This is a genomic window from Arthrobacter sp. C9C5 (genome assembly GCF_013359735.1).
Classification (GTDB): domain Bacteria; phylum Actinomycetota; class Actinomycetes; order Actinomycetales; family Micrococcaceae; genus Arthrobacter.
The window spans coordinates 1-112,936 of the sequence record NZ_JABFMX010000004.1; the positions used below are offsets into that span (position 1 = coordinate 1).

Sequence of the window (112,936 nt, forward strand, 5' to 3'; positions counted from 1 at the left end):
GCAAGCCCTTCAGCGGTGGTGGCGACCGTGATCGTAAGCCGTTTGGTGATCGTCCCTCGCGTGAGGGCGGGGAGCGTCGCAGCTTCGGTGGCGATCGTGACCGCAAGCCCTTCAGTGGCGGGGATAATCGCAAGCCTTTCGGCAACCGCGAGGACCGTCCCGCTCGCGGCTTTGACCGCGCCGAGTCCGGTCCTCGTCAGTTCGGCCGCGACCGCGCCGAGGACCGCCCCGTACGCGAGCCGAACGCCAGGGATCTGCGCAGCGCCAACCGCCCGGACCGCGAGCGTTCACCGCAGATCGACGAGGACGTCACCGGCAAGGAACTCGACCGGGCCACGCAGCACCAGATCAAGACCCTTGAAGACAACAGCGCCGAATGGGTGGCACGCCACCTCGTGATGGCCGGCCGCCTTCTTGATGACGAGCCGGAGCTCGCCTTCCAGCATGCCCTGGCGGCAAGCCGCCGCGGCGGCCGCCTCGCAGCGGTCCGCGAAGCCGTTGGCCTGACTGCGTACGCTGCAGGACACTACGGTGAGGCGCTGCGTGAATTCCGCACCTACCGCCGGATCAGCGGATCCAACATGCACCTGCCGGTGATGGCCGACTGCGAGCGTGGCCTCGGCCGCGCGGATCGTGCCCTGGACATGGCCCGCTCCGAAGAGGCCAAGGACCTCGACGCTCCGGGCAAGGTGGAACTGGCAATCGTCGCGGCCGGCGCCCGTACCGACCTCGGCCAGCTCGACGCCGCGGTTTCAGAGCTCGAAATCGCGCAATTGGACATCAACCGCGCCTTCTCCTACAGCCCGCGGCTCTTCCGCGCCTACGCCGACGCTTTGACCGCAGCTGGCCGCGAAGCCGAAGCCGGGAAGTGGCAGCGCCAGGCCGTTGTCGCCGAGAAGGCCCTAGGCATGGGCGTTGACGAGGAGCCGGACATCATCGACCTCGGTTGGGACGAGGAAGAGGAAGCCCGCGAGGAAGAGCAGCGCCGCCGGATCCTGCAGCAGCAGACCGAGCAGCAGGCCGCCGCTGCGTCCGGCGAGCCGGCACCCCGTGCCGCCGGCGCCGAAGCCGTAGCCGGCCTCCCGGAGACCGACACGCCGCAGTCCGCGGCTCACGATCTAGAAGCCGGCTCCGACGACGAAGAACCCGACTTCTTCGAATCCGACGACGCCGAATCCGACGAGGATTCCGTGGAATCCGACGAACTGGAATCCGACGAACTGGAAACAGGGCACGCCCACGCCGGGGAGTCCCACCACTCGGAACGCGCCGAGGACTAGTCAGCAATGGCCGAAGCTGAGCTGATTTCGCGGTTCGACGCGCTCCTCGCTGATCTGGACGGTGTCGTCTACGCGGGTCCGCACGCCATCCCCGGCGCCGTGGAGTCGCTCCGCCGGCTCGCCGGCATCGGCGTCGGCCTGGGCTACGTGACGAACAACGCCTCCCGTTCGCCCGCCGAGGTGGCGCAGCACCTGCGCGAACTCGGCGCCCCAGCGGAGGAGCAGCAGGTGGTGAGTTCGCCGCAGGCAGCCGGCGAACTGCTGGCCTCGCTGCTGCCTGCCGGCGCCCGCGTCCTGATCACCGGTGGCGACGCGCTGGCCCGCGAAATCGAACTCGCCGGGCTGGTGCCGGTCCGCAGTGAGGCCGAGGACCCCGTCGCCGTCGTGCAGGGCTTCCACCCGGACCTGGGCTGGAAGGACCTTGCGGAGGCTTCCTACGTCGTTGCGGCCGGCGCCCTGTGGGTGGCCACCAATACAGACATGTCCATTCCGCAGGCCCGCGGCATGGCGCCCGGCAACGGCACACTGGTTGCCGCCGTCGCCGCCGCCACCGGCCGGCAACCGCTCGTCGCGGGCAAGCCCGAGGCGCCGCTGTTCCACGCCGCCGCCAAGCGGCTGGCGGTCGACCGCCCGCTGGTGGTCGGAGACCGGCTGGACACCGACATCCTCGGCGGCAACAACGCCGGCTTCGCCACGGTGGCCGTGCTGACCGGCGTCGACACGAGGGAATCCATCCTCGCCGCGCGCACCATGGAACGCCCCACCTTCGTGATCAATGACCTCACCGACCTCTACCGCCCCTACCCGGCGGTGGAGCACGACGCCGAGGGACGCTACCGTTGCGGCGCGGCCTCGGCGCTCGTGCAGGGGAGCACGGTGCGCGTCAGCGGGGATCCCGCGGACCTCGACTCGTGGCGTGCAGCCTGTGCCGCCTGGTGGGCCGCGAACCCCGAAACTGCAACCGCCCTGGCGCCCGGCCTTGAGTGGCTGGATCACTAGACTGGAGAGCATGACCGAGCAGAGTTCTTCCACCGACGCCGATTCGGAGAGCGCTGACGCCCGGATCGACTGGCCGGCGCCATCCGCCGCCGCCGCCGACGATCCGGCCGTAGCTGCCTTGCTGGTGCGCCTGAACGCGCTGCCGGAACTGCCGGTCGCGGACCACGGTGAGGTCTACGCCGGCCTGCACGACGAGCTGGCGGCAGCCCTCAACGAGGACGTGTCCGGGCAGCGTGCGGAGGACTCCCCGCGATGACCAGGCTTGATCAGGCCCTCGTCGGCCGCGGGCTGGCGAGGTCCCGCACCCATGCCGCGCGCCTGATCGGCGAAGGCAAGGTCAGCTCGGGCGGCGAAGTCCTCGCCAAGGCCTCCCTGCAGGTCCAGGACGGCATGGTCCTTGAGGTCGCCGCCACCAGCGAGGACGACTACGTCAGCCGCGCGGCCCACAAACTGGCCGGCGCCCTGGACGCCTTCCCCGTCGTCGAGGTTTCCGGCAAGCGCTGCCTCGACGCCGGAGCCTCCACCGGCGGCTTCACTGAGGTGCTGCTCCGGCGCGGCGCCGCGCATGTCGTCGCCGTCGACGTCGGGCATGACCAGCTGGTACCGCAAATCCGCAACGACGCGCGGGTCTCGGTCCACGAAGGGCTGAACGTCCGCTACATGACGCCGGAAATGATCGGCGGCCCGGCGGCGCTGACGGTGGCGGACCTGTCTTTCATCTCGCTGACCCTCGTGGTGGCTCTCTTGGCGGCATGCACCGAGCCCGGCGGGGACCTGGTCCTGATGGTCAAGCCGCAGTTCGAGATCGGCAAGGACCGGCTGGGCCGCACCGGCGTGGTCACCTCCGAGCGGGAACGCCGCCTGGCCGTCGCCAAGGTGGCGTCGGCGGCGATGGACGCAGGCCTGGACCTGGCCGGCCTCGCGCAGAGTCCGCTGCCCGGCCAGGACGGAAACGTGGAGTACTTCCTGTGGATAAAACGCGGGATCCGGACAGACCTGCCTAAGATCGAGGAGCGGGACGCAGCCGTTGCTGCGTTACTCGGAACGATCTGGCCGCAGCCCTGAAAGCAAGCAGCACTAGAAGCACTAGAAGGCGGAACCCGATGAGCAGGCGTGTCCTCATCCTTGCCCACACCGGCCGCGAGGAATCCCTCAAGGCCGCCTGGGAAGCGTGCGCCCAGCTGCATGCCTCCGGCCTCGTCGCCGTGATGCAGAAATCCGAACTTGCGGACATGGTCAGGTTCTTCGGCCGCCTGGACCAGCCCGTCGAGGTCCTGCACGACCACGTCAAACTGCCCGACGTCGAACTCGTCATGGTGCTCGGTGGCGACGGCACGATCCTGCGCGCCGCGGAGCTGGTCCGCGAGGTGGACGTGCCGCTGCTCGGCGTCAACCTCGGCCACGTCGGCTTCCTCGCAGAGAGCGAGCGGGCAGACCTGGCCCAGACCGTGGAATGGATCGCCAGCCGCCAGTACACGGTGGAAGAGCGGATGACCATCGACGTGCAGGTGTGGGTCCGCGGGCAGAAGATCTGGCACACCTGGGCGCTGAACGAGGCGGCCATCGAAAAAGGCAACCGGGAACGGATGCTCGAGGTGGTCACCGAAGTCGACGAACGCCCGCTCACCTCCTTCGGCTGCGACGGCGTCGTCCTTGCCACCCCCACCGGATCAACCGCCTACGCCTTCTCCGCCGGCGGCCCCGTGGTGTGGCCGGAGGTCGAGGCGCTGCTGATCGTGCCGATCAGCGCCCACGCCCTCTTCGCCAAGCCGCTCGTGGTCTCGCCCAGGTCCCGGCTGGCCGTCGAAATCCTGAACCGCACCGACGCCCAGGGCGTGCTCTGGTGCGACGGCCGGCGCTCCGTGGACCTGCCACCCGGAGCCCGGGTGGAAGTGACCCGCTCGGCCACGCCGGTACGGCTGGCCCGCACCCACCAGACGCCGTTCTCCGGACGCCTGGTCCGCAAGTTCGAGCTCCCCATCCAGGGCTGGCGCGGTCCGGTGCCGCAAACCGACACCATCCTCACCGGGCCCGTGCCGGTGGTTCGCACCCCGCGGCCGAGCCGTGCGCTGCCCACGCCCCGTCATGCGGGCCCCGGCGCGGACCCGGAAGCACCAACTGATCCCTCGACTGCGAAGTGACCCATGCTTGAAGAACTGAGAATCCGCGACCTCGGCGTCATCACCGACGCGACGCTGCCGCTGGGCCCCGGCCTGAGCGTGGTGACCGGCGAGACCGGCGCCGGCAAGACGATGGTGGTCACCGCCGTCGGCCTTCTGCTCGGCGCAAGGTCCGACGCCGGCGCCGTCCGCAGCGGGGCGAAAAGCGCCTCCGCCGAAGCCGTGCTGAAGCTCGACGCCGGGCACGCTGCGATCAGCCGGGCGCGCGAAGCCGGAGCCGAGGTCGAGGAGTTCGACGGCGGCGCCGAGCTGCTGCTCGCCCGCAGCGTCGGTGCCGACGGGCGTAGCCGCGCCTACCTCGGCGGCCGCGCCGCGCCGGTCGGAGTCCTCGCCGAGATCGGCGGGACGCTGGTGGTGGTCCACGGCCAGTCGGACCAGATCAGGCTCAAGAGCCCGGTGGCGCAGCGCGAAGCCCTGGATAAGTTCGCGGGGGAGGGCCTGGCCGGTTCCCTGGCCGCCTACCAGGAGCTGCACGTCCACTGGAAGGCCAGCCAGGCCGAGCTGGACGAACTCCGCAGCGCCGCCCGCGAACGGCTGCGGGAGGCGGAATCCCTCGAGGCAGCCCTGGCCGAGATCGACGCCGTCGACCCGCAGCCCGGCGAGGACGAATCGCTGAAGGCGGAGGCCGTCAAGCTCGCCAATGTCGAAGAGCTCCGGATCGCCGCCAGTACCGCCCATCAGGCCCTCATCTCCGAGGACTTCGGCGAGGACGCCGATGCCACCACACTGGTGGACGCCGCAAAACGCACCCTGGAGCACGTCGCGGAACACGACGGTGAACTGGGCTCTGCCGCCGCCCGGCTGGCGGAGGTGGGCTTCCTGCTCAACGACATTGCCGGCGAGCTGGCCAGCTACCAGGCCTCCCTCGACACCGAAGGGCCGGAACGCCTGGCCGAGATCGAGGACCGGCGTGCCGCGCTGGCTAAGCTGGTGCGCAAGTACGCGCCCAGCATCGACGAGGTGTTGCTCTGGGCGGAGCAGGCCCGGGCCCGTTTCGGGGAGCTCCAGGACGACTCCACCAGGATTGAGGCTCTGGACGCCGAGGTCGCCCGCTCCGAGGCGGACCTCCGCAAACAGGCTGCGGCCATCAGCAAGACCCGGAAGAAGGCCGCCAAGGACCTCTCCGCACGGGTCAGCGCCGAGCTGACCGCGCTGGCCATGGCCGACGCCACCCTGGTCATCAATGTGGACCCCGGCGAGCAGCTGGGCCCGTTCGGCACCGACGAGATTTCCTTCCTGCTACAGCCCCACTCCGGCGCGCCGGCCCGGCCGCTGGGCAAGGGTGCGTCCGGCGGTGAGCTCTCCCGCGTGATGCTCGCCATCGAAGTGGTGCTGGCCGCCGTCGACCCGGTGCCGACGTTTGTCTTCGACGAGGTCGACGCCGGCGTAGGCGGACGAGCCGCCGTCGAGATCGGCCGCCGGCTGGCCATGCTCGCCCGGCATGTCCAGGTCCTCGTGGTCACCCACCTGCCGCAGGTGGCGGCCTTCGCCGACCAGCACATCCGGGTCACCAAGACCTCGGTGCGCGGGGCCGACGGCGCGACGGCGACCGGCTTCACCTCCAGCGACGTCCAGTTGCTGGACGAGGCGGAACGCGTCCGCGAACTGGCCCGCATGCTGGCCGGGCAGGAAGACTCGGAATCGGCCCGGGCGCACGCCCAGGAGCTGTTGGACGACGCCAAGCTCCTCCCGCAACAGGCGTGACGCGCGGGTCCCGGCGCGCCGGGACTGGGATGACCATCACAGCGGTGTTTTATCGACCCTGGGACGGCCGAATTGATGATAGGCTCAAATTCCGTGGTGCAGCGATCAAATTCCCGTGTAAATTCCCGGTTCCCGGGCTCGTCCAAGACGACCAAACACATCTTCGTAACCGGTGGTGTGGCGTCCTCGCTCGGTAAGGGGCTGACGGCTTCGAGCCTCGGTCACCTCCTGCGGGCACGCGGCCTGTCTGTAACAATGCAAAAGCTCGATCCCTATCTGAACGTGGATCCGGGCACGATGAATCCCTTCCAGCACGGCGAGGTCTTCGTGACCGACGACGGCGCCGAGACGGACCTTGACATCGGCCACTACGAGCGCTTCCTCGATGAAAACCTCGAGGGCTCGGCCAACGTCACGACCGGCCAGGTCTACTCCACGGTCATCGCCAAGGAGCGCCGCGGCGAGTACCTCGGCGACACCGTCCAGGTCATCCCGCACATCACCGATGAGATCAAGCGCCGCATGCGGCTCCCCGCCGAGGGCAAGAACGCCCCGGACGTCATCATCACCGAAATCGGCGGCACCGTCGGCGATATCGAATCCCAGCCGTTCCTCGAGTCCGCCCGCCAGGTCCGCCAGGACGTCGGCCGGAACAACGTGTTCTTCCTGCACGTCTCCCTCGTGCCCTACATCGGGCCCTCGCAGGAACTGAAGACCAAGCCGACGCAGCACTCCGTCGCCGCGCTGCGCTCCATCGGCATCCAGCCCGAGGCGATCGTGATCCGTTCGGACCGCGAAGTCCCGCAGGCCATGCGCGACAAGATCGGCCGCATGTGCGACGTCGACATTGACGCCGTGATCGGCTGCCCGGACGCGCCGAGCATCTACGACATCCCCAAGACGCTGCACTCCCAGGGCCTGGACTCCTACATCGTCCGCGCCCTGGACCTGCCGTTCAAGGACGTCGACTGGACCAGCTGGGACAAGCTCCTCGAGGCTGTCCACAACCCCAAGCACGAGGTGGAGATTGCCCTCGTCGGCAAGTACATCGACCTGCCGGACGCTTACCTGTCCGTGACCGAAGCGCTGCGTGCCGGCGGCTTCGCGAACGACACCAAGGTCAAGATCCGCTGGGTCCCCTCGGACGAATGCGAAACCCACGAGGGTGCCGTGAAGTCCCTGGCCGGGGTGGACGCGATCTGCGTTCCCGGCGGCTTCGGCATTCGCGGCCTCGAGGGCAAGCTCGGCGCCTTGAAGTACGCCCGCGAAAGCAAGCTCCCGGTCCTGGGCCTGTGCCTGGGCCTGCAGTGCATGGTGATCGAGTACGCCCGCAACGTGGTCGGCCTCGAGGGAGCGTCCTCTTCCGAGTTCGAGCCGGACTCCAAGTACCCGGTCATCGCCACGATGGAAGAGCAGCTCGACATCGTCGACGGCAAGGGCGACCTCGGCGGCACCATGCGCCTGGGCCTGTATGAGGCCAAGCTGGACGAGGGTTCGGTCATCGCCGAGACCTACGGCACCACCACGGTCAGCGAACGCCACCGGCACCGCTACGAGGTCAACAACAAGTACCGCGAGCAGATCGCCGCCCAGGGCCTCGTGTTCTCCGGAACCTCGCCGGACGGCAAGCTGGTGGAGTACGTCGAGCTTCCCCGTGAAGTCCACCCGTACTACGTGGCCACGCAGGCGCACCCGGAGCTGAGCTCACGGCCCACCCGCCCGCACCCGCTGTTCGCCGGACTGGTCAAGGCGGCCCTGGACCACCAGCACGGTGCGGGCCAGCCGGCCGCTGCCGCTGGCAAGGCTGCGGCCGCCAAGTCGACTCCGGCAGAGTCAAAGTAACTCCCAACTGAATCAAAGGACGGCGCGATGCCCGGTAAGCCTGAGACCCCCAATGCTGCACGGCAGGTTTCGGATGAGCCGAGCCCGCGCCGTCTTTTGTCTTCCGAGAAGGTCTATCAGGGCCGGATCTGGGACGTTGTCAGCGACAGTTTCCAGCTGAGCGACGACGGCGAGCCCCTGGTTCGGGATTACATCGACCACCCTGGTGCGGTGGCCGTGTTGCCGATGAACGACGCCGGCGAGATCCTGCTGATCAAGCAGTACCGGCACCCGGTGGGCATGGCCCTTTGGGAGATTCCCGCCGGGCTGCTCGACGTCGAGGGCGAGGACTTCGTCGCCGGGGCGGCCCGGGAGCTCGCCGAGGAGGCGGACCTGGTGGCTGGAACGTGGAACGTGCTGGCGGACTTCTTCAATTCGCCCGGATCCTCCAGCGAGGCCATCCGCATCTACCTAGCCCGGGACCTAAGCGACGTGCCCGGCCACGAGCTGCACGTCCGCACCGACGAGGAAGCGGAAATCGAGCTGCACTGGATCCCGCTCGACGCGGCCGTCTCGGCCGTGCTGGAGGGGCGCCTGCACAACCCCTCCGCCGTCGTCGGGATCCTTGCCGCCGCCGCGGCCCGGCCCGACGGGTTCCAGGGACTCCGCCCGGCCAACGCGCCGTGGCCGGCCCACCCCAGCCAGCGCTGATGACCGGACTGCTGGCGGCCGAACCTCCCGCCGTCGAACCTCCTGGCGAGGCCGCGCCCGCCGAAGCTCCTGCCGAGGCCGTGCCCGCCCGTCCGCTGACCGCCGTCGACCGGGCCATCACCGACTACCTGCAGCACATGGGGGTCGAGCGCGGTCTGGCCGCGAACACCCTTTCCGCTTACCGGCGCGACCTGGCGCGCTACGCCCGGCACCTCGCCCGGGCCGGCCGCCAGCGCCCGGAGGAGATCACCCGGCGCGACGTGACCGGCTTCGTGCAGGCGCTCTCCGACGGGTCCGACGGCGGCTCCGCCCTCGGGGTGCGCTCGGCCGCCCGCACGGTCGTGGCGGTTCGCGGGCTGCACAAGTTCTGGGCGCTGGAAGGCGTCACGCCCGCCGATCCGGCCAGTGATGTGCACCCGCCGATGCCCGGAAAACGGCTGCCCAAGGCCATCACGGTCGATGAGGTAACCCGCATCCTGGAAGCGGCCGGAACCGACACGGCAACCGGACTGCGCGACCGCGCCCTGCTCGAGTTCCTGTATTCCACTGGGGCGCGCATCAGCGAGGCCGTGGGACTCGATGTCGACGACATCTCGCTCCAGGGGGACGACGAGCCCGGCCCGGCGATTGTCCGGCTGTTCGGCAAGGGCTCCAAGGAACGCTTGGTGCCGCTGGGATCCTACGGAGCCCGCGCCCTGGACGCCTACCTGGTCCGCGGCCGGCCGTTGCTGGCCGCCAAGGGCAAAGGCACCCCGGCCCTCTTCTTGAACGCCCGGGGCGGCCGGATCAGCCGCCAAAGCGCCTGGACCATCCTCAAAGCCGCGGCCGAGAAGGCCAACATCACCAAGGACGTTTCGCCCCACACCCTGCGGCACTCCTTCGCCACGCACCTGCTTGAGGGCGGGGCGGATGTCCGCGTTGTGCAGGAACTGCTGGGCCACGCGTCCGTAACCACCACACAGGTCTACACCCTGGTCACCGCTGACACGCTGCGCGAGATCTACGCCGCCGCGCATCCGAGGGCGCTGGGCTGAAGCGGCCAGGCTGCCGGCGGTAACCGCTGATCGTCAGGATCCATCGCAACGCCATCAATAATTGTCAGTGCCCGCGCATAGGCTTTGGGTATGAAAAGCAGAGTGGCATTCAGCGGGGAGATCAGGGAGGCGGTGGCGGCCGTTGCCACGTCCGCTGCTGCGCTGGGTGCCCTTACCGCCACCGGTGGAGAGAGGCCTAATGGACCCGGCGCGTCGCTGCCGGGCGATTTGCTGCGGGATTCTGACCCGTTGCGTGATGTGGCGGATGCGTGCCTGGACGCCCTGTCCGAGGTGGCCCGGTTGGAGGCCCGGACCGCCGCACTGAAGGTCAGGCTCGCCGCGGAGTATGCGCTGGCGGCCAAGGCCTTGGCGCCGCCGGCGTCCCCGCAGGAAAGCACCGCCCAGGAGATGGCCTTGGTGGCCGAAGTTGCGTGCGTCCTGACGGTCAGTGAACGAGCCGCCGGTGCCCTCCTGTCCGAGAGCCAGCTACTGACGACGGCGCTCCCGCTGACCCTGGCGGCCCTACAGGCCGGGACGATCTCGTGGCAGCATGCCCGGATCATGGTCAACGAAACCGCGGGCCTGGATCCGGCCGGGGCGGCGGCGCTGGAGGCCCACTTCCTGGACCCGGACGGGCCTGATCCGGCCCGCGGGTGCCCGGCCGGAGAGCTCGTGCCGGGCCGGTTCCGGGCCAAGGCCCGTACCTGGCGCGAACGCCACCACCCGGCCAGCATCGAAACACGCCACACCCGAAGTGCCGCGGACCGGCGGGTGGAGTACTGTCCCGACCGGGACGGGATGGCCTGGCTCTCTGCCTACCTGCCCGCGGACACGGCCGTCGGGATCTGGGAACGGACCACCACTGCCGCCCGGGCCCGACAGGGCGCCGATGAGGCTCGGACCCTTTCCCAGCTCCGTGCGGACGTTGCCGCCACTTGGCTCCTCACCGGGGGAGCGGCCGACGGCGGAGCGGGCAGCGGTGGGGGCGAGGCTGTGGCCGGGGAGGTCCCGGCCCCGCGGGCACAGGTTCTGATCACTGTCCCGGTGATGGCCCTGTTGGGCACGTCCGAGGAACCGGCGACCCTGGACGGGCATGGTCCGATCCCGCCGTCCATGGCCCGACGCTTGATAGCGGACGGCGCCGACTCCTTCTACCGGGTCCTGACTGACCCGCGTGACGGCGCCCCGCTGGAGATCGGCCGGACCAGCTACCGCATCCCTAAGGCCATGCGTCAGTGGCTGCGGCTCCGCGACGGCAAGTGCCCGTTTCCCGGCTGCAACAACCAGTCCCTGGACAACGAGGCAGACCACCTCCTGGCCTGGGCAGACGGCGGCACCACCGGCATCACCAACCTCGGCCAACCGTGCCGCAAACACCATCGGCTCAAACACTGCACTGCCTGGCAGCCCACCGCAGCCAGCATGACCGGCCCACCCGGGTGGGTGTCACCGTCGGGCCGAAGTTACCCCAGCGAGCACCAGGACTGGGAACCACCCCACTGGCCGTCGTTCATCACGGAGACGGACTTCCAGTCCAACCAAGGATTGACCCCAGGTCCGGGACCAGAGAGCGCACCGGAGTCGCTTCCGGAGGAGGATCACGGACGACATCCCGACCTTGAACTGCCGAAGGACCCCCTGCCGAACTGGCATGCCTTCACGGTCTGGCCCGATTTCCCGGCCGCGGAAGCGACCGACCCGGACTGGTCGGCGGCGATGGAAACCACGCCGGTAGGGCGCCTCCTCCAACCGGCCTGAACGACTGCTGGCGAATAGCTGCTCCTAGGCAGTGGCCTATTGACCGCGGGTGACGGGTAGGAGACCGGACGCAGTGGTCCAGCTGAATGTCCCTCACCTCAGCATGCGTACGTCGACAATCTTTGGAGCACCGGGGCCCGTCTGCTCCGTACCGTCGAACTCGAAGCCGTTGCGGCGATAGAACGCCACCGCCCGAGGATTGTCCGCCTTCCGGTCCGAGGCTGGGACCAGCGAAGCCGAAGCCGATGATCTGTCCTTTGCTTTCCGCGATTCTGATAGTCCATTCCTCGCGGGGATTCCCGAGGATGTCGTTCCACATCTGGTGTCGGCTCCGGACGTGCTCGTCGGTGAAGAAATCCTCAGGAAGTATGCGTGAGTACGTCTCCCGCCACGTGGCCACGTGCAGTTCAGCGATCTCTGGTGCGTCGGGCAGGGCGGGCTCGCGCAAAGCGAAGGGCATCACGACATCTTGCCAGAATCTCCGCTCCTGAATGTTTTTAGTGGCCCGTGTAAGAAAAAACCCGTCACGGGACACTTAGTCTTCAGGAAGAAGTCATCCGATGTCCGGGGGAAGCACCATGTTGGCTGCCAAAGAGCAAGCGTTCATTGACCTGCACACTCAGCATTCAGTGCGGGTCTACCGCTACATTGCCTGCCGGATCAGTGACCGGCACCGGGCCGAGGAACTGGCTGCGGATGTCTTCAGGATTGCCTGGGAAAAACAGCTGCCGGAACCGCCCGGTATTGGCTGGCTGTTGGCGACCGCCCGGAACGTGATCGGCAACGAATACAAGGGCCGCCGTCGCCGCCAGGAACTGGTCGATCGGCTGGAAGATGAGGCCCGCAGCCAGGTTCCAGGGCCAGACACTGAACAACGCGCCGCCGTAGCGGAGGTTCTAGCGCGGCTGAGGGAGCGGGATCGCGAGGTCCTCATGCTCAGCTACTGGGACGAACTGACCACCGCTGAATTGTCCCAGGCGCTGGGATGTTCTCCGTCCGCCGCTGCAGTCCGACTGCACCGGGCACGCCGGGCCTTCGCGAAGGCCGCGCCGACCCATCTCATGACCGAACGGAAGGACTAGCCATGGACCGCATCGAACAGCTCATGAAGGACGCCAAGCCACGTGTCGGTGTACCGGGCGTGGCGCCGGGTAGCGATGCTGCCCGCTCTGTCGTCTTTTCTACCGATCCCAACATTGTCCAGCTGGCTGGGCGCACTCCGGCAGGGCGGACACCGGCACGACGCAAAACCGTCAGGGCCGCGGCGGCAACGGTGCTGGCCGCTGCGGCTGTCGTTGCCGCAGTGGTCATCGGCGGGAACCTGATGCCGCAATCGGCGCCCGGCCCTGCCCAGACCGGCGTCCCGACGGCGACCGCCTCCGCGAGCCCCTCACCGAGTCCCGCGAGCCCCTCACCGAGTTCGGCCACCCCGACCGCGCCCACGTCCACCGCCGCTCCCGCTCCAACGAATGCCTCAGCATTGAGCACCGGCGGCGTCGCGTGCACGCTGTCCAATATCGACCAGCAGCGCAATGACCAGACGCGTGCCATCAAGCCGATACCCGCCGCCGAGCAGGCTTATTACACAGTGCTGGGCTGTGCTGACGGTTGGCTCGCCTACTCCATTTCCGATGACGGCATCCGGGCGCTCCAGCTCGACGGCGGCAACGCGTGGTACAAGATTGCCAAGCTGCAAAACGGCCGTTTCCTCTGTGACGTCCGGCAGGAGTGGGCCTACGTCCTCAACTGGGAGTTCCAGGCGACGAACAATCAGGGACTCACTGCGCAGCAGGCCATGGACAAGGAATTCGCGGCCAAGGGAATTCCGGTCAAACTGCGGCCGAAGCTGGTAGGCGAGGGCCCGGCGGCCGGGTAGCTTCGGCGTCGGCGGCCATTAGGGTGGAATACATGAACCTCACACCAGTGACTCTCTGCTTCCTGCTCCGTGACACGGCGGTCGGCGCGGAGGTGCTGTTGGGCCTGAAAAGGACCGGGTTCGGCGTCGGCAAGATCGTCGGCGTCGGCGGCCACGTCGAACCGGGGGAGAGCGACGCCGAGGCCGTTGTCCGCGAGGTCTGGGAAGAGGTCGGCGTCGTGGTGCTCCAGGAGGACCTGGTCCACGCCGGCAACGTCGAGTTCATCTTTCCCGCCCGGCCGCAATGGAATATGGCCTGCCGGCTCTTCACCGCCCGGCGCTGGAACGGCGAACCCGCCGAAAGCCCGGAAATAACGCCCGAATGGTTCGGCGTCGGGGAGCTTCCGCTGCACCGCATGTGGCAGGACGCCGAGCACTGGCTTCCGCCCGCGCTGGCAGGCGAAACCATCGACGTCGTCGTGGTCCTCAACCAGGACAACGAAACGGTGGCGTCGATCCGCTACCCCTCCACTCAGAGGTCCACGCAGGGCTGAGCCGGGCGCCCGCGACGAATATTTCCGCGACTCGAAACCTCGATGCGGGGAATGCCGCGGCTTGGCCGGTAGCCTAGGCTTCGAACGTTGCGCAACGGCGATCCAGGCACTTCCTTCGCTAACCGGCAAGCGGCACACGGACCACATTGGGGGCAGGGCATGGACTCAAGCAAGCACGACCTTTCGGGCGGGGAGCCCTACGACGACGAACAGCCGGCCGGGACCGGTACGCGCCGACGCTGGCCGCTGGCGGCTGCCGTCGTTATCGTCGCCCTGGCGGCCGTCGCCGGGGGCGTCGCCGTCGCCGGCAATATGCGGCCCGCCGACCCGGCCCCCGCTGCGGCCTCGACGGCGGCAGTATCCACGCCGACCGAGTCCGCTACCGTCACGACGGCACCGTCGCCCACCGCCACGGCATCGGAATCCGCGACGCCGTCGGCGTCGGCAACATCCGCAACCTCCGCTCCGGCCACCCCCGCTCCTTCGCCGGGGGCCTGGCGGACCTTCACCAGCGCCGATGCCCGGGTCAGTTTCGACTACCCGGCCGCCTGGCGTGTTTCCCCTGCCACCGGGGCCTCCGATTCCGGCGGGGTCGATGTGGACGTCGCAAACGAGGCGGGCGTGGTTGTGGCGTCCCTGCACTTCGGACCGTCCGGCGGGATAGGCGGCGCATGCCAGGGCGCGGTTCCCTACACAGTGCTTGATTCGGTCGAAGTGAATCTCCCGTACCAGCCTTCGAAGGGCTCCGTCACGCCGAGGTTCGCCTTCCGTGCCCTCCAGGAAGCAGACCACGTCACCGCGTCTTACGGCCTGACCAGTACCCTGGCCGGCCAGGGCGGCACCACCTGCATGTTCTACAACGTGGTGAACGGTCCGGCCGATCCGCCGCTGTATTCCTTCGCCGACGCTTTCCAGGTCCGCGTGGGTGACACGGAGGACGACCCAATGCGCAAGGGAGCCAAGACGTTCCCCTCAATGGAGGCAGCCCGGGCCTACATGCAGACCCCCGAATACCTGAACGCGAAGCGGATGATTACTTCGCTGAAGATCAACGTGGGCTAGCCACTACGACGAGGCAACAAAAAGCGCGGGCCGTCCACCTCCAAGAGGTGGGCGGCCCGCGCTTTTTGCTGGCGGTCTACGGTACGTGTCGTTCCTCGACACCGTTGTATTCGCTCAGCGGGCGAATCAGCGAGTTCGAGTCCAACTGCTCCATGATGTGCGCGGTCCAGCCGGTAATCCGGCTGGCCACGAACAGGGGAGTGAAGGTGGGCGTGTCGAAACCCATCAGGTGGTACGTCGGTCCGGCCGGGTAGTCGAGGTTCGGCTTGATCGCCTTCGCCTCGTCCATCGCGGTCTCAAGTCCGTTGTAGAGACCCAGCAGCTCCGGACGGCCGTAGTGCGCGATCATCTTGTCCAGGGCCGCCTTCATGGTGGGCACCCGGGAATCGCCGTGCTTGTACACACGGTGGCCGAAGCCCATGACCTTCTTCTTGTGCGCCAGGGCATCTTCCATCCAGGCCTTCGCCCGGACCGCCGCCTCGTCGAGCGACTCCTCCTGCCGGATGCCGATCTCGTCGAAGGTGTGCATGACCGCCTCGTTCGCGCCGCCGTGCAGCGGCCCCTTAAGCGCCCCGATCGCGCCGGTCACGGCCGAGTGCAGGTCCGAGAGCGTCGAGGTGATCACCCGCGCCGTGAACGTCGAGGCGTTGAAGGAGTGCTCGGCGTACAGGATCATCGAGACGTTGAAGGCCTCCACGACTTCCTGCACCGGCTCCTCGCCGAAGGACATCCACAGGAAGTTGGCGGAATAGCCCAGGTCATCACGGGGCTCCACTGCCGCTTGTCCGTGCCGACGACGCTGGTCGTAGGCCACGACCGCCGGCATGGCGGCGAAGAGGTCCACGGCCTTGGCCATGTTGGCCTCGCGCGAGGAGTCCTCGGCGAGCGGGTGCCGGGCGCCCATCACCGAAGCCGCGGTGCGGCAAACGTCCATCGGGTGCGAGGTGAGCGGCAGTGCGTCGATGACCTGCTTGACCACCGGATCCAGCGCACGTCCCGCGCGTTCGCGTGCGGTGAACTCCGCCAGCTGCTCCGGCGTCGGCAGCTCGCCGTTCCACAGCAGATAGGCCACTTCCTCGAAACTGCACTTGGCGGCCAGCTCCTGGACGGGGTAGCCGCGGTAGAGCAGCGAATTGGTATCCGGGTTGACCTTGGACACCGCGGTGTAGTCCACCACGACGCCGGCAAGGCCCTTTTTGATCTCATTTTCAGCCATGCTGAAACTCCTTTGTTCCTAACGCCTGTTGACCGGCCGGGGCCGGCAGTCCGGTGGGGGTGTCAGATGCCGGGGATCTGGAAATTGAAGACCCCGGTGTCAAAGCGGTTGTACGCCTCGTAGTCGACGAGGTCGTAGAGACGCGCACGGGTCAGCATGCTCGAAACCTGTGCCTCCTGGGTGCCGTCGGATTTGATCGATTCCAGAGTACGCTCAGCAGCGCCCATGGCACTACGGAGCAGCGTCACCGGGTAGATGACCATGTTGACGCCGACGCCGGCCAGCTCGTCCACCGTGAACAGCGCGCTCTTGCCGAACTCGGTCATGTTGGCCAGAACCGGCACGTCGACGGCGTCGCGGATCGCCTGGAATTCGCTCAGGTCCTTCATGGCTTCCGGGAAGATCGCGTCAGCGCCGGCCTCCACCAGGGCCTTGGCCCGTTGCTGCGCCGCTTCGAGGCCGTCCGTGGCCCGGATGTCGGTCCGGGCCATGATCAGGAAGTTGGGATCCCGCCGGGCGTCGGCCGCGGCGCGGATCCGCTTGGTTGCGGTGTCGAGGTCCACAACGTTCTTGCCGTCGAGGTGGCCGCAGCGCTTCGGGTTGAACTGGTCCTCGATGTGGCAGCCGGCCAGGCCCGCGTTCTCGAGCTCCTGGATGGTGCGTGCCACGTTCATCGGCTCGCCGAAGCCGGTATCGGCGTCGACGATCGAGGGCAGGTCCGTCATCCGGGCTATCTGCCCGGCCCTGGTGGCCACCTCGGTGAGCGTGGTCAACCCGATGTCCGGCAGGCCGAGGTCATTGGCGAGGACGGCGCCGGAGATGTACACCCCGGCGAAACCCTTTTCCTCGATCAGCCGGGCCGAGAGCGGGTTGAACGCACCCGGGAACTGCTGGATGGTCCCGGAAGCAAGCAGCTCCCGGAACCGGATCCGCTTCTGCTCCGGCGTGGTCTTCGAATACAGCATTAGAAGAGTCCCTTCGGGGCGGCGGCCAGGTCGATCACGCCGTCGGCTGCCTTGATGTTGAGCTGGTCGAGCTCGCCGGCGGCGAGTTCGGGAAGCCGCGCGGCAGCGGCCAGGAAGCGCTCGATCTCGTCCTCGGCCACGAGGCCGGCGGCGAGGGTGCGGAACTTGTTGACGTACTGCTCGCGGGCGAACGGCCGGGCGCCCAGCGGGTGAGCGTCGGCGACGGCAATCTGGTCGGTGATGACGGTGCCGTCCTTGAGCGTGATCTCCACGGAACCGCCGAAGGCCTTCTCCGCGATGTCCAGGGAGTGGTAGCGGCGGGTCCATTCCGGATCCTCGACCGTGGTCACCTTGTGCCACAGCTCCACCGTGTCCGGGCGGCCTGCGCGCTCCGGGGCGTAGGAATCGACGTGGTGCCACGCCCCGTCCTGCAGGGCCACCGTGAAGATGTACGGGATGGAGTGGTCCAAGGTTTCCCGGCTTGCCGTGGGGCTGTACTTCTGCGGGTCGTTGGCGCCGGAACCGATCACGTAGTGCGTGTGGTGGCTGGTCTTGATCAGCACGGATTCGACGTTGGCGGGGTCGGTGACCTCGGGGTGTTCGCCGTGCAGCTTGCGGGCCAGGTCAATCCACGCCTGTGCCTGGTACTCGGCGGAATGTTCCTTGGTGTAGGTGTCCAGGATGGCGCGCTTGGCTTCGCCGTCCTCGGGCAGTGGCACCGTGTAGTTGGCGTCGGGGCCATCGAGCATCCAGGCGATGACGCCGTCTTCACCTTCGTAGATCGGCACCGGGGAGGTCTGGCCGCGCATGGCACGGTCGGCGGATTCAACAGCCATCTTGCCGGCGAAGGCGGGGGCGTGGGCCTTCCAGGTGGAGATCTCGCCCTTGCGGGACTGGCGGGTGGCGGTGGTGGTGTGCAGCGCTTGGCCGACGGACTGGAAGATGGTCTCGACGTCGAGGCCCAGCAGGGTGCCGATGCCGGCGGCGGCGGAGGGGCCCAGGTGCGCTACGTGGTCGATCTTGTGCTTGTGCAGGCAGATGGCCTTGACCAGGTTGACCTGGATTTCGTAGCCGGTGGCAATGCCGCGGATCAGGTCCTTGCCGCTGGAGCCCACGTGCTGGGCGACGGCGAGGATCGGCGGGATGTTGTCGCCCGGGTGGGAGTAGTCCGCGGCAAGGAAGGTGTCGTGATAGTCGAGTTCGCGGACGGCGACGCCGTTGGCCCAGGCCGCCCATTCCGGAGCCACGCGCTCCTCGATGCCGAACACCTTCGAGCCCTTGCCGCCGGTGCTGGGGCCGTGGGTGAGTGCCTGGGCGCGGGCGGCGACGATCGGGGCGCGGTTCAGGGAGGCGATGGCCACCGAAGCATTGTCGATGACGCGGTTGATCACCATGTCGGTGACCTCGTCGGAGACGGCGACGGGATCCGCGGCCACTTTGGCGATCTTGTAGGCGAGCTGTTCCTCGCGGGCCAGGTTTTCCTCGCTCTTGTAAACGCGGACGTGGTGTTCCTTAACCATGGTGCTCCTTCTAGTGAGGTACGTGGGTGGCTTTGACGTGGGAAAGGCTTCGGTGCAGATGCAGCGTGGTGGCGGCCTCCGCCAGCCGCGGGTTGCCGGCGGCGATCGCCTCGGCGATGGCGGCGTGCTCGGCAGCGGCGGCGGTGAGGCGCTCGGCGTCGTCGGCCGCGAGCCGGCGCACCCGGACCAGGTGAACGCGCAAGCTGCGCATGGCCTGGACCAGGTAGGAGTTGGAAATGGCGGCGTCGATGGCCGCATCGAGCCGCCCGACCAGGCTGTAGTAGTCGTGCCGTGCGGGGTCTGCGCCATTGATCATCTCCGGCGCTCGCAGGAGCTCACGCCGCAGTTGCTCGAATGTCGCGGCGTCGCCGCGCTCGGCGGCCAGCGCCGCGGCCTTGCCTTCGAGGGTTTCGCGCAGTTCGAAGAGTTCGTCGATGTCCTCGAGGGAGATGTCGGTGACGACGACGCCGCGGCCGCCCGCCGTCGTCGTCAGTCCCTCCGCGGTGAGCCGGCTGAGGGCCTCCCGCAGCGGGGTCCGCGAGATGCCGAGCCGCTCGGACTGCTCGACTTCGGCGAGGACTGTCCCCGGCAGGAGGCGCCACTCGATGATGTCGTCGCGCAGGGCCGCATAGGCCTTGTCGCTGGCGCGCATGGTGGTCTCCTTCCTCGGCTGACCCGACCAGTGTATACACACTCGGCAGAATAACCCACACTATTGGGCACTAGGAGGCAAAATAGACGGGATTCGAGTGTCCACTGTATACACAGCCCTTGTGGAAGGCCCTCTGCGGGGCTACCATGAGCTGCATCACAACGTCGTGGACGGGATTACTTCATGGTCACCAAGAGCTACCGGGACAGTTACCAGCGCAGCGTTGAGCAGCCGGAGGACTTCTGGCTTGAGGCCGCCGGGAAGATCGACTGGAGCACGCTGCCTGGCCGTGCCCTCGACTCCAGCCGCGCGCCGCTCTACAGCTGGTTTCCCGACGGCGTGCTGAACACCTGCTATAACGCCCTGGACCGCCACGTGGCGGAGGGCCGTGGCGGCCAGGACGCCCTGATCTACGACTCCGCCATGCTGGGCACGCAGCAGCGCTTCAGCTACGTCGAGCTCACCGACCTCGTCGCCCGCTTCGCGGGCGTGCTGCGCAGCCAGGGGGTCGGCAAAGGCGACCGCGTGGTGATCTACATGCCGATGATCCCGGAGGCCGCCATCGCCATGCTGGCCACCGCCCGGCTCGGCGCGATCCACTCGGTGGTCTTCGGCGGCTTCGCCCCCAAGGAACTCGCCGCCCGCATCCGGGACGCCGACCCCGCCGCCGTGGTCACCGCTTCCGGCGGGATCGAACCCTCCCGGCGGATCGAGTACCTCCCGGCCGTCGCCGAAGCGCTGGAACTGGCCAGCGCGCCGGACACCCCCGTGCTGGTCAAGGCACGGGAAGGCTTCACCGCCTCCGCCGCAGACCACACCGGCTGGCTGGACTGGGACACGGCCATGGCGTCCGCCGAGCCCGCCGCCCCGGTCGACGTCGCAGCCACGGACCCCCTCTACATTCTCTACACCTCGGGCACCACCGGGTCACCCAAGGGCGTGGTGCGGGACAACGGGGGCCACGCCGTCGCCCTGAGCTGGACGCTGGAGAATATCTACGACGTCGGCCCCGGCGACGTCATGTGGACTGCCTCCGACGTCGGCTGGGTGGTGGGGCACTCGTACATCGTCTACGGGCCGCTGCTGGCCGGCGCCACGACCGTGATCTATGAAGGCAAGCCGGTGGGCACCCCGGACGCGGGCGCGTTCTGGCGCGTCATCCAGGACCACAAGGTCAACGTGCTGTTCACCGCCCCTACCGCGCTGCGGGCCATCCGGAAGGCCGACCCCGAGGCGAAGCTGCTCGAACAGTACGACATCTCCAGCCTGCGCACCCTGTTTGCGGCGGGCGAGCGGCTCGACACCGACACCTTCCACTGGGCGTCCCGCGTCCTCGGCGTGCCCGTGGTGGACCACTGGTGGCAGACCGAGACCGGCTGGGCCATCTGCGCCAACCCGCGCGGCCTGGACGGGCTGCCGATCAAGGCCGGTTCGCCAAGCGTTCCGATGCCCGGCTTCAAGCTGCGGATCCTGGACGGCGCGGGCGACGCGGTGGAGCCCGGTACGGAGGGCAACATCGTCCTGGGGCTGCCCCTGCCGCCGGGCACCCTGGCCACGCTCTGGCGCAACGACGAACGCTACATCTCCTCCTATCTGCAGGCCTTCGAGGGCTGCTACGCCACCGGCGACTCCGGGTACCAGGACGAGGACGGCTACCTTTTCGTGATGGGCCGCACCGACGACATCATCAACGTCGCCGGTCACCGGCTCTCCACCGGCGCCATGGAGCAGGTGATCGGCCAGCACCCGGCCGTCGCCGAATGCGCCGTGATCGGACTCGCGGACCCGCTCAAGGGCCAGCGCCCCAGCGGCTATGTGGTCCTCAAATCGGGGGTGGACGTGCCGGAGGAGATCCTGGTCAAGGACCTGATCGCCCTGGTCCGGCGCGACATTGGCGCCGTGGCGGATTTCAAGCACGTCACGGTCGTGGAGGCGCTGCCCAAGACCCGCTCCGGAAAGATCCTGCGCAAGACCATGCGCCAGATCGCCGACGGCGACGACTACGTGGTGCCCTCCACGATCGAGGACGCCGGCGTGATCGACCAGCTCCTGGAGACGCTGCGGCCCGGTGCCGTGGGCACCGGCCCGTCAACGGCGTCCTAGTCCACGCCGAGGTGGCGCCGCGGGGGAGCGGCAGGGCCAGGTGTACAGCTAGGACGCCGTCCGGCTCCACCGGTATTCGTTCTCCGGCCGCCCGGGGGCGCCATAGCGCGCGGTGCGTGACACCGTGCCGGCGTCGGCGAGGTATTCGAGGTAGCGGCGGGCCGTAACGCGGGACATGCCCAGCGCTTCCATCACCTCGCTGGCCGACACCGCGCCGGCCTGCAGCTTCATGAAGTCCTGCACGGAATCCAACGTGGAGGCAGACAGGCCCTTGGGCAGCGGCAGTTCGGACGGTGCCCGCAGGCTCGCGAAGGCCTGGTCCACGTCACTCTGGGACGCCCCCGCGCCGGTACCGCCCGGGCCGGGGGAGGCCAGCTGTTCACGGAACTGCCGGTAGCTGCGCAACTTGTCCGCAAACGTGGCGTAGGTGAACGGCTTGATCAGGTACTGCACGACGCCGGTTGCCACGGCGCTGCGGACGATGTTCAGCTCCCGCACCGCCGTGATCGCAATGATGTCCGCAAAGAGGCCGGCGGCCCGCATCCGGCGGGCGATGTCCAGCCCGTGCAGGTCCGGCAGGTTCATGTCCAGCAGGACCAATTCCACGGGCTGCCCGGCGGCTGACAGTTCCGTCATCAGGCGCAGGGCGGACTGCCCGTCCGGGGCGGACCCGGCCAGGGTGAAGCCCTCCAGCCGGCCGATGTAGGCGGCGTGGGCGGCCGCGGCGATCGGCTCATCCTCGACGACGAGTACGCGGATATCGCTCATTGCTGTTCCTCTGCTGTCCCGGCTGGTTCTTTCCTGGCGCCTTCCGCGGCGCCTGTCGACGCGCTTGTCGCTTCAGCCGGTGCCGTCGGCAGGGTGACACGGAACAGTGCCCCGGCCGGGCTGGTGATTGTCATGCTACCGCCCAGGCGCTGCACCGCCTGGCGGACCAGGGCCAGCCCGAGGCCGCGCCCGAAGGGGCCCGGAGCCTTGGTGCTGAAGCCGTGCCGGAAAACGTCCTCCACGGCGTCCGGATCGATTCCGGGGCCGCTGTCCTCCACCGTGATCTCCAGGGCTCCGGCCTCCGATGAGACAGACAGCTCCACGAGGCGCGGCGGCGGCGCGTCGGCCGCGGCGTCGATCGCGTTGTCGAGCAGGTTGCCGAGGATGGCCACGAGGTCCTGGACGGCCAGTCCGGTCACCGCCGTGGAGCCGCCGGTGGTGAGGATGAGTTCGACGCCGCGTTCGTGCGCCTCGGCGGCCTTGCCCATGACCAGGGCGCCGAGCACCGGCTCCTCGATGGAGCTGACCAGGTCGTCGGTCAGCCGCTGGCTCAGCTCCAGGTCTTTGGTGGCGAAATCCAGTGCCTCGTTGCCGCGGCCCAGTTCCATCAGGGACACGATGGTGTGCAGCCGGTTGGCGTGTTCGTGGGTCTGGGCGCGGAGGGCGTCGGAGAGCGTCCGCATGGTCTCCAACTCGCTGCCGAGGGACTCGATCTCGGTGCGGTCCCGGATGGTGGCCACCGTGCCGTAGACGGGGGTGCCGGAGGCCGCCGGCCGCTGCCGGGCCGCAGGGGAGCGGGGCCCGACCGCGGGGCCCTGGTTCACCACCAGCACACGAGGGCCGGTCAGGTGGATCTCGTCCTGGGCGGTCCGGCCGGATTCGAAGAGTTCCTTGAGGCTGGGGGCCAGCGGCAGTTCCGCCAGCGACGGCGCGTCCGGTCCGCGGCCGCCGGAGGACCCGCCGTCGACGGCGCGCGGCGGCACCCCCAGCAACGCCGCCGCCTGGTCGTTGTACATCACCACCTTGCCCCTCGGGTCAATGAGGATCACCCCCTCGCGGACCGAGTGGAGCACCGACTCGTAATAGGCGAACAGCTGCGCCAGCTGCTCCGGGCCCCAGCCGCGCGTCACCCGCCGGAGGTAGCGGCCCAGCAGCCACGAGGCCACCGAACCGCCGGCCAGCAGGGCCACTGCGATCGCGAGCAGCGCCGGCAGGCGGCCGGAAAACGCGACATCCACCGTCCCCACCGTCACGCCCGCCGCCACCAGGGCCCGGACCTTGCCGTCCGCGTCCTTGACCGGGGCGATCGTGCGCACGGACGGTCCGAGCGTGCCGGCCATGATCTCGGTGAAGACCTCGCCGCGCAGGGCAGCGTCGATCGAGCCGATGTACGGCTTGCCCAGCTCCTCGTTACGGGGATGGGTCCACCGGGTCCGGTCCGGCGCCATGATCGTGATGAAGTCCGCGCGGGCGTCCCGCATCACCTCCAGGGCGTAGGGCTGGAGCCGGGCGGAGGGATCGGGGGCGCTCGCCGCCTGCAGCACCAGGGGGTTGTCTGCCACTGCTGTGGCGATCCCGGCCATCCGCCGGCCGGCTTCCTCGTAGGCGTGGTCGCGGGCGTCGACGAAGGTGGCCGTGCCGACGACGGCGGTCAGGGCCAGCATGAACAGCAAGTGGGCCACAAACAGCCTGCGGGCGATGCTCCAGTGATGGATCAACTGCACCTTCCATGACCAATATGAACGCAACGGTGATGCGCGTCACTTCATCCCCAATGATGGAGGAACACGCAGAACGGACGTGATGCGCACCCCAAGCCGCATCGAAGTCCAGCCTATCCAAGGAGAACACCATGGCCTCTCAACGAGGAGAGTCGGCGGCAACCGCCGCAGCGCCGGTCAAAAAGCGCAAGGGGCTGGACAAGTCCCACTACCTTTACATCGCAGTCATCGTCGCCGTCGTCCTCGGCGCCCTGGTCGGCTTGATCTTCCCCGAGGTCGGCAAGTCCCTCAAGCCGCTCGGCGACGGATTCATCAAGCTCATCAAGATGATGATCGCCCCCGTCATCTTCTGCACCATCGTGCTGGGCATCGGCTCGATCGCCAAGGCCGCCACGGTCGGGAAGGTCGGCGGCCTGGCCCTCGGCTACTTCATCGTCATGTCGACCTTCGCGCTGGCCATCGGCCTCGTCGTCGGCAACCTGATCCACCCGGGTGAGGGCCTCAAGCTCGCCCCGTACGATCCCAACAAGAAGGCCGCCACGGACAGCACCGTCGACTTCCTGCTCGGCATCATCCCGGGCGACATCCCCGTGCTGCCCACGCTGCTCGCCGCTATCCTGGTCGGCTTCGCGCTGCAGAAGATGGGCCCGCAGGGCACCCCGATCCTGAAGGCCATCGGCCACGGCCAGGCCCTCGTGTTCCGCATCCTGATCATGGTCATGTGGCTCGCCCCGGTCGGCGCATTCGGTGCGATCGCCGCCGTCGTCGGCGCCACCGGCGTGCAAGCAATCATCAGCATGGCCACCCTCATGGTCGCCTTCTACATCACCTGCGCGGTGTTCATCGTTGTGATCCTGGGCGGCCTGCTCCAGGTCGTCTCGGGCGTCAACATCTTCCGCCTGATGCGTTACCTCGGCCGCGAATACCTGCTGATCTTCTCCACGTCCTCCTCCGAGGCGGCCCTGCCCCGCCTGATCGCGAAGATGGAACACCTCGGCGTCTCCAAGCCCGTCGTCGGCGTCACGGTCCCCACCGGCTACTCCTTCAACCTCGACGGCACGGCCATCTACCTGACCATGGCCTCCCTGTTCGTCGCCAACGCGATGGGCACCCCGCTGGACCTGGGCGCCCAGATCTCGCTGCTGGTCTTCATGATCATCGCCTCCAAGGGCGCCGCCGGCGTCACCGGTGCCGGCCTCGCCACCCTGGCAGCGGGCCTGCAGGCCCACCGTCCGGAACTGCTCGGCGGCGTGGGTATGATCGTCGGCATCGACCGCTTCATGTCCGAGGCCCGCGCGCTGACCAACTTCACCGGCAACGCCGTGGCGACCGTCCTGATCGGCACCTGGGTCAAGGAGATCGACGGCGGACAGGTCGAGCGTGTCCTCTCCGGCGCCGAGCCCTTCGACGAGCAGACCATGATCGCCGGCCACACCGGGCACGAGGCCGCTGTCCAGCCGGCCGGCCAGGCTGCGCAGCCGGTGCCGGTCAACGCCTGAGCACCAGCACGAACGCACTGAAACCGCCCGGACGCGCACCCCGCGTCCGGGCGGTTTCGTCTGCCCCGGGACCCCGCGGCCCAGCAACCCTCGACCTCTACCAGAGGGTCAAGGCGCGCGGAACGACGGTTGTCAAGGTCCGTCGAATACCGTGTCGGGGGCTGTAACCTTGGGAGGAATAACGATCCGTGCCGGGCGGCCGCCAGCAAGACAAGGCAGCCAGCAAGACAAGCCAGTCAGCAAGATAAACCAATCAGCACGACAAAGCAGCCGGCAGGATCAGGCACGAAAATCACCGTCATCGAAAGTGTGGATAGATACGTGAGCAGCGAACAGGGTTCAGCCACTCTGGAAGGCACCGGACTCGACCTGGAAGACGCCATCATGGGCCCCACCGGGCGCCCCCAACGCGACTTTCCGGAGCCCGCGCCGCTGTCATCCCACGGCCCTGCCCGGGTCATCGCCATGGTCAACCAGAAGGGCGGCGTGGGCAAAACCACGTCCACCATTAACCTGGCCGCTGCCCTGGCCGAATACGGCCGCCGCGTGCTGCTGGTCGACTTTGATCCGCAGGGTGCCCTCTCCGCCGGCCTTGGCACCAACCCGCACGAGCTGGACCTCACGGTCTACAACGTGCTGATGGACCGCAAGGTCGACATCCGCGACGCCATCCAAAAGACCGGCGTCGAAAATGTGGACCTCCTGCCGGCTAACATCGACCTCTCCGCCGCGGAAGTCCAGCTGGTAAACGAGGTCGCCCGGGAACAGGTCCTGGACCGGGCCCTGAAAAAGGTCGAGGACGATTACGACGTCGTCCTGATCGACTGCCAGCCCTCGCTCGGGCTGCTCACGGTCAACGCGCTGACCGCGGCGCACGGTGTCATCATCCCGCTGATCTGTGAATTCTTCGCCCTGCGCGCCGTGGCGCTGCTGGTCGAGACGATCGACAAGGTCCAGGACCGGCTGAACCCCCGCCTGCAGGTCGACGGCGTCCTCGCCACCATGTACGACGCCCGCACCCTGCACGGCCGCGAGGTCATCGCCCGGCTCGTGGAGGCCTTCGGGGACAAGGTCTTCGAGACCGTCATCAAGCGCTCCATCAAGTTCGCCGACGCCACCGTGGCGGCCGAGCCGATCACCAGCTACGCCGGCAACCACGCCGGCGCCGACGCCTACCGCCGCCTGGCCAAAGAGCTGATTTCGCGCGGCGGCGCGCCCTAGCCAGGGCTGTGGCGGCGACAGGCACGGCGACGGCAGAGCTGTCGCCGTCCGGGAAGAAGCCCGGATTCGAGGTCCGGCTGGCCAACTTCACCGGCCCCTTCGACCTGCTGCTGGGCCTGATCTCCAAGCACCAGCTGGACATCACCGAGGTGGCGCTGGCCACGGTCACCGACGAGTTCATCAAGTACATCAAGGGGCTGCAGCGGCTGGGGGAGGACTGGGCCCTGGACGAGGCCAGCGAATTCCTGGTCATCGCCGCCACCTTGCTGGACCTCAAGGCGGCCAGGCTGCTGCCCGCCGGCGAAGTCGAGGACGACGAGGACATCGCGCTGCTCGAAGCCCGCGACCTACTCTTCGCCCGGCTGCTCCAGTACAAGGCCTTCAAGCAGGTCGCCGGGCTGATCGGCTCGACGCTGGAGCTGGAGGGCCGCCGCTACCCCCGGCAGGTCGCCCTGGAGGGCCAGTTCGCCGCCCTCCTGCCCGAACTGGTCTGGAAGCACACCCCGCAGCAGTTCGCGGCCCTGGCCGAGGCGGCCCTGAAGCCCAAGGAAGCAGCCCCCACCGAGGTGGGCCTCGCCCACCTGCACGGCACGCCGGTGAGCGTGAAGGAGCAGGCCGAAATCATTGGCCACCGCCTGCGTCTTGGCAAGGCGCTTACCTTCCGGGCCCTGATCGCCGACGCCGAATCCACCCTCGTGGTGGTGGCCCGGTTCCTCGCGCTGCTGGAAATGTTCCGGGACAAGGCGGTGGGCTTCGACCAACTGCTTCCGCTCGGCGAGCTGTCCGTGCACTGGACCGCCGACGACCCGGACTGGAGCAGCGACAAGCTGAGCGAAGAATACGAGGAGCAGCCGTGACCGAAGCACCCACCCCTGCCACAGCCGGCGCGGCCGGGTCCGACGCCGGCGACTCCCGGGTTCCGGACGTTTCCGGACTGCCCGGCGGCGCCCGTGCCGCGCTGGAGGCCGTGCTCATGGTGGTCGACGAACCGGCCACGGCCACGGAGCTGGCCACCGGCCTGAACCTGACGGTCGACGTCGTCGAGGGCCTGCTCGGGGAACTGCAACGGGAGTATAACGGCTATACTGGTAATGCCCCGGATGCGGACGACGCCAGCACTGCGACCAATCGTGCTGGTTTCGGTGCCGCCCCCCGGGGTTTTGAATTGCGGAATATCGCCGGAGGCTGGCGGATCTATTCCCGCGCTGAGTTCGCCGACGTCGTAGGCGGATTCGTGCTGGAAGGGCAGAGCGCCAGGCTGACGCAGGCGGCGCTCGAAACGCTCGCCGTCATCGCCTACCGCCAGCCCGTTTCCAGGGCGCGGGTGTCTGCAATTCGAGGGGTCAATGTTGACTCCGTCGTGCGGACGCTGACCCAGCGTGGACTGATCGAGGATTCGGGAAACGATCCTGAGTCCGGGGCCATCCTGTACCGCACGACGTCGTATTTCCTCGAACGTATGGGAATCGGCTCGGTGGCTGAGTTGCCTCAGCTTTCGCCCCATCTTCCAGGGCTTGAAGGCATAGCAGAGTTTTACGACGCAGGAAGAATGTAGGCAGGAATGCTGCCTGCGTAACGAGTATCCACCAGGGCAGAACCATTTGCCCGGCCGGTGGGGGACTGCCGTGAGGCAGCCGCCGCGGGCCAACAAACGAAGGACGGGTCATGACACAGGCGGGACGCCAGGGTTCACCACGTAACGGTTCGGGACGCACCAGCGCCGGACATCAATCAGCACGCACCCAGGGTGCGGGCGGCGCCGGCCGCGGCCAGCGCGACTTCTCCAAGGGCGGCGGCGACCGCCCGTTCAAGCGCCCCAAGCCGCGCGAAGAGGCTTTCGTCGATCCGGACCTGAACCCCGGCGGCGCAGCCCCGGAGTCAGGCGACCGCAACGGCGCCAGGTCCGACGCGCGCAAGCCTGCGGCCCGCAAGCCGGCCGCCCGCAAGCCCGGTGCCGGCAAGGTCCCCGGCACGCCGGGTGCGCTCAAGCCCAAGCCGCGCATCGGCGCCGGAGCCGCCAAGGCCACCGGTTCCCGTGCATTCGGAGGCGAACGATTCGGCCAGAACCTCGGCCCCGTCCGGAAACCGGCCCGCAAGCGCGGTCCGCGCGCCGAGGTGCCGCAGTCTGAGCTGCACGACGCCGACGGCATCCGGCTGCAGAAGGTCATGGCCTCCGCCGGCGTCGCCTCGCGGCGCGTCTGCGAGGAAATGATCGCCGAAGGCCGCGTCGAGGTCGACGGCAAGGTCGTTACGGAGCTTGGCGTGCGCGTCGACCCGAAGACCTCCGTGATCCACGTGGACGGCCTGCGCATCCAGCTGGACGAAAACATGGTCTACATGGTGTTCAACAAGCCCAAGGGTGTTGTCTCCACGATGGAGGACCCGGACGGCCGCCCGTGCGTCAGCGACTTCGTCCGCAACCACCACGGAGAACGCCTCTTCCACGTCGGCCGGCTCGACGTCGCCACCGAGGGTCTGCTGCTGCTGACCAACGACGGCGAACTCGCCAACCGCCTGACGCACCCGTCCTACGAGGTGCCCAAGACGTACCTCGTCCAGGTCCGCGGGCCGTTCCCGCAGGGCGTCGGCGCGCAGCTCAAGGCCGGCATCGAACTCGAGGACGGCATTGCCTCGGTCGACTCCTTCAAGCTCGTCGACTCGACCCCGGGCCACGTGCTGATCGAGGTCGTGCTGCACTCGGGCAAGAACCGCATTGTGCGGCGCCTCTTCGACGCCGTCGGTTTCCCGGTACTGCGCCTGGTCCGCGTCAAGGTCGGTCCCATCGGCCTGGGCGACCAGCGCCAGGGCAGCATCCGCAACCTCGGCAAGCAGGAAGTCGGCCACCTGCTGGCATCCGTGGGGCTGTAAGGCATGTCCGCTTTTCGCACCCACGGCCGCGGCCACCTGAACGGGCCGGTCGTGGTCGTGGGCACCGGACTGCTGGGCACCAGCATCGGGCTGGGGCTCCGGGGACGCGGCGTCGCCGTGTTCCTCTCCGACCCGTCGCCGACCAACCAGGCCGTCGCCGTCGATATCGGCGCCGGCCTGCCCTTGGCGCGCCTTGACGGCGAAACGCCGGAACTCGTCGTGGTCGCCGCGCCGCCGGACGTGACCGCCGACGTCGTCGCCCGCGCCCTCGCGGACTACCCGCAGGCCACCGTGGTGGACATTGCCAGCGTCAAGGCCGGCATCCAGGCGGATCTGCGCGAGCGCGGCGCCGACTTGGGCCGCTACGTCGGCACCCACCCGATGGCGGGCCGCGAGAAGTCCGGCCCGGTTGCCGCGCGCGGGGAACTGTTCACCTCGATGCCGTGGGTACTCTGCCCCACGCCGGAAACCCGGCCCGAGGCCCTGCAGGCGGCGCGTGCGCTGGCCGGGGACCTGGGCGCCGTCGTCTCCGAGTTCGGTGCCGAGGAACACGACGAGGCCGTGGCGCTGGTCTCGCACCTGCCCCAGGTCATGTCCTCCCTCGTGGCCAGCCGGCTGCAGGGAACCCCGCTGCACGCGCTCTCGCTGGCCGGCAACGGGCTGCGTGACGTGACCAGGATCGCCGCGAGCGACCCCACGCTCTGGGTGCAGATCCTCGGCGCCAACGCGGGCAAAGTCGTGGAGATTCTCCACGGCGTCCGCGAGGACCTGAACCGGCTGATCGGAACCCTCGAGGATCCGACCGCGCCCGGCGCCCGGCTCGACCTTGCCCAGCTGATCAGCGAAGGCAACGCCGGCCAGGCCCGGATCCCGGGAAAGCACGGCGGACCGCCGCAGGCCTACTCCTGGCTGACCGTCCTGGTGGACGATACGCCCGGCCAGATCGCCAGGCTCCTGACCGAGATCGGCGAGATCGGCGTCAACCTCGAGGACCTCCGCCTGGACCACTCCTCAGGACAGAATGTCGGCATGGTGGAACTCTCCGTGCTGCCCAACAAGCACGAGCTGCTCATCGAAGCCCTCAACGACCGTGGATGGCGGGTACTCCAGTAATGACCCAGGAACTCATTGAAACGGTGGACGTCGTCCGCCCCGGCAAGAGCCTCGTCGTCGCAATCGACGGCCCCTCCGGCTCCGGCAAATCCAGCGTCAGCAAAGAGGTGGCACGCCGGCTCAGGCTGGCCTACCTCGACACCGGCGCCATGTACCGGGCCCTGACCTGGTTCTGCCTCGACAGCGGCCTTGACCTCGCCGACGGCGAAGCCATCGAAGCCGCCGCCGAGGGCCTCCAGCTGGAGATCAGCACCAGCCCGCAGGAAGAGTACGTCCGGGTCGCGGGTGCGGACATCACCGAGGCCATCCGTGAACCGGCCATCTCCGCGGCGGTCAGCGCCGTCGCCACCACCCTCGGGGCACGGACCGAACTGATCCGCCGGCAGCGCGAGCTGATCGAAAAGCACCACCGCCGCATGGTGGTGGAGGGCCGGGACATCACCACCGTCGTCGCGCCCCACGCCGAGGTGCGCATGCTGCTCACCGCCAGCGAGGAGGCCCGGCTTCGCCGCCGCGGCATCCAGCTCGGCGGCAGCCAGAACGCAGAACAGCTCGCGGCTCAGGTCACGGCGCGCGACGCCAAGGACTCCACCGTGGTGAACTTCACCCAGGCCGCCGACGGCGTGGTCACCCTGGATTCCTCGGACCTGGACTTCGCCCAGACCGTCGACGCGGCCCTCGGGATCGTGCACCGGGTCATCAGCCACACGGCCATCAACCACACGGCCATCAACCGTGACTGAGGGCTCAGCCGGGGCGCAGCCTCCCGGCCGCTGGTTCAAGCACGGGACCATGGCCTGGAGCCGGCCGGTCGGCTGGCTGCTGGACCATCTGGTGTACCGGACCACCGTCCAGGGCCGCGCCAACGTCCCGGCGGCCGGTCCGGTGATCTTCGCCGGAAACCACATCAGTTTCCTGGACGGCCCGGTGATGTTCGGTGCAGCGCCCCGGCCGATGCACATCTTCGTCAAGAAGGAGATGTTCAAGGGCTTCCTGGGCCTGGTCCTGAAGGCCTCCGGCCAGCTGACGGTGGACCGCTCGGGTGACCGGGCGGCGCTGGAGCGGGCCAAGAGCGTCCTCGACGCCGGACGGTGCGTAGGGATCCTGCCCGAAGGCACGCGGGGGAACGGGGAGGCCGCCGCCATCAACAACGGGGTGGCGTGGCTCGCGCTGAACTCGGGGGCCACCGTGATCCCGGTAGCCATCCTCGGGACCAGGATTAGCGGCGAGCACCTCAACGCGGTTCCCCGGCCCGGCCGGCGGCTGCACGTCAGCTTCGGCGGGGCCCTCACCGTCAGCCGCAGGCCCGGGGAGACCGGGCGTGCTTCAATGGACAGGGTGGGAACCGAGATCCGCGCCGCACTGGCACGGCACGTCCAGGACACAATTCAGAACACCGGGCAGCGCCTGCCCGACGCGGATTCACCGCAAGAACCACAGACAGCAGTAGCCGCGACGCCGGCAGATCACCACCTAAGGAAAGTGCAATGAGCGATACGACTCAAACCCCCGGCCATGTTGGCGCCGGCGAAGACGAATACACGCCCACCGGCACGGACCAGGTGGCGGAGAATCTTGCCGCCCTGGACGACGAGGAAGCCGAGCTTCGCGCTGCCTCGCTCCGCGCCGGCCTGGACGACTACGAGCTGGACGAGGAAGACGCCGCCCTGCTGAGCGGGCGCTACGAGGACGAGGACTTCGACGGCCCGGTCAAGCTTGACCCGGTCCTGGCCATCATCGGCCGGCCGAATGTCGGCAAGTCCACCCTGGTCAACCGCATCCTGGGCCGCCGCGAAGCCGTGGTCGAGGACACCCCCGGCGTCACCCGTGACCGCGTCATGTACTCGGCGCACTGGAACGGCCGGAACTTCACCGTGGTCGACACCGGCGGCTGGGAACACGACGCCCGGGGCATCCACGCCCGCGTCGCCGAGCAGGCCGAGATGGCCGTGGAGCTCGCCGACGCCGTGCTGTTCGTGGTGGACTCCGCCGTCGGCGCGACCGCCACGGACGAAGGCGTCATGAAGATGCTGCGCAAGTCCAAGAAGCCGGTCATCATGGTGGCCAACAAGGTGGACGACTTCGCCCAGGAAGCCGACTCGGCCGCGCTCTGGGGCCTCGGCTTCGGCGAGCCGTACCCGGTCTCCGCCCTGCACGGCCGCGGCGTCGCCGACCTGCTCGACCATGTCATGGACACGCTCCCGGAGTTCTCCACGATCGAAGGCCTTGAGCGCAGCGGCGGCCCCCGCCGGATCGCCCTGATCGGCCGGCCGAACGTCGGTAAGTCCTCGCTGCTGAACAAGCTCGCGGGCTCCGAACGCGTCGTCGTCGACAACACCGCCGGCACCACCCGCGACCCGGTCGATGAGTTCATCGAACTCGGCGGGCGCACCTGGCGCTTCGTGGACACGGCCGGCATCCGCCGCCGCCAGCACATGGCCCAGGGCGCGGACTTCTACGCCTCGCTGCGCACCCAGAGCGCGCTCGAAAAGGCCGAGGTCGCCGTCGTGCTCCTCGCCGTGGACGAGGTGCTCAGCGAGCAGGACGTACGCATCCTGCAGCTCGCGATCGAGTCCGGCCGCGCCCTGGTGCTCGCGTTCAACAAGTGGGACCTGCTCGACGACGAACGCCGCACCTACCTGGAACGCGAAATCGAACAGGACCTCGCCCACGTGGCGTGGGCCCCGCGCGTCAACATCTCGGCCAAGACTGGGTGGCACAAGGACCGGCTGGTTCCTGCCCTGGACACCGCGCTGGAGAGCTGGGACAAGCGCATCCCCACCGGACGCCTCAACGCCTTCCTCGGCGAACTGGTGGCGGCCCACCCGCACCCGGTCCGCGGCGGCAAGCAGCCCCGCATCCTCTTCGGCACCCAGGCCTCGAGCCGGCCGCCGAAGTTCGTGCTCTTCACTACCGGCTTCCTGGACCCCGGCTACCGCCGCTTCATCACCCGCCGGCTCCGCGAAACCTTCGGCTTCGAGGGCACGCCGATCGAGGTCAACATGCGGGTCCGGGAAAAGCGCGGCAAGAAGCGTTAATTCCGAACGCGCCCGCCGAGGGAAAAAGTTCCCGTGACATGCTGAAAGTGTCACGGGCACCCTCCGGAATCGTGTAAGCTTTTGGAGGTGGTTCGGCCGGACTGCTCGGATGAAATCCTTTGGATAACAACAGGAGATCATCAAGAGCGGAGAACGGCGGAACCAGCGGGCTGTAGCGCAGCTTGGTAGCGCACTTGACTGGGGGTCAAGGGGTCGCAGGTTCAAATCCTGTCAGCCCGACCAACAGAAAGTACCCCGCCATTCCGGCAACGGAATGGCGGGGTTTTCTGTTTCCCGGACCCGTCGGCTGCAAAAAGCGCCACCTTCAAAGAGCGCCTACTGCAAAAAAACGCCTACTTCAAGAAACGCGACGTCCGGCGGTCCGCCAGGATCTTGCCCTTCGTCTGGCAGTGCGGGCAGTATTGCAGCGCAGTGTCGGCAAAGGAAACCTCGCGCACGGTGTCGCCGCAGACCGGGCATGCTTCGCCGGCCCGGCCGTGCACCCGCATGTGGCTCCGCTTCGCATCCTTGAGCTCGGCCGGCGGCTTCCCGCCGGCCTCGGCCAATGCCGTCCCCAGGATTTCATGGATGGCGTCGTACAGGCGCTCTACCGCCGCCCGGTCCAGGGCGCCGGCGATAGCGAACGGGGAGATCCTGGCCGCGTGCAGAATCTCGTCGCTGTAGGCGTTCCCGATGCCGGCGATGACGCCCTGGCTGCGCAGCACCCCCTTGATTTGCTGCTTGCTGGCCGCGAGGATCCCGGCCAGTGCGTCGACGTCGAACCCTGGGCTGAACGGGTCCGGTCCGAGCGCCGCGATTCCCGGCACCTCGGACGGGCTCCGGACCAGGTACACCGCCAGGCTCTTCTTCGTGCCGGCCTCGGTCAGGTCCAGGTCAAGCGGTCCGCCCCCGCTGGAAAACGACAGCCGCGCCGCGATATGCCCGCTGCCCATTTTCAGCACCGCGCCGGTGGGGGCAGCGGTGAACCGCACCCAACCGGCCCGGGCGAGGTGAAAGATGAGATGCAGCCCGTCGGCCTCCAGGTCCACGAACTTGCCGTGCCGGCGCACCCCCGTCACGGTCCTGCCTTCCAACGCCGAGATGGGAGGGTCCGCCGTCTTCAGCACCGCGAACGAGACGATCTGGATTTTTGTGAGGACCGCACCGCGCAGGCGCGTGTCCAGGAAATCCGCGAGGGCCGCCACTTCCGGTAGCTCAGGCATGGGCAAATCCGACCGGAACGGGTGCAGGTGCTGCCATGGCCCCATCATGCCAGAGTCCTCCCGGGGTCCGGCCGGATGTGCCTATACTTTCAGCGGCGGCCCGTTCGATCGGCCGCCGTCGACCTTGGTGATTGACCCGACGAAAGGCCCGCCATGAGCATCATTCCCGAAGAGCTGTCCTACACCGCGGAACACGAATGGGTCTCCGCCCCGAATGCCGACGGAGTCGTGCGTGTGGGGATCACGGATTTTGCCCAGGACGCTCTCGGGGACGTCGTCTACGCCCAGATGCCGGAGGTCGGCACCGACATCAAAGCCAACGACGTCGTCGGTGAGGTCGAATCCACCAAGAGTGTCAGCGACATCTACGCCCCGGTCAGCGGCGAAGTCGTGGCCCGCAACGAGGCCCTGGACACCGATTCCGCCCTGATCAATTCGGATCCCTACGGCGAGGGCTGGCTGATTGAAATCAAGCTCGCAGAGGCCGACGCCGTGGAGTCGTTGCTCAGTGCATCGGAGTACGAACAACAGGTAGGCTAATGGGAAGGTCTCCGGGCCGTGTTACTGGACACAGTAGTTGTTGGAGACGGCAATTACTGGACACAGTGGCCGGCCGGGGGGACTGACTACCGGATCTGCCAGGCTTTTCCGGACGGCATGCGTTGTTTGCAGGGGGGACACCTGCAACGAATGAGGAGGACTCAATGGTTGGGCACGGACAGAACGACACCGGTGAATACGGCACGGGTGGAGTGAAAGCCTCGGAGACCACATCGATCCATCTCACTCCCGTGCGCGACGAGCCCACCCTCACACCGAAGGTTTCGGTCGAGGAACGCACGGCCATCGAGTCGTTGCCCGCCGGGTCCGCCCTGCTGGTGGCACACAGCGGCCCCAACGCCGGCGCCCGCTTCCTGCTCGACTCGGACGTCACGACGGCGGGCCGCCACCCGGACGCCGATATCTTCCTCGACGACGTCACGGTCTCGCGCCGCCACGTCGAATTCCGCCGCACGGCGCGCAGCTTCGAGGTAGTGGACACCGGGAGCCTGAACGGCACCTACGTCAACCACGACCGTGTCGACAGTGTGGAGCTGAAGTCCGGTAACGAGGTGCAGATCGGCAAGTTCCGGCTCACCTTCTACCTCAGCCCTGCCCGTACCGCAGGCAACGTCTGATATCGGGGTAGTTGCCTGTGGCCATGGCACAAGCCGAACGGCGCGGACCCCAGGTCCTGAACATCGGGGAGGTCCTGGCTCAACTGAGCGACGACTTCCCCAATATGACTGCGTCGAAAATCCGGTTCCTTGAAGAAAAGGGACTCATCAACCCGCAGCGGACCCCCGCCGGATACCGGCAGTACTCCGAGGGCGACGTCGAGCGTCTGCGCTTTGTGCTGGCCCTGCAGCGGGACCAGTACCTTCCGCTGAAGGTGATCAAGGACTACCTCGACGCGATTGACCGCGGCGAACGCCCGGACAACCTGCCGCCCGGCGTCACGGTCTCCCCGCGCATCGTCTCGGACCAACTCGCCGCCGAACTGAACCACCGGGTGCGCCTGCTCAGCGAAGAGCAGCTCCGCACCGAGTCCGGGGCCAGCGTGCCGCTGCTCGAGTCCCTGCTCAGCTTCGGCCTGATCGGCCACGTCAACGGCAAGTTCGACGAACACGCCCTGCAGGTTGCCCGCGCCTGCGTGCAACTGGAGGGCCACGGCCTGGAACCGCGGCACCTGCGCCCCTTCCAAGCCGCCGCCGAACGCGAATTCGGGCTGGTGGAACGGGCCGTGGCGACCCTGACCTCGCGCAAGGACGCCGCCTCGCACGCCCGCGCCGCCGAGGCCGCCCGCGAAATCAGCGAACTCTGCCTGACGCTGCACCGTGCCCTGGTCCAGGACCGCATCTCGAGGATGGACATCTGATGATTGAGGTGGAAATCGTAGGCGTACGGATTGAACTGCCGTCCAACCAGCCGCTCGTTCTGCTCAAGGAGATGCACGGGGAGCGCCATGTCCCCATCTGGATCGGCACCCCGGAGGCCAGCGCCATCGCCCTGGCCCAGCAGGGTGTGGTCCCGCCGCGGCCGATGACGCACGACCTGCTCGTGGACGTTGTCGAGGCGCTGGGCCACACGATCGTCAGCGTCAATATCGTGGCGGTCGAGGACAACATCTTTTACGGCCAGCTCCAGTTCGAAGACGGCACCACCGTCAGCTCGAGGGCCTCGGACGCCCTGGCCCTGGCCCTGCGGGCCAAATGCCGGATCTGGTGTGCGGACGCCGTGATGGAAGAAGCCGGTGTGCGGATCACCGAGCACGACGACGGCGAGGAGGCCCAGCCCGGGCCCGCCGTCGACGAAGAGGGGGAGCTGCGCCGCTTCCGCGAGTTCCTGGACGACGTCGAACCCGAGGATTTCGCCGGCTGAGACGGCCCTAAGCTTAAAGTCGAGGTCGAAAGTTTCGACACGCCCCCGCAATACCCCCAACGTCTTTGACCTTGGGCCCCGGCAGGCCTAACGTCGGAGGTACAAGTTCCCATTGCATACAACAGCCGCGCAAGTCACACTGGACAGTGCAGCCGGAGCCGAAACTACACGGATGATTTTCGTGCCTACTCGGTCCGACGCAGGTCCCGGACAGCGCGTCGTTGCTGCAAGTTCCCGCGGGAACTCATGACAAGGAGGATCCACGTGAGTCCGAAAGGCGAAGCAGGCGAGCTCAAGCAGGCCTCGACGGCAGGCGTTGCTGTGCCCGCGAGTGGTGCCCAGGGCCTGCTCTTCACCGAGGATCTTCCCGTCCTGGACGAAGACGCGGGCTACCGCGGCCCCACGGCGTGCAAGGCGGCCGGGATCACCTACCGCCAGCTGGACTACTGGGCACGCACCGGGCTCGTCGAACCCGCCGTGCGCGGCGCCGCCGGCTCCGGTTCGCAGCGCCTCTACGGCTTCCGCGACATCCTCGTCCTCAAAGTCGTAAAGCGGCTCCTCGACACCGGCGTCTCGCTGCAGCAGATCCGCACCGCCGTCGAGCACCTCCGGGAGCGCGGGGTCGAAGACCTCGCCCAGATCACGCTGATGAGCGACGGCGCGAGCGTCTACGAGTGCACCTCGGCGGACGAAGTCATCGACCTGGTCCAGGGTGGACAGGGTGTCTTCGGCATCGCCGTCGGCCGGGTCTGGCGCGAAGTGGAAGGAAGCCTCGCGGCCCTGCCGAGCGAGCACGCCTCGGACCAGTCCTTCCCCGACGATGAACTCAGCAAGCGCCGCGCGGCCCGCAAGATCGGCTAGTTCGGCCGGAAGATTTAACTAAGAAGCGCGGGGTCACGTCGTGGCCCCGCGCCTCTTAGTGTCCGGCACCCGGCAGGCCGGGCGTGGAGCCGGGACAGTACAGCTAACGCTGGCTGCGGTTGCGGACCATGCCCGCGGCCGCCAGCTCCCCGGTTGCGCCGGTCCCCATCAGGTTGCCCAGCAGCGTGTCGAACAACGCCGCGGCGTTCTTGGCGGAGTCCCCGGGCCAGTGATGGACCGAGTGGGCCGCGCCCTGGATCTGCTGCCAGTTCGCCTGCTCCGGGATATGCGGGGTGAGCAGCAGTTCGCCGAACATGGACTGCATCTCGGCCAGACGGAAGCTGTGCTCCGAGGAGCCGGTCCGCACCCTGTTGGCGACGATGCCTGCGGGGGAGAGGCCGGGCGCGAATTCCTGCCGGAACAGCTGGATGGCGCGCATGGTGCGCTCGGTGCCCGCAACGGAGAACAGCCCCGGCTCGGCGACCAGGGCGACCTTGTCGCTGGCGGACCAGGCCATCCGGGTCAGGCCGTTCAACGAGGGAGGGCAGTCGATCAGCACGAGTTCGTAGTCCCCGGCACCTGCCAGCACGGCGGAGAGCCGGCGCAGGTCGCGGCGACCGAGGTCGGGCCGGTCGTAGATCCCGGTATAGGCCGAGCCGATGGCGACATCCAGGACGGACCCTGCCGTTCCGCTGGAGGAACCGTGGGAGGAGCCGCCGTTGCTGTGCTCGACCCAGCCGCTGGGGACAACGTTGTCGGCGAGGCGGGCCCGGCGCGGGGACTTGAGCATCCGGCCGATGTCGAGTTGTTCATCGGGCCGGACGCCGAGGGCCGTGCTGGCATCCGCGTGCGGGTCAAGGTCGACCACGAGGGTGGGGATGCCGGCTGCGAGTGCGGCCGACGCCAGTCCGGTTGTCACGGATGTCTTGCCGACACCGCCTTTGAGGCTGCTGATGCTGACTACTTGCACTTGAAAAACCAATACCTAACGCCGGTTGCCGAGACTGGGTCATGCCGGCCCGTGCGTTCCTTCGGACCGGGGCGGGCATGCGCCACCCACCAACTCATCATATGTTGATGCGGCGCCGAAACCTTTCTCATCGGCCTATCTCATCCGGCCCGGCGGGTGCCCGGACCGCGGCGGAGCACCCCGCGGGACGGCGATCTGCCCAATGCCGCCGAAATGACGCATAATGCTGTGATGGGCGCCACAATGATTTGTGTTTGCGCACACCAGTCTTAGAAACTGTGACGACTTACCGAACCACCCGCGATGATGCAGGAGAAGTATGTTTTCCAAGATTCTGGTGGCTAACCGCGGCGAAATCGCCATCCGCGCCTTCCGCGCCAGCTATGAGCTGGGTGCCAAGACCGTTGCAGTGTTCCCGACCGAGGACCGTAACTCGATCCACCGCCAGAAGGCGGATGAGGCGTATTTGATCGGCGAGGAGGGTCACCCGGTCCGGGCGTACCTCGATGTCGATGAGGTCGTGCGCGTGGCGAAGGAGGCCGGTGCCGACGCGATCTACCCCGGCTACGGCTTCCTCTCGGAGAATCCCAACCTGGCGCGCGCCGCGGCTGCCGCCGGCATCACCTTTGTCGGGCCGCCGGCAGAAGTCCTGGAACTGGCCGGCAACAAGGTCGCCGCCCTGGAGGCCGCCCGCAAGGCCGGCGTCCCGGTGCTCAAGTCGAGCCAACCGTCCAAAGACGTCGAGGAACTCATCGCCGCCGCGGACGAAATCGGCTTCCCCATCTTCGCGAAGGCCGTCGCCGGCGGCGGCGGCCGCGGCATGCGCCGGGTGGACACCCGGGAGGCGCTGCCCGAGGCCCTGCAGGCCGCCATGCGCGAAGCCGACGCGGCCTTCGGTGACCCCACCATGTTCCTGGAACAGGCGGTGCTGCGCCCGCGCCACATCGAAGTGCAGATCCTCGCCGACGCCGAGGGCAACGTCATGCACCTCTTCGAACGCGACTGCTCCATCCAGCGCCGCCACCAGAAAGTGATCGAGATTGCCCCCGCGCCGAACCTCGACGAGGGCATCCGGCAGGCGCTCTACCGGGACGCCGTGAAGTTCGCCAAGGCATTGAACTACGTCAACGCCGGCACCGTGGAGTTCCTCGTCGACACCGTGGGCGAGCGGGCCGGCCAGCACGTCTTCATCGAGATGAACCCGCGCATCCAGGTCGAGCACACCGTCACCGAGGAAGTCACCGACGTCGACCTCGTCCAGGCCCAGCTGCGGATCGCCTCGGGGGAGACCCTCGCCGACCTCGGCCTCTCGCAGGAGACCGTCAAGCTCAACGGCGCCGCGCTGCAGTCCCGCATCACCACCGAGGACCCGGCAAACGGCTTCCGGCCCGACGTCGGAAAGATCACCGGCTACCGCTCGGCCGGCGGCGCCGGTGTGCGGCTCGACGGCGGCACCGTCTACTCAGGCGCCGAGATCAGCCCGCACTTCGACTCGATGCTGGTCAAGCTGACCTGCCGCGGCCGCGACTACAAGACCGCCGTCGCCCGCGCCCGGCGCGCCCTGGCCGAGTTCCGGATCCGCGGTGTCTCCACCAACATTTCCTTCCTGCAAGCCGTCCTCGACGACCCGGACTTCGTCGCCGGTGACGTCGCCACCTCGTTCATCGACGAACGCCCCGAACTGCTCAAGGCCCGCGTCTCCGCGGACCGCGGCACCAAGCTGCTGACCTGGCTCGCCGAGGTCACCGTCAATAAGCCCAACGGCGAGCTCACGGCGCACACCGACCCGGCCGACAAGCTGCCCGCCCTGACGGACGCCGACGCCCCTGTGGGGTCCCGGCAGCGGTTGCTCGAACTCGGCCCGGAGGGCTTCGCGAACGCCCTGCGCGACCAGGACGCCGTCGCCGTCACCGACACCACCTTCCGCGACGCGCACCAGTCCCTGCTGGCCACCCGAGTCCGGACCCGGGACCTCGTGGCGGCCGGACCGGCAGTATCCAAGCTGCTGCCCGAGCTGCTGTCCGTCGAGGCCTGGGGCGGCGCGACCTACGACGTCGCCCTCCGCTTCCTGGGCGAAGACCCCTGGGACCGCCTGGCCGCGCTGCGCAAGGCGCTGCCGAACATCTGCCTGCAGATGCTGCTCCGCGGCCGTAACACCGTCGGCTACACTCCGTACCCGGAAGAGGTGACGGTGGCCTTCGTCAACGAGGCCGCCGCGACCGGCATCGACATCTTCCGCATCTTCGACGCCCTCAACGACGTCAATCAGATGGCCCCCGCCATCCGCGCCGTCCGCGACACCGGTACCGCCGTGGCCGAGGTCGCCCTCTGCTACACCGCGGACATGCTCGATCCGGATGAGAAGCTGTACACCCTCGACTACTACCTGGACTTGGCCCAGAAGATCGTCGACGCCGGCGCGCACATTCTCGCGATCAAGGACATGGCCGGATTGCTGCGCCCGGCGGCGGCAGCGCGCCTCGTGACTGCCCTGCGGGAGAAGTTCGACCTCCCGGTCCACCTGCACACCCACGACACCGCGGGCGGCCAGCTGGCCACGCTGCTGGCTGCCGTGGACGCCGGCGTGGACGCCGTCGACGTCGCCTCGGCCTCGCTCGCCGGCACCACCAGCCAGCCCTCCGCCTCGGCCCTCGTCGCGGCGCTGGCCCACACGCCGCGGGACACCGGCCTGAGCCTGGCCAACGTCTGCGCCCTGGAACCTTACTGGGAGGCCGTGCGCCGCGTCTACGCCCCGTTCGAATCGGGACTGCCGGGCCCCACCGGCCGGGTCTACCAGCACGAAATCCCCGGCGGCCAGCTCTCCAACCTGCGCCAGCAGGCGATCGCGCTGGGACTGGGCGAACGCTTCGAGGCGATCGAGGACATGTACACCGCAGCGGACCGCATCCTGGGCCGGCTCGTGAAGGTCACGCCCTCGTCCAAGGTGGTGGGCGACCTCGCCCTGCACCTGGTCGGCCTCAACGCGGACCCGGCGGACTTCAACGAGAACCCGCAGAAGTACGACATCCCGGACTCCGTGATCGGCTTCCTCTCCGGCGAACTGGGGGACCCTCCCGGCGGCTGGCCCGAGCCGTTCCGGACCAAGGCCCTGCAGGGCCGCAGCGTCAAGGTCCGCGACGTCGAACTCAGCGCCGAGGACAGTGCGGCGCTCAAGGGCGACTCCAGGACGGTGCAGCAGACCCTCAACCGGCTGCTCTTCGCCGGTCCCACGAAGGACTACCAGAAGAGCGTGGAGGCCTACGGCAACCTTTCCGTCCTGGACACCCGCGACTACCTCTTCGGCCTGCAGCGCGGTGCCGAGCACGAGATTGAGCTGGAGAAGGGCGTGCGCCTGATCGCCTCGCTCGAGGCCGTCTCCGAGCCCGACGAGAAGGGCATGCGGACCGTGATGTGCACGCTCAACGGACAGTCCCGGCCCGTGGTGGTCCGTGACCGCTCCGTGGTCAGCAACGTCAAGGCCGCCGAGCGGGCCGACGCCTCGCAGCCGGGCCAGGTCGCCGCGCCGTTTGCCGGCGCCGTCACCCTGACTGTGAAGGCCGGCGACGCGGTCAAGGCCGGGGACACGGTCGCCACCATCGAGGCCATGAAGATGGAAGCCTCCATCACGACGCCGGTGGCCGGGACCGTGTCGCGGCTCGCCGTCGGCCCCGTCGAGCAGGTCCAGGGCGGCGACCTGTTGCTGGTCGTGGAGTAGCGCGGCCGGACACGGCAGCACAGCAGAAAGGGCTCCTCCGGCTACGGCCGGGGGAGCCCTTCTGGGTTTATGCCAACGCTTTGTGGCTGGTCTTAGGCGTTCTTAGGCGTGTGTGGTGCGCTTCGCGGAGTACATCTCCTCGATCACGTTCTCGAAGTCCTTCATCACCTGGGCGCGCTTGACCTTCATGGACGGCGTCAGGTGGCCGGAGGCCTCGGTGAAATCGGAGGGCACAATCCGGAACGACTTGATGGCCTCGGCCTGCGAGACGGACTGGTTCGCCCGGTTGATCAGCTCCTGGACCGCCGCCGTGACGGCGGGGTTTACGGTCGCCTCGGCAACCGTGGTCGACGCCGGCAGGCCGTGGCGCTGCAGCCAGCCCGGGAGCGCCTCCTCGTCGAGCGTCACGAGGGCGCCGATGAACGGACGGTTATCGCCCACCACGAGGACCTGCGAGACCAGCGCGTCGGCACGGATCTGGTCCTCGAGCAGGGCCGGCACGACGTTCTTGCCGCCGGCTGTGACAATGATTTCCTTCTTCCGCCCGGTGATGGTCAGGAAGCCCTGCCCGTCGAGCTGGCCGATGTCGCCGGTACGGAACCAGCCGTCCACGAATGCTTCGGCCGTGAGATCCTGACGGTTGAAGTAGCCGCGCATGACGCACACGCCCTTCGCGAGGATCTCGCCGTCGTCCGCGATCCGCACAGCGTTGCCGGGGATCGGGGCGCCGACGGTGCCGATCTTGATCAGGCCGGGCGTGTTGACCGTGACCGGGGCGGTGGTTTCGGTCAGGCCGTAGCCCTCGAGGATCTGCAGTCCGATGCCCTGGAAGAAGTGGCCGAGCCGTTCGCCGAGCGGGCCGCCACCGGAAACCGCGTGCGCGACCTGGCCGCCCATGGCGTCGCGGAGCTTGCCGTAGACGAGCTTGTCGAACAGGGTGTGCTTGAGCCGCAGGCCCAGGCCCAGCTTGCCAGCCTGGCGGGCCCGCGAAAAGGCGATGGCGGTTTCCGCGGCGCGATGGAAGATCGCTCCCTTACCGCCGTCCTCGGCCTTGGTCAGGGCGGAGTTGTAGACCTTTTCGAAGACCCGGGGGACTGCCAGGATGAACGTCGGCTTGTAGCTTTGCAGGTCCGGCAGCAGGTTCTTGATGTCGGGGGTGTGGGCCACGGTGACGCCCGCAGCAACCGCCAGTACCGAAATGAAGCGGGCGAAGACGTGCGCGAGCGGGAGGAACATGATGGTGCGGGCCTGCTCGTGCACGATCTGGCCGAGGGAGGTGGCCAGCACGTTGTCGGAGAGCTCCACGAAGTTGCCGTGGGTCAGCTCGCAGCCCTTGGGCCGGCCGGTGGTGCCGGAGGTGTAGATGATCGTGGCAAGGTCCTTGAGCGAGGCCTGGCTGCGGCGGGCTTCGAGTTCCTCGTCGCTGATTCCGGTGCCGGCTGCGCGGACCTCGTCGAGGGCCTCGCCTTCCAGCTGCCAGACGTGCCTCAGCCCGGTCAGGCCCTCGGAGCTGGCAGCCTGCCGGATGATGTCCTCGTGGTGGGCGGACTCGCCGAAGGCGGCGACGGCGCCGGAGTCGCCGAGGTTCCAGGCCACCTGCGAGGGGGAGGACGTTTCGTAGATCGGGACCGAGACGGCGCCGGCGAACCAGATCGCGAAGTCGATCAGGGCCCATTCGTACCGCGTGCGGGACATGATGCCGACCCGGTCGCCGGCCGCCACGCCGCTGGCCATCAGGCCCTTGGCGAGCAGGGAGACATCGGCCAGGAAATCGGTCGCCCGGACGTCCTGCCACTGGCCTGCGGCGTCGAGCCGTGAGAACAGGGCCGGGTTGGACGCCTTCGCGGCCTGGCGCAGGACCAGGTCCGTTACGTTCGTCTCCGGTGGGACGGTGACCAGGGGCGGGACACTGATTTCTCGCACGATAGCTCCTTTGATATCCATTGGCCCGCAAGGGGGGTACGACTAACAGTAGTATGTGGCCCCGGCGGGGTGTGTTCCACTTCACCTACTGGCGAGTAACTTTACGGTCAAGGCCAGCGTTGCGCCACCCGGGAGAGGGCCGGCGGGCCGGCCGCGCCGGTCGGTGAGGGCCCTAGAATGGGGAACGATGCATACTCCAACACCCGGCCAGAAACCCGGACCGCAGCGCAGGACGGCCGCCTGGCGGCGCCGGGTGCAGGGCTTTCCCGGCGCCTCCGAGGCCGGCAGTTTCCGTGAACACCTGCGGCTCGGACGCAAGGGCCTCGCGATCGGCGTCGACATCGGCGGCACAAAGGTGGCGGCCGGCGTGGTGGACGCCGAAGGGCGCATCCTCAGCCAGGCCAAGCGGTCAACGCCGGGCAGCGATCCGCGCGCCGTCGAGCAGGTGATCGTCGAACTCGTGGAGGAACTGGGCCGGGGCCACCGCATCTGGTCGGTCGGCATCGGCGCGGCCGGGTGGATGGACCTCGACGGCGCCACCGTGCTGTTCAGTCCGCACCTGGCCTGGCGCAACGAACCGCTGCGCGAGAACCTGCAGCGGCTCCTCCGCCGTCCGGTGCTGCTGACCAACGACGCCGATGCCGCCGGCTGGGCGGAGTGGCGCTTTGGCGCCGGGAAGGGCGAGAGCCGCCTGGTTTGCATTACCCTGGGCACCGGAATCGGCGGGGCCATGGTGATGGACGGACGGCTCGAGCGCGGACGCTTCGGCGTGGCCGGTGAATTCGGCCACCAAATCATCATGCCCGGCGGCCACCGGTGCGAGTGCGGCAACCGCGGCTGCTGGGAACAGTACGCCTCGGGGAACGCCCTTGGCCGGGAGGCCCGGGAACTCGCCGCAGCCAACTCGCCGGTGGCCCAGGAACTGCTTAAAGCAGTACACGGCCACGCCGACCGGATCACCGGCGTGGTCGTCACCGAACTCGCCAAGGCCGGCGATCCCACCGCGCGCGAACTCCTCGAAGACGTGGGCGAATGGCTCGGCCTGGGACTGGCGAACCTGGCGGCGGCCCTGGACCCGGGCACCTTCGTCATCGGCGGCGGGCTCTGCGACGCCGGCGAACTCCTCGTGGAACCGGCGCGGAAGGCCTTTGCCCGGAACCTGACCGGCCGCGGCTTCCGCCCGGCTGCCACGATTGAACTGGCGGCGCTGGGCCCCAATGCCGGGCTGATCGGTGCGGCCGACCTGTCCCGGGTCAGCAGCCGCATGCGCAGCTAGCCGGCCCGCAGCCGGCTCTGCAGCTGCCGGCCAAACAGCATCCGGCTAAACGCGGGCCCCGTCGTCGTTCTCATCCTTCTCCTGCGGCAGCTTCATGATCAGGAACACCACCGACGCCGCGAAGGCGACCACCATGCCGACGACCGCCAGTAGCGGTGCGCTCCGCCAGAAAATGGCGGACAGCAGCAGCGCGATCGGGCCGCCGACGGCGCCCAGCCACGCGAGCATCGTCAGCGGGTCGGACCCGGCCAGGCTGGGCGGCTCTTCGGGAACGAATGCGCCCTCGTCGTCGTCCGGCTCGTAGTCCCGCGGGCCGGAGGCGCCCTCGCCGGCCGCGGCGTCGTCAACCCCGCTCAGGGAGGCCGCCCGGCCGCCAACCGGGGGTTCGACCGGTGCCGGCGCCGCAAGGCCCAGCGGGTCGAAGTCGCGGAACGTCCGTGCGGCAGGGCTTCCGGCGTCGGCGCTGCCGGAAGGACCGGAGTCGGTGCCCTCGAGCCTGGCGACCAGATCCAGCCAGACGGCGTCGTCCTCGTTGGCGCTGGAGTCCGGGGAATCGGGGTCCGGCGAGCCCGGGTCGAATCTAGTCATCTGCCGTTTCTTTCTGGCTGGCACTGGCGGCGCCCGGGTTGGGCCCTTCCACGACCGACTTGATGAACTCCGCTGTGCCGCGGAAGATCTGGGGCGCGTCGTTGTCCATGGTAGCCACGTGGTAGCTGTTCTCCAGCCGGATGACCTCCAGCGGGGCGTTGCTCAGTCCGCGGCGCAGCGCGGCCAGGCTGGCGTCGGAGACGACGTGGTCCACGGTGGACCGGTAGACCCGGACCGGGGCCGTGATCCTGGGCAGCAGCCGCAGGGTGTCCTTGAACATCTTGTTCAGCTCGTGGGCCGCCGCGACCGGAGTCCGCGGATAGGCGCCTTCATCCACGCCTTCTTTGAGGATGTCATTGGCGATCGCCGGGGTGCTCTTGAGCACGAACTTCAGGATCCCGGCCAGCGGCGCGCGGGGATCATCGATGACCAGGCCGGGATTCACCAGCACCGCCCCGGCCACGGGGCGGGTGGCCGCCAGCCGCAGCGCCAGGGCACCGCCCATCGAGAGCCCGGCCACCACGACGTGGTCGCACTCCGCGGCCAGTTCCAGGTAGGCGGCGTCGAGTCCGGCATGCCAGTCCTGCCAGCGTGTCCGCGCCAGTTCCTGCCAGCTCGTGCCGTGCCCGGGCAGCAGCGGCATCCGGACCGCGTAGCCGGCCGCGGCCAGGGACTCGGCCCAGGCCCGGACGCCGTGCGGGCTGCCGGTGAAACCATGGGAGACCACGACGCCGGTCCGGGGACCGGACCCGGTAAACGGACTGCTGAACGGCGAGTGGTCGGCGGCTGTGCTCATGGACGCTCCGTGTTTCATGGCTACTTCAGTTCTTCATGGTTGCTGAGGGCCTGCAGGGACAGTGGACTGGGCTGTGGACGGGGCCGCGTGCTCCCGGAAGAAGCGGGCCGACTGCGAAAAGATTACGGGAGCATCGACGTCGAGCGTTGCAACGTGGCCGCTGTCCGGCAGCTTCACCACGGACAGCTCCCGGGATCCGAGGCGCCTGCGGAGCAGCTCCAGCGAGGTCGGCGGCACCACCGCGTCGGTATCGGACTTGAATACGAGGGCCGGAACGTCGACGGCGGGCAGCTCCCGCAGGGTCGCGGTGAAGAGCTTGCGCAGCTGGTGGACGGCCGCCAGCGGGGTCAGTGAGTAGTCGCCGTCCTGGGTGGTCGCCGCCGTCGACTCCGTCTCCTGGAGCGGGACGGTGGTGCTCTGCAGGTACTTGAGCACGCCGATGTAGCGCACCCGGCGGTCGTAGAAACTGAGCCCGGGGTTGACGACGGCGACGCCGGCCACGCGGTGGCGGGCCGCGGTGCGCAGGGCGATGGTCCCGCCCATGGACAGGCCCGCCACGAAGCACGAGCGGGTTCCGGCGGCCAGTTCCAGGTACGCAGCCTCGAAGGCGCCGTACCAGTCCTGCCAGCCGTGCCGGGCGAGATCCCGCCAGTCGGTGCCGTGGCCGGGCAGCAGCGGGACGGAGACGGCGAAGCCGAGGGAGGCCAGATGTTCAGCCCAGGGGAGCACGCTCAGGGGGCTTCCGGTAAAGCCGTGGCAGATGGCGACGCCGGTGCCCGCGTTGGCGCCGTGGCCGGGGTAGCGATAAGCGGCAGGCGCCACTGGAGTGCTGCTTTCGCTCATGAGCCCATCGTGTCACTGTTCGCGACAAACCTCACTAGAGTAGGGTGTCATTGAAGTCCTGGCCGGGCCCGAAGAAGGGCCGGCCAGACGCCTGCCGGAGAGGTACACCACGTGTTTTATTGGTTCATGAAGACGTTCGTTCTTGGGCCGGTCCTGAAGACGCTCTTCCGGCCGTGGGTCAAGGGCCTGGACAATGTTCCGGCCGAGGGCGCCGCGATCCTGGCCTCCAACCACCTCTCTTTCTCCGATTCCATCTTCATGCCGCTCATGGTGCCCCGGCCCGTGGTGTTCCTGGCGAAATCCGAGTACTTCACCGGCAAGGGCATCAAAGGCAAACTGACCGCCGCCTTCTTCCGCCTGACCAACCAGCTGCCGATGGACCGGTCCGGGGGAGCGGCGTCCGCCCGCTCGCTTGATGCCGGCATGGATGTGCTGAAGAACGGTTCGCTCCTGGGCATCTACCCCGAAGGCACCCGCAGTCCGGACGCCCGGCTGTACCGCGGCAAGGTCGGGGTCGCCCGGCTTGCCCTGCAGGCCCGCGTCCCGGTGATCCCGGTCGCGATGATCGGCACCGACAAGGTCCAGCCCATCGGCAAGCGGATGCCCAACATCCGCCGGATCGGGATGATCTTTGGCGAACCGCTGGACTTCAGCCGCTACTACGGCATGGAAGACGACCGCCTGATCCAGCGTTCCGTGACGGACGAAATCATGTACGAACTGATGCGGCTCTCCGGCCAGGAATACGTCGACGAGTACGCCGCCGTCGTCAAACTGCGGCTCGCCGGAAAAGCCACCGAGGCGCCGGAGGCCGGTGCCGGCCAGGAACCGGAGACGCCCGGAACTGTGTGACGGAGCGCCCGCAGTCAATGACGCCGGGCGCCGCCGTTCACCGCGGAGGCAACTATCCTTAGAGGGTGACTGAGCTATCTGCGCCTTCGACTTCCCTGAACAACTCCACGCCGGCGGGCCCTGCCCTGGCTGGTTCGGCTCTTGCTGGTTCTGCCCTGGCGAGCACGGCCCAGAGCGGCGCCGCCAACTATCCGGGACTGGACCACTGGCGGGAGCTGCCCGCCTCGCAACAGCCCAGCTGGTCCGACCCGGCAGTCTTTGAGGCCTCGGTCAAGGAACTCTCGGTGCTGCCGCCGCTCGTCTTCGCCGGCGAAGTGGACATCCTGCGCGAACGGCTCGCCGCTGCCGCGCAGGGCAAGGCGTTCCTGCTCCAGGGCGGTGACTGCGCGGAGACCTTCGAAGCCGCCACGGCGGACAAGATCAGCGCCCGGGTCAAAACCATTCTGCAGATGGCCGTCGTACTCACCTACGGCGCGGCGATGCCGGTGATCAAGATGGGTCGGATGGCGGGCCAGTTCGCCAAGCCGCGTTCGTCCAACGACGAAACCCGCGACGGCGTCACGCTGCCGGCTTACCGCGGCGACATCGTCAACGGCTATGACTTCACGCCGGAGTCCCGCGCGCACGACGCCAGCCGGATGCTCAAGGCGTACCACACCTCGGCGTCGACCCTGAACCTGATCCGGGCGTTCACGCAGGGCGGCTTCGCCGACCTGCGGCTGGTGCACCAGTGGAACAAGGGCTTCACCGAGAACCCGGCGCACGCGCGCTACGAATCCCTGGCCCGCGACATCGACCGGGCCATCAAGTTCATGTCCTCCTGCGGCGCGGATTTCGAGGCGCTCAAGCGCGTCGAGTTCTACGCCAGCCATGAGGCGCTGCTGCTGGACTATGAGCGGGCCCTGACCCGCATCGACTCGCGAACCGGCCTGCCGTACGACACCTCGGCGCATTTCCTGTGGATCGGGGAGCGCACCCGGGAACTGGACCACGCGCACGTCGATTTCCTCTCCCGCGTCCGCAACCCGATCGGCGTCAAGCTGGGCCCCTCGACCACGGGCGAGGACGCACTCCGCCTGATCGACAAGCTTGACCCCAACCGGGAACCCGGCCGCCTGACCTTCATCACCCGGATGGGCGCCGGCAACATCCGGGAGAAATTGCCTCCCATCGTCGAGCGCGTCACCGCCTCCGGCGCCCAGGTCCTGTGGGTCACCGATCCGATGCACGGCAACACGGTGACCTCGCCCAACGGCTACAAGACCCGCAACTTCGACGACGTCATCGACGAGGTGCGCGGCTTCTTCGAGGTGCACCACGGCCTCGGCACCGTTCCGGGCGGCCTACACGTGGAAATGACCGGCGACGACGTGGCCGAGTGCCTCGGCGGCGCCGACCCGATCGACCAGGACGCCTTCCTGGACCGTTACGAGTCCGTCTGCGATCCGCGGCTGAACCACATGCAGTCCCTCGAAATGGCGTTCCTGGTGGCGGGAGCCCTCGCCAAGCGCTAAGCCACGCACGGCCGCCACAGGGGGCGACCTGCGCGCCGCCTCGTGCAGCACCGCCACAGACAACAAGAGCTCCGCCCCGACTGGTTCCAGCCGGGGCGGAGCTCTTACTCATTTGGGAGAAGTCAGGTCACGGTGATCGTGACGAGGGAGCCTTCGGGCTGCCGCCCGGTCTTGTCCTGGCCGGCCACCAGGCCCAGCACGGATGAGCCGAAGGCGTAGTTGACCTTCACCTCGAAGCCGGCATCCTTGAGGGCCTGCACCGCCTCCTCCTCCGGCTTGCGGAACACGTCCGGGACCGGGACAAATTTCGGGCCCTTGGAAATCGTCAGCGTCACCGTGCCCCCGCGGGTGAGGTTGCCTGTCGCGGGGTCCTGGCCGACGACCGCGCCCTTGGGCACCTCCCGGTCAAAGACGGCTTCCGGGGCGACGACGGCCTTGAGCCCGGCGGCCTCCACGGCAGCGACGGCCGCATCCTGCTCCTTGCCCCGCACATCGGGCACCGGGATGGGGCGCGGCCCCTTCGAGACCGTCAGCCCCACAGGCGTCCCGTGCTTGGCGGGGGTGCCTTTGCCCGGCTTCTGGGCCAGCACGGTTCCGGCCTTGGCGTCCTCGTCGTAGGTCTCGGTGACGGGGCCCAGCGCCATGCCGGCGCCGTTGAGGGCCGTCTTCGCCGCGTCGAGCGACATGCCCGTCAGCTGCGGCAGCGGAAACAGCTCCGGACCCTTCGATACGGCCAGCGAGACGGACTGGAATTTGCGGACCACCTGACCCGCCTGCGGCTCCGAGCCCACAACGAGGCCTGGGGAAACGTCGTCGTCAAAGACGTCCCGGGTGGTCGACTCGAAACCGGCAGTGTGGAGCAACTGCTGTGCCTCGGCCACGGTCTTGTTGGCCAACTGCGGAATGGTCCCCGGAGACCCCGGGCCCATGCCGAAGAACCAACCGGCGCCGGCCGCGAGCAGTGCCACCAGGACCAGCACCAGGATCCAGGCCAGGCCCCGGCGCCGCGGGTTGCCCGCACGCAGGCTGCGGCTGGGGGTCGCTGCAGCACGCTGCCGCGCCTTCTCCTCCTCGCGGTCCTGCTTGCGTTGTGCTCGCTTGCTTGCCGGCTCCGGCCGGCCGTCCGGAGCATCCTCCGGATAGGCGCCAAGTTCTTGTTCTTCCGGAGCGGCGAGCGGGCCGTAGGCGCCGGGCCGTGGCCTGCCGGCGAGGACGGTGGTCGGGTTGCTGCCGCGGCTGATGACCTCCGTGGGCTGCTGGACGCCACCGAGGAATTCCGTGTGGGCCTCCGCGGCGGCCGCGCGGGGCTGCGTCGCGGGCCGGCCGGGCGTGGAACCGCCGGGGCCTGCCGCCGCGGCGCCGGTAGCGGCCGCCGGGAGGGCCGCCGGGGGCCGCAGGTCCAACTCGGCGTCGCTGAGGTTGGTCCGGATGTGTCGAAGTTCGAAGAGCAATGCGTTGCCGTCGACGGGGCGCTTGTCCGGGTCGTTCGCCGTGCACCACTGCACGAGCTCGTCGAGCTCTTCGGCAAGCCCCGGGACCAGGGCCGACGGCGGCCCGACGGTCGAGTTCACGTGCTGGTAGGCGACCTGGATGGGAACCTCGCCGTCGAACGGCTGCCGACCGGTGATCATCTCGTAGAGCATGATTCCGAGTGAATAGATGTCGCTGCGGGCGTCGGCCTGCTGGCCCAGCACGAGCTCGGGGGAGAGGTAGGCGACGGTCCCGATCAGGGCGCCGGTGCTGGTCGTCGTCGTGATGGCCCGAGCCAGCCCGAAGTCGCCGATCTTGATCCGGCCGTCGTCGGCGATGAGCACGTTCTCGGGCTTGACGTCCCGGTGGATGAGGCCGGCCGCGTGGGCCGCTCCGAGTCCTTCCACGATCGGGTCGATTAGCGCCAGGGCGAGCCTCGGCGTGAGGGCTCCCTTTTCCTTGATCACGTCCCGCAGCGTGTGGCCCTTGATGTATTCCATCACCAGGTAAGCCAGCGGGCCGTCGTCGCCCTGGTCCAGGACCCCCACCACGTGCGGGTGCGACAGCCGGGCGGCGGCCTTGGCTTCGCGGCCCAGCCGGTCCAGGAACTGCGGGTCCCCGGTCATGTGCGGATGCAGGACCTTGAGCGCCACGTCCCGCTCGAGCCGCCGGTCGGTGGCGAGGTACACGGTGGACATCCCGCCCCGGGCCAGCTTGGATCGAATCAGGTACCGGTTGTCCACCAGGGTCCCGACGAGAGCGTCCGATGTGTATTCCTGCACCCTTTGATCCTAAGCTCTGCACGGAAACGGGCCCGGATTGACATGCAACCCGGACCCGTATCGTTACGCGACGGAGGTCTCAGCCCCGTGCGATGCTGGCGGTTCTAGCTGAAGGTCTTCTGCAGCGCCTTGATCGACGCCACATAGGCCTTCGTATCCTCGTACATGCCCTTCGTGCTCACCGAATACTGGCCCTGGTAGTACCCCGCGATGGCGTAGTCCAGGTTCTTGCTGGTCGCTACCAGCTGGCGGATGATGGCGATGCCGGCCGTGGCGTTGTCGTACGGGTCCAGCAGGTTCAGTTTGCGGCCAACGAGCTCCGAGGCCCACCCTCCGGAGGACGGAATGACCTGCATGGTGCCGATCGCGTTCGCGGGGGACACCGAGCGGTGGTTGAAGCCGGACTCCTGGTAGGCGAAGGCCATGGCCAGCGACGGCGCCACGCCCATCCGACGTGCGGTGTCGGCCACGATCTGCTTCATCTGCTCGCGGGTGGGAACCGGCGAGGCATTGAGCAGTGCCTTGTTCTGGTTGGCGGAGCTGACGACAGCCTTCGGGTAGCTGAACCCCAGGAACGTGCTGGGCACGAGCGGGGTCACGGTGGCCGCGGGCTGGCTTGAGGCCGGCTTGACGGTCCCGGTACCCGCACCGGGAATGACGAGCTTGTGGCCGGGGTAGATGATGCTGCTCATGCTCAGCCGGTTCGCCGACAGGACGGCGGAGAGCTTTACACCGTGCCGGGCGGCAATGCCGGAGAGCGTGTCGCCGGATTTGATCGTGTAGGACCCCGGGCTGGCGGGGGCCGGGGCTGCCTTGGGGGCGGGCTTCGGCGCCGCAGCACGGACCGGTGTGGGTGCGGCCGCGGCGGCGCCGATGGTGATCTTCTGGCCCGGGTAGATCACCGAGCGCATGGTGAGTCCGTTCCGGCTGAACACGTCGGACAACTTGACGCCGTGGCGGGCGGCAATCCCGCTCAGGGTGTCGCCGGACTTCACCGTGTAGACGCTGCCGGTCGCCCGGGCCGGGGCAGCCTTCGCCGGAGCAGCTTTCGCCGGAGCCGGGTGGGCGGCGCTGTTGGCGGTACCGGTGAGCTTGATCTTCTGGCCGGGGTAGATCACGGAGTTGGCGCGAAGTTTGTTCAGCGTAAGGACGGACTGGGTGCTCAAGCCGTAGCGGTGGGCGATCGCGCTGATCGTATCCCCGCGGACAATCGTGTACTGCGCCGGTGCGGCAACCTTGGCGGGGCGGAACGCGGTCGGCAGGGCCACCGCAACCTCAGTTGCCGGAATCCGAGCCGAGGGCAGTGCCGCGGCGGCCTGACCCTGCGCCTTCATGGCCGCCGCCAGCGTCGCCGGGATCGCCCGGGGGCGGGATTCGGCAGCAGCCGGCTGTGCGATCGCCAAGGAGGAGAGCACGACGGCGGGGAGAGCCGCCGTCGTCGCCGCAATCAGCGGGAGGCCGGGCCTCGGGTTGGGCTTTGGCGAACGTGACGTCGTCATGGGAAAGATCCTCTTCTCAGCGGCGAACCCTGCAGCACAGACAGTGCTACTGGTGTTACCAGTGTGACTGAAGAGACTGCAGTTACAAATGTGATCTATGCGAATCTCTCATGAATTGCGAATTAGCACAAGAACTGTTTGACATTCTGCAACGCGGCTATTGGGAGTGTCGGACCGGCGCCCCGGCCCAGGGCCCGCCGAGGCGTCCGCACGGGCGGCTATTTCGCAGTCCGTTTTATGAGCCGGGTTAAGCGGTCGCATTATTGGGTCGTGGCTGACTAGGCGCATTCCGCCCCGGCATGGCAATCTTGATCCGTGAGTACTGTAGAAAGCCTTGTAGGCGAATGGCTGCCCCTGCCCGACGTAGCCCAGCTGCTGAACGTTTCCATCACTAAGGTTCATGCGCTGCTGGACGAGCGCGCGCTGGCGGCAGTGCGGATCGGTGACCGGCGGATCCGTTCCGTGCCCGCGGCGTTCATCCAGGACGGCCACGCGGTGGAGAGCTTGAAGGGCACAATCGTTGTCCTCGCCGACGCCGGCTATTCGGATGAAGAACTCATCACCTGGCTGTTCACCCCGGACGAGTCCCTGCGCGGCCGTCCGATCGATGCCCTCCGCGAAGGGCGCAAAACCGAAATCCGCCGCCGGGCACAGACCATGGCCTGGTAGTAAGGCTCCATAGCAAGGCCTGGGAATACGGCAAAGGCCGTGCACGGCGGGTATCGCTGTGCACGGCCTTTTTCGTATCCGCTTGCGTCTGCCTGCGCGTTTAGGCGGTCCGGCTGACTGCGGCCTCGGCCAGTTTCCGGAGCGCGGTCTTGGGCAGCTCATCCAGCGGCAGCAGATCCAGGGCGTCGAAGGCGGCCCGGCTGAATTCCTCGATCAGGACTTCCGTGGCCTGCAGTGCCCCGCAGTCGACAATGATGCGGCGGATCTCCTCGACGTCGGCGGTGCTTAGGTCCGGGCTGCCCAGCTTCGCATCGATAAAGCTCGATTCCGCCGGCGCGGCCTGGTCGAGGGCGAAGGCCACCAGCACCGTGCGCTTGCCCTCGCGCAGATCATCACCGGCCGGTTTGCCGGTGGTGACCGGGTCGCCGAAGACGCCCAGGACATCGTCGCGGAGCTGGAAAGCCTCGCCCAGGGGGAGGGCGAAGGCGGAGTAGCCGCGGAGCAGCTCGTCGGAGGCGCCGGCCAGGGCGCCGCCCAGCGCGAGCGGATGCTCGGTGGAGTACTTTGCCGACTTGAAGCGGATTATCGACTGGGCGCGGCTGACGGCGCCGGCACGGTCACGGTGCGGCCCGGCCACCTCTTCCAGGATGTCCAGGTACTGGCCGGCCATGACCTCGGCGCGCATCAGGTTGAAGATGAGCCGGGCCTGGCTACCGGAGGCGGCCCGGTCGCCGATTTCGGTAAACGATTCCTCGCTGAAGGACAGGCACAGGTCGCCGGTCAGGATCGCCGCCGCGTGGCCGAAGCGCTCCGGATCCAAGGCCCAGCCCTGGCTCGCGTGCAGTTCACTGAAGCGGCGGTGCACGCTGGGGCCGCCGCGGCGGGTGTCCGAACGGTCAATGATGTCGTCGTGGATCAGTGCCGCGGCCTGGAACAGCTCCAGCGCGGAGCCGGCCGTGACCACTTCGCGGGCTCCGGCGCCGCCACCGGCGCCGCGCCAGCCCCAGTAGCACATCAGGGCGCGGAGGCGCTTGCCGCCGGTAACCAGGTTGGAGATGGACCCCATCAGCGGGTCGATGTCCGGCGAAATGGCGGACATCACCGTGGTGCGGGCCGTGAGGAAGTCGGTCAGCTTGCCGGCGACGGCGGCCACGAAGTCCGTCTGCTCAACCCGCAGTTGTTCGGCCAGGCTCACTTGACGGACTCGGCGGCGACGTTGGCGCCGATCGTGAAGGTGGAGACCCCGGCGGCCTCGACGACGGCGAGATTCACGGTTTCGTTGTCCCCGCGCAGGAAGTCCTTGGAGGCCACCGAGCCGACGGTGCCGCCGGGGACTGCCTTGAAGCCCTGGCTTTCCAGTTTCTTGCTGTAGTACGCGACCACTCCGGCCGCCGGCGAGGTGATTTTCCCCACCAGGGCGACGGTCGCGGGAGCGCCGTTCTTGTCGAAACTGCTTGATTCCACCTGTGCGCCCGGCATGACCGGCAGCAGCTTCTTGGGGAAGCCCTCAACTAGGGCGCCCACAGTGGCGGAGGTGCCGGGCTCGGCGGACGGGCTCGGCGGGGCCGTGGTGGAGGGCTGGGCGGTGGACTGCGCCGCCGGCGCAGACGCAGACGCCGAAGGCGACGGGGCTCCCGGGCCGGGGGTGCACGCGGCCAGGGCCAGCAAGGCGCCGGCGGCGGCCACGGCCGTCACGGCGCGTTTGCGCTCTCCAATAACCTTCACGGGGACATTCCTCCTGGTGTTGACGCCGGATCCAGCCTCCAGTTTAGTCAGTACCTGCGCATAGGATTGATGCGTGGGGCCGGACAGGGAAAATCACATCGATAAATACAGCGGGACACAATACAGCGAGGCGGGCCTTCGCGAACTCCGGCGCAGCAGCATCCTGCACGTGGACATGGACGCCTTCTTCGTCTCGGTGGAACTGCGCAGCCGTCCGGAGCTCAAGGGCCGCCCGGTGATCGTGGGCTATCCGGCGGACCGCTCGGTGGTCCTGTCAGCTTCCTATGAGGCCCGCAAGTTCGGGGTCAAATCAGCGATGCCCATGGCGGTGGCGGCGCGGATGTGCCCTTCCGCCGTCATCATCGAACCGCGGCACAAGCTGTACTACGAGGTGTCGGGACAGATCATGGCCATCTTCGGATCGATCACCGACCTCGTGGAACCCCTGAGCGTCGACGAGGCCTTCCTCGACGTCGGAGGTGCCATCCGGCGGCTCGGTCCGCCCCGGGAAATCGGCGAACTGATCCGCCGCAGGGTCGAGGGCGAGCTGGGCATCACGGCGTCGGTGGGGATCGCGGCCAGCAAGTTCGTCGCCAAGATCGCGTCGACCCGGTGCAAGCCCGACGGCCTGCTGCTGATTGGTCCGGACGAGACGGTTCCCTACCTGCACACCCTGCCGGTCAACGCACTCTGGGGAGTCGGCGCCAAGACGGTGGAGGTGCTCGCCCGGATGGGGATCCGGACGGTCGCCGACGTCGCAGCAACACCGCTGCCGTCACTGCGCAAGATCCTCGGCGCCACGGGGGAGCATGTCTACCGGCTGTCGTGGGGGATCGACCCCCGGCCGGTGACGCCGGTCCGGCTGGAAAAGAGCATCGGGGCGGAAGAGACCTTTGCGGTGGACACGGCCGACGACGCCATGCTGCACCGCGAGCTGCTCCGGCTTTCGCACCGCACGGCGGAAAGGCTCCGGAGCGCCGGCATGCATGCCAGGACCGTTGCCTTGAAGCTGCGCTACGCGGATTTCTCCACGATTACCCGCAGCCGCACCGTCAGCACCCCCATTGACAGCGCCCAGTTGCTCTACGGCGTCGCCGTGCAGTTGCTCGAGTCCGTCGGTCAGCGGCCCATGACCGTGCGCCTCGTGGGCATCCGGGCTGAGCAGCTCGAGGAAGCCGCCCAGGCGTCGCTGCAACTCAGCCTGGACCGCCGGGATGACAACTGGCGAGCTGCCGAGCAGGCCCTGGACCGCGTCACCCGCAAGTTCGGCAACAAGTCGGTTCTCCCGGCCCGGTTGCTGGACCCGGGGCCCGCCGCCGAGTGAGCTGGCAGTCCACGGGAGCAGGCCGTCCCGGCCGGCCCGGGTGAGGCTGCGCCCAAGGGCCAGCCGGGCGCCGCGAAGCCGGGCCCAGCGTCTTTCAGAACAGGGCGCAACAATCTATCCTTAGATATACATAGTTCTCGAACGACTGGATCGAACGTTCGGGTTGCCGGCCATGCCAACTAAACACCTTTCTGGGAACCGCGGATCCTTATCTCACCAATGACGGGAAACAGGGAACCAGCCGGCTATCCCGCTCGTTAGGGTTTTAGGGACAAGGACCGCGTCAAATCTGGACGTTGGTCGACTTAAGGAGGTCGTGATGCCGCTCTCGGAGCACGAACAGAAGTTGCTTGAGCAACTTGAGAAGCAGCTGCATGAGGACGATCCCAAGTTTGCCAGCTCGATGGGCTCGGATCCGGGTCGCTCCTGGTCCACCCGTCATCTGGTCATCGGGGTCCTCGGTGCCCTCGCGGGCATCCTGTTGCTGTTACTGGGCGTCTCGTTGCAGAGCATCATCGTGGGTGTCCTTGGCTTCGTCGTCATGGGTGCCGGCGTTTACTTCGCGACCATGCGCAGCGCGGGCGGGAAATCCAAGTCCGGAGCCGCCGGCCGGAAGCCGGGCAAGCCGCGCAGTTCCTTCATGAGCAACCTGGAGGAGCGCTGGGAGGAAAGGCACCGCGGGGACGCCTGATACGCTTCAGTTCCCGTTGCCGCAACCGCCCCTCCATTCCGCACCACCGCGGCCTCCGGTAGGCACCTAAAGACCCGCTTCGGCGGGTCTTTTGCCGTTAAGCCCGTCTTTTGCCGTTAGGCCCGCATCGACTGCTGCATAGGTGCCCTTCCGGCGCGTCAAAACGGCAGTTAGGGAGCAATCGATGCTCGCCCGCCGACCAACCTGGATCGATTGCTCCGCTGCGGCCCTTTTGGAGTGGCTAAACGGCGGTTGCGGAGCAGTCGACGCGCGGCCGCCGCGGCACAAATCCCTCCACTGCGACCCACTTTTGCCGCTTCCCTTTATTCGCAAGGGAGGTTTGTTTGAAAACACGCCCAAAATTGCTCGGAAATGTCCCGGATGTCGTTGACGGGGGAGCGAAGTGGAGTAATGTGGAGGACGTAAGAGGGTAGTGGCAGCACAGGGGACGTTGGACTTCCTACAACAGACAGGCGGTGGGCCGTGTTTCTCGGCACTCATTCGCCGCGTCTGGACGAAAAGGGTCGAATCATCCTTCCAGCGAAGTTCCGCGAGGAACTTGCCGCCGGCCTGGTTCTCACAAGGGGCCAGGAGCGCTGCATCTACGTCTTCAGCGAGGCGGAATTCGGCCGGGTTCACGAGCAGATGCGGGAGGCTCCAATCTCCTCCAAGCAGGCTCGTGACTACATCCGCGTTTTCCTCTCTGGAGCCTCCGACGAGGTACCTGACAAGCAGGGGCGCGTGACGATTCCGCCGGCGCTCCGGGAATACGCAGGTCTCGGCAGGGAACTGGCCGTTATTGGCGCCGGCACCCGCGCAGAGATCTGGGACGCCCAGGCCTGGAACGAGTACCTGGCCGAAAAGGAAACAGCCTTCTCGGAAACCGACGACGCCATCCCGGGAATTCTCTGAAGCCCCGCCGGCACCATCAGCACCAACCGTTTCTTGATCGAGATCTCCAGCCGCCCATCCGGCAGTTCACCTGGCTCACTTCCCCGGAGCCAGGCGGGCCGCAGGGTAGGCGCGGATGGGGATCTGGATCAAGAAGCCGCAGACCGGAACTCCCCACAACGAAAGGACGCAGGCATGAGTGACGACTCCAACCAGGCGAAGCCTACGTCCGAACGCCATGTACCGGTCCTCAAGGACCGGTGCATCAATTTGTTGGCCCCGGCTTTCGAAGAAGCACGACGCCGCGGCGAGACGCCCGTCGTCGTCGATGCGACGCTCGGCATGGGGGGCCACTCCGAAGCCATGCTGCAGCGGTTTCCGGACCTGCACCTGATCGGCATCGACCGTGACGAGGAGGCTCTCGCCCTGGCGGGGGAGCGGCTTAAGGCCTTTGCCGATCGGATCGACCTGGTCCACGCGGTGTACGACGAAATCCCCGAGGTCCTCGAAGACCTTGGCTTCACCGAAGTCCACGGCATCCTGATGGACCTCGGCGTTTCCTCGCTGCAGCTCGATGAGCGCGAACGCGGCTTCGCCTACTCCTTCGACGCGCCGCTGGACATGCGGATGGACACCAGCCGCGGCCAGACCGCCGCCGACGTCGTGAACAACTACAGCGAAGAGGACCTGGTCCGGATCATCCGGAAGTGGGGCGAGGAGAAGTTCGCCGGCCGGATCGCCAACCGGATCGTCGCCGCCCGCGCCGAGAAGCCTTTCACCACCACCGGGGAACTCGTCGAGACCATCCGCGCCGTGGTCCCCTCCGGTGCCGCCAAGACCGGCGGCCACCCCGCGAAGCGGACCTTCCAGGCCCTCCGGATCGAGGTCAACGAGGAACTCGAGGTCCTGGAGCGTGCAATTCCGGCGGCCGTGGCCTCGATCGCCCTCGGCGGCCGCGTCGTCGTCATGTCCTACCACTCGCTGGAAGACAAGATCGTCAAGGGAGTCTTCCAGGCCGGTTCCAAGTCCTCGGCCCCGCTCGGTTTCCCGGTGGAGCTTGAGGAACACAAAGCCGAACTCAAGACCCTGACGAAGGGCACCGAGGTGCCCACCGCCGCAGAAATCGCAGAAAACCCACGCGCTGCCTCCGCCAGGCTCCGCGCCGTGGAACGCATCAAAGCCAGGAGAGTCGCATGAGCACCGCCGCCGTCAACAGCTTCCCCGTTGCCACAGCTGCCACGGCCCGTGCCCTCCCGGGCCTGCACCCGGGTGCACCGGCCCGCAAGTCCCGCACTCCGCTCTCCGTCGTCCGCTCCGTTCCGCGCAAGCGCCGGGCACCGTTCGTCGTGATGTGCTTCGGTATCCTGGCCGTGGCGCTGATGGCGGTGCTCGTCCTGAACATCTCCGTCTCCTCGGCGCAGTACCAGTTGGTGGAGCTGCGGGCCAAGCAGTCCACGCTGACCAAGCAGAACCAGGACCTCACCCAGCAGGTGCAGAATTTTGACGCCCCGCAGAACCTGGCCGCCAAGGCCACGGAGCTGGGCATGGTGGCCTCCACCGGCAAGGGCCAGATCGACCTGTCCACCCTCGCGGTGACCGGCCAGGCCAAGCCCGCCGTCAAGGGCGACGCCCCCGGTGCCGTCATTGCCGCGCCGGCCGTCGCCGGCCAGGTCAATGTGGTTCCGGCCGCCACGGCGAACGAACCGCTCCTGAGCCGCAAGCCGGCCGCGAGCACCCCGGCAGCTGCGGCCGCTGCACCGGCCGTGCCGGCAGCAAAGGCCCCGGCTGCAAAGGCCCCGGCCGTCCGGGCACCCGCCCTGTCCGTGAACCTGTACGGCGGTTCCGTCCCCGCCCCCGCGCAGAAGGTCCCCGGAAAATAGCCGACGGGACCAACCACCAGCCCAGGCAAGCAGCAAGGAAACATCGTGGCGCAGAACACCGGCAAGGCACGCACAGGCAAGACGCCGAGCGCCACGCGGCGACTGCGGCTTGGACTGGGCATCATGCTCACGCTCCTGTTGGTCGTCGGCGGGAAGCTGTTCCTGGTCCAGGGCCTCGACGTCGGCGGCATGGCCGAGGCAGCCCTCAAGAACCGGCTCAAGCCGATTGAGCTGCCCGCGGAGCGCGGCAGCATCCTTGACTCCCACGGGACCGTCCTGGCCAGCAGCGTGATCCGCTACAACGTCGTGGTTGACCAGACCGTCAACACCAACACCGAATCCTTCCCGCGGCTCGAAAAGGTCGACGGCAAGGACACGGTCGTCAAGATCCCGCGGGACCAGGGCATCGAAGAGCTCGCGACCGTGCTCGGCATGAAGAAAGACGACCTCAAGGCGGCGCTGACCGGGACGTCGCGCTACTACATCGTGGCGAAGGACATCAGGCCCGACGTCGAGGACCGCATCTCCAAACTCCAGGTGCCCGGCATCGTCACCGAGGGCACCAGCAAGCGGGTCTACCCCAACGGCTCAGTGGCGGGCGGAATCGTCGGCTTCCTCAAGGACGGCACCACCGGCCAGGCCGGGCTGGAACAGACCCAGGACGAGGTGCTCAAGGGCACCGCGGGCAAGCGGCTGTTCGAGATAGGCGCCGACGGGCTGCGCATCCCGGTGGGCGTGGACCAGTTCACGCCGGCCGTCAACGGCAAGGACATCAAGCTCACGCTCAACTCCGACCTGCAGTACTTTGCCCAGCAGGCCATCCAAAGCCAGAAGGACAAACTCAGCGCCGAGTGGGGCATTATCGTCGTCGCGGACGCCAAGAACGGCAACATCATCGCGATGGCGGACACCGATGCGCCGGACCCCAATGATCCCGGGCAGGTCGCCGCCAAGGACCGCGGAGTCCGTGCGGTGACCGCCGCCTACGAGCCGGGCTCGGTGGAGAAGATGATCACCGCCGCGTCCGCTATCGAGGAGGGCACCGCCCGGCCGCTGGATAAATTCATCATCCCGCCGAGCTACACGGTGGACGGCCAGACGTTCACCGACGCCTTCGAACACGGCACCGAGAAAAGGACCCTGGCGGGCATCGTCGGCTATTCCATGAATACCGGGACGGTCATGGTGGGCCGGCGGCTCAGCAAGGAGAAACGGCACGACTGGCTGCAAAAGTTCGGCATCGGCGAGGCGCCGGACATCGGCCTGCCCGCCGAGTCCAAGGGCATCCTCACCCCGGCCGACCAATGGGACGGCCGCCAGCAATACACCGTGCTCTTCGGCCAGGGCGTGGCCCAATCGACCCTGCAAACGGTCCGCGCCTACCAGAGCATCGCCAACGACGGCGTCATGGTCCAGCCGCGCCTGATCGACAGCTACATCAACCCTGACGGCACCGAGGAGAAGGTGCCGGCCAAGCCCACCCGCCAAGTGGTCTCCAAGAACACCGCCAAGCAGGTCCGCGACATCCTGGAAAGCGCCGTCACCGAGGGCGAGATTAAGGACGCCGCGATTGACGGCTACCGCGTGGGCGCCAAGACCGGCACCTCCGAGTCGCCGTGCGACGACGGCAAGTCGGGTTTCTGTGGCTACACGGCCTCGATGGTGGGAATGGCGCCGATGGACGATCCGCGGTTTATTGTTGAAGTGGTCCTGCAACGGCCCAAGGGCAGCATCTACGGCATCACGAACGGACCCGTGTTCCGTTCGGTAATGAGCCAGACGCTGCGCACTTACAACGTCGAGCCGTCCACCGGCAAACCGGTCAGGCTGCCGCAGTACGCCAAGTAGCACCCAGCTTCACGAGTCAGCAGCAACAACCAGTTCCACGCAGCCGGGCCTGCGTGCGGGGCAATCCTCCGCGCGCGGCGCACGTTGCCCCAGTACCGCAAACGGAGATCCCCTTGTCAGAGCTCAATGCCCAGGACGCGGCCGCCGCGCCGTCCGGCCAGGACTCCACTTCGGCGTTCCGGCCGACGGCGGTAGCCGCGGTGCCGCTCGAAACCATCGGTGAGTGGATCGGCGTCGTCGTTCCCGGCGCCTCCGCCGCCGTCCCGGTCACCGGGATCTCACTGAATTCCCGGGCCGTCCAGCCGGGGGACCTGTACGTCGCCCTGCCCGGCGCCACCCGGCACGGCGCGGACTTCGTGTCCCAGGCAGTGGACGCCGGCGCCGTCGCGGTGCTGACCGACGACGCCGGCGCACGCCTGCTGGCCCTCTCCAACGACATCTCCGTGCCGGTACTGCTGGCCGGCGAGCCGCGCAGCCTGGTAGGGCGCCTCTCCGCCCTGATCTACCAGAGCCGGCCGGAGAATGCCGCGGCGCCGGCCCTGTTCGGCGTCACCGGAACCAACGGCAAGACCACCACCACCTACTTCATCAACTCCCTGCTCCAGGCGCTGGGCAAAAAGACCGGGCTGATCGGCACCATCGAGATCCTGGCCGGCGGCGAAGCGATCCCCAGCCAGCTGACGACCCCCGAGTCGACGGACGTGCACGCCCTGCTGGCCCTCATGCGCGAACGCGGCCTGGACGCCGCGTCAATGGAGGTGTCCTCACACGCGATCTCGTTCCACCGGGTCGACGGCGTGCTGTTCGACGTCGCCGGCTTCACCAACCTCACCCAGGACCATCTGGACCTGCATGGAACCATGGAGGAGTACTTCCAGACAAAGGCGCGGCTCTTCACGGCTCAGCGCGCCCGGGCCGCCGTCGTGACCGTGGACGATGAGTGGGGCCGAAAGCTGGCTGCCGGCGCCGACATCCCGGTCACCACGCTCGCCACGGGCGCCGACGCCGGAGACGCTGACGGTCCGGGCGCGGACTGGAGGGTTGTGGACCCACAGCCGCGCGGACTCGGCACCGAGTTCGGCCTGCGCCACCGGGACGGTACCGGACTGCGTGTGCACACCGGGCTGCCCGGCAGCTTCAACGTCGCCAACGCCGCCCTGGCCACGGCCATGGTGCACGCCAGCGGAGTCCCCGCGGCCGAGGTGCAAGCCGCCCTGGACAGCGCGGATCCCTTCACCGTGGCCGTCCCCGGCCGCATGCAACTCGTTGCGACGGCTCCGGCCGCCGTTGTCGACTTCGCCCACAACCCGGACGCCCTCGCCCGGGCGCTCGAGGCAGTGCGCTCCCCGGAAGCGGGGTCCAAAGTGATCGTCGTCTTCGGCGCCACCGGCCAGCGCGACCAGGGCAAGCGGCCCGCGATGGGAGCGATTGCGGCCCGGCTCGCGGACATCGTGATCGTCAGCGACGACGACCCGCACGATGAGGACGCGGCAGCCATCCGCGCCGACGTGATGGCCGGAGCCCTCGAGGCCAAGACCGCGGAGGGCCTCGGCTGCACGGTCCAGGAGGTCTTCCCCCGCGACGCCGCCATCCGCAAGGCGGTGGAACTTGCCGGCCCTGCGGACACCATCCTGGTCGCCGGGCGCGGCCACGAGGTCTGGCAGGAAGTCAAGGGCATCAACCTAGCGCTCGATGACCGGGTGGAACTGCGGACCGCCTTGACAGTACGAGGATTCACCGTTCTCGATGACCAGCGGATAGAGTCCTAAACCGAGATGATTGCATTTACAGCGGCGGAAATCGCCGAAATAACCAACGGCCGGCTGGCCGCAGAACCGGGCCTCACGCCCGGCTCTGTGGTGACCGACTCCCGCGAGGCCACGGCGGGTTCCCTCTATGTGGCCAAGCCGGGGGAGGCCGCCGACGGGCACGATTTCGTGGCCGCCGCCTTCGAGCGCGGTGCCGTCCTGGCCCTCGTGGAGCGGGACGTCCCCGCCGCTGACGGGCAGAATTTCCCCGCAGTCGTCGTTGCGGACTCGGTCCTCGCCATGGGCGCCCTCGCTGCTGAAGCTGTGCGCCGGATCCGTGCCCGCCGCGCAGCCCGCGGCGAGGAACTCACCGTGATCGGGATCACCGGCTCTGCGGGAAAGACCACCACCAAGGACCTGCTGGCCGGGATCCTCGCCGAACACGGCGAAACGGTGGCGCCCCAGGGTTCCTACAACGGCGAGGTCGGCGTTCCGCTGACCGTCTTCAAGGCCGGCTATGAGACCCGCTACCTCGTGATCGAGATGGGCGCCACCGGCGTCGGGCACATCCGCTACCTCGCGGACATGGTCCGTCCGGAGATCGGTGTGGTGCTGGCCGTCGGCACGGCCCACGCCGGCGAATTCGGCGGCGTCGAAAACATCGCCCTGGCCAAGGGTGAGCTGGTCGAGGCCCTCCCCGCCGACGGCACGGCCGTGGTGAACCTGGACGACGCGAGGGTGGCTGCGATGGCCGCGCGGACCTCCGCGACGGTCCTCGGCTTCTCCGCCCAGCCCGCCCGTGACGGCCAGCAGGCCGCCATCCAGGCCCAGGACGTCGAATTGAACGTCGGGGGCAACCCTGAATTCGACCTCCTGCTTCCGGGCGAGAGCGCCAGCCACCACGTCTCGGCCAAGCTGATCGGGGCCCACCACGTGGGCAACCTGCTCGCCGCGGCCGGTGCGGCCCACGCCGCCGGAATCCCCGGCGCGCAGATCGCCGCTTCGCTGAGCGCCCAGGCGGCCGCCAGCCGCTGGCGGATGGAACGCACCGAACGGCCCGACGGCGTGACCATCATCAACGACGCCTACAACGCCAACCCCGAATCGATGCGCGCCGCCCTGCGGACGCTGGCGGACCTGGGCCGTGGCCGCCGGACCTGGGCCGTGCTCGGCGCGATGCTGGAACTCGGCGAGGACTCCATCCGCGAGCACACCGCCGTCGGCACCCAGGTGGTCCGGCTCAACATCTCCCGGCTGCTGGTGATCGGACGCGAGGCCCGCGCCCTCTACGTCTCGGCGGTCAACGAAGGCTCCTGGGGCGACGAATGCCTGTTTGCCGCAACCGCGGACGAGGCCTACGAAATCCTGCGCTCCGAACTGGAGCCCGGGGACCTGGTCCTCTTCAAGTCTTCCAACAGCATCGGACTGCGCCATCTGGGCGATCGGATAGCATTACCCCCACATGCGCCGGACGCGCCGGCCGCGCCGGCCCGAAACGCTGCGGGAAACACTGCCGGAAACGCTGCTGAATCCGCCGCCGAATCCGCCACCGAAGGGAGCATGCTGCTGTGATCGCACTGCTGATGGGCTCCGGTCTGGCCCTGCTGCTCTCCTTCCTGGGGACCCCGCTCTTCATCCGCTTCCTGGTCCGCAAGAGCTACGGACAATTCATCCGGGACGACGGGCCCACCTCGCACCACACCAAGCGCGGCACACCGACCATGGGCGGCACGGTGGTGGTGGTCGCGGTACTGGTCAGCTACGGCATCACGCACCTGGTCATGTGGATGATGAACCCCCGGTCTCCGGGACCGTCCGCCTCGGCCCTGCTCTTGCTCTTCCTCATGGTCGGCATGGGCCTCGTCGGGTTCCTGGACGACTTCATCAAGATTTCCGCGCAGCGCAGCCTGGGCCTCAACGCCAAGGCCAAGCTGATCCTGCAGGCCGCGGTCGGCATCATCTTCGCGGTCCTCGCCCTCAACTTCCCGGACGAGAACAACGTCACGCCGGCGTCGTACCAGATCTCGCTGGTGCGGGACATCCCGTGGCTGAACCTCGCCTTCGGCGGCACCGTGCTGGGCGCCATCCTGTTTGTGCTGTGGTCCAACCTGATCGTCACCGCAGCGACCAACGGGGTAAACCTCACGGACGGGCTGGACGGCCTCGCCGCGGGCGCCTCCGTCATGGTCTTCGGGGCGTACACGATCATCGGGATCTGGCAGAGCAACCAGGCCTGCGGCTCACCCCGGCAGGCCGGCGCCGGCTGCTACACCGTCCGTGACCCGCTCGACCTCGCCTTGCTCGCGGCCATCCTCAGCGCCGCGCTGGTGGGGTTCCTGTGGTGGAACACCTCACCGGCGAAGATCTTCATGGGCGACACCGGGTCGCTGGCCATCGGCGGCGCCGTCGCCGGCTTCGCGATCCTTTCCCGGACCGAACTGCTGCTCGCCTTCATCGGCGGCCTCTTCGTCCTGATCACCCTTTCGGTCATCATCCAGGTCGGCTACTTCAAGATCACCAAGGGCAAGCGGTTCTTCAAGATGGCCCCGCTGCAGCACCACTTCGAGCTCAAGGGCTGGGCGGAAGTGACCGTTGTGGTCCGGTTCTGGATCCTCTGCGGGCTCTTCGTCGCCGCGGGCCTGGGCATTTTCTACGCTGAATGGGTGGTGCTGCTGTGAGCGGGAACATTCCCGAGCCGCTGGCCACGTCCCCGCGGCTGGACAAGCTGACCAGCTGGGACTCGGACTGGTCCGGACTCCGCGTGGTCGTCACCGGCATTGGGATCTCCGGTTTCGCCGCCGCCGACACCCTGATCGAACTCGGCGCCCGGGTGGTCGTCGTGGACGCCGCGGACAGCGCGAAGGCCCGCGCCCAGGCGGACACCCTCCGGATCGTCGGAGCCGCGGATGTACTACTCGGCGACGACGCCGTCGCCTCGGTGCCCAGGGTCGACGGCGAGAAGCCCGAACTGATCGTCACCTCGCCCGGCTGGCGGCCCGACCAGTCCCTGCTGGCTGCCGCCGCACGGGCGCACATCCCGATCTGGGGCGACGTCGAACTCGCCTGGCGGGTCCGGGAACGCGAGGGCCGCAAGACGGCCGACTGGCTCACCATCACCGGCACCAACGGCAAGACCACGACCGTCGGCCTGACCGAATCCATGCTGCAGGCCGCGGGACTCAAAGCGATCGCGGTCGGCAACGTCGGCACGCCGATCCTGGATGCCCTCCGCGACCCGGTGGACTACGACGTCTTCGCCGTCGAACTCTCGAGCTTCCAGCTGCACTGGAGCCACTCCGTCTCGCCGGTCGCCAGCGTGTGCCTGAACGTCGCCGAAGACCACGTGGACTGGCACGGCTCCTACGACTCCTACCTGGCGGACAAGGCCAAGGTCTACGAGCGTACGCAGAAGGCGTGCATCTACAACGCCGAGCAGATCGAAACCGAACGCATGGTGGAAGACGCCGACGTCGTCGAGGGTTGCCGCGCGGTGGGCTTCACGACCGTCACCCCGGCGATCAGCATGGTCGGCGTCGTCGAAGGCCTGCTCGTGGACCGCGCGTTCATCCCCGAGCGCAAGGACAGCGCCGCCGAACTGGCCGCGATGTCCGACCTCGGACCCGTGGCGCCCCGGCACATGGTCGCCAACGCCCTCGCCGCGGCCGCCCTCGTGCGTGCCTACGGGGTGGAGCCGTCCGCCGTCCGCCAGGGGCTGCAGAACTACCTGCCGGGGGACCACCGCATCCAGCCGGTCGCCCGCCACGAAGGCGTGCTTTGGATCAACGACTCCAAGGCCACGAACCCGCACGCCGCGGCCGCCTCGCTGTCCGCCTTCCAGAACGTGGTGTGGATCGCCGGCGGCCTGTCCAAGGGTGTGAATTACGACTCACTGGTCCGGGACAACGCCGCCCGGCTCAAGGCTGTGGTGCTGATCGGCACGGACTCGTCCGGCCTGCTGGCCTCGCTCCAGCGACACGCGCCGGATGTCCCCGTGATCGGCCAGGCCAAGGGCGACACTGAAAACGTGCAGACTGCCGAAACGGCCCACGCCGACGCAGGCCCCTCGCCAATTTACGGCGAGACCGTGATGGCACGGGCCGTCGCGTCGGCGGCACAGCTGGCCACCTCGGGGGACACTGTGCTTCTGGCCCCGGCAGCTGCATCCATGGATCAGTTCTCTTCCTATGCTCACCGTGGCGACGCCTTCATCGAAGCTGTCCGCGAGCTCGTGGAAGGGCAGGCTCAGACCACCGAGGAGTAGCAATGGTCAGCACGCCCACCCGTCCCGCCGCGGCGCGGACGGCCGCCCCAGGCAGCAAACCAGGCAGTAAGGCAGCCAGGACACCCGGCACGACGGCGGGTAGCACCGCCGTCCGGACGGCCGGCACGACAGCCGCGGCTGCCGGACCGGGTCAAACCCCCGTAGCCCGGGTCCGGGGCTGGTACCGCGCCTTCTGGTCGGCGCTGGAAGGCACCGGCAAGTCCCGGAACGGTTCCACGTACTACCTCATCCTCGGCTCCACCCTCGCGCTGACCGCGATCGGCATCATGATGGTGCTCTCCGCCTCAAGTGTGGAGGCGATCGCGGCGGGGGAGTCGCCCTATTCCGCAGCCCTCAAACAGGGGCTTTTCGCGGCCATCGGCGTCTTCGTCATGTTCGTCCTATCCCGCGTGAACGTGGTGTGGCTCAAACGCATCGCCTGGTTCGCCATCCTCGGGGCGCTCGTCCTGCTGGTCCTGGTGCTCCTGGTGGGCCGCAGCGCGCTGGGCAACCAGAACTGGATCGAGGTCGGCGGTATCACCTTCCAGCCTTCCGAGGCTGCCAAACTGGCGCTGGCGCTCTGGATGGCCACGGTGCTGCACGCCAAGGCCAAGCTCCTCCACCAGGCCAAGCACGCACTGATTCCCGTGGTGCTCCCGGGGGCGGGCGGGGTGATCGTCCTGATCCTGCTGGGCAACGACCTCGGCACGGCGATGATCGTCATGATGATCACCGCCGCCGCCCTGTACTTCGCCGGGGTGCGGCTGTATCTCTTCGGTATCGCCGGTGTGGTCCTGGCCGTCGGCACGGTGGTGCTCGCCATCACCAGCCCCAACCGGGTTTGCCGCATCCTGTCCTGGACCGGACAGACCTGCGCCGACGGCTCGGACGTGAACTACCAGTCCACCAACGGCCTTTACGCCCTGGCCTCCGGCGGCTGGTTCGGCGTCGGGCTGGGCCAGAGCCGGCAGAAGTACAGCTGGATCCCGGAGGCCCACAACGACTTCATCTTCGCCATCATCGGCGAGGAGCTCGGTCTGATCGGAACCATCGTGGTCCTGGTCCTGTTCGCGGTCCTGGGCACGGCCATCTACCGCGTCGTGGTGGCCCAGCAGGACCTGTTCCACCGCGTCCTCGCCGGCTCGATCATGGTGTGGCTGCTGGGGCAGGCCACCGTCAACATGGCAGTGGTGACCGGACTGCTCCCCGTTATTGGCGTACCGCTGCCGTTCATCTCCTACGGCGGCTCGGCCCTGCTGATGTCGCTGTGTGCCATCGGCGTAGTGTTGTCCTTGGCCCGGGCCCAGATGGAGCCGAACATGCAGCCGAAGGGGATGCTCAAGTTCGGGCCTGCCGGCTTCGCCAAAGTACTCCGCAAGCAGGCGGGGGCCAGGAGCGCTGCCAGGCGTCCGGCCGCGGCAGCATCCGCCAAGGCCCCCGCTGCCGACCCGGCTGCCAGACCTGCCGCCGGACCTGCGGCCGGACCGCTTGCAGGCGGCACGCCCGGCCGGAAGCCCGGCACCAGGACCCCCGCCCCCAAGAATCCCGCACGGAAGCGTACCTAGCCCACCATGAACACCAAGTCGTCCCTGTCCGTCGTCCTCGCCGGCGGCGGCACTGCCGGGCACATCAGCCCGCTGCTGGCCATCGCCAATGCCATCCTGGAGGTCCGGCCCGAGGCGCAGCTCCTCGCCGTCGGCACCCCCGGCGGCATGGAAGCCCGCCTGGTCCCGGCCGCGGGGCTGGAGCTCGCCACCGTCAGCCGGGTTCCGTTTCCACGTAAACCTTCGATCGAACTGCTGCGGCTCCCCGGCAAGCTCGCCGGCGCCGTGCGGCAGGCCGGCGCCATCCTCGACGAGGCCCGGGCAGACGTCCTCGTCGGCGTCGGCGGCTACGTCTGCACACCGCTGTACCTTGCCGCCTGGCGCCGCAAGATTCCGATTGTGGTGCACGAGGCAAACACCCGCCCCGGGCTCGCCAACCGCGTCGGTGCCCGGCTCAGCCGGCATGTGGCCGTAGCTTTCGCCGCGACCAGGCTGCGCGGGGCGCGGCACGTCGGCATGCCGATGCGGCGCGAAATCTCGGGCCTGGACCGGACGGCTGCCCGCGAGGCCGCACGCACGGCCCTCGGCCTGGAACAGGACAAGCCCACCCTGATCGTCACCGGCGGGTCCTCCGGCGCGCAGAGCATCAACCGCGCCGTCGCCGCCTCGGTCGCGGCCCTGGCCGAGGCCGGCATCCAGACCCTGCACATCACCGGGCGCGGCAAGACCGTCCATGATGCCCAGGGCAAGCTGCTGGCCGCGCCAGGCTACCGCCAGGTGGAGTACGTGGACGGCATGGAACTGGCCTACGCCGCCGCCGACCTGCTGCTGGCGCGCGCCGGCGCCGCGACCGTCTGCGAGGTCGCCGCCGTCGGCGTCCCGGCCGTTTTCGTCCCGCTTCCGATCGGCAACGGGGAGCAGGCCCTAAACGCTGCCGGCCTGGTCAACGCCGACGCCGCACTCCTGGTCGAAGACAGCGCCTTCGACGCAGGCTGGGTCGCCGGTAACATCATCCCGCTGCTGCGTGAGCCCGCCCGGCTGGACCGGATGGCCGCCGCCGCGGAACAGCTCGGCATCCGGGACGCGGACCGGCGGATGGCCGCCCTGGTCTTCGAAGCCGCGCAACCCGCGGCCGGCAGCACCGCGGCAACGCCGCGACCAGAACAGCCGCGACCAGAACCGACGTGACCGGAACAGAACTGACCGGAACAGCAGCTCTTGAACGACCGAGCACTTTGAACATCAGGCAGGAAGCGGTAAAGCAATGACCCAGGCCCAGAACGGCACCCCGCCGGCGGTCCGTACCCAGGACTCGCTGGGGCGCGTGCACTTCATCGGCATCGGCGGCGTGGGGATGTCCGCCGTCGCGCGCATCATGGTGGCCCGCGGCCTGCCGGTGAGCGGCTCCGATGCCAAGGACCTGCCGGTGATGGCCGAACTCGCCGCGGCCGGCGCGCGGATCGCCGTCGGCTACGACCCGGCAAACCTGGGTGACGCCCAGACCGTCGTCGCCGGTTCGGCCATCCGCCCGGACAACCCCGAGCTGGCCGCCGCCCGCGCCGCCGGGCTGCCGGTGCTGCACCGCTCCGAGGCCCTGGCCGCGACGATGGCGCAGGACACGGCCGTCACGGTCGCCGGCACGCACGGCAAGTCCACCACGACATCGATGATCACGGTGCTCCTTCAGGGCGCCGGGCTGGACCCGTCCTTCGCCATCGGCGCCAACGTCCCGGCCCTGGGCGTCAACGCGGCCACCGGAACCTCCCCGGTCTTCGTCGCGGAAGCAGACGAATCGGACGGTTCGTTCCTGAACTACCGCCCGCAGATCGCGGTCGTGACCAACGTCGAGCCGGACCACCTGGACTACTACGGCACGGCGGAGGCCGTCTACGCCTCCTTCGACCGGTTCACCGAACTGCTCCCCGCTGACGGCCTGCTGGTGGCCTGCGCCGACGACGACGGCGCCCGCGCCCTCGCGCTGCGCACCCGGGACCGGGGCAACACCCGCGTGGTCCTCTACGGCACCGCGGCGGACGCCGACGTGAGGCTGCACGACGGCGGACCGGGCGACGTCTGGATCTCGACGCCCGCCGGCCGCTTCGCCGTCGAACTCCAAGTGCCGGGCCGGCACAACGCGCTGAACGCCGCCGCGGCCTTCGCGGTGGCTCTCGAACTCGGCATCGCCCCGGAAGCCGCCGCCGGCGCGCTGGCCAACTTCTCCGGCGCCTCACGCCGCTTCGAATTCAAGGGCGCGGGCCGCGGCGTGCGCGTCTACGACGACTACGCCCACCATCCCACCGAGGTCCGGGCAGCCCTCGCCGCGGCGCGCTCGGTGGCCGGCGAACACCGGCTCCACGTCCTCTTCCAGCCCCACCTGTTCTCCCGGACCCGGGAGTTCGCGCACGAGTTCGCGGAGGCCCTCAACGCCGCTGACACCGCGCTGGTGCTGGAGATCTACCCGGCCCGGGAAGATCCCATTCCCGGCGTTACCAGCCAGCTGATCGCCGACCACCTCGGCCCTGGCGGGCGGCTGGTGGGCCCCGGCGACGAGGCCATCAAGGCTGTGCTCGAGGCCGCGGCTCCGGGGGACATCGTCCTCACGGCCGGCGCGGGCGATGTCACCGCCTACGGCCCGCTCATCGTCGAGGCGCTGACGGTCGAGGCCCCCGGTGGCTAGCACGCGCCGGCCCACGTACCCCTCAGGCCCGCGCGGATCTGCCTCAGGCCGGGCCGCGGCGGGGCAGGAGGACGTGATCTCGGCGTCCAAGGCGGACCACGCAGGCACGACCCCCACAGCCACGACCCCCACAGGGACTACCCCCGCCGGCGCCACCCCCACAGCCGGAAACCCGGCCGGGGCGAGCACGCCGGCGCCGCAGCGCGGCAATGTGCTCGCCTTCCCCGAACCTAAGGCCAAACGGCGCCGCCGGATCATCCTCACGACGGTGGCCGCAATCGCGGTGCTCATCGCGGGGATCGTGGCGGCGGCCGTGTACTCGCCGTGGCTTGCCGTTCACACGGTCACCGTGGAAGGCAACCGGATCCTCACTACCCAACAGGTCAAGGCCGCCCTGGCCCCCCTCCAGGGCAAGCCCCTGACGCAGATCAGCGATGAGGACGTGAGCGGGCTGTTGCAGCCGCTGGCCCAGGTAAAGGCCGTCACCACCCAGGCCCGGCCCCCGTCCACGCTTCAGGTCCGAATCACCGAGCGCGTGCCGGTGGCACTGGTCAAGCAGGCCGAGGTCTACCAGCTGGTCGACGTCGACGGCGTGCAGCTCGGAAAGGCCAAGGACCCGGCTTCGATCAAGCTCCCGGTCATCGACGGCGGCCGCGCCGCGCTGCCCAAGGACCTGTTCCACGCCATCACCGGGGTTCTCGGGGCGCTCCCGCCGGACGTCCTCGCCCGGCTCTCGGATGCCAAGGCCAAGTCCGTGGACGCCGTGGAACTCAAACTCGTGGACGGCCAGACGATCGTCTGGGGCAACGCGGGGGAGAAGGAGCTCAAAGCCAGGGTGCTCACAGCCCTGCTGAAGGCGCCCGCGGATCCAAAAAATCCAGTGGCAATCTACGACGTCAGCGTGCCCCGGCACCCGGTCACCCGATAGCTCTCCATCACTTACATCGGGCCGTGCGCCGGCGATAGTGGAAATGGTGCAGCCGCCGGGACCCGGCGCGGCCACCAAGCAGCAAAAAAGCAGAAACGGACGGCATTTCCCCGGTATTACCGCGACACGCGGAGCCGGTTATTGAATGTCCTCTGGATAGGAAATAGCGTCACAGACATGAGTTACTTGACATAACTATAACCTTCAACTGGAAGGTTAAGGTTCAAAGCCTCAAGCTCGACTCCATCAGTTTTCGCAATAGAACACGAACAAGGGACACGTAACGTGGCAGCTCCGCAGAATTACTTGGCCGTCATCAAGGTCGTCGGCATCGGCGGCGGTGGCGTGAACGCAGTCAACCGCATGATCGAGGTCGGTCTTCGCGGCGTCGAATTCATCGCCATCAACACGGACGCGCAGGCGCTGTTGATGTCCGATGCAGACGTCAAGCTCGATGTCGGACGCGAACTGACCCGCGGCCTGGGAGCCGGTGCGAATCCTGAGGTCGGCAGGCAGGCAGCAGAGGACCACGCCGACGAGATCGAAGAGGTCATCCGTGGCGCGGACATGGTCTTCGTGACCGCCGGCGAAGGCGGCGGAACCGGCACCGGCGGCGCACCCGTCGTGGCCCGCATCGCACGCTCCCTCGGCGCGCTGACCATCGGCGTCGTCACCCGCCCGTTCACCTTCGAAGGCCGCCGCCGCGCCGGCTCCGCCGAGGCCGGCATCGACGCCCTGCGCGACGAGGTCGACACCCTGATCGTCATTCCGAACGACCGGCTGCTCTCCATCAGCGACCGCAACGTCTCGGTGCTGGACGCTTTCCGCTCCGCCGACCAGGTCCTGCTCTCCGGTGTCCAGGGCATCACCGACCTGATCACCACCCCGGGCCTGATCAACCTTGACTTCGCGGACGTCAAGTCCGTGATGCAGGGTGCCGGTTCCGCGCTCATGGGCATCGGTTCGGCCCGCGGCGAAGACCGCGCCGTCAAGGCTGCCGAGCTGGCCATCGCCTCGCCGCTGCTGGAGGCCTCCATCGACGGCGCCCACGGCGTCCTGCTCTCCATCCAGGGCGGCTCGGACCTGGGCCTGTTCGAAATCAACGAGGCAGCCCGCCTGGTGCAGGAAGTGGCCCACCCGGAGGCCAACATCATCTTCGGCGCCGTGATCGACGACGCCCTCGGCGACGAAGCCCGCGTGACGGTCATCGCGGCCGGGTTCGACGACGTCAAGGCCACCTCGCCGTCGATGGACCAGTCCCAGCCCGCTCCGGCGCGCCCTGCCGCTCCCGCCCCGGCTCCGGCCCAGGCGCCCGCTTCCGCACCGGTCCAGCCGCTGCACGCCGGCGTCGGTGCGTCCGGGCTCAGCAACTGGGGCCAGCAGCGCCCCTCGGCCGTGCCGGCCGACTCGGGCTTTGATGTGGACCTGCCCTCCGTCGTCGAGCCGGATCTCTCCGGCCGCCACTCGGACGACCTGGATGTGCCTGATTTCCTGAAGTAGGCATCGGTCCAAGAAGCAGCAATCAGCACCATGGCACTGCCTCCGGCAGTGCCATGGTGCTTTGGCGGGGTTACGGTGTTTGGTATGGGTTTTTCAATGTTTCCGGTTCCTGAAGTGGCGGTGTGCTGAGTGTTCTCCTGGCGAGCTGAGGTGCGGCCCGGCGTCTGGGCGGCATTCACCAACGTTGCGGCGGGCAACCTGGCGCTCCATGTCGGGGACGACCCGGCCACGGTGCGCAGGCGCCGGGAACTGGTCGAGCAGGCCGCCGGGCTCGGCTCACGCCGCTTCCGGTTCATGAACCAGGTTCACGGCAACGAGGTGGCCCTCATCTCCAGCGGCGGCCCTGCCCTGGCCTCGGCGTCCGGCCTGGCGTCCGCCGATGCGCCCACCGCCGACGCCATGGTCTCCACCGGGGAGCCGCTGGCGGTCATGGTGGCCGACTGCGTGCCGATCGTGCTGGTGGCGGAGGGCGGCCCCGCGGAGCCGGTGCTCGGCGTCGTGCATGCCGGAAGGCCCGGCCTGGCAGCCGGTGTGGTGCCGGCCGCGGTGGCGCGGATGCGGGCGCTGGGAGCCACTGACATCAGTGCCTGGATCGGCCCTTCCATCTGCGGAAACTGCTATGAGGTCCCGGAAGACATGCGCGCGGACGTCGCGGCAGTCGTCCCGGCGGCCTGGTGCACCACCGCCCAGGGCACCCCGGGGCTGGACCTGCCGGCCGGGGTCCGCAGCCAGCTCGAAGCCGAGGGGGTCGCCGTCGAATACCTCGGCGGCTGCACCCGCGAGGACGAGGACCTGTACTCCTACCGGCGCAACAGCCGCACGGGCCGGTTTGCGGGCCTGGTCTGGACCGGCCCCGAAGTTGCCGGAGCAGCCAAATGACCGTGTCGGCGGCAGCGGGAGGGGATCCACGGCTCGCGGAGCTCCGCGTACGGCTCGACGCTGTGCGGCAGCGGATCAACGCCGCGGCAGCCGACGCCGGGCGCGGGGACGCCCCACCGCAGCTGATCGTGGTCACCAAGTTCCACCCGGCCGAGGATGTCGCGCGGCTCGCCGCCCTCGGCGTCACCGATGTCGGCGAAAACCGCGACCAGGAAGCAGCGGATAAGGCGGCCCGGCTGCAGGAGCTGAAGCTGCGCTGGCACTTCATCGGCCAGCTGCAAAGCAACAAGGCCAAATCGGTGGTCAAGTACGCCCACGCCGTGCACTCCGTGGACCGGCCGCAACTCGTCGACGCCCTCGCCAAGGCGGTCCGCGCGGAGCAGGAGCGAACCGGCCGCGGGGACCTTGAGTGCTTCATCCAGGTCAGCCTGGACGAGGACGCCGACGGCCACCGCGGCGGCGCGTTGCCCGCGGACGTCCCGGCCCTGGGCGAACAGCTCTCCGCGGCGGCCGGCCTCCGGCTGGCCGGCGTGATGGCCGTGGCGCCGCTTGGTGCGGCGCCGGAGGGGGCGTTCGAAAAACTGGCGGAAATCTCCGCGCGGCTGCGCGCTGACCATCCGCAGGCCACGGCCATCTCCGCCGGAATGAGCCAGGACCTCGAGGCGGCCATCCGGTTCGGGGCGACACACCTTCGAATAGGCTCCGATATTCTCGGTCCGCGTCCGGCCTTGCGGTAGGTTCAACGTATTGGAAGGTAATGGCGGGGATTCCAATGCAGTGACTCCAGAACTGTCGAGTCACTGAGCGGCCCCCATACGGACACGATTAGGAGTCGACCATGGCTGGCGGTCTGCGCAAGACAATGATCTATCTTGGGCTCGCTGATGGCGACGAACACTACGAGTCCGAGCATCACACACCGCACAAGGATGAGGACGATTCCATGGAGCACGACCGCGAGGAGCGCCGCGCGCCGGCGCCCGTCCGCGAAGCCCCCCGGGAAGAGCCCTACGCCGCTGAAGAGGAATACCGCGCACCCGTGACACCCATCAAGCGAGCGGCCGCAAGCCGCGAAGAGACCACCGGCCTCCGGCAGATCACCACGATCCACCCGCGGTCCTACAACGACGCCAAGCTCATCGGTGAAAGCTTCCGTGACGGCATCCCCGTCATCATGAACGTCACCGACATGGGGGAGGCGGACGCGAAGCGCCTCGTCGATTTCTCCGCGGGCCTGGTGTTCGGCCTGCGCGGCAGCATCGAGCGGGTGACCAACAAGGTGTTCCTGCTCTCGCCGTCGTACGTCGAAGTGATCGGTGACGACAAGAAGGTCAGCGAGACGCAGGCCGCCTTCTTCAACCAGAGCTAGCTCAGGATTCCCGTTCGGATGCCAGGCAGGGGTACCTGCCTGGCATCCGCGCTGAGGTATCCGTGTTGGAATAGACGTGTTGGAATGGATGCGCAACCACTGTCAGGACACTGCGGTATCCGGAATGATCATGGAGATATGAGTTAACTCATGGGAATTGTTTTCGGACTTGTCTATATCGCACTGTTGCTCTTTTTTGTGGCGCTGATCATCCGCCTGATTTTCGACTGGGTGCAGATGTTCGCCCGCAGTTGGCGTCCGCGCGGTGTGGCGCTCGTCACCGCCCACGCTGTGTACTCGATCACAGACAAGCCCCTCAAATTGCTCGGCCGGATCCTCCCGCCGCTGCGGCTCGGCGGAATCTCGCTGGACCTGGCGTTCCTGGTGCTCTTCCTGGCCGTCTCCGTGGCCATGGGCTTCGCCAGGTACTTGACCTACGCGCAGCCGATCGCCACGTAAGCCGGCAACGGACCCGGTCCGCTTGCCAGAAAAGATAAAAACTCCGGTTTGACACTGCGGTGTTGAATTAGAGGAACCAGACCATATTTAGGTACCGTAGTTTTGACGGCCGGAAGGCCTACTGACTAACTAGACCAACGAGGTGACCAGATGGCTTTGACGCCAGAAGACGTTGTCAACAAGCGCTTTCAGCCGACCAAGTTCCGCGAAGGCTACGACCAGGACGAAGTTGATGACTTCCTGGACGAGATCGTCGTTGAACTGCGACGCCTGAACCAGGAGAACGACGAGCTGCGCAAGAAGCTCGCCGAAGCCGGTTCCGGCACGGCCGCCAGCTCCGCCGCTGGCGCTCCCGTCGTGGAGAAGGTGCCGGCAGCCGTCAAGGCCGAGAAGGAAGACCGCGCCAGGGCAGAAGCCGAGGCAAAGGCCGCCGAAGCAGCCGCCAAGAAGAAGGAAGCCGAGAAGGCTCCCGCTCCGGCAGCAGCCCCGGCCCCGGCCCCCGTCGCCGCCACCGCGTCCGCCGAGTCCGCTGCCGGCCTGCTGGCCATGGCGCAGCAGATGCACGACAAGCACGTCGCCGACGGCGAACAGCAGCGCGACAAGATCATCGCCGAAGCGCAGATCGAAGCCAGCAGCCTCGTCAACGACGCGCAGGAAAAGTCCCGCAAGATCCTGGGCGCCCTCGAGCAGCAGCGCTCCGTGCTGGAACGCAAGGTTGAGCAGCTGCGCGGCTTCGAGCGCGACTACCGGTCCCGCCTGAAGGCCTACATCGAAGGCCAGCTGCGTGACCTGGACGCCCGTGGTTCGGTTGCGGCCCCCGAGGTCGAAGCCAGCTAGGACGTTTTACAAGTATTCTGAAAGCCGGTGGCTGAGGACTCCTCGGCCACCGGCTTTTGGCATTTACCGCCGTCTTCGCGGCCTCCTTCGGGGGCCTGGACGCGAAGGCAGCAAGCCCTCAGCCACCACCGGCACCGGAACGAAAGCACTATGACTGACGCACCAACCCCAGACGCCGCCCAGCCCGCGGACGCCGTGCAGCCCTCGCCGTCCGCGGACGCCGTAGCGGCGCCGGCGCGCAAACCGCGCCGCGCCCTGCTGCTCACCCTTTTCGCCGGATTCGCGGTGTTCGCCTACGTGTTCGACCAGCTGACCAAACTCTGGGTCACGTCAACCATGACCGAGGGGGAGCGGATCCCGGTGCTGCCGCCTTTGCTGCACTGGTACTACATCCGCAACTCCGGTGCCGCGTTCTCGATCGGCGAGAACGTCACGTGGGTCTTCACTATCATCATGGCGGCGGTGTCCATCGCGATCCTGCTGCAGCTGCGCAAGCTCGGCTCCGCCTGGTGGGCGCTGGCGCTGGGGCTGCTGCTGGGCGGGGCGCTGGGCAACCTCACCGACCGGCTGTTCCGCGAACCTTCGTTCGCGATGGGCCATGTGGTGGACTTCATCCAGCTGCCCAACTTCGCGATTTTCAACATCGCCGACTCCGCCGTGGTGTCCTCGGTCGTCATCATCTGCCTGCTGACGCTGCGCGGCGTCGCCCTCGACGGCTCACAGCTGAACCCGCGCCGGGACAGCAGCGCCGGCCGGCCGGCTGTGCTGGAAGAAAACGGACGGGAACACAATGTCTGAGCCCGGCCCGGCCAGTGCGCCGGAACGCCAGCACTTCACCGTCCCGGCGGAGCTGGCCGGCGTCCGGGTGGACGCCGGGCTGGCGAAGCTGATGGAGATCTCCCGGTCGCAGGCGGCCACGCTGATCGCGGAGGGCAACGTCAGCAGCCACGGCAAAGCCGTGGGGAAGTCCCTCAAGCTCAGCGCCGGCGGCGAGCTCGACGTCGTCGTGCCGGAGCGCCGGGACCCGCTGGAAGTTGTGGAGGAAGTTGTGGAAGGCCTAAAAATCCTGCTGGACGACGACGAGTTCGTCGTCGTCGATAAACCCGTCGGAGTGGCCGCGCACCCGTCGCCCGGCTGGGTCGGGCCGACGGTCGTCGGCGGCCTCGCCGGCGCCGGTTACCGGATCTCCACCTCCGGCTCGCCGGAACGCGCCGGGATCGTGCACCGGCTCGACGTCGGCACCTCCGGAGTCATGGTGGTGGCCAAGACCGAGAACGCCTACACGGCGCTCAAGCGGGCCTTCAAGGAGCGCACCGTGGACAAGGTCTACCACGCCGTCGTCCAGGGCCTGCCGGACCCCTTGGCCGGCACCATCGACGCGCCCATCGGCCGCCACCCCGGCCACGACTGGCGTTTCGCCGTGATCGAGGACGGCCGCGACTCGGTGACCCACTATGAGGTGCTGGAAGCCTTCGGCAAGGCCTCGCTGGTGGAGGTGCACCTGGAAACCGGCCGCACCCACCAGATCCGGGTGCACTTCTCCGCGCTGCGCCACCCCTGCGCCGGCGACCTGACGTACGGGGCCGACCCCCGGCTCGCGGCCACCCTGGGCCTGACCCGGCAGTGGCTGCATGCCCGGCAGCTGTCCTTCGACCACCCCCGGACCGGGGAGCGGGTCACGGTGACCAGCGAGTACCCGCAGGACCTGAGGTACGCCCTCGAAGTGCTGGAGTCCGGCAACGCCTAGCGGAGCTCCGCACGCACCGCCGCGCCGGGCACGTGGGTGTCGTTGCCCGGCACTAGAATGATTCGGTGACTTCCAGCAACAACTCGTTCGTCCACCTCCACAACCACACCGAGTACTCCATGTTGGACGGCGCGGCGCGACTCGGGGAACTCTTCGATGAGACCGAGCGGCTGGGCATGCCCGCCCTGGCCACCACCGATCATGGCTACCTCTTCGGGGCGTTCGACTTCTGGAAGCGGGCCACCGACAAGGGCATCAAGCCGATCATCGGCGTCGAGGCCTACGTCACGCCGGGAACCGCGCGCACGGACAAGACCCGCGTGCGCTGGGGCGAAGAGAACCAGCGCAAGGATGACATCTCCGGCGGTGGCGCCTACACGCACATGACGCTGCTGAGCTACAACAACGTCGGCATGCGGAACCTGTTCCGTGCCTCCTCGATCGCCTCCCTCGACTCGGTCTTCGGCAAATGGCCCCGGCTGGACCGCGAGCTGCTGAACACCTACTCAGAAGGCCTGATCGCCACCACCGGCTGCCCGTCCGGCGAAGTCCAGACGAGGCTCCGGCTCGGGCAGTACCGCGAAGCCCTCGAGGCCGCGGCCGAGTTCCGCGACATCTTCGGCGCCGAGAACTACTTCTGCGAGCTCATGGACCACGGCCTGGACATCGAGCGGCGCGTCACCGGGGACCTGCTACGGCTGGCCAAGGAACTGAACCTCCCGCTGGTGGCCACGAACGACCTGCACTACACGCACGAGCACGACGCCAAGGCGCACGAAGCCCTGCTGGCCATCCAGTCCGGCTCCACCCTGCTGGAGCCCACGTATGACAACGGCGGTTCACGCTTCGCCTTCTCCGGCAGCGGCTACTACCTGAAGTCGCCGCAGGAAATGCGGGAACTGTTCCGCGACCACCCCGACGCCTGCGACAACACGCTGCTGATCGCCGAACGCTGCGAAGTGTCCTTCAACACCGGCGCCAACTACATGCCCCGCTTCCCCTGCCCGGAAGGGGAGGACGAGACGTCCTGGCTGGTCAAGGAAGTGGACAAGGGCCTCCACTACCGCTACCCCCAAGGCATCCCGGACAAGGTCCGCCAGCAGGCCGACTATGAGCTCGAAGTCATCACCTCGATGGGCTTCCCGGGCTACTTCCTGGTGGTGGCCGACTTCATCAACTGGGCCAAGAACAACGGCATCCGGGTGGGTCCCGGCCGCGGCTCCGGCGCCGGCTCCATGGTGGCCTACGCCATGCGCATCACCGACCTGGACCCGCTGCACCACGGCCTGATCTTCGAGCGCTTCCTGAACCCGGACCGCGTCTCCATGCCCGACTTCGACGTCGACTTCGATGACCGGCGCCGCTCCGAAGTGATCGACTATGTGACCCGCAAGTACGGCGACGAACGCGTGGCCATGATCGTCACCTACGGCACCATCAAGACCAAGCAGGCCCTCAAGGATTCCTCCCGCGTGCTGGGCTACCCGTTCAGCATGGGCGAGCAGCTCACGAAGGCGCTGCCGCCGGCCGTGATGGCCAAGGACATTCCGCTGGCCGACATCCAGAACCCCGAGGCCAAGCGTTACGGCGAGGCCGGGGACTTCCGGCAGCTGATCAGTACGGACCCGGAAGCGGCGAAAGTCTTCGAGACCGCCCTGGGCATCGAGGGCCTGAAGCGGCAGTGGGGCGTCCACGCCGCCGGCGTCATCATGTCCTCGGACCCCATCATCGACGTCATCCCGATCATGCGCCGCTTCCAGGACGGCCAGGTCATCACGCAGTTCGACTACCCGACCTCCGAGGGCCTCGGCCTGATCAAGATGGACTTCCTGGGGCTGCGGAACCTGACGATCATTTCCGACGCGCTGGAAAACATCAAAATGAACCGCGGGGTCGACCTGGACCTTGAGTCCCTGGCCCTGGACGACGCGGCCTCCTACGAGCTGCTGGCCCGCGGCGACACCCTGGGCGTCTTCCAGCTCGACGGCGGGCCCATGCGCTCCCTGCTCAAGCTGATGAAGCCCGACAACTTCGAAGACATCTCCGCCGTGCTGGCGCTGTACCGCCCGGGACCGATGGGCGCCAACGCGCACACCGACTACGCGCTGCGCAAGAACAAGATCCAGGAAGTCATCCCGATCCACCCCGAGCTCGAGGAGCCGCTCGCCGAGATCCTCGGCGGCACCTACGGCCTGATCGTGTACCAGGAGCAGGTCATGGCGGTGGCGCAGAAGCTCGCCGGCTACACCCTGGGCCAGGCCGACATCCTACGCCGCGCCATGGGCAAGAAGAAGAAATCCGAGCTGGACAAGCAGTTCGCCGGCTTCTCCCAGGGCATGCAGGACAACGGCTACTCGATGGCCGCGGTCAAGACCCTCTGGGACATCCTGCTGCCCTTCTCCGACTATGCCTTCAACAAGGCGCACTCCGCCGCGTACGGCGTGATCTCCTACTGGACCGCCTACCTGAAGGCGCACTACGCGCCGGAATACATGGCGGCCCTGCTCACCTCGGTCGGCGACGACAAGGACAAATCGGCGATCTACCTCAACGAATGCCGCCGCATGGGCATCACCGTGCTGCCTCCGGATGTCAACGAGTCAGCGCTCAACTTCACCCCGGTCGGCAACGACATCCGCTTCGGCATGGGAGCCATCCGCAACGTCGGCGCCAACGCCGTCGACGCGATGGTGGCCGCACGCGAACGCGAAGGCGCCTACACCTCCTTCAAGGACTACCTGATGAAGGTCCCGGCGGTGGTCTGCAACAAGCGCACCATCGAATCCCTGATTAAGGCCGGCGCCTTCGACTCGCTCGGCCACCACCGCCGTGCCCTGGCCATGATCCACGAAGAAGCCATCGACTCGGTCATCACGCTCAAGCGCAACGAGGCGATCGGACAGTTCGACCTGTTCGCCGGCATCGATGACACCGAGTCGGAGTCCTCGCTGAGCATCGAGATTCCCGAACTGCCCGAGTGGGAGAAGAAGGACAAGCTCTCCTTCGAACGCGACATGCTGGGACTCTACGTCTCGGACCACCCGCTGCAGGGCCTCGAGGGGCTGCTCAGCCAGCACGCGGACCAGTCGATCACCTCGATCATCGCCGAGGACGGACCGCACGACGGCGCGATCATCACCATCGCGGGCATGATCACCTCGCTCAGTCGCCGGATCGCCAAGGCCAGCGGCAACGCCTACGCGCGCGCCGAGATCGAAGACCTCGGAGGCTCGGTGGAAGTGATGTTCTTCGGCCAGGTCTACGGCCCGATCGCCTCGGTCCTGGCCGAGGACCTGATCGTCGTCGTCAAGGGCCGGCTGCAGCGCCGCGACGACGGCGCGGTGGCCCTGAACTGCATGGAGCTCTCGGTGCCGGACCTTAGCGAAGGCCTGGACGGGCCGCTGGTGATCACCATGCCGACGCACAAAGCCACCGAAGCCGTGGTGAATGAACTCGGCGAGGTGCTCAGGACCCATCGGGGCAAATCCGAGGTCCGCCTGCACCTGCACGGCGACTCCCGGGTTGAGGTCATGGGGCTGCCCGTGCATCTGCGCGTCAACCCCAGCCCGTCCCTGTTCGGCGACCTGAAGGTGCTGCTCGGCCCGACCTGCCTGGACAGCTAGGCAACGGGACATCTGGACAGCTAGGCCGGGCGGCCTAGATTTCGTAGTCGAGCGGCACCGGCTGGCCGTAGCTGCCACCGTGATACAGCAACGGCGCGCCCTCGCCGCCAATCGCGCCGTCGACCACCTCGACGACCACCACGGCGTTGTTTTCGAAGGAGAGCCGCATCTGGATCTTGCCGATCAGCCAGCCGGAGACATCCTTGAGGATGGGCACCTCATGGGGCCCGAGCTCCCAGTGGTCACCCTCGAAGCGGTCCCGGGAGCGGGCGAAGCGGTCGGCGAGCTGCTGGTTCCCCAGCCCCAGCATGTGCACGCCGATGTAGCCGGAATTCGCGACGGCGGGCCACGAGCGGGAGGTCCGGGCCATGTTGAAGGTGAAGCGCGGCGGCTTGGCCGATAGGGACGCCACCGAGGTAGCGGTGAAACCGTAGGGCACGCCGTCGTAGTTCACGGTGATGATGGCGACTCCGGCCGCGTGGCGGCGGAACATTTCCTTGAACGTTCCTTCGAAGGCTTCTTCGGCTGAGGCCACTGTGGTTCATCTCCCTGCTGTTCTGCGACTGGTGCTCACTGCCAGCGTATTCCTGCGGGCGCGGCCCGCGGTATTCGCACCCCGCCATTTGGGCATCCGGGCGTCACGTGCCGTGCGCCGGCGTCATGTCCGTCCGGGGCCGGATCCTTTGTTAAGGTTTGTTGCATGACACAACCTGCGGTGCACATGCCCGTTCACGATCACGACGGCGGCCCCTGGCCTGCCGCGCCCGGGCGGCCCGGCGCTGCCGTGCCGTGGACGGGGCTGGCCGTGATCGCCGCGGCAGGTCTTCCGGTGGGACTGTTGTGGTGGCTGCTGGCGCCGACCGGGCTGAACCTCATCACCCGGGACCCCGCATTGGCCGCCGGCAGCAACCCCGAAACGTGGCTGCCGCGGGACCTTGTCCTGGCCGGGCTGTTCCTGCTGGCCGGCTGCCTGTCCGGGGTCTTCATTGCCGGCAACCGGCCCGCCCGGCTGGGAACCGCGACGGTGGTCCTGGCCGTCGCCGCGGGCGCCGCGGGGGCCCTGCTGGCCTGGGGGACCGGCGTGCTCGCCGGTACCTGGTGGAGCGCCCCGGTGGACACTTCGGCCAGCGCCAGCATCGCCTTCTCGCTCCGGGCCTACGCCATGCTGGTCATCTGGCCTGCCGCCATCGCCCTCGCGATCTTCCTCTCCACGGTGTTTGGCTCATCGGAGCCCGGGCGGTCGTCCGCGGACGCCTGACGCCAGGGGCGCTCCGGCTGTTCTCCAGGCCCCGGACGCTCCGGCCCCGTACCCCGTAACGGGGGTCCGGGGGCGCCGCGCCGGAGCGTAAAATGGACGAGTGACTCCAACTGCTGACAGCCCTGTGCCCTCCGCTCCCTCCGCCCTCAACTTCCGCACCGTGGACGTGCGCGGGCAGCGGTTGTCCCTCGCCGGGCTCCGCGCCGCCGTTCCGCGGGCGCAGCACGGCACCGTGGCCGACGCGGAGCAAAAGGTCCTGGACATCATTTCGTCGGTCCGGACGCGCGGCTTCGAGGCGCTGCGCGAGCTGGCGCTGAACTTCGACGGCGTCGAACAGGCCCACCCGCGGGTCCCCGCCGAAGCCCTCAAGGCCGCCCTCGACGGCCTGGACCCCGCCGTGCGCGCCGCCCTCGAGGAGTCCATCCGCCGGGCACGCCGCTTCGCCGATGCGCAGCGTCCGGCCGACACCGACGTCGAACTCGGCGAAGGCGCCGTGGTCAGCCAGAACTGGGTCCCGGTGGCCCGGGTCGGGCTCTACGTCCCCGGCGGCCTGGCGGTCTACCCCTCCTCGGTCATCATGAACGTGGTCCCGGCGCTGGCAGCCGGCGTGGAATCCATCGCCCTGGCCTCGCCGCCGCAGAAGGACTTCGGCGGCCTCCCGCACCCCACGATCCTGGCGGCGGCGTGCCTGCTGGGCATCGAGGAGGTCTACGCGATCGGCGGCGCCCAGGCCATTGCGGCGTTCGCCTACGGCATCGCCGGCGGAACCGGGGCCGGGGGCGTCGGAGCCAGCGCTGCCGCCGGCATCGACGCCGGCATTGACCCGGTCGACGTCGTCACCGGGCCCGGAAACATCTTCGTGGCCACCGCCAAGCGGCTCGTGAAGGGTGTGGTGGGAATCGACTCGGAGGCCGGCACCACCGAGATCGCAATCCTGGCCGACGCGACTGCGCGCCCGGGCCTCGTTGCCGCCGACCTGATCAGCCAGGCCGAGCACGACCCGCAGGCCGCTTCCGTGCTGATCACCGACTCCGAGGAACTGGCCGCCGCCGTCCGCCGCGAACTCGAACTCCAGGCCGGCGCGACCAAGCACAGCGCCCGGGTCCGGCAGGCCCTGTCGGGTCCGCAGTCCGGCGTCGTCCTGGTCGAGGACCTTGAGCAGGGCATCGCTGCCTGCGACGCCTACGCGGCCGAACACCTCGAAATCATGACCGCGGACGCCGCCGGCGTCGCCGCCCGGATCCGCAACGCCGGGGCCATCTTCGTGGGGGACTACAGCCCGGTGAGCCTGGGCGACTACTGCGCCGGCTCCAACCACGTGCTGCCCACCAGCGGAACGGCCGCGTTCTCCTCCGGGCTGAACGTGACCACCTTCCTGCGCGCCATCCAGGTGATCAACTACAGCAGGAGCGCGCTGGAGGAAGTCAGCGGACACATCGTCAGCCTCTCCGGCGCGGAGGACCTGCCGGCCCACGGCGAAGCGGTCACCGCACGGTTCTCCGCAGGCAGCTAGGGCGGCCGGCGGGGAGACCCGCCAGAACGGCGCTCGACCACAACATGTAGTAATTACAGGCTTGTTATTCAGCAACATCTAGTCGTAAACTGATCCCGGAAGCACCAATCGCGGTGCTTAGGCTCTCTACAGGGATCAAGTTTGCGGCAGGGGAGGAACCGACGTGTATTGCCCGTTCTGTCGTAACCCTGATTCGCGCGTGGTGGACAGCCGCATCGCCGACGACGGCTCCGCCATCAGGCGCCGCCGCCAGTGCCCCGAGTGCGGACGCCGGTTCACCACGGTGGAGACCACCAGCTTGACCGTGATCAAGCGCTCCGGCGTCGGCGAGCCGTTCAGCCGCAGCAAGGTCATCAACGGCGTGCGGAAGGCCTGCCAGGGCCGCCCCGTCACCGAAGACGACCTCGCCATGCTGGCCCAGGAAGTCGAGGAGACCATCCGGGCCTCCGGCGCAGCCGAGATCGACGCCCACGAGGTGGGCCTCGCGATCCTCAACCCCTTGCAGCGCCTCGATGAGGTGGCCTACCTGCGCTTCGCGAGCGTGTACCAGGCCTTCGAATCGCTGGAAGACTTCGAGTCCGCCATCGCCCTGCTCCGCCATGAGGCCGAGTCCAAGGGGCTGGAAGGCAAGAGCTCGCAGAAGAGCCCGCTCTAGGCTCAACCAAGTTCCGGTGGTGGCAGCGGAGGGGAAGCCGCGGCCACCACCGGCTCCAACCAACTGACTCGCAGTTGCCACCGCATGAACCGAAGCCCTCAAAGCGACAACAACTGCGAGCCAGTTGGGTTGTTTTGCGTCCTGGACTACTTGGCCAGCTTGTGCGTGAGGGCAACCTCGATGGCGGCGCCCACGATGCCGGCGTCGTTCTTCAGCTCGGCCGGAACGATCGGCGTGCGCAGCGACATGTGCGGCAGGTATTCGTCGGCCCGCTTGGAGATGCCGCCGCCCACGATGAACAGTTCCGGGGAGAAGAGGAACTCGACGTGGGAGAAGTAGCGCTGCAGCAGCACGCTGTATTCGGCCCAGCTCAGGCCGTCGCGCTCACGGGCGACGGCGGAGGCCTTGCTCTCGGCGTCGAAACCGTCGATTTCCAGGTGGCCCAGTTCGGCGTTGGGGACGAGCTTGCCGTCGAAGATGAAGGCGGAACCGATGCCGGTGCCGAGGGTGATCACCAGGACCGTGCCGGAAATGCCTTCGCCGGCACCGTAGCGGGCCTCGGCCAGGCCGGCGGCGTCGGCGTCGTTGATGACCTCGACCGGGCGGCCGAGCCGGGCGGTCAGCAGGGCGTCGATGTCCAGGTTCAGCCACGAGTTGTCAACGTTGGCCGTCGAGTGGACCACGCCGTGCTGGATGATTCCCGGGAAGGTCACGCCGACGGGGGAGTCGGCTGAGGGGGCGTCGGGACGCTTGGACAGCTCGGCGACCACCTGCGCCACGACTTCGGCGACGGCTTCCGGGGTGGACGGCTGCGGGGTGGGCACGCGGAGCCGGTCGCCCACGAGCTTGCCCTTCTTCAGATCAACGATTCCGCCCTTGATGCCGGTGCCACCGATGTCGATGCCGATCAGCGGTGCGTTCTTCTTCGACTTCTCGTCCTTCTTGGCCAATGTTGTTCCGTTCGTGGCAGGGGCGGGGTGGGTCTTGTTGTTGATTTTGGAAAGGCGGTGCGGGGATCAGGGGAGCGTCAGGACTTCGGCGCCGGACTCCGTGACCAGCAGGGTGTGCTCGAACTGTGCGGTCCGTTTGTGGTCGCGCGTCACAACCGTCCAGTCGTCGGCCCACATGTCCCATTCGACCGTGCCCAGCGTGAGCATCGGCTCGATCGTGAAGACCATGCCGGCCTCCATGACGGTGTTGTAGGCCGGGGCGGCATCGTAGTGCGGGATGATCAGCCCGGTGTGGAAGGCCTCGCCGACGCCGTGCCCGGTGAAGTCCCGGACCACGCCGTAGCCGAAGCGCTTGGCGTAGGACTCGATGGTCCGGCCGATCACGTTGATTTCGCGGCCCGGGGCCACAGCGCGGATGGCGCGGCGCAGGGACTCTTCGGTGCGTTCGACCAGCAGCCTGGACTCCTCGTCGACGTCGCCCACGAGGAAGGTGTAATTGGTGTCGCCATGCACGCCGCCGATGAAGGCCGTGATGTCGATGTTCAGGATGTCGCCATCCTGGACCACCGTGCTGTCCGGGATGCCGTGGCAGATCACCTCGTTGAGCGAGGAGCACAGGGACTTGGGGAACCCGCGGTAGCCGAGGGTGGACGGGTAGGCGTTGTGGTCGAGCAGGAACTCGTGCCCCACCTTGTCCAGCTGGTCGGTGGTGACGCCGGGGGCGATGTGCTTGCCGACTTCCACGATGGCCTGGGCGGCAATCCGTGAGGCGATCCGGATCTTCTCGATGGTCTCGGCGGACTTGACCTCTGAGCCCGTGAACTTGGCCGGAGCAGGCTTGCCGACGTACTCAGGGCGCGGGATGGACGCCGGTACGGCAAGTTGCGGGCTGACTGTTCCCGGGACAAGGGTGCCGATGGGTGCAGTCGAGGTGAGGGAAGGCATAGATTGATTCTATAAGCCCCCGGGCGCAGCCCGGAAAATACAGCCGAAAACTTAGCCGACAGGGGCCGGTACCCCCGGAACCAGGCACACGCAGAAGGATCCCCGATGACCGAATACTGGTACAACGTCAACACCCACGAGATCGAGGAAGACGCCATGTCCGACTGGAGCCAGTTGATCGGCCCTTACAAGACCCGCGAGGAAGCCGAACACGCCCTCGAGAAGGTCAAGGCCCGCAACGAGGCCTGGGAAAAGGGCGACGACGACGCGTAACGGCCTGCCGGCGCCCGTTGTCCTCCTGGTCAACGGGCTGCCCGGCTCCGGCTGGAACCCGAAGCTTGCGGCTAGAAGGAATGTTCCGGGCCGGGGAAGTGGCCTGAGCGGACATCGTCGCCGTACGCTTTCGCGGCATCGCTCAGGGTGGTCCGCAGATCCGCGTACTGCTTGACGAACTTGGCCATCTTTCCGCCACGAAGCCCGGCCATGTCCTGCCATACCAGCACCTGGCCGGTGGTCGCATTGCCTGCCCCGATGCCGATCGTGGGGACCTCGACGGCGGCGTCCACGGCGGCCGCCGTCGGCGCCGGAACCATTTCCATCAGCACACAGAACGCGCCGGCGTCGGCCAGTGCGACGGCGTCGTCGATCAGCCGCTGGGCATCGTCGCCACGGCCCTGGACCCGGTAGCCGCCGAGGGCGTGCTCGCTTTGCGGCGTGAAGCCGATGTGCGCCATCACGGGGATGCCGGCCTGGACCATGGCCCGGACAGTTTCGGCATAGAACTTGCCGCCCTCGATCTTGACCGCGTGCGCGAGCCCTTCCTTGAGGAAACGCACGCCCGTCGCCACCGCCTGCTGGGCGGAGACCTCGTAGCTGCCGAAGGGCAGGTCGGCCACCACGAGGGCGCGCCGCGCGGAGCGGGTTACCGCGCGGCACAGCGGAATCAGCTCGTCCACGGTGACGGGCAGGCTCGTTTCGTTGCCGAAGACATTATTGGAGGCCGAATCTCCGACCAGTAGCACCTCGATGCCGGCCGCATCGAAGATCTCGGCGGTGTACTGGTCGTAAGCCGTCAGCATGGCGAAGCGCTCACCGTTGAGCTTGGCCTGGCGCAGGTGGTGCGTGCGGATTCGGGCCGCGGGTTTGGCGGCAGTGTCCTTGGCGGCGCTGTCCGGCGCCGGATCCTGGGCTGCGGCGGCCGTGCCCGTTGCGGGGCCGTTGCCGTAGGGGGCAGCGAGTTCTGCGGACGTGCTGGAATCGGGGCTGTTGCTGGGGGCCATGCCACGAGCGTAGTGCGATACCCCGCGTCCTAGCTACCGGGCGGCACCGGCGGAGCGGTGAGACCCGTCACAAACGGCGCTGGCCGGCGGGGCGGTAGGGACACCCAAGCAGCGGTTCGGCGGCCGTTGTGTTAACGGTGTGTTACGCCGGTGCGCTACGCCAGCAATCCCCGGGAATGCTTAGTAGAGTGATTCGAGAGCAGCTGCGGGCGCCAGCCAAGACGAGTAGTCGGGACGGGTCCGGGGCACGGACGTACACCCGGAAAGAGGCACCATGGACCGCCAGCAAGAGTTTGTCCTGCGGACGATCGAAGAGCGTGACGTGCGCTTTGTGCGCTTGTGGTTCACCGACGTCGTGGGATCGCTGAAGTCTGTGGCCCTCGCCCCGGCCGAAGTTGAAGGCGCCTTCGAGGAGGGCCTGGGCTTCGACGGGTCCTCGATCGAGGGCCTGGCCCGCGTCTTCGAATCCGACATGCTGGCCCAGCCGGACCCCTCCACCTTCCAGATCCTGCCGTGGCGCGGCGAGACGGAAGCGACCTCGCGGATGTTCTGCGACATCCTGACGCCCGACGGCGAGCCCTCCGCGGCGGATCCGCGCAACGTCCTCAAGCGCAACCTCGCGAAGGCCGCGGACATGGGCTTCACCTGCTACACCCACCCCGAAATCGAGTTCTACCTGCTCAAGTCCCAGCAGCCGGGCCCGGACGGCGCACCGGTTCCGGTGGACGAGGGCGGCTACTTCGACCACGTGCCCGGCGGCGTGGCGCAGGACTTCCGGCGGACCGCTGTGACCATGCTGGAATCGGTGGGCATCTCGGTCGAGTTCAGCCACCACGAGGCCGGCCCGGGGCAGAACGAGATCGACCTGCGCTATGCGGACGCCCTGCAGACCGCGGACAACATCATGACCTTCCGCACCGTGATCAAGGAGGTCGCGCTGCAGCAGGGGACCTACGCGACCTTCATGCCCAAGCCGTTCACCGCGCACCCGGGCTCCGGCATGCACACGCACTTCTCGCTGTTCGAGGGCGACACCAACGCCTTTTACGAGGCCGGAGCGGAATTCCAGCTCTCCGAAACCGCGCGGCAGTTCATTGCCGGCATCCTCAAGCACGCCCCCGAGTTCACCGCCGTGACCAACCAGTTCGTGAACTCCTACAAGCGCCTCTGGGGCGGGGGAGAAGCGCCCAGCTACCTGAGCTGGGGCCACAACAACCGCTCGGCCTTGGTCCGGGTTCCGCTGTACAAGCCCGGCAAGGGCCAGTCCGCGCGGATCGAGTACCGCGGCATCGACTCGGCCGCCAACCCGTACCTTGCCTACGCCGTGCTGCTGGGTGCCGGGCTGAAGGGCATCGAGGAGGGCTACCAGCTGCCCGCCGCCGCCGAGGACGACATCTGGTCGCTGAGCTCGGCCGAGCGCCGTGCCATGGGCCACGATCCGCTGCCGGCCAGCCTGCACGACGCGATCCGGACAATGGAGGATTCCGAGCTCATGCCGCAGATCCTGGGCGAGCAGGTCTTCGAGCACTTCCTGCGCAACAAGCGCGCCGAGTGGCAGGACTACCGCCTCCAGGTGACGCCCTACGAGCTGCAGCGCAACCTGGCCATCCTCTAGGCGGCCGCGGTGAGCCTGGCACGGCGCCTCATCGCCGCGGGTTTCAACGACCTGGACAAGGGCGAGCGGTTCCTGGCCGCCCCGGAGCTGGCGGACCTGGACGAAGATGCCTTGTTTGCCGGGCTGCAGCTGGCCGCTAACCCGGACACGGCGCTACAGTCCCTGGTCCGGCTGATCGAGAAACACCCGGCCCTGAGGGACCTGGCCGCGGCCGAGCCGGACCGCAGCGAGCCGCTCTACCGGGTGCTCGGCGCTTCCGAGGCGCTCGGCGAATTCCTCATCCGGCACCCCGAACACCTCGACGCCTTCCATACGACGGCCAGCCCCGAGCCGCAGGCAGCCGATGCCGCCGCGCTGCGCACCCGGCTGCTGCAGTCGGTCCGCGCCGACCCAAAGGCCGCCCGGCCGGTCGCCGCCGTGACCGGGCAGGAAGGGTACGCGGCCCTCCGCACGGCGTACCGGCGGGGGCTCGTGGAGCTCGCCATCAAGGACCTCTGCGCCGCCGATCCGTTGGACTTCATGCCCTCCGTCGGGGCCGAACTGGCTGACCTGGCCGGCGCCGCGATCGAAGCGGCCCTGGCCGTGTCCCGGGCCGAGGCGGCGGAGCAGTTCAGCGCAGCGGACGTGGCCGACATCGGTCTGGCCGTGATCGGGATGGGCAAGTGCGGCGCCCGCGAACTGAACTACATCTCCGACGTCGACGTCATCTATGTGATCGACGCCGGCGCCCTGGAGGACTCCCGGGCGAACACCATCGGCACCGCCCTGGCCTCGGGGATTTCACGCGCCATCATGTCCACGAGCCGTGAGCCGGGGCTTTGGGAGGTCGACGCCAACCTCCGGCCGGAGGGCAAGTCCGGGCCCCTGGTGCGCACCCTGGCCTCGCACGAGAGCTACTACGCGCGCTGGGCCGAAAGCTGGGAATTCCAGGCGCTGCTCAAGGCCCGGACCATCGCCGGGGACGCCGCGCTCGGGGCGCGCTACGAGGCCGCCGTCGCGCCGCTGATCTGGTCCTCCGCGGGCCGCGAAGGGTTCGTCGAGTCGGTCCGTTCGATGCGCCGCCGGGTCACCGAGCACATCCCGGCCGAGGAGGAGCAGCGGCAGATCAAACTGGGCCGCGGCGGGCTGCGGGACGTCGAATTCACCGTCCAGCTGCTCCAGCTGGTGCACGGCAAATCGGACGAAACCCTGCGCTGCCGGGACACCACCTCGGCCATCGCGGCGCTCTCCGCGGGCGGCTACATCGGACGCTCCGACGCCAAGGAATTCGACCGCGACTACCGGTACCTGCGCCTGCTCGAGCACCGGATCCAGCTCTTCCAGCTGCGCCGCACCCACCTGATGCCGGTCAAGGAAGCGTCGCTGCGCTCCCTCGCCAAGGCGGTGCTGGGCCCGTTCTCCAACGAACGCCCGCACCCGGACGCGCTGCTCAAAGCCTGGCGCCAGACCAAGCGTTCCGTGCGGGAACTGCATGAACGCATTTTTTACCGGCCGCTGCTCAACACCGCGGCCGCGCTCAGCAGCGAGGAGGCCAAGCTCACGCCCGAAGCCGCGCAGGGCCGGCTCGCCGCGCTCGGCTACCTGGATCCTCCCGGCGCCATGCGGCACATCGAGGCGCTCACCGGCGGGGTGAGCCGGCGCGCCGCGCTGCAGCGCCAGCTGCTGCCGATCCTGCTCGGCTGGCTCGCCGAGGGCGTGGACCCCGACGGCGGGCTGCTGGCCTTCCGCCGGGTCAGTGAGGGTCTCGGCACCACGCACTGGTACCTCGGCCTGCTGCGGGATTCGACGGCGGCGGCGGAGCGGCTGTGCCATGTGCTCTCCAATTCCCGGCTCATCTCGGACCTGCTGGAGGTCTCGCCCGAGTCCGTGGCCTGGCTGGGCTCGGATAAGGACCTGGTCCCGCTCAGCTACGAGGCGCAGTGGCTGGAGATCACCTCCAAAATGTCCCGGCACTCGGACCCGGAAAGTGCGATGCGCCTGATTCGGCTGATCCGGCGCCGCGAAATCCTGCGGATCGCCATCGCGGACAGCGCCGGACTGCTGGACCAGGACCAGGTGGGCGCGGCTCTGGCCGATACCGACCGGGCCGCCGTCCTCGGCGCGCTCCGGGTGGCCGAGACGGTCGTTGCGGCCGGGGAACCACTCAAGACCCGGGTGCTGGTGGTGGCGATGGGGCGTCAGGGCGGCCGCGAGATCGGCTACGGCTCGGACGCCGACGTCATGTATGTGCACCGCGGCCTGCCCGGCGTGCCGGAGGACGAGGCGCAACAGCAGGCTGCCCGGATCGTCGGCAAGCTCTCCAGCCTGCTGACCCAGCCGCTCAAGCCTGCCATCCTCGCCGAACGCGTGCTCTTGGTCGACGCCGACCTGCGCCCGGAAGGCAAGAGCGGACCGATGGTGCGGTCGCTGGAGTCCTACGCCGAGTACTACCGCCGCTGGTCCCTCATCTGGGAGGCCCAGGCGCTGCTGCGTGCCCGGCCGATGGCCGGCGACGACGAACTCGCCGCCGATTTCGTGGCGCTGATCGATCCCATCCGCTACCCGGACACCGTTGCGGAGCAGGATGTCCGCGAGGTCAGGCGGGTCAAGGCCCGCATGGAGTCCGAACGGCTGCCACGCGGAGCGGACCCGGCCCGGCACCTGAAACTGGGCCGCGGCGGCCTGAGCGACGTCGAGTGGCTCGCGCAGCTGCTGCAGCTGCGGCATGCCGGCAAGCATCCGGAGCTGCGGACCACTTCCACCGTCCAGGCCCTCGAGGCAGCCGCCAGCCTGGAACTGCTGGAGGCCGGGGAAGTGGTGCTGCTGCTGCGGGCCTGGCGGCTGGCGAGCCGGATCCGCTCCGCCAACGTGATCTGGACCGGGCGTGCCTCTGACCTGCTGCCGTCCTCGCGTCGCGACCTGGAGGCCGTGGCCCGCTGGTGCGGCTACGGCCACGGCAACGCCGCCGAACTCGAGGAGGATTACCTGCGGCTCAGCCGGCGGGCACGGGCCGTCTTCGAGCGCGTCTTCTATGGCCAGTAGGCGGCCGGGCCGACGTCTACCGCGCTAGTTTGCCGGTCCTCCGGACCGGCTGCCGCACCACGGACATCAGCCGTGAGATCCCCTTCCGGGCCCTCAAGCTCCGGCACATCCACCTTCCTGCGCTGCCTAGGCGTTGTCCACCGGGCTGCCCCGACGGCGGGGCGGCCCGGCTTTGGATACGCTTCTGACATGTCTGAACACGTGTGGCTGATCGCCTTGAAGAACCTCGACGACGATGCCCGGGCAGTCAAGCTGGGGGAGGTCGCCGACCTGGAGCTGGGCGAGGGGCAACGGAAGTTCGTCGGGGATCCGCTGCGGATGATGCTGATGGGACTCGAAGAGGGCAGCCGCTTTCCCTATGTCATGGATTCCAACGGCTCGGCCGTCGGCGTGGCAACCCTGCAGGCCGGGGCCGCTCGCGCCGCCGGCTGGGCCGACGACGATTCCGCCTGGCTGCTGCGCGGATTCCTCGTGGACCGGCGGCAGCAGGGTAGGGGATTCGGTGCGGCGGCGGCAGCAGCGGCGGTGCGGGAAGCCGCCAGGCTCACGTCCGCGCTGGGCGGGGAGCAGCGCGGCGTCGTCCTGTCCGTCAATGAGGCCAACCCGGCGGGTCAGGCCGCCTACCGCAAGGCCGGCTTCGAAGACCGCGGGCAATACCTCGGCGGCGACGCGGGCCCGCAACGGATCATGTACCGGGGCTTCTGACCGGGGCACGAAACAGTCCGCCCGGGATGTTGAGGGTGGGATGTACGTGAGGAGCGAGTGCCGCTCACTTTAGGGTCGCGGCCCACTCCGGGTCGAAATCCGGGTGGTCCTCGTAACCTGCGGCGAGGATGTTGAGCATGGCGCGGCGGGCCATGGCCAGCTCGCCCTGGGCGTCCGTGCTGTCAACGTTGCTCGCGGCGGCCCGCTTCCAGCGCGCCAGGATCTCCCGCTTTTGGGCACACTCTGCGCGCATTGGCGCGGCGAGTGGGGGAGACGCTGAGTCGTCCGGAACGGGGGCGTGCCGGAGCTCTGCTTCTTCTTCATCGATTCGAGCTTCCAGAAACTCCACAATATCCACACCACGGATTGTGCCACGCCACTACGCCGGGTGGGAGGTTTCGTCGCCCGCGGGTCGGTCGTTATCCGGTGGGGTGAGGGCTGCCCGGATGAGCCGGGAGTAGTGCCTGTCATGGGGAGCGAGACGGTCCAGGTGCGAAGCCAGTTCCTCCACCCGCTCGATCTGGGCCCGCCGCTCCTGGACGAGGGCGAGGAGGTAGCGCCTGTCCCGGGCAGACTGATCGGCCACGCCGCCGACAAATTCGTTCTCGTCTGCCGTGAGTCTTTCCTCGATTGAGGCGAGAGCAGCGTCCTGGGAGTGTGCAGGGGCGGGTGCTGTTGGGAATCCTGCTTGCTCGCCCGGTGGGGCCGCACCCGCCGCCGACTCCCCGAGGCCATCGAAGCGGTCCAGGCGGGAGTAACCGGGTGCCGGATCGTCGGCCACAAGGTGTTGGCGTATGAAGCTTCGGAACCGGGACATCACCGCTCCTCGATGTAGTTCCTAGGACCAAGCGTAGCCTTGAACGCGGCAGACGGGCGGCTTATTATCGGCGGGTGCCGCGCGCAGCCGCTTGACCCCCGGACTGGACAGCGCTGCTAAGCGGCTCCTGACACAACAAAAAGGCCGGTCCAGAGGTTCAGCGAACCTCTGGACCGGCCTTGTTGTCTGCGGACTAGACGCCGTAGTAGAGCTCGAACTAAACAGTCCTGGTTGGGGGATGTTGGCTAGGGTTGAAATCGCCTAGATTTAGAGGAATTATCGTCGTGCGCGATTGGCAGGTTTGGCCCTTCGCTGGACTTCTTGCGGACTTCTTGCGGACTGCCGCCCATCCACGCTAGCCGCGCTGTTCCCTCGGGATCCTTGATCGCCGCCCCAGTCGCGGAGGTCGCGGCGGAACTGGGGCCTTGGTCCGGGAGGCAATGATGTCCTCCACGTTTTTCTCAGTGAAGCGCACATCAGTGTCGGTGATCCGGGTGTGGGCCCACTCATCCAGGCGTCTGTACACGGTGCCTGGACTTACCTTTAGAAGCGCCGCCAGTTCCGGGACCGTCAAGAACCGCTGATCAAAAATGCTCGTACCGTCAGTCATCGAAAGAGCATACCCGCGGACGCCTACGCGGATACGAATCCGGGGAGTCGATTGCCCCAGCGGATGGCGCGCAGCTTTTCCGGGCAGCGCTGGTACTCCTCTATGTCCCAGTCGGAGTCGGTTACGCGTTCCACGTTGCCGGCGGGGATCCAGGCCCAGTGCGCGTGCCGCCAGTCGTCAGCCCATGACACAAGGATGTGGGAAGGGTTCCAGCGCTCTGCTACGGCGTAAACAGTCGCAGTGCCCCCGTCAGCCAAGGGCAGCGTTGCAAGCACCTTGGGGTACTTCCCGTACTCCCAGGACTTAGCGTCCTCCGGTGAGTGGCCCGGATCCGGTTTCAGATACTCGAACGTCTCCCCGTCCAAGATGAAGCTAGCCATGCCGTAAACATACCTGCCCCCTGCCAGCATTCGGGCAACAGCCTCCGGGTCCATTTTCACCACGGCCTAAAACCTAGCGCCGAGCTCTGACAGCAAATACACTCCGATGCATGGGGATACTTATAGGAATAGTCGTGTTGTTCGTCGTAGGTCTAGTATTCGTGTACGGCGTCGCCGGGTGGCTCGGGTTCGGCCTATACCTTTCAGAGAGCAAAGCTCACCAAAAAGCCGAAGAGAGCGCACCTGCCATCCTGGATGAGGCTTTCGTTGGGGACGATGTCGTGTTCAAAATAAATCCGCGGTCACCCAAGTACGAAACAGTTGTCTTGGGCGCAAAATCCAGAGGGTACCGGCTGATGAACGAAACGCAGGACACGGCGGGCGGTTCGGCTAGAACCTTGATCTTTGAGAAAGCCAATTGAGGCGGAACCTAGACAGCAGAAAACCCCCGCCAGTCGCAATGACTGACGGGGGTTTTGCTGTGTTGCGATTAGGCATAAGCCCTATCGCCAAATGGGCAAATCAGGACTGTCCAACCAGACCCAGTGACTTCAGGGCGTTCGCTATGTCTTGAACAGTCGGAGACGGTGGCAGTTGCGGCCTGGAGACCGGGGGCGCACCAAAGAAGCTTGAGACCTCGGTTTCGACCTCGTTTGCAGTGCCGGCGGCATTGATGACAACCTGCGATGCGGCGTCGGCTAGATTCAGGTTGCGAACCTTATTCTTCGAGGTCGAGGCTCCGAGGTTCACCGGGTTCACGACCGTCGCATAGAACGTGCACGACTCGACGACGTTGAGGCTACTCGTCCCCGCGATGGTCACTCCGGTTTTCAGCCCGCCCGTAACACCGTTGCCGAGGATCATGCAGTCGGTCACACGGCTGGCGTTAACGTCTTCAAGGTAGACAGCAGTCCCTTGCGGGTTTCCGCCGTTCACATGAAGGTACATGTTCGCGCCGTCTACGAGCCCCTGATGCACGCGTCGCCAGTCGACTGCCTTGTTGATGAACGCACACTGGCTATTCGTGAAGCTCGCCAGTGGCGTGTTGGAATCGGTGGCAACGAATCGGAAGCCTGTGCCCACGGCAATGAAGTTTGCCTGATCCACTAAGACGCCCTCGTAATCTGTGACGTCGAGAGCGCATTGCACAAAGAACACGTGCAGTTTATCGAAGTCCACATCCACAGCCTGCGTGTTGGTCGGGTGCGTGACCATCTCGATGCCGTGCGTTGACACGTAGGCACCTGGCGTCGGCCCGGCGTAGCCGTCAATATGGATTTGGCTGCCGTAGAAGTTCATCACGTCAACCAGTCGGATGCCCTTACCCCAGCCGTCCGTCAATTCGCTGCCATTGCCGCCGGAGTTGGCTTCGACGCTGTTGCCCCCGATGTTGACCCGCGTGATTGATCCTCGGTTTCGGGTGCGCGGCCGAAGGTTGGTCCCGGTGGAGTTCTGGCCGGTGCCGACGATTTCGAGGGCGACACCTACCCCTTTGGCTCGGGTCAGGAGTGTCACGCCGTCTACGGTCACAGTGTGCGTCGCCCAGTTCTGAGTGAGCTTGATGCCGTCACTGCCGTCCCAGACTAGTTTCGCCACACCGTTGCCTTGAATGCTCAATGGCCCAGACAAGACGGCAGACAGGGTGGTGCCGCCCATGTAGTACGTTCCTGCCGGGAAGTTGAGCACACCACCTTTAGCGGCCTCAGACAGTGCCCCCTGCACGGCTGCGGCGTCGTTCGTTACGCCGTCGCCTTTTGCCCCGTAATCCTTCACCGAGACTCCGAGCCGCTCCGCATCGGTGATGAACTCGCTGCGTTGGACGAAGCCCTTGGCGACGACCGCCCTGCCGGCCTCCGTCAGCTCGCGCGTATCCGTAACGGCCAGATAGTCGGGCATTAGACGCCCACCGACTGTCCGTTGACGACGCCCGGAAGGGAGGAAGGCCATGAGCGACCAGTGTTAAAGGTGATTACCGCAGTGTAGGAGTTGGACGGCTCCCCGTAGTGGACGGATACCGCGCCCGCCGCGTCAATGAGGATGCGGCCGGTGTCCGAGCCGTTAGACATGGCAGCCTCATAGATGTTCACTTCGGGCGCGAATGGCAGGAGTGCACTCGAAGCGGTAATGATTTCCCACGGGTGCGTTGCGTTAGCGGCAATCTGGACACCGATGAAGTGCCAAGTGACGGTCGAGCCGGTGCGCCGCACGATCACACGGCCACCCAGGACACTTCCACTCTTGAACATGCCGGACAAGTCACGGAGCCCAGTGGTGCCGAGTTCGAGGGTGTTCCCGTCCAAGACGAGCGCCTTCCGACCGGTCGTCACGTCCGAGATGGACGTGACCTCGGCGCGGGTGATGAGAGTCATTGATGCTTCAGCCATTATTTTTTCCTAAACGATTGATTTTGGATACAAAAAAGCCCGCCATGAGCGGGCTGCTTACGGTGTTGCTATTCAGTTATGAGTTGTGTTTGCCGAAGTCGTGCGGCCTGAAGCTGCCGTCCAGAACGGACGCCCAAACCGACGGGCCCTCACCCCAGCCGTAGACTGTCCCGGCGATCCGCACGCGGTAACACGCACCGCCCTTGAACCAGGCCCGGACCTTGCCCCGCGGTGAATCCAGCGACTGCTGAACTACGCGGTTCGGATCCTGGGAGATCTCCACAATCGGGGCGATAGCGTCCCGTCGTGCCAAGCGTCGGCTAGTCATGGCGGACAACCCAGCCGAGCGCCAACATTCCGGCGGGAGTAAGCCCTAGCTGCCCGCCTAAGTGCCGCATTTCCTGCGCCTGCCACGCGGATGCAGTGCCCTCATAAACAGCCCGCGCGTGGCAGACATAAGCCGCAACGGCAGGCACAAAGGAGTCGTCATACTCGTTCGCCTGGGGGCTTTTCCAGATGTTTCGCCACAATTTCTTGTCTTCCGGGGACCATTCCCCAGACTTCGGGAGCTGCGGAACTGGTAAATCACAGCCCTCCGCAGGCAATTCAATGAGCCCCGAACGCACGCCAGGACTGCGATGCCGCGAGTTCGGCTTAGTGGGGTTTGCTTTGGGACCGGGCACTGCCGGCCTCCCTTCTGTTGAGTCCAACTGCTTACAAAACCAAGCGAAGCCCCCACCGGCGGTTCACCCTTGGTTTAGGCCCGGGCGCACCGGGTGGGTGTACCCACGGGACCCCAGCGAAGGGGGCGTCCTCGCATCGTCCCGCCGGGGGGGTGAAAAAAGTCCGCAGAGGGTTCAAAGCTTTCGGGGGTGGGTGGTGACGCCCGCTGCTAGGGTGCGGGCGTCACCTGTGCACGTTGGTTACTTGTGTACGACCATTGCTGAGTCGCTGACGTGCTGCGGCTTGTAGTCCGCGTCTTCGGGGTCGTAAGGGATCTGCTGGATGCCGTAAGCAACAGGCACCTGCTTGATCTGCATCGGCGCCGGCTGACGGTAGGGCTTGATGTCATCGAGGGCCGGGGCGTGGATAGTTGCACCGAGTTTGGCGAGTGCTGCCCATCGTCCGGCGCGGCCGTTCGATGCCCAAGCCTCCCAAACCCTGCGACGGTGGGCGCTGCCGGGGTTGACCGTGAGTGGCAGGTGGTCATCATTGGTGATCACGCGGGCCCCTGCTAGCTTCGCGGCGGCTGCGAGAACGGGAACCAGTGCGGTGAGTTCCTGGGCGTGTACGGCGGCGTCCAGCCATGCGGTCCGGGTCTTGGCGTCGGCTTGAAGCAGGGTGCCCGCATCCGTGTCGGGGTCTGCCGTGGCTGCTGCTTTGGTGAACGCGGCGGCGGTGGCGTTGAACTGTCCGCGGAGGGTGTCGTAGTTTGCTGCGGCGGTCTTGGCGTACTCGTTTTTGAGTATGGGGTAGAGCTGGGCGTCGAGGTCGTTGCGGACTGTGGCGCGTTCCTTGGGGCCTGCGAGTTCAGCGAGGGCCAGGCCGGTGAGTTCGTGGACCCGTTCGAGGGGTTCGGTGCCGATGAACGCGGCGGCGAGTTTGTCCGCTGCGGTGCGGTCGGCGTCGATGTAGTCGTGCCAGCGCTGGGCGAGTCGTTCGTATTCGGAGGTTACGGATCCGCCGGCGGCGATGACTGCGGCGATTTCGTTGGTGAGGTCTGCAACGGGCATTAGTGGTTCTCCTGGGTGGTGTTGTTGAGTCCGTGGCGGAGCGCGTCCGCGAGTTGGTTGCCGCCGCTTAGGGCGATGGCGGCTAGTGCTGCGTCGTTGTTGAGGGCGACGGGCCGGGCGTTGGTTTCGTCCGGGTCATGCTCCGGGATGTGGATGCCTAGCTTCTTTTCGAGTAGGCGCTGGAGCGGGTCTTTGGTCATGGTGTGTTCCTTATTGCTGGGTTTTCGAGGGCGTCGATGATCTGATCTGCGATCCGATAGGCGTCTTCTGCGGTGAGTACGGCGAGGCAGAACCGGTCCCGAAAGAGGACGACCGCAGGTTCTTCCTTGCCGTCTGGCCGCTGGAAGATACCGGCGCGTGCGTAGCTGAGCCGTGAACCTTCCACGTTTTGCAGGTGCCGTTCCGGGTACGACTTGAATACGTTGTTCATAGGGGCTGGGCGTCCTTGGTTGGTTCGGCGCTGCCGGCTGCGCGGGTCAGGGCTGGCACGTTTTGCAGTGGGAATGAGAGTTGCGCGATACCTTCGGCGGTCTGCCATTCGCCTAGGTGCTGCGTGGTCCTGATGAATCGCTGTTCCGCCGGGTTGGTTGCGTGCATTCGGATGAACGCGCTTCCTGATCTGGTGATCTGCCCGTAGTTGACCGTGCCTGTGGGTTCCGCTGTGAGGGTTGGCAGGCGTTCGGGCCACAGGGCTGTGACGGCTTCGCGGAGGTTCTGGCAGGAGTCCGTGGTGCGGATTCCTTGGCGGTTCATGGTGTCCAGTAGGGCGGCTAGTGGTGCGTCCACGAGGGCCGTGCCGCCGGGCGTTGTTTCGATGGTTTGGGCCGGATGTACGGTTCCGTGGTCTGTGCAGACGGGGCAGGCGCACGCGGTGCCGGTGATGGCGTCCGCGACTGTTAGGAGGGCGCTGAGTCCTTCGGCGCCGAATACCCATGCCGGGTTGCTGGTGTCTACGTCCTGGTTGGGGTCTCGGATGGCGTCGGGGCTGAACCGTGCCGGGACTTTGAACGCTGGTTGGAGGGTGCCGTGCCTGCGGGCTTCGAGGATCCGGAACGCCTTGCGGGTTAGACCCGCGGGCCTGTCTTTGATGTAGTCGCCGTGGCTGCCGTACTCCTTTGCAGCGTCCAGTTCGCTTTGGATGGCAATGGCGGCGCCTGCGCACTCGGGCCGTGCTCCCGTTTCGACGGGTGCCACGTAGCCGGCGGCTTTCGCCTCTGGGCTGTAGGGGTGGAGGTCCGGGGCGAAGACGTGGCAGGCGAAGAAACTTCCGTGCGCAATTTCTCGCCAGTCTTTTGTGAAGTTGTCGTCTTTGTAACCGTTGGTCGGGTGCTCCCTGCCAGCATTGGACTTGCGAAACGGGCATTCCTGGCAGGGGTTCCCTGATGCCGGTGCCGGCGGGGCGGTGTTGCAGGCTTCGGTCATTTCTGGGCCTCCCGCGCCTGGTACATGGCAAGTTGCGTCTCCGCGACGGTGGCGCGGCATTTCCAGTGGTTTGTTTCCTGCTGCTGGTGCAGGAACTTCAGCCGGTAGGTTTCGGCTTGGGCTGAGAAGTCCCAGCGTTCGAGGGTTTTTTCGCTGTAGTCGTAAGCCATTAGGCTGCCTTCCTGTTCTTGCGTTCTTTATCGACGGCTGCGGCAGCCTGGTTGCCTGTGGGATCCCGGTGAAGGGTGGTTTTCCCGTAGTGCTTTTCAGGTATGTTGCGGCTGGCTTGCAGTAGCTGATTCAACGTGGCGGCCTGGTTCCGCCAGTAGGTGACCTGCTGGGAAAGGGCGGCGATCTTCTCGGCGTCGGTCACGCCGCTTCCCCTCCCCATTCGGAGGGGGTGTTACATGTGTTACTTGTGTAACTTTCTTCGTCCTCATCCAAGAGGGAAGTAACACTTGTAACACTTGTAACAGGGGCATACAGCCCTCTCGACGGATTCGAGATTCGGCCCGCATCTACTGCCCTGCGGAGGTAAACGCGAGTCTGGGAATCGTCCAGGTGAAGCAGCGTCGCTACGTCTTTGGCCTTGGTCCCTTCGGGGTACTTATTCACTTGGGCGATCACCTCGGCCATGCGGTCGTTCACTCCGTCCGTAGTCCGCGCGTCCATTGCGGCCTTAGCAGCCTCGGCACGGGAGCCGCCAGCGAGTATCCATTTGCCTGTGCCGGCCTGTTCCAGGATGTATTCACCCTCTGCGGCATCTCGGCTAGTGACCTGAAGCTGCGCCTGCGTCTCGTGGCGTGAACGCTTCAGCAACAGGATCGTGTCAGCCGCTCCAGCGATACCCTGAGTGCCGCTGACAGCATCTAGGAAGTCCGCGCCGTCCATCTTCCTTGTGTGGTGGACGATGATGACGCTGGATCCGGGGTTGTCGTCAGCGAGCTTCTTTAGCGCCCCCATGACGCGGTAGTCCCTGTCGTATTGGGTTTCCCCGCCCGTTGCTGACGGCATGGCTTTGCCGAGCGTGTCGAGGATGACTACAGGGTTCTTGCCGGGGTGGAGTTCCATGAACTCGCGGATTGTCGCGACCATGTCGCCGCGGGGAACGTCGGTCATGAACGTCAGGTTCCCGCTGAGGCTGGTAACTCCGAGGGTCACCAGCCTGGATTGGAGGCGCCTTGGTCCGTCTTCGAGGGCCAGGTACAACACGGGGGCGGCTTTGGTGGTGACGCAGCCCAAGACTCTCTGGCCGGTGCTGATTGCGATGGCAATCCCCAATACGAGCCAGGACTTGCCGATCTTGGGAGCCGCGACCAGGAGGGTCAGGCCTTCCGGAATGATGCCGTCAACGACGTAGACGAGTTGTGGAAATACTTGCTCCAGCAGCCATGAGCCCGTGAAGGATCCCTTCAACTTCGAGGGGTTCTCATCGTCGTACGCGTCAGCGCGGAAGTAGTCAGGGATTTCACTCATGCGGCGTCTTCCTCCTCAGCAAGGGCGGACTGCCAATCGGCGAGGGTCCAAGGATCCTTGGACATGATCTGGACTTTCAGGTCTTTGCGGAGAAGCCGCCAGAATTCCGGGAATGGTCGGAATCTATGGACCGTGAGGATGACGTGAGCCCCGAAAGGCACAGCCGGCAGCATTGAAAACAGTTGCCGGTCCAGCTCATAGAGGTTCAGGTCGTGCCCTATGGGGGATTCAGTCGCGAAGTCATCGAGGTCGATGTTCAGTACCGGGTGGATGAGCATGAAAGGTGTCCTAGGGGCCGTGGTGTGTGGTGTGTGTTGATTCCGTGTGGCGCCCCGGGTGCTCATGCCGGGGCGCCGCTAGGACTGTCAGATCAGGGTCTCTTCGAAAACCTCGTGCAGTTCGTGGTCGGCCAGGTAGCTGAGTCGGAAGAGTTCCGCCCATGACGAGACGAGCATGACCCTCCGGGGGTTGTCAGCCTTCAGCCATGCGGTGAGGGCGGCATCGGCCAGGACCTTCGGGCGAAGCTTGCCGGCTCGGGCCAGGTGCAGGACCGTTTTTGCGTAGCGGGGGTGATCGACCTCGGAGCGGAATCGCTCTAGATCCGCTGCCGTGACGTGGGTCCGTCCATCGAAACGGTCCAGCCACTCCGCGAAAGCCGTGACACGTGCGTGATTGTCGAGTACATTGGTAGAAAGCATTAGTTTTGAGACCTATCTTCGTAGTTGTGGGTAGTTCTGTAGACGGTTCTGAATTTAGGCAGCGCAAATTGCCAATGTTCGGAACCGTTTTTTCATGCCTGGATGTTTGGGAGCCGTGGGCGACAGGACGAACTAAGCGGCGTCCCCGAAGGCCTGACTGATGTAGAAATCGATGTCAGCTTCACGGAACATTCTTCGTCCGCCGATTAGTGCCGACTTGGGCGCTGTGCCGTTGTGAATCATCCACCGGATCGACGCCGGCGACTTCCGAAGCTTGGCGGCTGCTTCGGTCAGCGTCAGCAAGGTCATCTGTTGTGTCATTTCGTCCCCCCCCTTCGAGCTAAACCGTTTTGTTGTTGTGGCCACATCATTTCGGCCTACTTCAACTATGCACGATTGTTGGGATAAGTGCAACAGCATGGTTTATGGTTGTGGAATGACGGAACAGCAGAAGGTCCACCAAGCAGAAGAAGCTCAGTTCGTGGAGAACGTCCAGCGCCTACGCGAAGCCAAGGGATGGTCGCAAGGGGAGCTTGCCCGCCGCATGTCCGACGAAGGGTGGGACGGATTCCATCAAACAACCATCAGTCGCATCGAGAAGGGGCAACGTCCCGTCAGGCTCGCGGAAGCGCGGGCGCTCGCGAAGGTATTGGAAAGCCAGGTGGGACTGATGATGGCCCCAGCTCCCGAGTCCGAAATTCTCGAAGGGTTGGCCACGGCAATTGCATTCATGCGCCTAGCGAGGACTCGCATATGGCGGGAAGTTGACTCGATCAACCGACTCAAGAGTGACATGAAGGTTCTGATTGATGAGGTGGAGACGATCCCCCAAGAGGAATGGGAGCGCCTGGGGCTGTGGGAGACGGTTGCGGAGTTTGTGGTCCAGGCCAGCCATATGCGCGCATGGACGGTGCAGTCAATCGTTGGCGATGTGATGGAGGATTCAGATGGCGAGCATTCAGAAGAGGGGTAACGGCTCCTGGCGCGCCCGTTACAGGGACCACGCGGGCAAAGAACACGCCCGGCACTTCAGCCGGAAGATAGACGCGCAGCGGTGGCTAGATGAAGTTACAGCAACCATCGTCACCGGCTCATATGTTGACCCAAAAGCAGCACAGGCGACCGTTCGCGAATGGTCTGAGGTGTGGCTGAAGGGCTATGAGAACAACAGGCCGTCTACGGTCCGGCAGGCGAAGACGCACCTGAAGAGGATCAACGAGGCCTTTGGTGATCGAATGCTGAAGAGCGTGCGTCCATCCGAGGTGAAGTCGTGGACGGCGAAGCTCAGTGCAGAGGGCTTGGCTGATTCAACGGTGTACGCACTTCATTCGAGACTGGGGCAGTTGTTCGCCGATGCAGTGCATGATGGCCTGTTGCCGAAGTCGCCCCTCAGCCGGCGCACCGCGCCCAAGGCTGGCAGGCAGCGGGCCTATGTCGCGACGACTGAGCAGGTATGGGGCCTCCATGACGCCATGCCCGAGGGCCTGCGGCCGGCGGTGCTCCTGGCTGCGTTTGCGGGTCTGAGGGTCGCAGAGGCCGTCGCTCTTCGCGTGTCAGACGTGGACTTCATGCGGGGGATTATCACGCCCGCAATCCAGTATCCGGGCATGGAGTTGAAGACAGAAGAATCAAAAAATCCCATCCCGATCCCGCAAGACCTGTGCCTGGAACTCTCCAAGAATCACGCCAAATGGGGGAGTGAAACGCTGGTCACTACAGAGTGGGGCCGGTCAATCTCACCGCACCGTCTTGAATTCCGCTTCAGGGAAGCTCGGGAAGTCGTTGAGGGGCTCCCGGAAGGCTTCCGATTCCATGACCTCCGGCACTACTTCGCCTCGCTGTTGATATCCAAAGGCCTGGACGTGAAGGTGGTTCAAAAGTCCCTGCGCCACGCGTCAGCTAAGACGACACTCGATGTCTACGGGCATATGTGGCCAGACAAAGAAGAGTCCGCACGAGCTGCCGTTGCGGAAGTGCTGGCAGCTCGTGCGGACTCTCTGCGGACTAAACCTCGTTTAGCCCTGTGATCTAGCTAGACGCCGTAGTAGAGCTCGAACTCGTACGGGTTCGGGCGCAGCGAGAGCGGGCGGATCTCGTTCTCGTACTTGTACTCGATCCAGGTGTCGATCAGGTCCTGGGTGAAGACGCCGCCGGCCTGCAGGAACTCGTTGTCCTCGGCCAGGGCTTCCAGGGCTTCCTCGAGCGTGCCCGGGGCCTTGGGGATGTCCTTGGCTTCCTCGGCGGGGAGCTCGTAGAGGTCCTTGTCGATCGGCGCGGGCGGTTCGATGCGGTTGCGGATGCCGTCGATGCCGGCCATCAGCTGGGCCGCGAAGGCCAGGTACGGGTTGGAGGAGGGGTCCGGAGCGCGGAATTCGATGCGCTTGGCCTTCGGGTTCGAGCCCGTGATCGGGATGCGGATACCGGCGGAGCGGTTGCCCTGCGAGTAGACCATGTTGACCGGAGCTTCGAAGCCCTTGACCAGGCGGCGGTAGGAGTTCACCGTCGGGTTGGTGAAGGCCAGGACGGCGGAGGAGTGCTTCAGCAGGCCGCCGATGTACCAGCGGGCGGTGTCGGACAGGCCGGCGTAGCCCTTCTCGTCGTAGAACAGCGGCTCGCCGCCGTTCCACAGCGACTGGTGGCAGTGCATGCCCGAACCGTTGTCACCGAAGACCGGCTTCGGCATGAAGGTAACCGACTTGCCCCAGGCATCGGCGGTGTTCTTGATGACGTACTTGAACTTCTGCAGGTCATCGGCCGCGTGGGTCAGGGTGGTGAACTTGTAGTTGATCTCAGCCTGGCCGGCGGAACCGACCTCGTGGTGGCTGCGCTCGACCTCAAGGCCGGCCTCATCGAGCGCGATGCACATGGCGTCGCGCAGGTCGGCCTGCTTGTCGGTCGGGGAGACCGGGAAGTAACCGCCCTTGACCGGGGTCTTGTAGCCGAGGTTTCCGCCCTCTTCCTCGCGGCCGGTGTTCCAGTGGGCTTCCTCGGAGTCGATCTTGTAGAAGCTGCCCTGCGGGGAGGACTGGTACTGGACGTTGTCGAAGACGAAGAACTCGGCCTCGGGGGCGAAGAACGCGGTGTCGGCGATGCCGGTGGAGGCCAGGTAGGCCTCGGCCTTCTCGGCCACGCCGCGGGGATCGCGGTGGTACGGGTCGCCCGTACGCGGGTTCACGATGGAGAAGTTCAGCGCGAGCGTCTTCTCGATGCGGAAGGTGTCAACGAACGCCGTCGTGACGTCCGGGATGAGCTGCATGTCCGACTCGGCGATGCCCTGGAAGCCGCGGATCGACGATCCGTCGAAAAGCTGGCCGTTGACGAAGAAGTCCGCGTCAACACTCTTGGCGGGGACGTTGAAGTGCTGCTGAACGCCCGGGAGGTCGGTGAAGCGGATATCAACGAATTTGATGTCTTCGTCTTTGATGAACTTGAGGACTTCGTCCGCAGTCTTGAACATCTATGCTCCTTACGCATATGAAAGATCTGGCCGTCAGGCCGTGTGGTCCAGCGCAGTCCGACGGCGGGGAAAACGCAGTGTTCACCCCGCCTACGGTGCCGCTAGCAACTGTTACCACCCTAAGGACACGGGATTTCCCCACGGTGTCCGCTTTGTTTCGGGCAGGTTACAGAATGCACTGACGTGTTAAAGCTAGTCGCTGTCCACAGTGTGGCCTATCCGGGTCCGCTCTGTGACCGCCCAAGGTCCAGATGGTGAACAGCCGGCGGGCCGCGCGGGAGCCGATAGGCTTGGGGGGTGGTTGATCGCAAAGACATAGGCTCGTGGCTCAGCGGACCGGACACGTCCGGCATCTCCAAGTACCCGGGGGAGCGGCTGGGCCTGCCCGAGTCCGGCCCGGGCTCGATTGCCCGCGCGGGCCGGCGGATCCTGGCCATCTGTATCGACTGGGGGATCGCCCTGTTGATCAGCAACTTCGCTTTTGGCGGGAACTCCTGGGCCACGCTGGCGGTGTTCGCCGTCGAACAGGCCCTGCTGGTCGGAACGCTGGGCTACAGCATCGGGCACCGGATCATGGGCATCCACGTCGTCCGGCTTGGCGGCGGCCCGGCGGGCCCGCTCCCGGCCCTGGTCCGGAGCGTGCTGCTCTGCCTCGTGATCCCCGCCGTCATCTTCGACCCGGACCACCGCGGTCTGCACGACAAGGCCATGAACACGGTACTCGTCCGGAGGTAGCCGCTGCCGCCTGCAGCCGACCTAGACCCGCGCCGACTCCTGCGCGCGGACCGGCTCTGCCGCGCCGCCCCGGGGTGCCAGATAGCCGCGCCGGCCGGCCCAGCGTTCGAACCAGATGGTGGTGAACGGCAGGACCGCGGAGAGCCCGGCGAACAGCGCCACCCGGAACGGCCAGCGCTGCAGCCGCCACAGCGCCAGGGCGGCCAGGCCGTAGCCGATGAAGAACGCCCCGTGGACCGGTCCCGCCAGCTCCACGCCCAGTTCGGTGGTCCGGAGCACCCACTTGAGGAACATTCCCACCAGCAGTGCCGCCCAGCTGAAGGCTTCGGCGACGGCCAGAATCCGGAAGATCCTGATCACGGCGGTCTTAGAGGGAAGTTTCATGAGGTAGTCTCCGGATTCGGTCGTGGCGGTGCCGCGCGCTGCGGCCGGCACCGGCGTCGTACGGTCGGTCGTAGGGGATAACGCAGGGGGTTAAAGTGAACCGCCCCGGCTCCCGGCAAGATGCCGGCAACCGGGGCGCCCCGGAAAAGCTGTGGCCAACGGGCCGGCCTAGCGGCCGCGGGCCGCCTTGCGATCCGGGCGGGCCTTGTAAGGGTCGATTCCCTTGGGGATCGGCAGCCGGTTGCCGAGCGAGGAGATGCGCTTCGAAACGGTGCTGACCTCGGTCTTGGTCAGTTCGTTCTTCATCTTGCCCATCTTCTTGGCGACCTGGCTGATCGGCACCTGGCCCTCGCCCCGGCCGCTCTCGATCACGTGGATGGTGACGTTGGGCAGGATGCGGGCGAGGCGCTTGCGTTCGCCGTCGAGCAGTGGCTTGACCCGGTGGCTGGGGCCCTCGCTGACCAGCACGACGCCGGGGCGTCCGATGGCACGGAAGACGGCGTCCTGGGTGCGCGGGTTGACGGCGACCGGCTGGTCCTCGGTGATCCAGCCGCGGCGCAGGGTGCCCAGTGCGGCGCCCGAGGCGCCCGGCTGGTTCTCAATCTGGGCGAACGCTGCGCGCTCCGCGCGGCGGGACAGGATCAGGGTGGCGGCCAGGATGCCCAGCGGAATGCCGATGATGAGGCCGGTGATCCAGTTATCCAGCAGGAACCCGACCAGGAAGCTGACCGCGACGACGCCGAGGAACGCCAGCAGCATGAGCCACGGGACCATCGGATCGTGGCGGCGGGTCATCTGGAAGACTTCCCTGATCTGCTTCAGCCGGCTCGGCTTCTTGGCCTTGGCTTCCTTGGGCTTGCGGGAAAAAAGGCCACGCTTCGGCTCATCGGCTGAAGAAGTGGACGTGCTGGAGTCAGGGAAATTCGCCATAGTGCCTTAATTCTACGTGATGCACGGCTCAGGGCCGGACACCGGACTGCTCCGGTGCCGGCCCTGGGCGGCAATGGTGTGCGGTGTTTGTCAGGAGTGCGCCGCGAGCAGCGAACTGGCTTCCTGGCGGGTGCTGCCGGAGCTTTCGATGTGCGCCAGCTCGGCCGGGATTTCCCAGCCCTTCTTGCGCATCGCGGTGGCCCAGAGCCGGCCGGCGCGGTAGGAGGAACGCACCAGCGGTCCGCTCATCACGCCGAGGAAACCGATCTCGTCGGCTTCCTGCTGCAGGTCCACGAACTCCTGCGGCTTGACCCAGCGGTCCACCGGAAGGTGGCGTTCGGACGGGCGCAGGTACTGGGTGATGGTGATCAGGTCGCAGCCGGCCTCGTGCAGGTCGCGCAGTGCCTCGGAGATCTCCTCGCGGGTCTCGCCCATGCCCAGGATCAGGTTGGACTTCGTGACCATGCCCAGCTTGCGGCCCTGGGTGATGACGTCCAGGGACCGCTCGTAACGGAACGCGGGACGGATCCGCTTGAAGATCCGGGGGACGGTCTCGACGTTGTGCGCGAACACCTCGGGCTTGGAGTCGCAGATCGCCTCGATGTGCTCGGGCTTGCCGGAGAAGTCGGGGATCAGGAGTTCGACGCCGGTGCCCGGGTTCAGCTCGTGGATCTTGCGGACCGTCTCGGCGTAGAGCCAGACGCCCTCGTCGGCGAGGTCGTCGCGGGCCACGCCGGTGACGGTGGCGTAGCGCAGCTGCATGGACTGGACCGAGCGGGCCACCTTGGTGGGCTCGAACATGTCCACGGGGGAGGGCTTGCCGGTGTCGATCTGGCAGAAGTCGCAGCGCCTGGTGCACTCGGAGCCGCCGATCAGGAAGGTCGCTTCCTTGTCTTCCCAGCATTCGAAGATGTTGGGGCAGCCGGCCTCTTCACAGACGGTGTGGAGGCCTTCCTTCTTGACGAGGTTCTTGAGCTGGACGAACTCCGGGCC

109 protein-coding genes and 1 tRNA gene (1 of these 110 cut by a window edge) are annotated in these 112,936 nt (G+C 67.4%); 69 read left to right on the plus strand and 41 right to left on the minus strand.

What is annotated here, in order from left to right; all coding sequences use genetic code 11:
• The 14 genes from HNO80_RS03970 to HNO80_RS04035 all read left to right on the plus strand — a co-directional run.
• A partial coding sequence (locus HNO80_RS03970; protein ID WP_249777158.1) for a tetratricopeptide repeat protein occupies positions 1–1,280 on the plus strand: 1,280 nt, incomplete at its 5' end.
• A 6-nt stretch (positions 1,281–1,286) separates the two neighbouring features.
• Positions 1,287–2,279, plus strand: a complete 993-nt coding sequence (locus HNO80_RS03975) for an HAD-IIA family hydrolase (protein WP_175321549.1) — start codon at positions 1,287–1,289, stop codon at positions 2,277–2,279.
• Positions 2,280–2,289: 10 nt separating this feature from the next.
• Positions 2,290–2,535 (plus strand): hypothetical protein, encoded by a 246-nt coding sequence (locus HNO80_RS03980; RefSeq protein WP_175321550.1) that lies wholly within the window; start codon positions 2,290–2,292, stop codon positions 2,533–2,535.
• Positions 2,532–3,344, plus strand: a complete 813-nt coding sequence (locus HNO80_RS03985) for a TlyA family RNA methyltransferase (protein WP_175321551.1) — start codon at positions 2,532–2,534, stop codon at positions 3,342–3,344. The genes HNO80_RS03980 and HNO80_RS03985 overlap by 4 nt, the downstream gene beginning before the upstream one ends.
• A gap of 38 nt (positions 3,345–3,382) precedes the next feature.
• Positions 3,383–4,420, plus strand: coding sequence for an NAD kinase (locus HNO80_RS03990; RefSeq protein WP_175321552.1), 1,038 nt, complete (start codon positions 3,383–3,385; stop codon positions 4,418–4,420).
• Positions 4,421–4,423: 3 nt separating this feature from the next.
• Positions 4,424–6,163 carry a DNA repair protein RecN gene (gene recN, locus HNO80_RS03995; RefSeq protein WP_175321553.1) on the plus strand — a complete coding sequence of 580 codons (1,740 nt, stop codon included), beginning with the start codon at positions 4,424–4,426 and terminating at the stop codon, positions 6,161–6,163.
• A 75-nt stretch (positions 6,164–6,238) separates the two neighbouring features.
• Entirely contained in the window at positions 6,239–8,005 is a 1,767-nt protein-coding gene (pyrG, locus tag HNO80_RS04000) for a CTP synthase (RefSeq protein ID WP_175321737.1), read from the plus strand.
• Between the two features lie 27 nt (positions 8,006–8,032).
• Positions 8,033–8,695, plus strand: a complete 663-nt coding sequence (locus tag HNO80_RS04005; RefSeq protein WP_175321554.1) for an NUDIX domain-containing protein — start codon at positions 8,033–8,035, stop codon at positions 8,693–8,695.
• Positions 8,695–9,729, plus strand: a complete 1,035-nt coding sequence (gene xerD, locus HNO80_RS04010) for a site-specific tyrosine recombinase XerD (RefSeq protein WP_175321555.1) — start codon at positions 8,695–8,697, stop codon at positions 9,727–9,729. The genes HNO80_RS04005 and xerD overlap by 1 nt, the downstream gene beginning before the upstream one ends.
• Positions 9,730–9,819: 90 nt before the next feature.
• Positions 9,820–11,487, plus strand: coding sequence for an HNH endonuclease signature motif containing protein (locus HNO80_RS04015; protein ID WP_175321556.1), 1,668 nt, complete (start codon positions 9,820–9,822; stop codon positions 11,485–11,487).
• 578 nt (positions 11,488–12,065) lie between these two features.
• Positions 12,066–12,569 carry an RNA polymerase sigma factor gene (locus HNO80_RS04020; protein WP_175321557.1) on the plus strand — a complete coding sequence of 168 codons (504 nt, stop codon included), beginning with the start codon at positions 12,066–12,068 and terminating at the stop codon, positions 12,567–12,569.
• Between the two features lie 2 nt (positions 12,570–12,571).
• Positions 12,572–13,363 (plus strand): hypothetical protein, encoded by a 792-nt coding sequence (locus tag HNO80_RS04025; protein WP_175321558.1) that lies wholly within the window; start codon positions 12,572–12,574, stop codon positions 13,361–13,363.
• 32 nt (positions 13,364–13,395) lie between these two features.
• The gene (locus HNO80_RS04030) at positions 13,396–13,896 is read left to right on the plus strand and encodes an NUDIX domain-containing protein (protein WP_175321559.1); all 501 of its coding nucleotides are present in this window, start codon (positions 13,396–13,398) and stop codon (positions 13,894–13,896) included.
• A gap of 159 nt (positions 13,897–14,055) precedes the next feature.
• Positions 14,056–14,958 carry a hypothetical protein gene (locus HNO80_RS04035; protein ID WP_175321560.1) on the plus strand — a complete coding sequence of 301 codons (903 nt, stop codon included), beginning with the start codon at positions 14,056–14,058 and terminating at the stop codon, positions 14,956–14,958.
• Positions 14,959–15,034: 76 nt separating this feature from the next.
• Here the strand turns inward: HNO80_RS04035 and HNO80_RS04040 are convergent, their stop codons facing one another.
• The 4 genes from HNO80_RS04040 to HNO80_RS04055 form a co-directional block, all read right to left on the minus strand.
• Entirely contained in the window at positions 15,035–16,174 is a 1,140-nt protein-coding gene (locus tag HNO80_RS04040; protein WP_175321561.1) for a bifunctional 2-methylcitrate synthase/citrate synthase, read from the minus strand.
• Positions 16,175–16,236: 62 nt separating this feature from the next.
• On the minus strand, positions 16,237–17,139 hold the full coding sequence (gene prpB, locus HNO80_RS04045) for a methylisocitrate lyase (RefSeq protein ID WP_175321562.1): 903 nt from the start codon (positions 17,137–17,139) through the stop codon (positions 16,237–16,239).
• The gene (locus tag HNO80_RS04050; RefSeq protein ID WP_175321563.1) at positions 17,139–18,659 is read right to left on the minus strand and encodes an MmgE/PrpD family protein; all 1,521 of its coding nucleotides are present in this window, start codon (positions 18,657–18,659) and stop codon (positions 17,139–17,141) included. The genes prpB and HNO80_RS04050 overlap by 1 nt, the downstream gene beginning before the upstream one ends.
• Before the next feature lie 10 nt (positions 18,660–18,669).
• The gene (locus HNO80_RS04055) at positions 18,670–19,311 is read right to left on the minus strand and encodes a GntR family transcriptional regulator (RefSeq protein ID WP_175321564.1); all 642 of its coding nucleotides are present in this window, start codon (positions 19,309–19,311) and stop codon (positions 18,670–18,672) included.
• Between the two features lie 183 nt (positions 19,312–19,494).
• Between HNO80_RS04055 and HNO80_RS04060 the strand changes: the two genes are divergently transcribed.
• Positions 19,495–21,414 carry a propionyl-CoA synthetase gene (locus tag HNO80_RS04060; protein ID WP_175321565.1) on the plus strand — a complete coding sequence of 640 codons (1,920 nt, stop codon included), beginning with the start codon at positions 19,495–19,497 and terminating at the stop codon, positions 21,412–21,414.
• A gap of 48 nt (positions 21,415–21,462) precedes the next feature.
• Here HNO80_RS04060 and HNO80_RS04065 read toward each other — a convergent pair whose 3' ends face one another.
• Positions 21,463–22,182, minus strand: a complete 720-nt coding sequence (locus tag HNO80_RS04065) for a response regulator (RefSeq protein ID WP_175321566.1) — start codon at positions 22,180–22,182, stop codon at positions 21,463–21,465.
• Positions 22,179–23,900 carry a sensor histidine kinase gene (locus HNO80_RS04070; RefSeq protein WP_175321738.1) on the minus strand — a complete coding sequence of 574 codons (1,722 nt, stop codon included), beginning with the start codon at positions 23,898–23,900 and terminating at the stop codon, positions 22,179–22,181. Before HNO80_RS04070 ends, HNO80_RS04065 begins: the two co-directional genes overlap by 4 nt.
• Positions 23,901–24,034: 134 nt before the next feature.
• Between HNO80_RS04070 and HNO80_RS04075 the strand changes: the two genes are divergently transcribed.
• The 10 genes from HNO80_RS04075 (at position 24,035) to HNO80_RS04120 (ending at position 33,885) form a co-directional block, all read left to right on the plus strand.
• The gene (locus tag HNO80_RS04075; RefSeq protein ID WP_175321567.1) at positions 24,035–25,402 is read left to right on the plus strand and encodes a cation:dicarboxylate symporter family transporter; all 1,368 of its coding nucleotides are present in this window, start codon (positions 24,035–24,037) and stop codon (positions 25,400–25,402) included.
• A gap of 321 nt (positions 25,403–25,723) precedes the next feature.
• Complete coding sequence (locus tag HNO80_RS04080) at positions 25,724–26,623, plus strand: ParA family protein (protein WP_175321568.1); 900 nt, start codon at positions 25,724–25,726, stop codon at positions 26,621–26,623.
• Between the two features lie 8 nt (positions 26,624–26,631).
• The gene (locus HNO80_RS04085; RefSeq protein ID WP_175321569.1) at positions 26,632–27,480 is read left to right on the plus strand and encodes a segregation and condensation protein A; all 849 of its coding nucleotides are present in this window, start codon (positions 26,632–26,634) and stop codon (positions 27,478–27,480) included.
• A 116-nt stretch (positions 27,481–27,596) separates the two neighbouring features.
• On the plus strand, positions 27,597–28,178 hold the full coding sequence (gene scpB / locus HNO80_RS04090) for an SMC-Scp complex subunit ScpB (RefSeq protein WP_249777163.1): 582 nt from the start codon (positions 27,597–27,599) through the stop codon (positions 28,176–28,178).
• A gap of 110 nt (positions 28,179–28,288) precedes the next feature.
• Positions 28,289–29,491: a pseudouridine synthase gene (locus HNO80_RS04095; RefSeq protein ID WP_175321570.1), complete on the plus strand. Its 1,203-nt coding sequence runs from the start codon at positions 28,289–28,291 to the stop codon at positions 29,489–29,491.
• Positions 29,492–29,494: 3 nt separating this feature from the next.
• Positions 29,495–30,604 carry a prephenate dehydrogenase gene (locus HNO80_RS04100; protein WP_175321571.1) on the plus strand — a complete coding sequence of 370 codons (1,110 nt, stop codon included), beginning with the start codon at positions 29,495–29,497 and terminating at the stop codon, positions 30,602–30,604.
• Positions 30,604–31,347, plus strand: coding sequence for a (d)CMP kinase (cmk, locus tag HNO80_RS04105; RefSeq protein ID WP_175321572.1), 744 nt, complete (start codon positions 30,604–30,606; stop codon positions 31,345–31,347). The genes HNO80_RS04100 and cmk overlap by 1 nt, the downstream gene beginning before the upstream one ends.
• A 49-nt stretch (positions 31,348–31,396) precedes the next feature.
• The gene (locus HNO80_RS04110; protein ID WP_175321740.1) at positions 31,397–32,095 is read left to right on the plus strand and encodes a lysophospholipid acyltransferase family protein; all 699 of its coding nucleotides are present in this window, start codon (positions 31,397–31,399) and stop codon (positions 32,093–32,095) included.
• On the plus strand, positions 32,092–33,642 hold the full coding sequence (gene der / locus HNO80_RS04115) for a ribosome biogenesis GTPase Der (protein ID WP_175321573.1): 1,551 nt from the start codon (positions 32,092–32,094) through the stop codon (positions 33,640–33,642). Before HNO80_RS04110 ends, der begins: the two co-directional genes overlap by 4 nt.
• 166 nt (positions 33,643–33,808) lie before the next feature.
• A tRNA-Pro gene (locus tag HNO80_RS04120) sits at positions 33,809–33,885 on the plus strand.
• A 110-nt stretch (positions 33,886–33,995) separates the two neighbouring features.
• Here HNO80_RS04120 and HNO80_RS04125 read toward each other — a convergent pair.
• On the minus strand, positions 33,996–34,865 hold the full coding sequence (locus HNO80_RS04125) for an Fpg/Nei family DNA glycosylase (RefSeq protein ID WP_175321574.1): 870 nt from the start codon (positions 34,863–34,865) through the stop codon (positions 33,996–33,998).
• Positions 34,866–35,018: 153 nt separating this feature from the next.
• Here HNO80_RS04125 and gcvH point away from each other — a divergent pair, with 153 nt between their 5' ends.
• From gcvH to HNO80_RS04150, 5 genes are all read left to right on the plus strand, one after another.
• The gene (gene gcvH / locus HNO80_RS04130) at positions 35,019–35,405 is read left to right on the plus strand and encodes a glycine cleavage system protein GcvH (RefSeq protein ID WP_138769663.1); all 387 of its coding nucleotides are present in this window, start codon (positions 35,019–35,021) and stop codon (positions 35,403–35,405) included.
• 164 nt (positions 35,406–35,569) lie between these two features.
• Positions 35,570–36,043: an FHA domain-containing protein gene (locus tag HNO80_RS04135; protein WP_175321575.1), complete on the plus strand. Its 474-nt coding sequence runs from the start codon at positions 35,570–35,572 to the stop codon at positions 36,041–36,043.
• A gap of 23 nt (positions 36,044–36,066) precedes the next feature.
• Positions 36,067–36,783: a transcriptional regulator FtsR gene (gene ftsR / locus HNO80_RS04140; RefSeq protein ID WP_175321576.1), complete on the plus strand. Its 717-nt coding sequence runs from the start codon at positions 36,067–36,069 to the stop codon at positions 36,781–36,783.
• The gene (locus HNO80_RS04145) at positions 36,783–37,286 is read left to right on the plus strand and encodes a bifunctional nuclease family protein (RefSeq protein WP_175321577.1); all 504 of its coding nucleotides are present in this window, start codon (positions 36,783–36,785) and stop codon (positions 37,284–37,286) included. The genes ftsR and HNO80_RS04145 overlap by 1 nt, the downstream gene beginning before the upstream one ends.
• 264 nt (positions 37,287–37,550) lie before the next feature.
• Positions 37,551–38,147 carry a MerR family transcriptional regulator gene (locus HNO80_RS04150; protein ID WP_175321578.1) on the plus strand — a complete coding sequence of 199 codons (597 nt, stop codon included), beginning with the start codon at positions 37,551–37,553 and terminating at the stop codon, positions 38,145–38,147.
• Between the two features lie 103 nt (positions 38,148–38,250).
• On the opposite strand, the gene HNO80_RS04155 is transcribed toward HNO80_RS04150, so the two are convergent.
• Positions 38,251–39,117, minus strand: a complete 867-nt coding sequence (locus tag HNO80_RS04155) for a ParA family protein (protein WP_175321579.1) — start codon at positions 39,115–39,117, stop codon at positions 38,251–38,253.
• 319 nt (positions 39,118–39,436) lie between these two features.
• On the opposite strand from HNO80_RS04155, the gene HNO80_RS04160 reads away from it, so the two are divergent.
• A complete protein-coding gene (locus HNO80_RS04160; protein WP_175321580.1) occupies positions 39,437–42,832 on the plus strand; it encodes a pyruvate carboxylase in 3,396 nt (1,131 codons plus the stop codon).
• A 102-nt stretch (positions 42,833–42,934) separates the two neighbouring features.
• On the opposite strand, the gene HNO80_RS04165 is transcribed toward HNO80_RS04160, so the two are convergent.
• On the minus strand, positions 42,935–44,755 hold the full coding sequence (locus tag HNO80_RS04165; protein WP_175321581.1) for an AMP-dependent synthetase/ligase: 1,821 nt from the start codon (positions 44,753–44,755) through the stop codon (positions 42,935–42,937).
• A 187-nt stretch (positions 44,756–44,942) separates the two neighbouring features.
• On the opposite strand from HNO80_RS04165, the gene HNO80_RS04170 reads away from it, so the two are divergent.
• Positions 44,943–46,031 (plus strand): ROK family glucokinase, encoded by a 1,089-nt coding sequence (locus tag HNO80_RS04170; RefSeq protein ID WP_175321582.1) that lies wholly within the window; start codon positions 44,943–44,945, stop codon positions 46,029–46,031.
• Positions 46,032–46,076: 45 nt separating this feature from the next.
• Here the strand turns inward: HNO80_RS04170 and HNO80_RS04175 are convergent, their stop codons facing one another.
• From HNO80_RS04175 to HNO80_RS04185, 3 genes are read right to left on the minus strand one after another with little or no spacing between them, the layout of a single operon-like run.
• Positions 46,077–46,619, minus strand: coding sequence for a hypothetical protein (locus HNO80_RS04175; protein ID WP_175321583.1), 543 nt, complete (start codon positions 46,617–46,619; stop codon positions 46,077–46,079).
• The gene (locus HNO80_RS04180; protein ID WP_175321584.1) at positions 46,612–47,415 is read right to left on the minus strand and encodes an alpha/beta hydrolase; all 804 of its coding nucleotides are present in this window, start codon (positions 47,413–47,415) and stop codon (positions 46,612–46,614) included. The genes HNO80_RS04175 and HNO80_RS04180 overlap by 8 nt, the downstream gene beginning before the upstream one ends.
• 33 nt (positions 47,416–47,448) lie before the next feature.
• Positions 47,449–48,258, minus strand: coding sequence for an alpha/beta hydrolase (locus HNO80_RS04185; protein WP_175321585.1), 810 nt, complete (start codon positions 48,256–48,258; stop codon positions 47,449–47,451).
• A gap of 111 nt (positions 48,259–48,369) precedes the next feature.
• On the opposite strand from HNO80_RS04185, the gene HNO80_RS04190 reads away from it, so the two are divergent.
• Positions 48,370–49,110, plus strand: coding sequence for a lysophospholipid acyltransferase family protein (locus HNO80_RS04190; protein WP_175321586.1), 741 nt, complete (start codon positions 48,370–48,372; stop codon positions 49,108–49,110).
• 125 nt (positions 49,111–49,235) lie between these two features.
• Positions 49,236–50,624 carry a class II 3-deoxy-7-phosphoheptulonate synthase gene (locus HNO80_RS04195; RefSeq protein WP_175321741.1) on the plus strand — a complete coding sequence of 463 codons (1,389 nt, stop codon included), beginning with the start codon at positions 49,236–49,238 and terminating at the stop codon, positions 50,622–50,624.
• Positions 50,625–50,746: 122 nt separating this feature from the next.
• On the opposite strand, the gene HNO80_RS04200 is transcribed toward HNO80_RS04195, so the two are convergent.
• Positions 50,747–52,876, minus strand: a complete 2,130-nt coding sequence (locus HNO80_RS04200; protein ID WP_175321587.1) for a protein kinase domain-containing protein — start codon at positions 52,874–52,876, stop codon at positions 50,747–50,749.
• A 104-nt stretch (positions 52,877–52,980) separates the two neighbouring features.
• Positions 52,981–54,375, minus strand: coding sequence for a lytic transglycosylase domain-containing protein (locus HNO80_RS04205; RefSeq protein ID WP_175321588.1), 1,395 nt, complete (start codon positions 54,373–54,375; stop codon positions 52,981–52,983).
• A 315-nt stretch (positions 54,376–54,690) separates the two neighbouring features.
• Between HNO80_RS04205 and HNO80_RS04210 the strand changes: the two genes are divergently transcribed.
• Positions 54,691–55,044: an Rv2175c family DNA-binding protein gene (locus tag HNO80_RS04210; protein ID WP_175321589.1), complete on the plus strand. Its 354-nt coding sequence runs from the start codon at positions 54,691–54,693 to the stop codon at positions 55,042–55,044.
• A 100-nt stretch (positions 55,045–55,144) separates the two neighbouring features.
• Here the strand turns inward: HNO80_RS04210 and HNO80_RS04215 are convergent, their stop codons facing one another.
• Together HNO80_RS04215 and HNO80_RS04220 are read right to left on the minus strand one after the other, a co-directional pair.
• Positions 55,145–56,239, minus strand: a complete 1,095-nt coding sequence (locus HNO80_RS04215; protein ID WP_175321590.1) for a polyprenyl synthetase family protein — start codon at positions 56,237–56,239, stop codon at positions 55,145–55,147.
• Positions 56,236–56,769, minus strand: a complete 534-nt coding sequence (locus tag HNO80_RS04220) for a hypothetical protein (protein ID WP_175321591.1) — start codon at positions 56,767–56,769, stop codon at positions 56,236–56,238. The genes HNO80_RS04215 and HNO80_RS04220 overlap by 4 nt, the downstream gene beginning before the upstream one ends.
• 97 nt (positions 56,770–56,866) lie before the next feature.
• Here HNO80_RS04220 and dinB point away from each other — a divergent pair, with 97 nt between their 5' ends.
• The 23 genes from dinB (at position 56,867) to dnaE (ending at position 84,975) form a co-directional block, all read left to right on the plus strand.
• Positions 56,867–58,093: a DNA polymerase IV gene (dinB, locus tag HNO80_RS04225; RefSeq protein ID WP_502707810.1), complete on the plus strand. Its 1,227-nt coding sequence runs from the start codon at positions 56,867–56,869 to the stop codon at positions 58,091–58,093.
• 319 nt (positions 58,094–58,412) lie between these two features.
• Positions 58,413–58,784: an SCO2097 family morphological protein gene (locus HNO80_RS04230; protein ID WP_175321592.1), complete on the plus strand. Its 372-nt coding sequence runs from the start codon at positions 58,413–58,415 to the stop codon at positions 58,782–58,784.
• A gap of 483 nt (positions 58,785–59,267) precedes the next feature.
• Positions 59,268–59,696 carry a division/cell wall cluster transcriptional repressor MraZ gene (mraZ, locus tag HNO80_RS04235; protein ID WP_056740915.1) on the plus strand — a complete coding sequence of 143 codons (429 nt, stop codon included), beginning with the start codon at positions 59,268–59,270 and terminating at the stop codon, positions 59,694–59,696.
• A 174-nt stretch (positions 59,697–59,870) separates the two neighbouring features.
• Complete coding sequence (gene rsmH / locus HNO80_RS04240; protein WP_175321593.1) at positions 59,871–60,872, plus strand: 16S rRNA (cytosine(1402)-N(4))-methyltransferase RsmH; 1,002 nt, start codon at positions 59,871–59,873, stop codon at positions 60,870–60,872.
• On the plus strand, positions 60,869–61,555 hold the full coding sequence (gene ftsL / locus HNO80_RS04245) for a cell division protein FtsL (protein ID WP_175321594.1): 687 nt from the start codon (positions 60,869–60,871) through the stop codon (positions 61,553–61,555). Before rsmH ends, ftsL begins: the two co-directional genes overlap by 4 nt.
• Before the next feature lie 45 nt (positions 61,556–61,600).
• On the plus strand, positions 61,601–63,403 hold the full coding sequence (locus tag HNO80_RS04250; protein WP_175321595.1) for a peptidoglycan D,D-transpeptidase FtsI family protein: 1,803 nt from the start codon (positions 61,601–61,603) through the stop codon (positions 63,401–63,403).
• A 113-nt stretch (positions 63,404–63,516) separates the two neighbouring features.
• Positions 63,517–65,172, plus strand: coding sequence for a UDP-N-acetylmuramoyl-L-alanyl-D-glutamate--2,6-diaminopimelate ligase (locus HNO80_RS04255; protein ID WP_175321596.1), 1,656 nt, complete (start codon positions 63,517–63,519; stop codon positions 65,170–65,172).
• A gap of 6 nt (positions 65,173–65,178) precedes the next feature.
• Positions 65,179–66,723 (plus strand): UDP-N-acetylmuramoyl-tripeptide--D-alanyl-D-alanine ligase, encoded by a 1,545-nt coding sequence (locus HNO80_RS04260; RefSeq protein WP_175321597.1) that lies wholly within the window; start codon positions 65,179–65,181, stop codon positions 66,721–66,723.
• Entirely contained in the window at positions 66,720–67,829 is a 1,110-nt protein-coding gene (gene mraY, locus HNO80_RS04265; RefSeq protein ID WP_175321598.1) for a phospho-N-acetylmuramoyl-pentapeptide-transferase, read from the plus strand. Before HNO80_RS04260 ends, mraY begins: the two co-directional genes overlap by 4 nt.
• The gene (gene murD / locus HNO80_RS04270) at positions 67,811–69,412 is read left to right on the plus strand and encodes a UDP-N-acetylmuramoyl-L-alanine--D-glutamate ligase (protein WP_175321599.1); all 1,602 of its coding nucleotides are present in this window, start codon (positions 67,811–67,813) and stop codon (positions 69,410–69,412) included. Before mraY ends, murD begins: the two co-directional genes overlap by 19 nt.
• Before the next feature lie 2 nt (positions 69,413–69,414).
• The gene (ftsW, locus tag HNO80_RS04275; RefSeq protein ID WP_175321600.1) at positions 69,415–70,977 is read left to right on the plus strand and encodes a putative lipid II flippase FtsW; all 1,563 of its coding nucleotides are present in this window, start codon (positions 69,415–69,417) and stop codon (positions 70,975–70,977) included.
• Between the two features lie 6 nt (positions 70,978–70,983).
• Positions 70,984–72,144 carry an undecaprenyldiphospho-muramoylpentapeptide beta-N-acetylglucosaminyltransferase gene (gene murG, locus HNO80_RS04280; protein ID WP_175321601.1) on the plus strand — a complete coding sequence of 387 codons (1,161 nt, stop codon included), beginning with the start codon at positions 70,984–70,986 and terminating at the stop codon, positions 72,142–72,144.
• 76 nt (positions 72,145–72,220) lie between these two features.
• On the plus strand, positions 72,221–73,633 hold the full coding sequence (gene murC / locus HNO80_RS04285) for a UDP-N-acetylmuramate--L-alanine ligase (RefSeq protein ID WP_175321602.1): 1,413 nt from the start codon (positions 72,221–72,223) through the stop codon (positions 73,631–73,633).
• On the plus strand, positions 73,626–74,561 hold the full coding sequence (locus HNO80_RS04290; RefSeq protein WP_175321603.1) for a cell division protein FtsQ/DivIB: 936 nt from the start codon (positions 73,626–73,628) through the stop codon (positions 74,559–74,561). The genes murC and HNO80_RS04290 overlap by 8 nt, the downstream gene beginning before the upstream one ends.
• Before the next feature lie 285 nt (positions 74,562–74,846).
• Positions 74,847–76,061: a cell division protein FtsZ gene (ftsZ, locus tag HNO80_RS04295; RefSeq protein ID WP_175321604.1), complete on the plus strand. Its 1,215-nt coding sequence runs from the start codon at positions 74,847–74,849 to the stop codon at positions 76,059–76,061.
• 129 nt (positions 76,062–76,190) lie between these two features.
• A complete protein-coding gene (locus HNO80_RS04300; RefSeq protein ID WP_175321605.1) occupies positions 76,191–76,940 on the plus strand; it encodes a purine nucleoside phosphorylase YfiH/LACC1 family protein in 750 nt (249 codons plus the stop codon).
• Entirely contained in the window at positions 76,937–77,677 is a 741-nt protein-coding gene (locus tag HNO80_RS04305) for a YggS family pyridoxal phosphate-dependent enzyme (protein ID WP_175321606.1), read from the plus strand. The genes HNO80_RS04300 and HNO80_RS04305 overlap by 4 nt, the downstream gene beginning before the upstream one ends.
• A gap of 101 nt (positions 77,678–77,778) precedes the next feature.
• Entirely contained in the window at positions 77,779–78,309 is a 531-nt protein-coding gene (locus tag HNO80_RS04310; RefSeq protein WP_175321607.1) for a cell division protein SepF, read from the plus strand.
• A gap of 150 nt (positions 78,310–78,459) precedes the next feature.
• A complete protein-coding gene (locus HNO80_RS04315; RefSeq protein WP_175321608.1) occupies positions 78,460–78,768 on the plus strand; it encodes a YggT family protein in 309 nt (102 codons plus the stop codon).
• A 150-nt stretch (positions 78,769–78,918) separates the two neighbouring features.
• Complete coding sequence (locus HNO80_RS04320) at positions 78,919–79,605, plus strand: DivIVA domain-containing protein (protein ID WP_175321609.1); 687 nt, start codon at positions 78,919–78,921, stop codon at positions 79,603–79,605.
• 150 nt (positions 79,606–79,755) lie between these two features.
• On the plus strand, positions 79,756–80,403 hold the full coding sequence (gene lspA / locus HNO80_RS04325; RefSeq protein ID WP_175321610.1) for a signal peptidase II: 648 nt from the start codon (positions 79,756–79,758) through the stop codon (positions 80,401–80,403).
• Positions 80,396–81,352 carry an RluA family pseudouridine synthase gene (locus tag HNO80_RS04330; RefSeq protein WP_175321611.1) on the plus strand — a complete coding sequence of 319 codons (957 nt, stop codon included), beginning with the start codon at positions 80,396–80,398 and terminating at the stop codon, positions 81,350–81,352. The genes lspA and HNO80_RS04330 overlap by 8 nt, the downstream gene beginning before the upstream one ends.
• 65 nt (positions 81,353–81,417) lie before the next feature.
• On the plus strand, positions 81,418–84,975 hold the full coding sequence (dnaE, locus tag HNO80_RS04335) for a DNA polymerase III subunit alpha (protein ID WP_175321612.1): 3,558 nt from the start codon (positions 81,418–81,420) through the stop codon (positions 84,973–84,975).
• Positions 84,976–85,009: 34 nt separating this feature from the next.
• On the opposite strand, the gene HNO80_RS04340 is transcribed toward dnaE, so the two are convergent.
• Positions 85,010–85,468, minus strand: coding sequence for a flavin reductase family protein (locus tag HNO80_RS04340; protein ID WP_175321743.1), 459 nt, complete (start codon positions 85,466–85,468; stop codon positions 85,010–85,012).
• A 207-nt stretch (positions 85,469–85,675) separates the two neighbouring features.
• Here HNO80_RS04340 and HNO80_RS04345 point away from each other — a divergent pair, with 207 nt between their 5' ends.
• From HNO80_RS04345 to nrdR, 3 genes are all read left to right on the plus strand, one after another.
• Positions 85,676–86,233 (plus strand): hypothetical protein, encoded by a 558-nt coding sequence (locus HNO80_RS04345; RefSeq protein WP_175321613.1) that lies wholly within the window; start codon positions 85,676–85,678, stop codon positions 86,231–86,233.
• Positions 86,234–86,333: 100 nt separating this feature from the next.
• Positions 86,334–87,746: a histidinol dehydrogenase gene (hisD, locus tag HNO80_RS04350; RefSeq protein ID WP_175321614.1), complete on the plus strand. Its 1,413-nt coding sequence runs from the start codon at positions 86,334–86,336 to the stop codon at positions 87,744–87,746.
• A 163-nt stretch (positions 87,747–87,909) separates the two neighbouring features.
• Entirely contained in the window at positions 87,910–88,401 is a 492-nt protein-coding gene (gene nrdR, locus HNO80_RS04355; protein ID WP_175321615.1) for a transcriptional regulator NrdR, read from the plus strand.
• A 146-nt stretch (positions 88,402–88,547) separates the two neighbouring features.
• Here the strand turns inward: nrdR and ppgK are convergent, their stop codons facing one another.
• Together ppgK and map are read right to left on the minus strand one after the other, a co-directional pair.
• The gene (ppgK, locus tag HNO80_RS04360; RefSeq protein ID WP_175321616.1) at positions 88,548–89,351 is read right to left on the minus strand and encodes a polyphosphate--glucose phosphotransferase; all 804 of its coding nucleotides are present in this window, start codon (positions 89,349–89,351) and stop codon (positions 88,548–88,550) included.
• Between the two features lie 66 nt (positions 89,352–89,417).
• Complete coding sequence (gene map / locus HNO80_RS04365) at positions 89,418–90,296, minus strand: type I methionyl aminopeptidase (RefSeq protein ID WP_175321617.1); 879 nt, start codon at positions 90,294–90,296, stop codon at positions 89,418–89,420.
• Positions 90,297–90,401: 105 nt separating this feature from the next.
• Between map and HNO80_RS04370 the strand changes: the two genes are divergently transcribed.
• On the plus strand, positions 90,402–90,569 hold the full coding sequence (locus tag HNO80_RS04370) for an SPOR domain-containing protein (RefSeq protein WP_175321618.1): 168 nt from the start codon (positions 90,402–90,404) through the stop codon (positions 90,567–90,569).
• A gap of 71 nt (positions 90,570–90,640) precedes the next feature.
• Here HNO80_RS04370 and panB read toward each other — a convergent pair whose 3' ends face one another.
• Positions 90,641–91,576 (minus strand): 3-methyl-2-oxobutanoate hydroxymethyltransferase, encoded by a 936-nt coding sequence (panB, locus tag HNO80_RS04375; protein ID WP_175321619.1) that lies wholly within the window; start codon positions 91,574–91,576, stop codon positions 90,641–90,643.
• 274 nt (positions 91,577–91,850) lie between these two features.
• Here panB and glnA (HNO80_RS04380) point away from each other — a divergent pair, with 274 nt between their 5' ends.
• From glnA (HNO80_RS04380) to HNO80_RS04390, 3 genes are all read left to right on the plus strand, one after another.
• Entirely contained in the window at positions 91,851–93,191 is a 1,341-nt protein-coding gene (gene glnA / locus HNO80_RS04380; protein WP_138769615.1) for a type I glutamate--ammonia ligase, read from the plus strand.
• A 9-nt stretch (positions 93,192–93,200) separates the two neighbouring features.
• Positions 93,201–96,212, plus strand: a complete 3,012-nt coding sequence (locus HNO80_RS04385) for a bifunctional [glutamine synthetase] adenylyltransferase/[glutamine synthetase]-adenylyl-L-tyrosine phosphorylase (protein WP_175321620.1) — start codon at positions 93,201–93,203, stop codon at positions 96,210–96,212.
• A gap of 189 nt (positions 96,213–96,401) precedes the next feature.
• A complete protein-coding gene (locus HNO80_RS04390) occupies positions 96,402–96,917 on the plus strand; it encodes a GNAT family N-acetyltransferase (RefSeq protein ID WP_175321621.1) in 516 nt (171 codons plus the stop codon).
• A gap of 64 nt (positions 96,918–96,981) precedes the next feature.
• Here the strand turns inward: HNO80_RS04390 and HNO80_RS04395 are convergent, their stop codons facing one another.
• The 3 genes from HNO80_RS04395 to HNO80_RS04405 all read right to left on the minus strand — a co-directional run bounded on the left by HNO80_RS04395 (position 96,982) and on the right by HNO80_RS04405 (position 98,724).
• A complete protein-coding gene (locus tag HNO80_RS04395; protein ID WP_175321622.1) occupies positions 96,982–97,275 on the minus strand; it encodes a DUF6221 family protein in 294 nt (97 codons plus the stop codon).
• Positions 97,276–97,296: 21 nt separating this feature from the next.
• A complete protein-coding gene (locus tag HNO80_RS04400; protein WP_175321623.1) occupies positions 97,297–97,734 on the minus strand; it encodes a hypothetical protein in 438 nt (145 codons plus the stop codon).
• A gap of 633 nt (positions 97,735–98,367) precedes the next feature.
• Complete coding sequence (locus HNO80_RS04405; RefSeq protein ID WP_175321624.1) at positions 98,368–98,724, minus strand: hypothetical protein; 357 nt, start codon at positions 98,722–98,724, stop codon at positions 98,368–98,370.
• 110 nt (positions 98,725–98,834) lie between these two features.
• Between HNO80_RS04405 and HNO80_RS04410 the strand changes: the two genes are divergently transcribed.
• On the plus strand, positions 98,835–99,146 hold the full coding sequence (locus HNO80_RS04410; protein WP_175321625.1) for a hypothetical protein: 312 nt from the start codon (positions 98,835–98,837) through the stop codon (positions 99,144–99,146).
• A 100-nt stretch (positions 99,147–99,246) separates the two neighbouring features.
• Here the strand turns inward: HNO80_RS04410 and HNO80_RS04415 are convergent, their stop codons facing one another.
• The 14 genes from HNO80_RS04415 to HNO80_RS04475 form a co-directional block, all read right to left on the minus strand.
• Positions 99,247–100,620, minus strand: coding sequence for a glycosyl hydrolase family 28-related protein (locus HNO80_RS04415; RefSeq protein ID WP_175321626.1), 1,374 nt, complete (start codon positions 100,618–100,620; stop codon positions 99,247–99,249).
• The gene (locus HNO80_RS04420) at positions 100,620–101,108 is read right to left on the minus strand and encodes a hypothetical protein (RefSeq protein WP_175321627.1); all 489 of its coding nucleotides are present in this window, start codon (positions 101,106–101,108) and stop codon (positions 100,620–100,622) included. The genes HNO80_RS04415 and HNO80_RS04420 overlap by 1 nt, the downstream gene beginning before the upstream one ends.
• 76 nt (positions 101,109–101,184) lie before the next feature.
• Positions 101,185–101,436 (minus strand): hypothetical protein, encoded by a 252-nt coding sequence (locus HNO80_RS04425; protein ID WP_175321628.1) that lies wholly within the window; start codon positions 101,434–101,436, stop codon positions 101,185–101,187.
• Entirely contained in the window at positions 101,429–101,791 is a 363-nt protein-coding gene (locus HNO80_RS18185; RefSeq protein WP_502707805.1) for a phage terminase small subunit, read from the minus strand. The genes HNO80_RS04425 and HNO80_RS18185 overlap by 8 nt, the downstream gene beginning before the upstream one ends.
• Before the next feature lie 240 nt (positions 101,792–102,031).
• Positions 102,032–102,841, minus strand: a complete 810-nt coding sequence (locus tag HNO80_RS04430; protein WP_175321629.1) for a hypothetical protein — start codon at positions 102,839–102,841, stop codon at positions 102,032–102,034.
• A complete protein-coding gene (locus HNO80_RS04435) occupies positions 102,841–103,041 on the minus strand; it encodes a hypothetical protein (RefSeq protein WP_175321630.1) in 201 nt (66 codons plus the stop codon). Before HNO80_RS04435 ends, HNO80_RS04430 begins: the two co-directional genes overlap by 1 nt.
• Positions 103,038–103,271, minus strand: a complete 234-nt coding sequence (locus HNO80_RS04440; protein ID WP_175321631.1) for a hypothetical protein — start codon at positions 103,269–103,271, stop codon at positions 103,038–103,040. Before HNO80_RS04440 ends, HNO80_RS04435 begins: the two co-directional genes overlap by 4 nt.
• Entirely contained in the window at positions 103,268–104,263 is a 996-nt protein-coding gene (locus tag HNO80_RS04445) for a hypothetical protein (protein WP_175321632.1), read from the minus strand. The genes HNO80_RS04440 and HNO80_RS04445 overlap by 4 nt, the downstream gene beginning before the upstream one ends.
• Positions 104,260–104,433 carry a hypothetical protein gene (locus HNO80_RS04450; protein ID WP_175321633.1) on the minus strand — a complete coding sequence of 58 codons (174 nt, stop codon included), beginning with the start codon at positions 104,431–104,433 and terminating at the stop codon, positions 104,260–104,262. Before HNO80_RS04450 ends, HNO80_RS04445 begins: the two co-directional genes overlap by 4 nt.
• Positions 104,433–104,636: a hypothetical protein gene (locus HNO80_RS04455; protein ID WP_175321634.1), complete on the minus strand. Its 204-nt coding sequence runs from the start codon at positions 104,634–104,636 to the stop codon at positions 104,433–104,435. Before HNO80_RS04455 ends, HNO80_RS04450 begins: the two co-directional genes overlap by 1 nt.
• A complete protein-coding gene (locus HNO80_RS04460; protein ID WP_175321635.1) occupies positions 104,633–105,739 on the minus strand; it encodes an AAA family ATPase in 1,107 nt (368 codons plus the stop codon). The genes HNO80_RS04455 and HNO80_RS04460 overlap by 4 nt, the downstream gene beginning before the upstream one ends.
• Entirely contained in the window at positions 105,736–106,017 is a 282-nt protein-coding gene (locus tag HNO80_RS04465) for a hypothetical protein (RefSeq protein ID WP_175321636.1), read from the minus strand. Before HNO80_RS04465 ends, HNO80_RS04460 begins: the two co-directional genes overlap by 4 nt.
• Positions 106,018–106,104: 87 nt before the next feature.
• On the minus strand, positions 106,105–106,437 hold the full coding sequence (locus tag HNO80_RS04470) for a hypothetical protein (protein ID WP_175321637.1): 333 nt from the start codon (positions 106,435–106,437) through the stop codon (positions 106,105–106,107).
• A 132-nt stretch (positions 106,438–106,569) separates the two neighbouring features.
• Positions 106,570–106,758: a helix-turn-helix transcriptional regulator gene (locus tag HNO80_RS04475; RefSeq protein ID WP_175321638.1), complete on the minus strand. Its 189-nt coding sequence runs from the start codon at positions 106,756–106,758 to the stop codon at positions 106,570–106,572.
• A gap of 115 nt (positions 106,759–106,873) precedes the next feature.
• Between HNO80_RS04475 and HNO80_RS04480 the strand changes: the two genes are divergently transcribed.
• Together HNO80_RS04480 and HNO80_RS04485 are read left to right on the plus strand one after the other, a co-directional pair.
• Complete coding sequence (locus tag HNO80_RS04480) at positions 106,874–107,410, plus strand: helix-turn-helix domain-containing protein (RefSeq protein WP_175321639.1); 537 nt, start codon at positions 106,874–106,876, stop codon at positions 107,408–107,410.
• On the plus strand, positions 107,385–108,464 hold the full coding sequence (locus HNO80_RS04485) for a tyrosine-type recombinase/integrase (RefSeq protein ID WP_175321640.1): 1,080 nt from the start codon (positions 107,385–107,387) through the stop codon (positions 108,462–108,464). The genes HNO80_RS04480 and HNO80_RS04485 overlap by 26 nt, the downstream gene beginning before the upstream one ends.
• A gap of 5 nt (positions 108,465–108,469) precedes the next feature.
• Here the strand turns inward: HNO80_RS04485 and glnA (HNO80_RS04490) are convergent, their stop codons facing one another.
• Positions 108,470–109,894 carry a type I glutamate--ammonia ligase gene (glnA, locus tag HNO80_RS04490; protein ID WP_138769611.1) on the minus strand — a complete coding sequence of 475 codons (1,425 nt, stop codon included), beginning with the start codon at positions 109,892–109,894 and terminating at the stop codon, positions 108,470–108,472.
• A gap of 297 nt (positions 109,895–110,191) precedes the next feature.
• On the opposite strand from glnA (HNO80_RS04490), the gene HNO80_RS04495 reads away from it, so the two are divergent.
• Positions 110,192–110,629: an RDD family protein gene (locus tag HNO80_RS04495; protein WP_175321641.1), complete on the plus strand. Its 438-nt coding sequence runs from the start codon at positions 110,192–110,194 to the stop codon at positions 110,627–110,629.
• A 21-nt stretch (positions 110,630–110,650) separates the two neighbouring features.
• On the opposite strand, the gene HNO80_RS04500 is transcribed toward HNO80_RS04495, so the two are convergent.
• The 3 genes from HNO80_RS04500 to lipA form a co-directional block, all read right to left on the minus strand.
• Entirely contained in the window at positions 110,651–111,013 is a 363-nt protein-coding gene (locus HNO80_RS04500; RefSeq protein WP_175321642.1) for a DUF3817 domain-containing protein, read from the minus strand.
• 168 nt (positions 111,014–111,181) lie between these two features.
• The gene (locus HNO80_RS04505; RefSeq protein ID WP_175321643.1) at positions 111,182–111,943 is read right to left on the minus strand and encodes a DUF4191 domain-containing protein; all 762 of its coding nucleotides are present in this window, start codon (positions 111,941–111,943) and stop codon (positions 111,182–111,184) included.
• A gap of 90 nt (positions 111,944–112,033) precedes the next feature.
• Positions 112,034–112,936: the 3' portion of a lipoyl synthase gene (gene lipA, locus HNO80_RS04510; RefSeq protein ID WP_175321644.1), read on the minus strand. 105 nt of this gene lie beyond the right edge of the window; 903 of the gene's 1,008 nt are visible here — the last part of the coding sequence; its start codon lies beyond the right edge, outside the window — the gene reads right to left on this strand; its stop codon occupies positions 112,034–112,036.

What these genes read in the sequence shown, in the direction of transcription:
- HNO80_RS03975 (WP_175321549.1), top strand. Translation starts at nt 1,287, where the DNA reads ATGGCCGAAGCTGAGCTGATTTCGCGGTTCGACGCGCTCCTCGCTGAT.
- HNO80_RS03980 (WP_175321550.1), top strand. Translation starts at nt 2,290, where the DNA reads ATGACCGAGCAGAGTTCTTCCACCGACGCCGATTCGGAGAGCGCTGAC.
- HNO80_RS03985 (WP_175321551.1), top strand. Translation starts at nt 2,532, where the DNA reads ATGACCAGGCTTGATCAGGCCCTCGTCGGCCGCGGGCTGGCGAGGTCC.
- HNO80_RS03990 (WP_175321552.1), top strand. Translation starts at nt 3,383, where the DNA reads ATGAGCAGGCGTGTCCTCATCCTTGCCCACACCGGCCGCGAGGAATCC.
- recN (WP_175321553.1), top strand. Translation starts at nt 4,424, where the DNA reads ATGCTTGAAGAACTGAGAATCCGCGACCTCGGCGTCATCACCGACGCG.
- pyrG (WP_175321737.1), top strand. Translation starts at nt 6,239, where the DNA reads ATGATAGGCTCAAATTCCGTGGTGCAGCGATCAAATTCCCGTGTAAAT.
- HNO80_RS04005 (WP_175321554.1), top strand. Translation starts at nt 8,033, where the DNA reads ATGCCCGGTAAGCCTGAGACCCCCAATGCTGCACGGCAGGTTTCGGAT.
- xerD (WP_175321555.1), top strand. Translation starts at nt 8,695, where the DNA reads ATGACCGGACTGCTGGCGGCCGAACCTCCCGCCGTCGAACCTCCTGGC.
- HNO80_RS04015 (WP_175321556.1), top strand. Translation starts at nt 9,820, where the DNA reads ATGAAAAGCAGAGTGGCATTCAGCGGGGAGATCAGGGAGGCGGTGGCG.
- HNO80_RS04020 (WP_175321557.1), top strand. Translation starts at nt 12,066, where the DNA reads ATGTTGGCTGCCAAAGAGCAAGCGTTCATTGACCTGCACACTCAGCAT.
- HNO80_RS04025 (WP_175321558.1), top strand. Translation starts at nt 12,572, where the DNA reads ATGGACCGCATCGAACAGCTCATGAAGGACGCCAAGCCACGTGTCGGT.
- HNO80_RS04030 (WP_175321559.1), top strand. Translation starts at nt 13,396, where the DNA reads ATGAACCTCACACCAGTGACTCTCTGCTTCCTGCTCCGTGACACGGCG.
- HNO80_RS04035 (WP_175321560.1), top strand. Translation starts at nt 14,056, where the DNA reads ATGGACTCAAGCAAGCACGACCTTTCGGGCGGGGAGCCCTACGACGAC.
- HNO80_RS04040 (WP_175321561.1), bottom strand. Translation starts at nt 16,174, where the DNA reads ATGGCTGAAAATGAGATCAAAAAGGGCCTTGCCGGCGTCGTGGTGGAC.
- prpB (WP_175321562.1), bottom strand. Translation starts at nt 17,139, where the DNA reads ATGCTGTATTCGAAGACCACGCCGGAGCAGAAGCGGATCCGGTTCCGG.
- HNO80_RS04050 (WP_175321563.1), bottom strand. Translation starts at nt 18,659, where the DNA reads ATGGTTAAGGAACACCACGTCCGCGTTTACAAGAGCGAGGAAAACCTG.
- HNO80_RS04055 (WP_175321564.1), bottom strand. Translation starts at nt 19,311, where the DNA reads ATGCGCGCCAGCGACAAGGCCTATGCGGCCCTGCGCGACGACATCATC.
- HNO80_RS04060 (WP_175321565.1), top strand. Translation starts at nt 19,495, where the DNA reads ATGGTCACCAAGAGCTACCGGGACAGTTACCAGCGCAGCGTTGAGCAG.
- HNO80_RS04065 (WP_175321566.1), bottom strand. Translation starts at nt 22,182, where the DNA reads ATGAGCGATATCCGCGTACTCGTCGTCGAGGATGAGCCGATCGCCGCG.
- HNO80_RS04075 (WP_175321567.1), top strand. Translation starts at nt 24,035, where the DNA reads ATGGCCTCTCAACGAGGAGAGTCGGCGGCAACCGCCGCAGCGCCGGTC.
- scpB (WP_249777163.1), top strand. Translation starts at nt 27,597, where the DNA reads ATGGTGGTCGACGAACCGGCCACGGCCACGGAGCTGGCCACCGGCCTG.
- HNO80_RS04095 (WP_175321570.1), top strand. Translation starts at nt 28,289, where the DNA reads ATGACACAGGCGGGACGCCAGGGTTCACCACGTAACGGTTCGGGACGC.
- HNO80_RS04100 (WP_175321571.1), top strand. Translation starts at nt 29,495, where the DNA reads ATGTCCGCTTTTCGCACCCACGGCCGCGGCCACCTGAACGGGCCGGTC.
- cmk (WP_175321572.1), top strand. Translation starts at nt 30,604, where the DNA reads ATGACCCAGGAACTCATTGAAACGGTGGACGTCGTCCGCCCCGGCAAG.
- HNO80_RS04110 (WP_175321740.1), top strand. Translation starts at nt 31,397, where the DNA reads ATGGCCTGGAGCCGGCCGGTCGGCTGGCTGCTGGACCATCTGGTGTAC.
- der (WP_175321573.1), top strand. Translation starts at nt 32,092, where the DNA reads ATGAGCGATACGACTCAAACCCCCGGCCATGTTGGCGCCGGCGAAGAC.
- HNO80_RS04125 (WP_175321574.1), bottom strand. Translation starts at nt 34,865, where the DNA reads ATGCCTGAGCTACCGGAAGTGGCGGCCCTCGCGGATTTCCTGGACACG.
- gcvH (WP_138769663.1), top strand. Translation starts at nt 35,019, where the DNA reads ATGAGCATCATTCCCGAAGAGCTGTCCTACACCGCGGAACACGAATGG.
- HNO80_RS04135 (WP_175321575.1), top strand. Translation starts at nt 35,570, where the DNA reads ATGGTTGGGCACGGACAGAACGACACCGGTGAATACGGCACGGGTGGA.
- ftsR (WP_175321576.1), top strand. Translation starts at nt 36,067, where the DNA reads ATGGCACAAGCCGAACGGCGCGGACCCCAGGTCCTGAACATCGGGGAG.
- HNO80_RS04145 (WP_175321577.1), top strand. Translation starts at nt 36,783, where the DNA reads ATGATTGAGGTGGAAATCGTAGGCGTACGGATTGAACTGCCGTCCAAC.
- HNO80_RS04160 (WP_175321580.1), top strand. Translation starts at nt 39,437, where the DNA reads ATGTTTTCCAAGATTCTGGTGGCTAACCGCGGCGAAATCGCCATCCGC.
- HNO80_RS04170 (WP_175321582.1), top strand. Translation starts at nt 44,943, where the DNA reads ATGCATACTCCAACACCCGGCCAGAAACCCGGACCGCAGCGCAGGACG.
- HNO80_RS04175 (WP_175321583.1), bottom strand. Translation starts at nt 46,619, where the DNA reads ATGACTAGATTCGACCCGGGCTCGCCGGACCCCGATTCCCCGGACTCC.
- HNO80_RS04180 (WP_175321584.1), bottom strand. Translation starts at nt 47,415, where the DNA reads ATGAGCACAGCCGCCGACCACTCGCCGTTCAGCAGTCCGTTTACCGGG.
- HNO80_RS04185 (WP_175321585.1), bottom strand. Translation starts at nt 48,258, where the DNA reads ATGAGCGAAAGCAGCACTCCAGTGGCGCCTGCCGCTTATCGCTACCCC.
- HNO80_RS04205 (WP_175321588.1), bottom strand. Translation starts at nt 54,375, where the DNA reads ATGACGACGTCACGTTCGCCAAAGCCCAACCCGAGGCCCGGCCTCCCG.
- HNO80_RS04230 (WP_175321592.1), top strand. Translation starts at nt 58,413, where the DNA reads ATGCCGCTCTCGGAGCACGAACAGAAGTTGCTTGAGCAACTTGAGAAG.
- rsmH (WP_175321593.1), top strand. Translation starts at nt 59,871, where the DNA reads ATGAGTGACGACTCCAACCAGGCGAAGCCTACGTCCGAACGCCATGTA.
- ftsL (WP_175321594.1), top strand. Translation starts at nt 60,869, where the DNA reads ATGAGCACCGCCGCCGTCAACAGCTTCCCCGTTGCCACAGCTGCCACG.
- HNO80_RS04260 (WP_175321597.1), top strand. Translation starts at nt 65,179, where the DNA reads ATGATTGCATTTACAGCGGCGGAAATCGCCGAAATAACCAACGGCCGG.
- murD (WP_175321599.1), top strand. Translation starts at nt 67,811, where the DNA reads ATGGGTGGTGCTGCTGTGAGCGGGAACATTCCCGAGCCGCTGGCCACG.
- ftsW (WP_175321600.1), top strand. Translation starts at nt 69,415, where the DNA reads ATGGTCAGCACGCCCACCCGTCCCGCCGCGGCGCGGACGGCCGCCCCA.
- murG (WP_175321601.1), top strand. Translation starts at nt 70,984, where the DNA reads ATGAACACCAAGTCGTCCCTGTCCGTCGTCCTCGCCGGCGGCGGCACT.
- murC (WP_175321602.1), top strand. Translation starts at nt 72,221, where the DNA reads ATGACCCAGGCCCAGAACGGCACCCCGCCGGCGGTCCGTACCCAGGAC.
- HNO80_RS04305 (WP_175321606.1), top strand. Translation starts at nt 76,937, where the DNA reads ATGACCGTGTCGGCGGCAGCGGGAGGGGATCCACGGCTCGCGGAGCTC.
- HNO80_RS04310 (WP_175321607.1), top strand. Translation starts at nt 77,779, where the DNA reads ATGGCTGGCGGTCTGCGCAAGACAATGATCTATCTTGGGCTCGCTGAT.
- HNO80_RS04315 (WP_175321608.1), top strand. Translation starts at nt 78,460, where the DNA reads ATGGGAATTGTTTTCGGACTTGTCTATATCGCACTGTTGCTCTTTTTT.
- HNO80_RS04320 (WP_175321609.1), top strand. Translation starts at nt 78,919, where the DNA reads ATGGCTTTGACGCCAGAAGACGTTGTCAACAAGCGCTTTCAGCCGACC.
- lspA (WP_175321610.1), top strand. Translation starts at nt 79,756, where the DNA reads ATGACTGACGCACCAACCCCAGACGCCGCCCAGCCCGCGGACGCCGTG.
- HNO80_RS04330 (WP_175321611.1), top strand. Translation starts at nt 80,396, where the DNA reads ATGTCTGAGCCCGGCCCGGCCAGTGCGCCGGAACGCCAGCACTTCACC.
- HNO80_RS04340 (WP_175321743.1), bottom strand. Translation starts at nt 85,468, where the DNA reads ATGTTCCGCCGCCACGCGGCCGGAGTCGCCATCATCACCGTGAACTAC.
- HNO80_RS04345 (WP_175321613.1), top strand. Translation starts at nt 85,676, where the DNA reads ATGACACAACCTGCGGTGCACATGCCCGTTCACGATCACGACGGCGGC.
- map (WP_175321617.1), bottom strand. Translation starts at nt 90,296, where the DNA reads ATGCCTTCCCTCACCTCGACTGCACCCATCGGCACCCTTGTCCCGGGA.
- HNO80_RS04370 (WP_175321618.1), top strand. Translation starts at nt 90,402, where the DNA reads ATGACCGAATACTGGTACAACGTCAACACCCACGAGATCGAGGAAGAC.
- panB (WP_175321619.1), bottom strand. Translation starts at nt 91,576, where the DNA reads ATGGCCCCCAGCAACAGCCCCGATTCCAGCACGTCCGCAGAACTCGCT.
- glnA (WP_138769615.1), top strand. Translation starts at nt 91,851, where the DNA reads ATGGACCGCCAGCAAGAGTTTGTCCTGCGGACGATCGAAGAGCGTGAC.
- HNO80_RS04390 (WP_175321621.1), top strand. Translation starts at nt 96,402, where the DNA reads ATGTCTGAACACGTGTGGCTGATCGCCTTGAAGAACCTCGACGACGAT.
- HNO80_RS04400 (WP_175321623.1), bottom strand. Translation starts at nt 97,734, where the DNA reads ATGTCCCGGTTCCGAAGCTTCATACGCCAACACCTTGTGGCCGACGAT.
- HNO80_RS04405 (WP_175321624.1), bottom strand. Translation starts at nt 98,724, where the DNA reads ATGGCTAGCTTCATCTTGGACGGGGAGACGTTCGAGTATCTGAAACCG.
- HNO80_RS04410 (WP_175321625.1), top strand. Translation starts at nt 98,835, where the DNA reads ATGGGGATACTTATAGGAATAGTCGTGTTGTTCGTCGTAGGTCTAGTA.
- HNO80_RS04415 (WP_175321626.1), bottom strand. Translation starts at nt 100,620, where the DNA reads ATGCCCGACTATCTGGCCGTTACGGATACGCGCGAGCTGACGGAGGCC.
- HNO80_RS04420 (WP_175321627.1), bottom strand. Translation starts at nt 101,108, where the DNA reads ATGGCTGAAGCATCAATGACTCTCATCACCCGCGCCGAGGTCACGTCC.
- HNO80_RS04425 (WP_175321628.1), bottom strand. Translation starts at nt 101,436, where the DNA reads ATGACTAGCCGACGCTTGGCACGACGGGACGCTATCGCCCCGATTGTG.
- HNO80_RS04430 (WP_175321629.1), bottom strand. Translation starts at nt 102,841, where the DNA reads ATGCCCGTTGCAGACCTCACCAACGAAATCGCCGCAGTCATCGCCGCC.
- HNO80_RS04435 (WP_175321630.1), bottom strand. Translation starts at nt 103,041, where the DNA reads ATGACCAAAGACCCGCTCCAGCGCCTACTCGAAAAGAAGCTAGGCATC.
- HNO80_RS04440 (WP_175321631.1), bottom strand. Translation starts at nt 103,271, where the DNA reads ATGAACAACGTATTCAAGTCGTACCCGGAACGGCACCTGCAAAACGTG.
- HNO80_RS04445 (WP_175321632.1), bottom strand. Translation starts at nt 104,263, where the DNA reads ATGACCGAAGCCTGCAACACCGCCCCGCCGGCACCGGCATCAGGGAAC.
- HNO80_RS04450 (WP_175321633.1), bottom strand. Translation starts at nt 104,433, where the DNA reads ATGGCTTACGACTACAGCGAAAAAACCCTCGAACGCTGGGACTTCTCA.
- HNO80_RS04460 (WP_175321635.1), bottom strand. Translation starts at nt 105,739, where the DNA reads ATGAGTGAAATCCCTGACTACTTCCGCGCTGACGCGTACGACGATGAG.
- HNO80_RS04465 (WP_175321636.1), bottom strand. Translation starts at nt 106,017, where the DNA reads ATGCTCATCCACCCGGTACTGAACATCGACCTCGATGACTTCGCGACT.
- HNO80_RS04470 (WP_175321637.1), bottom strand. Translation starts at nt 106,437, where the DNA reads ATGCTTTCTACCAATGTACTCGACAATCACGCACGTGTCACGGCTTTC.
- HNO80_RS04475 (WP_175321638.1), bottom strand. Translation starts at nt 106,758, where the DNA reads ATGACACAACAGATGACCTTGCTGACGCTGACCGAAGCAGCCGCCAAG.
- HNO80_RS04480 (WP_175321639.1), top strand. Translation starts at nt 106,874, where the DNA reads ATGACGGAACAGCAGAAGGTCCACCAAGCAGAAGAAGCTCAGTTCGTG.
- HNO80_RS04485 (WP_175321640.1), top strand. Translation starts at nt 107,385, where the DNA reads ATGGCGAGCATTCAGAAGAGGGGTAACGGCTCCTGGCGCGCCCGTTAC.
- glnA (WP_138769611.1), bottom strand. Translation starts at nt 109,894, where the DNA reads ATGTTCAAGACTGCGGACGAAGTCCTCAAGTTCATCAAAGACGAAGAC.
- HNO80_RS04500 (WP_175321642.1), bottom strand. Translation starts at nt 111,013, where the DNA reads ATGAAACTTCCCTCTAAGACCGCCGTGATCAGGATCTTCCGGATTCTG.
- HNO80_RS04505 (WP_175321643.1), bottom strand. Translation starts at nt 111,943, where the DNA reads ATGGCGAATTTCCCTGACTCCAGCACGTCCACTTCTTCAGCCGATGAG.